Origin of the sequence: Maridesulfovibrio zosterae DSM 11974, from assembly GCF_000425265.1 — a bacterium.
Taxonomy (GTDB): domain Bacteria; phylum Desulfobacterota; class Desulfovibrionia; order Desulfovibrionales; family Desulfovibrionaceae; genus Maridesulfovibrio; species Maridesulfovibrio zosterae.
On the sequence record NZ_AUDC01000015.1, the window covers coordinates 57,672 to 164,217 of the forward strand.

General features: G+C 42.7%; 94 protein-coding genes, 1 other RNA gene, 1 pseudogene and 1 riboswitch (1 of these 97 running past the window's edge). Of the genes and pseudogenes, 34 read left to right on the forward strand and 62 right to left on the reverse strand.

What is annotated here, in order from left to right:
• From H589_RS0109445 to H589_RS21250, 7 genes and pseudogenes are all read left to right on the forward strand, one after another.
• Window positions 1-326 carry the final stretch of a heavy metal translocating P-type ATPase gene (locus tag H589_RS0109445; protein ID WP_027721791.1) on the forward strand. 1,804 nt of this gene lie to the left of the window's left edge, so 326 of the gene's 2,130 nt are visible here — the last part of the coding sequence; its start codon lies beyond the left edge, outside the window; its stop codon occupies window positions 324-326.
• Window positions 326-1,039 (forward strand): FeoA domain-containing protein, encoded by a 714-nt coding sequence (locus tag H589_RS0109450; RefSeq protein WP_027721792.1) that lies wholly within the window; start codon window positions 326-328, stop codon window positions 1,037-1,039. The genes H589_RS0109445 and H589_RS0109450 overlap by 1 nt, the downstream gene beginning before the upstream one ends.
• Before the next feature lie 523 nt (window positions 1,040-1,562).
• The gene (fdnG, locus tag H589_RS0109455) at window positions 1,563-4,607 is read left to right on the forward strand and encodes a formate dehydrogenase-N subunit alpha (protein ID WP_027721793.1); all 3,045 of its coding nucleotides are present in this window, start codon (window positions 1,563-1,565) and stop codon (window positions 4,605-4,607) included.
• A 15-nt stretch (window positions 4,608-4,622) separates the two neighbouring features.
• A complete protein-coding gene (locus tag H589_RS0109460; RefSeq protein ID WP_027721794.1) occupies window positions 4,623-5,357 on the forward strand; it encodes a 4Fe-4S dicluster domain-containing protein in 735 nt (244 codons plus the stop codon).
• A gap of 73 nt (window positions 5,358-5,430) precedes the next feature.
• The gene (locus tag H589_RS0109465; RefSeq protein WP_027721795.1) at window positions 5,431-6,345 is read left to right on the forward strand and encodes a formate dehydrogenase accessory protein FdhE; all 915 of its coding nucleotides are present in this window, start codon (window positions 5,431-5,433) and stop codon (window positions 6,343-6,345) included.
• 8 nt (window positions 6,346-6,353) lie between these two features.
• Entirely contained in the window at window positions 6,354-7,202 is an 849-nt protein-coding gene (locus H589_RS19535; RefSeq protein ID WP_051249696.1) for a formate dehydrogenase accessory sulfurtransferase FdhD, read from the forward strand.
• An 88-nt stretch (window positions 7,203-7,290) separates the two neighbouring features.
• Window positions 7,291-7,728, forward strand: a pseudogene (locus tag H589_RS21250) (transposase).
• Window positions 7,729-7,801: 73 nt separating this feature from the next.
• Here H589_RS21250 and H589_RS20415 read toward each other — a convergent pair.
• Window positions 7,802-9,601: a glycosyltransferase family protein gene (locus H589_RS20415; protein WP_051249699.1), complete on the reverse strand. Its 1,800-nt coding sequence runs from the start codon at window positions 9,599-9,601 to the stop codon at window positions 7,802-7,804.
• Between the two features lie 564 nt (window positions 9,602-10,165).
• Between H589_RS20415 and H589_RS0109495 the strand changes: the two genes are divergently transcribed.
• The 4 genes from H589_RS0109495 to H589_RS0109510 all read left to right on the forward strand — a co-directional run bounded on the left by H589_RS0109495 (window position 10,166) and on the right by H589_RS0109510 (window position 15,247).
• Complete coding sequence (locus H589_RS0109495; protein ID WP_027721796.1) at window positions 10,166-11,239, forward strand: Gfo/Idh/MocA family protein; 1,074 nt, start codon at window positions 10,166-10,168, stop codon at window positions 11,237-11,239.
• The gene (locus H589_RS19550) at window positions 11,229-12,041 is read left to right on the forward strand and encodes a formyltransferase family protein (RefSeq protein WP_051249700.1); all 813 of its coding nucleotides are present in this window, start codon (window positions 11,229-11,231) and stop codon (window positions 12,039-12,041) included. Before H589_RS0109495 ends, H589_RS19550 begins: the two co-directional genes overlap by 11 nt.
• A gap of 24 nt (window positions 12,042-12,065) precedes the next feature.
• Window positions 12,066-13,175, forward strand: a complete 1,110-nt coding sequence (locus tag H589_RS0109505) for a DegT/DnrJ/EryC1/StrS family aminotransferase (RefSeq protein ID WP_027721797.1) — start codon at window positions 12,066-12,068, stop codon at window positions 13,173-13,175.
• Between the two features lie 155 nt (window positions 13,176-13,330).
• Window positions 13,331-15,247, forward strand: a complete 1,917-nt coding sequence (locus tag H589_RS0109510; protein ID WP_027721798.1) for a glycosyltransferase family 2 protein — start codon at window positions 13,331-13,333, stop codon at window positions 15,245-15,247.
• A gap of 80 nt (window positions 15,248-15,327) precedes the next feature.
• On the opposite strand, the gene H589_RS0109515 is transcribed toward H589_RS0109510, so the two are convergent.
• The 6 genes from H589_RS0109515 to H589_RS21150 form a co-directional block, all read right to left on the reverse strand.
• The gene (locus tag H589_RS0109515) at window positions 15,328-16,140 is read right to left on the reverse strand and encodes a glycosyltransferase (protein ID WP_027721799.1); all 813 of its coding nucleotides are present in this window, start codon (window positions 16,138-16,140) and stop codon (window positions 15,328-15,330) included.
• 84 nt (window positions 16,141-16,224) lie between these two features.
• Window positions 16,225-17,697 (reverse strand): class I SAM-dependent methyltransferase, encoded by a 1,473-nt coding sequence (locus H589_RS0109520; RefSeq protein ID WP_027721800.1) that lies wholly within the window; start codon window positions 17,695-17,697, stop codon window positions 16,225-16,227.
• A gap of 157 nt (window positions 17,698-17,854) precedes the next feature.
• The gene (locus H589_RS0109525; RefSeq protein ID WP_027721801.1) at window positions 17,855-18,907 is read right to left on the reverse strand and encodes a TIGR00180 family glycosyltransferase; all 1,053 of its coding nucleotides are present in this window, start codon (window positions 18,905-18,907) and stop codon (window positions 17,855-17,857) included.
• A 407-nt stretch (window positions 18,908-19,314) separates the two neighbouring features.
• The gene (locus tag H589_RS21145; RefSeq protein ID WP_281168141.1) at window positions 19,315-19,446 is read right to left on the reverse strand and encodes a hypothetical protein; all 132 of its coding nucleotides are present in this window, start codon (window positions 19,444-19,446) and stop codon (window positions 19,315-19,317) included.
• Window positions 19,437-19,862, reverse strand: coding sequence for an NAD-dependent epimerase/dehydratase family protein (locus tag H589_RS21000; RefSeq protein WP_027721802.1), 426 nt, complete (start codon window positions 19,860-19,862; stop codon window positions 19,437-19,439). Before H589_RS21000 ends, H589_RS21145 begins: the two co-directional genes overlap by 10 nt.
• Window positions 19,863-19,890: 28 nt before the next feature.
• Complete coding sequence (locus H589_RS21150) at window positions 19,891-20,007, reverse strand: hypothetical protein (protein WP_281168142.1); 117 nt, start codon at window positions 20,005-20,007, stop codon at window positions 19,891-19,893.
• Between the two features lie 287 nt (window positions 20,008-20,294).
• Here H589_RS21150 and H589_RS0109540 point away from each other — a divergent pair, with 287 nt between their 5' ends.
• Both H589_RS0109540 and H589_RS0109545 read left to right on the forward strand, forming a co-directional pair.
• Window positions 20,295-20,645 (forward strand): Hpt domain-containing protein, encoded by a 351-nt coding sequence (locus H589_RS0109540; protein ID WP_027721803.1) that lies wholly within the window; start codon window positions 20,295-20,297, stop codon window positions 20,643-20,645.
• Between the two features lie 122 nt (window positions 20,646-20,767).
• Window positions 20,768-21,133: a response regulator gene (locus H589_RS0109545; RefSeq protein ID WP_027721804.1), complete on the forward strand. Its 366-nt coding sequence runs from the start codon at window positions 20,768-20,770 to the stop codon at window positions 21,131-21,133.
• Between the two features lie 55 nt (window positions 21,134-21,188).
• Here H589_RS0109545 and H589_RS0109550 read toward each other — a convergent pair whose 3' ends face one another.
• The 7 genes from H589_RS0109550 to H589_RS0109580 form a co-directional block, all read right to left on the reverse strand.
• Complete coding sequence (locus H589_RS0109550; RefSeq protein ID WP_051249701.1) at window positions 21,189-21,815, reverse strand: LysE family translocator; 627 nt, start codon at window positions 21,813-21,815, stop codon at window positions 21,189-21,191.
• Window positions 21,816-21,910: 95 nt separating this feature from the next.
• A complete protein-coding gene (gene purE / locus H589_RS0109555; protein ID WP_027721806.1) occupies window positions 21,911-22,405 on the reverse strand; it encodes a 5-(carboxyamino)imidazole ribonucleotide mutase in 495 nt (164 codons plus the stop codon).
• Complete coding sequence (gene purD / locus H589_RS0109560; RefSeq protein WP_027721807.1) at window positions 22,402-23,673, reverse strand: phosphoribosylamine--glycine ligase; 1,272 nt, start codon at window positions 23,671-23,673, stop codon at window positions 22,402-22,404. The genes purE and purD overlap by 4 nt, the downstream gene beginning before the upstream one ends.
• Window positions 23,674-23,751: 78 nt before the next feature.
• Window positions 23,752-25,428, reverse strand: coding sequence for a methyl-accepting chemotaxis protein (locus H589_RS19555; protein WP_035075685.1), 1,677 nt, complete (start codon window positions 25,426-25,428; stop codon window positions 23,752-23,754).
• A gap of 72 nt (window positions 25,429-25,500) precedes the next feature.
• Window positions 25,501-28,035, reverse strand: a complete 2,535-nt coding sequence (locus H589_RS0109570; RefSeq protein ID WP_027721808.1) for a [protein-PII] uridylyltransferase family protein — start codon at window positions 28,033-28,035, stop codon at window positions 25,501-25,503.
• Window positions 28,036-28,037: 2 nt separating this feature from the next.
• The gene (locus H589_RS0109575; RefSeq protein ID WP_027721809.1) at window positions 28,038-28,376 is read right to left on the reverse strand and encodes a P-II family nitrogen regulator; all 339 of its coding nucleotides are present in this window, start codon (window positions 28,374-28,376) and stop codon (window positions 28,038-28,040) included.
• 153 nt (window positions 28,377-28,529) lie between these two features.
• Window positions 28,530-29,732 carry an ammonium transporter gene (locus H589_RS0109580; protein WP_027721810.1) on the reverse strand — a complete coding sequence of 401 codons (1,203 nt, stop codon included), beginning with the start codon at window positions 29,730-29,732 and terminating at the stop codon, window positions 28,530-28,532.
• Between the two features lie 478 nt (window positions 29,733-30,210).
• Here H589_RS0109580 and H589_RS0109585 point away from each other — a divergent pair, with 478 nt between their 5' ends.
• Window positions 30,211-31,113, forward strand: coding sequence for a metal ABC transporter solute-binding protein, Zn/Mn family (locus H589_RS0109585; RefSeq protein WP_245577093.1), 903 nt, complete (start codon window positions 30,211-30,213; stop codon window positions 31,111-31,113).
• A gap of 81 nt (window positions 31,114-31,194) precedes the next feature.
• On the opposite strand, the gene H589_RS0109590 is transcribed toward H589_RS0109585, so the two are convergent.
• Window positions 31,195-31,425 carry a hypothetical protein gene (locus H589_RS0109590; RefSeq protein WP_027721812.1) on the reverse strand — a complete coding sequence of 77 codons (231 nt, stop codon included), beginning with the start codon at window positions 31,423-31,425 and terminating at the stop codon, window positions 31,195-31,197.
• Window positions 31,426-31,756: 331 nt separating this feature from the next.
• On the opposite strand from H589_RS0109590, the gene H589_RS0109595 reads away from it, so the two are divergent.
• The 3 genes from H589_RS0109595 (at window position 31,757) to H589_RS0109605 (ending at window position 36,638) form a co-directional block, all read left to right on the forward strand.
• Window positions 31,757-33,298 carry a sigma-54 interaction domain-containing protein gene (locus tag H589_RS0109595; protein WP_027721813.1) on the forward strand — a complete coding sequence of 514 codons (1,542 nt, stop codon included), beginning with the start codon at window positions 31,757-31,759 and terminating at the stop codon, window positions 33,296-33,298.
• 343 nt (window positions 33,299-33,641) lie between these two features.
• Window positions 33,642-35,306 (forward strand): hydantoinase/oxoprolinase family protein, encoded by a 1,665-nt coding sequence (locus tag H589_RS0109600; RefSeq protein WP_027721814.1) that lies wholly within the window; start codon window positions 33,642-33,644, stop codon window positions 35,304-35,306.
• A 12-nt stretch (window positions 35,307-35,318) separates the two neighbouring features.
• Entirely contained in the window at window positions 35,319-36,638 is a 1,320-nt protein-coding gene (locus tag H589_RS0109605) for a histone deacetylase family protein (protein WP_027721815.1), read from the forward strand.
• A gap of 202 nt (window positions 36,639-36,840) precedes the next feature.
• Here the strand turns inward: H589_RS0109605 and H589_RS0109610 are convergent, their stop codons facing one another.
• The 24 genes from H589_RS0109610 to H589_RS0109725 all read right to left on the reverse strand — a co-directional run bounded on the left by H589_RS0109610 (window position 36,841) and on the right by H589_RS0109725 (window position 60,301).
• On the reverse strand, window positions 36,841-38,418 hold the full coding sequence (locus H589_RS0109610; protein WP_027721816.1) for a methyl-accepting chemotaxis protein: 1,578 nt from the start codon (window positions 38,416-38,418) through the stop codon (window positions 36,841-36,843).
• Between the two features lie 494 nt (window positions 38,419-38,912).
• Window positions 38,913-40,232: a mechanosensitive ion channel family protein gene (locus H589_RS19560; RefSeq protein WP_051249702.1), complete on the reverse strand. Its 1,320-nt coding sequence runs from the start codon at window positions 40,230-40,232 to the stop codon at window positions 38,913-38,915.
• Between the two features lie 10 nt (window positions 40,233-40,242).
• Entirely contained in the window at window positions 40,243-41,127 is an 885-nt protein-coding gene (locus H589_RS0109625) for a 4-hydroxybenzoate octaprenyltransferase (protein WP_245577094.1), read from the reverse strand.
• 30 nt (window positions 41,128-41,157) lie between these two features.
• Window positions 41,158-41,601: a DMT family transporter gene (locus H589_RS0109630; protein WP_027721818.1), complete on the reverse strand. Its 444-nt coding sequence runs from the start codon at window positions 41,599-41,601 to the stop codon at window positions 41,158-41,160.
• 246 nt (window positions 41,602-41,847) lie between these two features.
• Complete coding sequence (tyrS, locus tag H589_RS0109635; protein ID WP_027721819.1) at window positions 41,848-43,116, reverse strand: tyrosine--tRNA ligase; 1,269 nt, start codon at window positions 43,114-43,116, stop codon at window positions 41,848-41,850.
• A 61-nt stretch (window positions 43,117-43,177) separates the two neighbouring features.
• Window positions 43,178-43,969, reverse strand: coding sequence for a TIGR00282 family metallophosphoesterase (locus tag H589_RS0109640; protein ID WP_027721820.1), 792 nt, complete (start codon window positions 43,967-43,969; stop codon window positions 43,178-43,180).
• Window positions 43,970-44,060: 91 nt separating this feature from the next.
• Window positions 44,061-45,617, reverse strand: coding sequence for a ribonuclease Y (gene rny / locus H589_RS0109645; protein WP_027721821.1), 1,557 nt, complete (start codon window positions 45,615-45,617; stop codon window positions 44,061-44,063).
• A gap of 192 nt (window positions 45,618-45,809) precedes the next feature.
• Window positions 45,810-45,992, reverse strand: a non-coding RNA gene (gene ssrS, locus H589_RS20645) — 6S RNA.
• Window positions 45,993-46,029: 37 nt separating this feature from the next.
• A complete protein-coding gene (locus H589_RS0109650) occupies window positions 46,030-46,278 on the reverse strand; it encodes a cell division protein ZapA (RefSeq protein WP_027721822.1) in 249 nt (82 codons plus the stop codon).
• A gap of 77 nt (window positions 46,279-46,355) precedes the next feature.
• On the reverse strand, window positions 46,356-46,532 hold the full coding sequence (locus H589_RS20910; protein ID WP_169433114.1) for a hypothetical protein: 177 nt from the start codon (window positions 46,530-46,532) through the stop codon (window positions 46,356-46,358).
• 31 nt (window positions 46,533-46,563) lie between these two features.
• Window positions 46,564-47,946, reverse strand: coding sequence for a bifunctional UDP-N-acetylglucosamine diphosphorylase/glucosamine-1-phosphate N-acetyltransferase GlmU (gene glmU / locus H589_RS0109660; RefSeq protein ID WP_027721823.1), 1,383 nt, complete (start codon window positions 47,944-47,946; stop codon window positions 46,564-46,566).
• 430 nt (window positions 47,947-48,376) lie between these two features.
• Window positions 48,377-48,805 carry a F0F1 ATP synthase subunit epsilon gene (locus H589_RS0109665; protein ID WP_027721824.1) on the reverse strand — a complete coding sequence of 143 codons (429 nt, stop codon included), beginning with the start codon at window positions 48,803-48,805 and terminating at the stop codon, window positions 48,377-48,379.
• Window positions 48,806-48,819: 14 nt separating this feature from the next.
• Window positions 48,820-50,223 (reverse strand): F0F1 ATP synthase subunit beta, encoded by a 1,404-nt coding sequence (atpD, locus tag H589_RS0109670; RefSeq protein ID WP_027721825.1) that lies wholly within the window; start codon window positions 50,221-50,223, stop codon window positions 48,820-48,822.
• A 17-nt stretch (window positions 50,224-50,240) separates the two neighbouring features.
• Window positions 50,241-51,119 (reverse strand): F0F1 ATP synthase subunit gamma, encoded by an 879-nt coding sequence (locus H589_RS0109675; RefSeq protein ID WP_027721826.1) that lies wholly within the window; start codon window positions 51,117-51,119, stop codon window positions 50,241-50,243.
• Between the two features lie 15 nt (window positions 51,120-51,134).
• The gene (gene atpA, locus H589_RS0109680; RefSeq protein ID WP_027721827.1) at window positions 51,135-52,643 is read right to left on the reverse strand and encodes a F0F1 ATP synthase subunit alpha; all 1,509 of its coding nucleotides are present in this window, start codon (window positions 52,641-52,643) and stop codon (window positions 51,135-51,137) included.
• Window positions 52,644-52,647: 4 nt separating this feature from the next.
• Window positions 52,648-53,199: a F0F1 ATP synthase subunit delta gene (locus H589_RS0109685; protein ID WP_027721828.1), complete on the reverse strand. Its 552-nt coding sequence runs from the start codon at window positions 53,197-53,199 to the stop codon at window positions 52,648-52,650.
• A complete protein-coding gene (gene atpF / locus H589_RS0109690; RefSeq protein ID WP_027721829.1) occupies window positions 53,196-53,756 on the reverse strand; it encodes a F0F1 ATP synthase subunit B in 561 nt (186 codons plus the stop codon). The genes H589_RS0109685 and atpF overlap by 4 nt, the downstream gene beginning before the upstream one ends.
• 45 nt (window positions 53,757-53,801) lie before the next feature.
• The gene (locus H589_RS0109695) at window positions 53,802-54,218 is read right to left on the reverse strand and encodes a F0F1 ATP synthase subunit B (protein ID WP_027721830.1); all 417 of its coding nucleotides are present in this window, start codon (window positions 54,216-54,218) and stop codon (window positions 53,802-53,804) included.
• Between the two features lie 142 nt (window positions 54,219-54,360).
• Window positions 54,361-54,729, reverse strand: a complete 369-nt coding sequence (locus H589_RS0109700) for a bactofilin family protein (RefSeq protein ID WP_027721831.1) — start codon at window positions 54,727-54,729, stop codon at window positions 54,361-54,363.
• 52 nt (window positions 54,730-54,781) lie between these two features.
• On the reverse strand, window positions 54,782-55,897 hold the full coding sequence (gene rodA / locus H589_RS0109705; protein ID WP_027721832.1) for a rod shape-determining protein RodA: 1,116 nt from the start codon (window positions 55,895-55,897) through the stop codon (window positions 54,782-54,784).
• Window positions 55,884-57,695, reverse strand: a complete 1,812-nt coding sequence (mrdA, locus tag H589_RS0109710) for a penicillin-binding protein 2 (protein WP_027721833.1) — start codon at window positions 57,693-57,695, stop codon at window positions 55,884-55,886. Before mrdA ends, rodA begins: the two co-directional genes overlap by 14 nt.
• Window positions 57,682-58,143: a hypothetical protein gene (locus tag H589_RS0109715; RefSeq protein WP_027721834.1), complete on the reverse strand. Its 462-nt coding sequence runs from the start codon at window positions 58,141-58,143 to the stop codon at window positions 57,682-57,684. Before H589_RS0109715 ends, mrdA begins: the two co-directional genes overlap by 14 nt.
• Window position 58,144: 1 nt before the next feature.
• Window positions 58,145-59,035 (reverse strand): rod shape-determining protein MreC, encoded by an 891-nt coding sequence (mreC, locus tag H589_RS0109720; protein WP_027721835.1) that lies wholly within the window; start codon window positions 59,033-59,035, stop codon window positions 58,145-58,147.
• Between the two features lie 225 nt (window positions 59,036-59,260).
• The gene (locus H589_RS0109725; RefSeq protein WP_027721836.1) at window positions 59,261-60,301 is read right to left on the reverse strand and encodes a rod shape-determining protein; all 1,041 of its coding nucleotides are present in this window, start codon (window positions 60,299-60,301) and stop codon (window positions 59,261-59,263) included.
• Window positions 60,302-60,535: 234 nt separating this feature from the next.
• Between H589_RS0109725 and mnmL the strand changes: the two genes are divergently transcribed.
• Window positions 60,536-61,495, forward strand: coding sequence for a tRNA modification radical SAM protein MnmL/YtqA (gene mnmL, locus H589_RS19565; protein WP_035075694.1), 960 nt, complete (start codon window positions 60,536-60,538; stop codon window positions 61,493-61,495).
• Between the two features lie 95 nt (window positions 61,496-61,590).
• On the opposite strand, the gene pstA is transcribed toward mnmL, so the two are convergent.
• The 3 genes from pstA to H589_RS0109745 form a co-directional block, all read right to left on the reverse strand.
• Window positions 61,591-62,541 carry a phosphate ABC transporter permease PstA gene (gene pstA, locus H589_RS0109735; protein ID WP_156891705.1) on the reverse strand — a complete coding sequence of 317 codons (951 nt, stop codon included), beginning with the start codon at window positions 62,539-62,541 and terminating at the stop codon, window positions 61,591-61,593.
• A gap of 35 nt (window positions 62,542-62,576) precedes the next feature.
• Window positions 62,577-63,440 carry a phosphate ABC transporter permease subunit PstC gene (gene pstC, locus H589_RS0109740; protein WP_245577104.1) on the reverse strand — a complete coding sequence of 288 codons (864 nt, stop codon included), beginning with the start codon at window positions 63,438-63,440 and terminating at the stop codon, window positions 62,577-62,579.
• Window positions 63,441-64,052: 612 nt separating this feature from the next.
• The gene (locus H589_RS0109745; RefSeq protein WP_027721839.1) at window positions 64,053-64,871 is read right to left on the reverse strand and encodes a PstS family phosphate ABC transporter substrate-binding protein; all 819 of its coding nucleotides are present in this window, start codon (window positions 64,869-64,871) and stop codon (window positions 64,053-64,055) included.
• 216 nt (window positions 64,872-65,087) lie between these two features.
• Between H589_RS0109745 and H589_RS0109750 the strand changes: the two genes are divergently transcribed.
• The 5 genes from H589_RS0109750 (at window position 65,088) to H589_RS0109775 (ending at window position 69,423) form a co-directional block, all read left to right on the forward strand.
• Window positions 65,088-66,440 carry a protoporphyrinogen/coproporphyrinogen oxidase gene (locus tag H589_RS0109750; protein ID WP_027721840.1) on the forward strand — a complete coding sequence of 451 codons (1,353 nt, stop codon included), beginning with the start codon at window positions 65,088-65,090 and terminating at the stop codon, window positions 66,438-66,440.
• A gap of 4 nt (window positions 66,441-66,444) precedes the next feature.
• The gene (locus H589_RS0109755) at window positions 66,445-67,521 is read left to right on the forward strand and encodes a M24 family metallopeptidase (protein ID WP_027721841.1); all 1,077 of its coding nucleotides are present in this window, start codon (window positions 66,445-66,447) and stop codon (window positions 67,519-67,521) included.
• Between the two features lie 78 nt (window positions 67,522-67,599).
• On the forward strand, window positions 67,600-67,884 hold the full coding sequence (locus tag H589_RS0109760) for a DUF4911 domain-containing protein (protein WP_027721842.1): 285 nt from the start codon (window positions 67,600-67,602) through the stop codon (window positions 67,882-67,884).
• A gap of 294 nt (window positions 67,885-68,178) precedes the next feature.
• A complete protein-coding gene (locus tag H589_RS20420) occupies window positions 68,179-68,778 on the forward strand; it encodes a TetR/AcrR family transcriptional regulator (RefSeq protein WP_051249703.1) in 600 nt (199 codons plus the stop codon).
• A 162-nt stretch (window positions 68,779-68,940) separates the two neighbouring features.
• Window positions 68,941-69,423: a methyltransferase family protein gene (locus tag H589_RS0109775; protein ID WP_027721843.1), complete on the forward strand. Its 483-nt coding sequence runs from the start codon at window positions 68,941-68,943 to the stop codon at window positions 69,421-69,423.
• A gap of 97 nt (window positions 69,424-69,520) precedes the next feature.
• Here the strand turns inward: H589_RS0109775 and H589_RS0109780 are convergent, their stop codons facing one another.
• The 6 genes from H589_RS0109780 to H589_RS0109810 all read right to left on the reverse strand — a co-directional run bounded on the left by H589_RS0109780 (window position 69,521) and on the right by H589_RS0109810 (window position 76,711).
• Window positions 69,521-70,288, reverse strand: coding sequence for a class I SAM-dependent methyltransferase (locus tag H589_RS0109780; protein ID WP_027721844.1), 768 nt, complete (start codon window positions 70,286-70,288; stop codon window positions 69,521-69,523).
• A gap of 210 nt (window positions 70,289-70,498) precedes the next feature.
• Window positions 70,499-72,025, reverse strand: coding sequence for a YifB family Mg chelatase-like AAA ATPase (locus tag H589_RS0109785; protein ID WP_027721845.1), 1,527 nt, complete (start codon window positions 72,023-72,025; stop codon window positions 70,499-70,501).
• Window positions 72,026-72,135: 110 nt separating this feature from the next.
• The gene (locus H589_RS19575) at window positions 72,136-72,546 is read right to left on the reverse strand and encodes a bacteriohemerythrin (RefSeq protein WP_051249704.1); all 411 of its coding nucleotides are present in this window, start codon (window positions 72,544-72,546) and stop codon (window positions 72,136-72,138) included.
• Between the two features lie 598 nt (window positions 72,547-73,144).
• The gene (gene lepB, locus H589_RS0109795; protein ID WP_027721846.1) at window positions 73,145-73,747 is read right to left on the reverse strand and encodes a signal peptidase I; all 603 of its coding nucleotides are present in this window, start codon (window positions 73,745-73,747) and stop codon (window positions 73,145-73,147) included.
• A 174-nt stretch (window positions 73,748-73,921) separates the two neighbouring features.
• Entirely contained in the window at window positions 73,922-75,727 is a 1,806-nt protein-coding gene (gene lepA / locus H589_RS0109800) for a translation elongation factor 4 (RefSeq protein WP_027721847.1), read from the reverse strand.
• Between the two features lie 564 nt (window positions 75,728-76,291).
• On the reverse strand, window positions 76,292-76,711 hold the full coding sequence (locus H589_RS0109810; protein ID WP_027721848.1) for a hypothetical protein: 420 nt from the start codon (window positions 76,709-76,711) through the stop codon (window positions 76,292-76,294).
• 278 nt (window positions 76,712-76,989) lie between these two features.
• On the opposite strand from H589_RS0109810, the gene H589_RS0109815 reads away from it, so the two are divergent.
• Entirely contained in the window at window positions 76,990-77,826 is an 837-nt protein-coding gene (locus H589_RS0109815; protein ID WP_027721849.1) for a sulfide/dihydroorotate dehydrogenase-like FAD/NAD-binding protein, read from the forward strand.
• Entirely contained in the window at window positions 77,819-79,234 is a 1,416-nt protein-coding gene (gltA, locus tag H589_RS0109820; protein WP_027721850.1) for an NADPH-dependent glutamate synthase, read from the forward strand. Before H589_RS0109815 ends, gltA begins: the two co-directional genes overlap by 8 nt.
• A gap of 136 nt (window positions 79,235-79,370) precedes the next feature.
• Here gltA and H589_RS19580 read toward each other — a convergent pair whose 3' ends face one another.
• The 5 genes from H589_RS19580 to H589_RS0109845 all read right to left on the reverse strand — a co-directional run bounded on the left by H589_RS19580 (window position 79,371) and on the right by H589_RS0109845 (window position 84,841).
• Window positions 79,371-80,471 carry an L-dopachrome tautomerase-related protein gene (locus H589_RS19580; protein ID WP_051249705.1) on the reverse strand — a complete coding sequence of 367 codons (1,101 nt, stop codon included), beginning with the start codon at window positions 80,469-80,471 and terminating at the stop codon, window positions 79,371-79,373.
• A 229-nt stretch (window positions 80,472-80,700) separates the two neighbouring features.
• Window positions 80,701-81,996, reverse strand: coding sequence for an L-cysteine desulfidase family protein (locus tag H589_RS0109830; protein ID WP_027721851.1), 1,296 nt, complete (start codon window positions 81,994-81,996; stop codon window positions 80,701-80,703).
• Window positions 81,997-82,186: 190 nt separating this feature from the next.
• Window positions 82,187-83,380, reverse strand: a complete 1,194-nt coding sequence (locus tag H589_RS0109835; protein ID WP_027721852.1) for a cation:dicarboxylate symporter family transporter — start codon at window positions 83,378-83,380, stop codon at window positions 82,187-82,189.
• Window positions 83,381-83,456: 76 nt separating this feature from the next.
• Entirely contained in the window at window positions 83,457-83,831 is a 375-nt protein-coding gene (locus H589_RS0109840) for a RidA family protein (RefSeq protein ID WP_027721853.1), read from the reverse strand.
• Between the two features lie 314 nt (window positions 83,832-84,145).
• Window positions 84,146-84,841, reverse strand: coding sequence for a helix-turn-helix transcriptional regulator (locus H589_RS0109845; protein ID WP_035075700.1), 696 nt, complete (start codon window positions 84,839-84,841; stop codon window positions 84,146-84,148).
• A 208-nt stretch (window positions 84,842-85,049) separates the two neighbouring features.
• On the opposite strand from H589_RS0109845, the gene H589_RS0109850 reads away from it, so the two are divergent.
• Both H589_RS0109850 and H589_RS0109855 read left to right on the forward strand, forming a co-directional pair.
• The gene (locus H589_RS0109850) at window positions 85,050-86,057 is read left to right on the forward strand and encodes a sensor domain-containing diguanylate cyclase (RefSeq protein ID WP_027721855.1); all 1,008 of its coding nucleotides are present in this window, start codon (window positions 85,050-85,052) and stop codon (window positions 86,055-86,057) included.
• Window positions 86,058-86,253: 196 nt separating this feature from the next.
• On the forward strand, window positions 86,254-88,896 hold the full coding sequence (locus H589_RS0109855) for a cobyric acid synthase (RefSeq protein WP_027721856.1): 2,643 nt from the start codon (window positions 86,254-86,256) through the stop codon (window positions 88,894-88,896).
• Window positions 88,897-89,008: 112 nt separating this feature from the next.
• Here the strand turns inward: H589_RS0109855 and H589_RS0109860 are convergent, their stop codons facing one another.
• From H589_RS0109860 to H589_RS0109875, 4 genes are all read right to left on the reverse strand, one after another.
• Window positions 89,009-89,434 (reverse strand): GNAT family N-acetyltransferase, encoded by a 426-nt coding sequence (locus tag H589_RS0109860; protein WP_027721857.1) that lies wholly within the window; start codon window positions 89,432-89,434, stop codon window positions 89,009-89,011.
• A 3-nt stretch (window positions 89,435-89,437) separates the two neighbouring features.
• On the reverse strand, window positions 89,438-90,178 hold the full coding sequence (locus H589_RS0109865) for a WecB/TagA/CpsF family glycosyltransferase (RefSeq protein ID WP_035075703.1): 741 nt from the start codon (window positions 90,176-90,178) through the stop codon (window positions 89,438-89,440).
• Window positions 90,179-90,242: 64 nt separating this feature from the next.
• On the reverse strand, window positions 90,243-91,061 hold the full coding sequence (locus tag H589_RS0109870; protein ID WP_027721859.1) for a TatD family hydrolase: 819 nt from the start codon (window positions 91,059-91,061) through the stop codon (window positions 90,243-90,245).
• Window positions 91,062-91,143: 82 nt separating this feature from the next.
• Entirely contained in the window at window positions 91,144-92,127 is a 984-nt protein-coding gene (locus H589_RS0109875) for a glycosyltransferase family protein (RefSeq protein ID WP_027721860.1), read from the reverse strand.
• Window positions 92,128-92,284: 157 nt separating this feature from the next.
• On the opposite strand from H589_RS0109875, the gene H589_RS0109880 reads away from it, so the two are divergent.
• The 7 genes from H589_RS0109880 (at window position 92,285) to nhaB (ending at window position 99,900) form a co-directional block, all read left to right on the forward strand.
• Window positions 92,285-93,715 carry a sigma-54 interaction domain-containing protein gene (locus tag H589_RS0109880; protein ID WP_245577095.1) on the forward strand — a complete coding sequence of 477 codons (1,431 nt, stop codon included), beginning with the start codon at window positions 92,285-92,287 and terminating at the stop codon, window positions 93,713-93,715.
• 3 nt (window positions 93,716-93,718) lie between these two features.
• Window positions 93,719-94,069 (forward strand): NifB/NifX family molybdenum-iron cluster-binding protein, encoded by a 351-nt coding sequence (locus H589_RS0109885; protein WP_027721862.1) that lies wholly within the window; start codon window positions 93,719-93,721, stop codon window positions 94,067-94,069.
• 256 nt (window positions 94,070-94,325) lie between these two features.
• Complete coding sequence (locus H589_RS19585) at window positions 94,326-94,736, forward strand: response regulator (protein WP_245577096.1); 411 nt, start codon at window positions 94,326-94,328, stop codon at window positions 94,734-94,736.
• Window positions 94,723-95,268 carry a CBS domain-containing protein gene (locus H589_RS0109895; protein WP_027721863.1) on the forward strand — a complete coding sequence of 182 codons (546 nt, stop codon included), beginning with the start codon at window positions 94,723-94,725 and terminating at the stop codon, window positions 95,266-95,268. Before H589_RS19585 ends, H589_RS0109895 begins: the two co-directional genes overlap by 14 nt.
• 28 nt (window positions 95,269-95,296) lie before the next feature.
• Entirely contained in the window at window positions 95,297-96,778 is a 1,482-nt protein-coding gene (locus tag H589_RS0109900) for an SLC13 family permease (protein ID WP_027721864.1), read from the forward strand.
• Between the two features lie 133 nt (window positions 96,779-96,911).
• A complete protein-coding gene (locus H589_RS0109905) occupies window positions 96,912-98,351 on the forward strand; it encodes a transferase (protein ID WP_027721865.1) in 1,440 nt (479 codons plus the stop codon).
• Window positions 98,352-98,409: 58 nt separating this feature from the next.
• Window positions 98,410-99,900, forward strand: a complete 1,491-nt coding sequence (gene nhaB, locus H589_RS0109910; RefSeq protein ID WP_027721866.1) for a sodium/proton antiporter NhaB — start codon at window positions 98,410-98,412, stop codon at window positions 99,898-99,900.
• Between the two features lie 92 nt (window positions 99,901-99,992).
• Here the strand turns inward: nhaB and H589_RS0109915 are convergent, their stop codons facing one another.
• From H589_RS0109915 to H589_RS21255, 5 genes are all read right to left on the reverse strand, one after another.
• On the reverse strand, window positions 99,993-102,305 hold the full coding sequence (locus tag H589_RS0109915; RefSeq protein ID WP_027721867.1) for a methyl-accepting chemotaxis protein: 2,313 nt from the start codon (window positions 102,303-102,305) through the stop codon (window positions 99,993-99,995).
• A 252-nt stretch (window positions 102,306-102,557) separates the two neighbouring features.
• Window positions 102,558-102,788: a hypothetical protein gene (locus H589_RS0109920; RefSeq protein WP_027721868.1), complete on the reverse strand. Its 231-nt coding sequence runs from the start codon at window positions 102,786-102,788 to the stop codon at window positions 102,558-102,560.
• Between the two features lie 167 nt (window positions 102,789-102,955).
• Window positions 102,956-105,019, reverse strand: coding sequence for a ribonucleoside triphosphate reductase (locus H589_RS0109925; RefSeq protein WP_027721869.1), 2,064 nt, complete (start codon window positions 105,017-105,019; stop codon window positions 102,956-102,958).
• A 224-nt stretch (window positions 105,020-105,243) separates the two neighbouring features.
• Window positions 105,244-105,392: riboswitch (cobalamin riboswitch) on the reverse strand.
• A gap of 226 nt (window positions 105,393-105,618) precedes the next feature.
• On the reverse strand, window positions 105,619-106,035 hold the full coding sequence (locus H589_RS0109935) for a MarR family winged helix-turn-helix transcriptional regulator (protein ID WP_027721871.1): 417 nt from the start codon (window positions 106,033-106,035) through the stop codon (window positions 105,619-105,621).
• Window positions 106,036-106,048: 13 nt separating this feature from the next.
• Window positions 106,049-106,546 (reverse strand): urease accessory protein UreH domain-containing protein (locus H589_RS21255; protein WP_425411456.1); only part of this gene is annotated, 498 nt, incomplete at its 5' end.

The following is a 106,546-nucleotide window of genomic DNA, read 5'->3' on the forward strand; positions in this document are numbered from 1 at the left end:
CAGATGTAGGTATTTGCATGCCTTCAGGAGCAGATCTGGCCAAAGAATCAGCGCAGGTTGTAATGCTCAATGAAGATCTGCGAACCCTTGTAGAAGCTCATAGCATTGCCTGTAACAATAGAGAGACATTAAGTTCATGCCTGTGGTCTGCTGTGGTTATCAATACCTCAACACTAATACTTGCGGGTATGGGGAAACTATCGACTTTTACAGCCGCCATGACCCATAACCTAAGTACAGTCGGCATTCTTAGTTACGCTGCATTTAAAACCTCATCAACATCGTATAAAAAAGCTCTCTCGACAAGGCTAAAGGAGCTCGCCTAATGATTACTGAACTGAATAATGCCCCTATTGAGACGCCGCTGATACTAAGAAGAATAACCAGTGATAATCTTAAAAATAATTTTGAGCGCATGGGCTTGCATGAAGGCAGTGAACTGGAAGTAATGTCTGAAGATTCTGCCCTGCATCCAGTAAGAATACGTGGTCCTAAGGGAGAAGCTCTTCTCGCGGCAGGTATGGCATCAAAGGTGATCATCCATCATGACGACGGACATATCACTCCTGTATTTGAAATGAGCCCCGGTGAAAAAGGTCATATTGAAGGGCTTACTGCCGGTTCACATCTTATGGAAAGCTTAAAAATACTTGGGATCAGCGAAGGAGATAATATTGAACTCATACGCTGTCTGCCTCCTATGGAATATAAAGCCAATGTGGACGGCACTCAGTATAGACTGACTGAAGGTATGGCTGCCAAAATATGGGGTGACTGCGGTAAAGAAGAATGTCAACTTGCCACCTGCGGTAAAGGGCGACCCTTTACTGTTAAACATATTTTAGGTGGTCCAAGAGCTGTTCAAAACATAGGAGGAACAGGTATTAATCCAGGTTCAATAATCATCTTAGAGTCTGTCCAACCTGCGAAGGAACTATGTATGGATAACGGACAACGTCTTATTATCCATAGCAAAGAAGGACTGCGCCTGCATTTACGCCGTGATCAAGCTGAGAAATTATTTGTTGAAATCAAATAGTCAGTGTAGACACCTTTTATTAAAATATTTTAACCAGATAAGTAGATTACTTCATAGCACAATAAACCAGCTATTTGTTTATATTAACTTAATTCATTGCATATAAGATTCTTTATCAAAAAAACTCCAATACCACAGTATGTTAACATACTGTGGTATTTTTTTATCTGTAGCCAATGGTAAGGATTTGACTACGCCATGAATATTTCTTTTTAAGTTAAAAATCACATTCCTTAAATACAGCACGAAAACAAGCCGTCATCCTTAACCTCATGCACTCTCCGAGATAGCTTTTATCTATACTATAGATAGACTGTTCTTATCGATTAAATCCTTAAATCTGCTGTGGTTGGGGCTCTAAAAATTTTCTTAGAGCGTAGCATCTTCCATTTTTTCTTATACGTGTTTTTTTTAACATATTGTAATAACATGTTTTTTTGTTAAAGTGATCCCCACTAGTCAATATCCATTTCTCAATTCTGCAGTGGCAATACCGCTTCTGCTCAACCAAGGAGGCCATCCCATGAAATGTGACCGCCGAAGATTTTTGAAGCTCACAGCCTCGTCAGCAGCGTGCCTTTCCCTGGCCCAACTCGGAGTCAGCCTGACTCCGATCAAAAGCTATGCTGCCGGCCTGAAAATTGACGGAGCGAAAGAAATATTAACCGTCTGTCCGTTCTGCTCAGTGAGCTGTTTTGCCATCGGGTATGTAAAAAACGGGAAGCTGATAAACGTTGAAGGTGACCCGGATTACCCCATCAACGAAGGTTCTCTATGCGCCAAAGGCGCAGCCATGTTCACCATGACCACTTCGCACCACAGGGTGCAAAAACCCATGTACCGCGCTCCTTACAGCGACAAGTGGGAAGAAAAAAGCTGGGATTGGATGATCGACCGCATCGCCCGCCGTGTTAAGGATACCCGAGACAAGGAATTTATCCCCAAAAACAAGGCAGGACAAAACGTCAACCGTCTGGAATCAATGTTCTTGATGGGAACATCCCATGCCAGCAACGAGGAATGTGCGCTGACTCACCAGTTTGCCCGTGGTCTTGGAGTGGTGCACATGGACCATCAGGCTCGAGTTTGTCACAGTTCCACTGTAGCGGCACTCGGCGAAAGCTTTGGTCGTGGTGCCATGACCAATCACTGGATCGACATCAAGAATGCCGACTCCATTTTGATTATGGGCAGTAATGCCGCGGAACACCATCCTATATCTTTCAAATGGGTACTGCGAGCCAAAGATAAGGGTGCCACCGTTATGCACGTTGACCCCAAATTCTCTAGGACCTCGGCACGCTCAGACTTCCATGTTCCTTTGCGGTCAGGAACTGACATCGCCTTTCTAGGCGGCATGATCAAGTACATCATCGAAAACAAAAAATACTTCAATGATTACGTGGTTGAGTACACCAATGCTTCACTTATCGTAGGCAAGGACTTCGACTTCAAGGATGGCCTCTTCTCTGGATACGATCCTAAAAAGCGCTCCTACGACAAAGACAAATGGGCTTTAGAACTTGATTCCAAAGGTATTCCCAAACGCGACAAGTCCCTCAAACATCCCCGCTGTGTATTCCAGTTATTGAAAAAGCACTACTCCCGCTATTCTCTGGATAAAGTCTCAGCCACCACAGGTGTTCCCGAGGAAACTCTGCTGCGCGTGTTCAAAGCCTATACCGCCACAGGCACTGGCAAAAAAGCAGGTACTATCCTCTATGCACTGGGTTGGACTCAGCATACTGTCGGTGTGCAAAACATCCGTACCTCCGGCATCATCCAGCTACTTCTTGGGAATATCGGTATAGCTGGCGGCGGCATCAACGCCCTGCGTGGCGAACCTAATGTCCAAGGATCTACAGACCACGCTCTGCTCTACCACATACTGCCCGGCTACATGGCCATGCCTAATGCAGACTGGTCCTCCTATGAAAAATACAACAAGGCCAACACCCCGGTCAGCAACGATCCGCAATCTGCCAACTGGTGGCAGCACAAACCCGAATACTTCGCCTCGCTGCTCAAAAGCTGGTTCGGAGAAAACGCTACTAAAGACAACGGTTTCTGCTATGAACTCTTGCCTAAAGTGGAGAAAGGAGAGGACTACTCATACCTCTTCATGTTCGACCGTATGTTCCGGGGAGAGATCACGGGTGGTTTTTTCATGGGCCTGAACCCCATGAACAGTGTTCCTAACACTAACAAAATCCGTAGAGCCATGGACAATCTGGACTGGGTTGTCTGTGCCGAGTTGCACAATTCAGAAACAACTGACAACTGGCATCGTCCAGGAAGTGATCCGAAAAAGATCAAGACCGAGTTCTTCCTGCTGCCATCTGCCCATCGCCTGGAAAAATCCGGCTCTGTAACAAACTCAGGCCGCTGGTTGCTTTGGCACGGGCAGGCCGTCCCACCTCAATTTGAAGCGCGTCCCTTCGCCGAGATGTACATTCCGATTATGAATAAGCTCCGGGAACTCTATGCCAAAGAAAGCGGAACCTTCCCAGATCCGATTCTCAAACTAGATTGGCCTGAAAAATACGATCCAGAAGATTTATGCCAGCGCATTAACGGACGTTTCACTCGCGACGTAGTGATTAAAGGCAAAAAGTATTTGAAAGGACAGCAGGTACCGAGCTTCGTAAGTCTTTCAGATGACGGGTCCACCTCAAGCCTGAACTGGCTATATTGTGGCAGCTGGACTGAAGAGGAAGGTAACAAGTGTCTACGCCGAGATCCAAAACAAACACCTATGCAGGAAAAAATCGGCCTGTATCCTAACTGGTCCTGGTGCTGGCCGGTCAACCGTCGCATTCTCTATAACCGTGCCTCCGTCGATCTTAACGGAAAGCCGTTCAATCCAGCCAAGGCCGTCATCGAATGGAAGGACGGAAAGTGGATAGGAGATGTTCCCGATGGAGGATGGCCACCAATGTCTACAGGCAAGGGCAGATACCCATTCATCATGCAGCAGCATGGTCTTGGTCACATCTTCGGCCCGGGCAGACAGGACGGTCCATTCCCAGAACACTATGAGCCGGTTGAAACACCAGTGAAGAGCAATATGTTCTCCAAACAGCTCAACAGCCCGGTCTACAAGTTTACCAAAAGTGCTCCGGACCTGCTTGCTAAAGCCGCAGATCCGAAGTTTCCTATCGTATTAACGACATACAGCCTCACCGAACACTGGTGCGGAGGTGGAGAAACCCGCAACGTACCGAACCTTCTTGAAGCCGAGCCACAGCTCTATGTAGAGATGAGCCCGGAACTGGCAAAGGAAAAAGGAATCAAGAACGGTGAAGTAATCATTGTTGAGAGCATAAGAGGCAAAGTCGAGGCTGTCGCCATGGTCACCGTACGCATGCGTCCTCTCAAAGTTCATGGCCGCATCATTCACGAAATCGGTATGCCTTACTGTTTTGGGTGGACTACTCCAGGAAGCGGCGACTCCACTAACAGGCTCACACCTTCAGTAGGTGATCCCAATACGACTATTCCGGAATACAAGGCGTGCTGCGTGAATATCCGTAAGGCAAAGAAAGTCACTGAGCTGGCCACACCATAAGACAAGGAGACTGTCATGTCCAAAACAATACTGATAGACACCTCCCGCTGCACGGCGTGCCGCGGGTGTCAGATCGCCTGTAAGGAGTGGCATGAGCTGCCCGCAAACAAGACCTATCAGGTCGGCTGGGGCAGCCACCAGAATCCGCAGGATTTGAACCCCAATAACTACAAACTGGTTCGCTTCAGCGAACACCTCGATGATGGTGTTGTCCGTTGGAACTTCTTCCCGGATCAGTGCCGTCACTGTGAAATAGCTCCCTGTAAGGAAACTGGCGATATGTACCTTGAGGAAGCCATTGTACAGGACGATAAAACAGGTGCAATTGTCTTCACCGCCAAAACCAAAGGCTTCGACAAGAGCCAGTTTGAAGAAATCAAGGAAGCCTGTCCCTACAATATTCCAAGACGCGATGAGAAAACCGGTGTGCTGGCCAAATGTACCATGTGTAATGACAGAATCCACAACGGTATGCCTCCGGCATGCGTAAAGGTCTGCCCGACCGGCGCGATGCAATTCGGCGAACGAGATGATATGCTCAAACTCGCAGACAAGCGTCTGGCAGAATTAAAGAAAGATTGGCCCCAAGCCCGTTTGGCCGATCCTAATTCAGTCAATGTAATCTATCTGCTAATCGACAAACCGGAGAACTATCATGAGTTTGCCGTCAGCGAGGCCAACCTCGGACCTATGTCGAAGAAACAGTTCCTAGCTACACTGATAAAGCCTTTCAAGGCTATGAAAGGATAACACCTTAAACCTTCGATAGCCGGCGTGGCGTCATCTCATGACGTCACGCCCCAACGGAGTCACGGAGCACCATATGGAAATGATATACGACCTAAGACAAATTGAATCTACGCTTGAAAGCATCAAAAAACGCGATGCTTCATACGGTGATCTCGTTGGCAGGTTCGGCCCACTCTTCGAGAAAAAAGATCAGGTACGTATTCACCTGACCACCACGCCCCTGCACTCTCCAGTCATCGACGCCACCCGCATGGCCGCAGGTGTTCCCATCTTTGCCGAAGCAGATCTCATCTATTGGGCCGATGCTTTCAAACAGTCCTATGAAAGCCTCCTACCCGTCCTCGCCGAAGTACTGCAGCTGGAACCTGATACACAACGAAACCTGCTGGCCTTTCTGGATATTACTGAGAATCTTCTGGAGTTTGCCCAAGCCCGGATTCTTGGCAACCTGAGTCACTTTGAAAGGATATCGGAGCAGCTTGGTCTCGCCCCTTCGACAGTGTTGCATTACATCGCTGAAGCCATTTCCGCTCCTGTCCTGAATGCTATTGTGTGCAGTATGAATGAAGCTCTTTCCTCTCTTTCATGGGAACATGGATACTGTCCTGTCTGCGGTTCATCCCCATCCATATCACAACTCACGCCCAAAAATATGGCGGATTCGGAATACCTTGTTGGAGGAGGAGGCAAAAAATATCTGCACTGTTCCCTTTGCGGCCACGACTGGCACTATAAAAGAAGCGCCTGCGCGGCTTGCGGCAATGATGACAGCGAAACACGTGAATTTCTCTTTCTGGAAAATATGAAGCACGAACGGATCGAAGTATGCCACAAATGCGGTAAATACATGCTCAATGTTGACATGCGCGAGTATGCGTCGTTACCACATTTAGACATAGTTCAGATGGGACTCATTCACCTCGATGTTCTCGCGCACGAACGTAATTTGTCCCCTGTTTCACCAACCCTCTGGAACACCATAAAGTAGGCGGTGCCATGCCAACTTCTATCCTCAGCGCGCTGAACCAGACTGCCCCCACAATGGAATCTTACGCGGAGCAGCGCGAATGCATAAGGCCTCTCCAACGTTACAATGGAGGAATGCTGGTTCCACATAAAGACACTATTGCAATAGAAGAGGACCTTATTGTCAAGATTCAGGACCGCCCGGACATGGTCCTCTCCAGAACTCCAGGTGACGACCTGAGCTTGATAATGGGCCACCTGTTTTGCAATTCCCTGCTCAACTCTCCAGACGAGGTGACCAACATCAGCACCAGCTATCAGGACCCCAACCGTGTGGACGTTTCACTTGACGGAGCCAAACATCTCCGCCGAGTCTTTCCTTCATCTTCGGACATCCGCATCGCCCCCGAACGGTTGTTTGAGTTGAAGAAAACCTTCGAACGCCGCCAAAAACTATTCAAAAAAACAGGTTCATCCCATGCAGCGGCACTCTTTTCCATAGATGGTGTTCTCCTTGCCTTTGGCGAAGACGTAGGCAGACATAACGCCTTCGACAAAGCCATAGGCAGGGCTTTGTCGGAAGGAACACTGAAAAAATCTGCTATAGCCATGATCTCTTCTCGTATCGCAGTGGAGCTGGCCGCAAAAGCCACAACTGCAAACATTCCTATACTGTGTGGTTTTTCAGCGGCAACCAGCTCTGGGGTCAGCTACGCAATAAACCACAATATGACTCTCATTGGACGACTGAAAGATTCTTCCTTTGATGTATATGCCAATGCTTGGCGTATTCAGGATAAATGTATCATTGAACCGCTTATCAGCAAAGCTGTAGGTTACGCTCCCACCATTTTCTCAGGAAGCGGCACAGCTCCATGATCTGATCTACAGTTTTTTACCAGTGATCCTGCTATAATATTGTGGACACCCGGTTAAGCCGCTATCCTGACTTTCACAAGAGAAGCAAATGACCAACCCTAAACGCCGGACTTATGATCCAGAATTCAAATGTAATGCAATTCTTTTAAGTGAAGATCCGTCTCGCACCCATTCCGAAGTAGCAGATAGCCTCGGTATTTCTTGTGAGACTCTTTATCGATGGTGTCGCGAATTATTACGAGATGGTGGAGCAGCCTTTTTCGGTCAAGGGAATTAAGTTTTGACCGATGAAAAACGCAGGATTAAAGAACTCGAAAAGAAGCTGCGCGATGCAGAAAACGAAAGGGACACCTTAAAAACGCAAATGGTCTATCACAGAAGATTCTCAGATAGACATGAAACAAAAATAGCTTTGTTCCAATATATTGAGGCTTACTACAAACGCAGAAGACGCCACTCCAGCAATAGTTGGAAGTCACATGCTGAATTTGAGCTTAATTGTCAGGATAATATGTTTGTGGCTTAACTGACTATCCAGAAAAGTGTGGCAGGATCAGCTAGTATTAGAGGTTCTTTAACTCATGGGAGCCAAAATTAAATTATAATTCTAGACAATTACCGTCTTTGTAAAAAATTGATGTACAACTACCCACGTTCAATACCATGGAAGCAAGCCCAGTAAGACGCAATTCTTTAAACCCAGACTCAATAAGAAACTCTCGGCCTGACACATATTCCAAACGATCAGTGTTATCAAAGACGACAACTCCAGAAGGAGACAGTGATGCCAAACAATTATAGGCGCAATTCACTCTGTCCCTACCGTCGATCACGATAATGTCGAACTTAATATTTTTAATCATCGCTACGGTTTTACAGTAGTCGCCACCAGTCTCAAGCTCTCGTAGTACAGGTCGGACGTTGTCAGGAAACTGATCTTTCATAGTCTTAAACCATTGTTCATTGTGCTCTACCACGACTACGCGCCGAGCGCGTTTAGCCCACCAGAGAGTACTGCTGCCGCAACCGTATTCAAAAACGCTAATTCCGTAAGGCGCACGTTCTTCCAGCAAGTTTACCGCGGGGTATGACAACCATGGCAATGGAGCTCCGCTATCGTCTACAATCGCCTGACGATGATAGCTGGAAAACCACCCCATCTTCTTGAGATAACTATTGGATAAAATCTCATTAAACATAGAGTTTGGGGTGTATGATTTTGGTTCATTGGGCGCGACTACTTCAAAAGGTTTGGGTGGAACCGAAGGCTTACTTAATTTTTTTTCAACAATGTTCATAAACCGTTCGGCATTGCGCTTCATGTTGTACTCAGTGAGGCAACGATTCTGACCTGCGGACGCAATACTCTCCCGCTCTTCAGGATTGGCGATAAAATGCTGGATTTTACCCACCAAATCCTGTGGATTTTTATAGGATACTATTTCCTTTCCCCAATCAAACCAGCGCGATACTCCTTCTAGGGCCAATACAAGCGCCCCACAGCCAGTGGCTTCAAATAAACGCATACTGCAATTATCATTTTCGCTTATGTCCCTGATGGGGTAACCATGCCGATCAGACAGGTAAACTGGAGTCCTAGAGTCGAGAACCATACGCCCGCGGCGTAGACAACGCATAGCATCCAGGCCAAAAACAGGTTGTTTGAGGTAAGGCACCATAGATGGAGTCAAATGGCTGAAATCTCCCGAGAGGTGTAGTGCTAGGGAAAAACCATATTTCTTAGCCGCTTTGGCGACAGAGTCCAGCATTGCTATACGGCGTGTTCCTGTAAGGGAGCCTACGAAAACCACATCAGTATCTTGGGGAATGGAAATAAGCTCCTTGACAAGGTGTAAAGGAAACCCAGGAGAAAACATCTCAGCAGACTTAGCACCAAGTTTTGGTGCAAAATCCATTATACTGGGCATACTTGTAAGGATTACGTCAAAAGCGGACCAGTCCCAGTGGTTCTGCAGCGTTGCACACCGCCAGCTGACTACGAGGCTTGGCTGATGAGTCAGCCGGTCACGCAACGCGCTATTAAAAGTGTATGGGCTGAAAACATAAAGCACATCTGGTTTGAATTCGTCAATGCGCATACGAAGGAGGTCCGATTCCCATCCGGGCTTCAGATCTGTGGATAGTCCTTGTTCTTTGAGCCATGCACGTTGCAGAGGTTCTGCATTCGAAAAAGTAAGCTCCTGAACGCACCCCAGTTCTTGTGTATATGGAGCGACGATATGGGGTGCGAAAAAACCATAACGGGCAAAGGCTTCGTTTTGTGTGTGATAGTCCATGGAGGCTATATTAGGGTTCTGCGCATAGAAATGGTTGATGAAGTTGGGGTAAGTTGAAATAACCTGCATTACCCGCAACGGCTTAGAAATTGCTGTGGTCATGGTTGTTGTCCTACATTATTTATTTATAGGTATAAAAACCTATCTCTTCGCGGCAAGCAATTTAACCGCCTGAAAAAACTAGAGCCACAGGCTCTGCACATCTTGAGAGAAAAATACGAACCATTAAGTTCGTTGTTGCTACATTAAAAACATCACGTTTAATGAGAAATCTTACACGGAGCCCATTATGCTCCTGAAAAATATTTTTTCATGCAGGATCATATATTTAACACAGCGAAATGTAAATTCGACATTAGAAACAATAAAAATGTCCCTATCGCAGCAGGAATCGTGCTCTGCGGACTTGCTGATCTGTGACCTAGAATATACAGATGGTTTATTAAAGGACAAAGAGCTATTCATACTGTTAGTATAAGTTAAAAATCAGAGTCGTAGTTTTGCTCGTACCTCTCTTCGAGTACTTGGATCGGAAGAAGCTCAGATAGCAAACAATACTAATGAATTATGATTTTGGCTTGCTTGATATAATTTATCGAATTATTATTAAACTCTAGGTGAACTTTTTTATTTCGCCTGAACTAACAAATAGGCAAGGAGTTTATCGTGCAGAATTTTGCTTTAATGGGATGTGGACGCATTGCGCAACGTTACGCTCAAATCCTCGCAGAAAAACAGGTGCAAGGAGCCAGCATTGTTGCCGTATGTGATATCAAAAAAGAACGCGCCAAAAAACTTGGCGAAAAATATCATTTGCCATGGTATACCGACGCTCATAAAATGATGTCTGAAATGAAAGATCTAGTTAATATCATTGCCATTCTAACAGAAAGTGGGTTGCATGCCAGACACACGACTGAAATGGCTCAATACGGCAAACATATTGTCGTTGAAAAACCAATGGCGCTAAAGCTTGAAGATGCGGACTCCATGATATATATCTGTGACCAAGCTAAAATAAAATTATTTGTTGTAAAACAGAATCGCCTTAACTATCCGGTTATCAAGATGCGCGAAGCTCTTGACGCTGAGCGTTTCGGAAAAATCGTTATGGGAACGGTTAGAGTTCGATGGTGCCGCCCCCAGGCTTACTATGATCAGGATACATGGAGGGGCACTTGGGCCATGGACGGAGGCGTTTTCGCCAATCAGGCAAGCCATCATGTTGACCTGTTAGAATGGATGCTCGGCGACCCTGTTTCGGTTTATGCCAAAAGTCGTACCGCACTTGTAGACATTGAAGTCGAAGACACCGGAGTAGCAATCATTACATTTGCCAGTGGTGCTATTGGAATTGTTGAAGCTACAAACGCGACCCGCCCAAAAGATCTTGAGGGATCAATTTCAATCCTAGGGGAGAAAGGCTCTGTTGAGATAGGCGGGTTCGCAGTTAACGAGATGAAAGTTTGGAATTTTGAAACACCAGTCGCGGGAGATGAAGAAGCCCTTACCCGCTACAAGACAAATCCTCCTGATGTATATGGATTTGGACATCTTTCCTACCTTGAGCACGTTGTAAATTGCATCGAACAGGGGAGTCCCTCTCTTGTAGATGGACTTGAAGGGCGGAAGTCTTTGGAGCTGATTAATGCAATTTACGAATCCATTGAAACGGGGAGAGAAGTCAAGCTCCGTTTTCAACCAAAACACTGCAAACTTGGGGATGTTAATGACGGTTGATAGCGGGTTGAAAAAAGTATTTTTTATGGGCTGTAAACAAGTTGCAACAGAGTGTTTCCAATTACTGCTGAACCTCCATATATCAGGCAAAGTAATTATTGTAGGAGCATTGTCTAGCCCTCATAAACTTGACGGGGCGGATAATGTAACCTCTCTATGTGCTGAATACAAAATACCAATATTATCTTCACTTGAATCTTTTTTGGATTTTAAAGAGGTTGACATTTTAATCTCTGTTCAGTTCGGAGAGATTCTTAAACGAGTGCATCTGGAGAAAGCAAGAGAAATAAACGTCAATTTGCATATGGCTCCATTGCCTGAATATCGAGGATGTAATCAGTTTTCCCATGCTCTACTAGATGGAAAAGATTATTTTGGCACAACGCTGCATGTCATTGATGAACAAATTGATCATGGTGATATTCTTTTTGAAAAACGATTTCCTATACCTGAAGGAGCTTGGGTTGAAGAATTGTATTCATTGACAGTATCGGAGTCTGTCAGTCTCTTCCGCGAATCTATAAAAGATTTAATTGTCGGTAAATATACTAGGACTCCTCAAGCTGAACTGCTTGATAAGCGGGGGACATCTTTGCATCTTCGCCGGGAAATGGAAATGCTTAAACTGATTGACTTAACTAAAGGAACAGAACACATATATTCAATACTGAGAGCTACGAGTATGCCAGGATTTCCCCCTCCCTTCGCTGAATTGAATGGGGAAAAAGTATATTTAGTCGCAGAACGATATGCTCTAAGCCCTCATAGATTGTTATGTTGCCCAGATAATAATTTGAGCTAAACCCCTTTTTGAAGGCGAATAATAATGTCTATACCTTTTGCAGATTTAAAAAAGCAGTATTGCACGTTGCAGCCGGAAATTGATACGGCTATGAAGCAGGTAATAGAGAAAAGTGCTTTTATCAACGGTCCATTTGCAGCTGTATTTGAAGAAGAATTTGCCCGGTTTTGCTCAGCAAAGTTCTGTATAGGGGTGGGCAACGGGACAGATGCTCTCTTCATTGCTTTGAAAGGATTAGGGGTCGGAGCTGGAGATGAAGTCCTTGTCCCGGCAATGACTTTCATCGCCACAGGAGAAGCTGTGACAATGGCTGGAGCAAAACCAATTTTCGTTGATGTTGATCCGGCAACAGGAACTATGAGCGTAGAAGACCTACGTAGAAAGATTAGTCCAACCTCAAAAGCAGTAATCACGGTACATCTTTATGGTCACCCTGCAGATATGAACGCCATTGATCCTATTGCCCGTGAAAAGGGTCTGTATGTAGTCCAGGACGCAGCTCAGGCTCACGGTGCAACGATTGACGGGCGTCCGCTTTCTAAATTTGGGGATTGTGTCTGTTACAGTTTTTATCCCGGGAAAAACCTCGGAGCTTACGGGGATGCCGGGGCAGTTGTAACCGACAATGCAGATTTAGCCGAATACATTCGTAAGTTTGCCAATCATGGACGTAACGATAAATACGATCATCAGTTCGAGGGGGTGAATTCACGTCTAGATGGCTTACAGGCTGCAATTCTTTCTGTTAAACTCAAGTATCTGGACCAATGGACAGCGCAACGTCGTGCCATTGCCGCAATATATAAACGTGAATTGACTGGACTCAAAGGACTTATCCTGCCCAAAAGCCATAGCTGGGCGGGCCACGTATATCATCTGTACGTAGTGCGCTGCGCTAACCGCTATTCTTTACAAGAATTTCTTTCTGACAATAAAATTGCAACAGGAATCCATTACCCCGTGGCTCTCCCGTTTATGGAAGCATACGCTTATTATCGCCATGTACACACTGATTTTCCTGTTGCTTACGCAATGCAGGAGTCTGTCTTCTCTCTGCCTATGTATCCGGAAATGACGGAGGACCAGGTCATGCAAGTTTGCAGGGCCATAAAAACTTTTTGTGATAAATATTAAGATCTAAAAAACAATCGTATACGATAACAGAGAAGTCGATTAAAGCTTAATAACCAATAATCATTATAGACAATTAAAAACTATTCTTGTTTAATAGTTCTTAAATGATTATATTATATCTCTAAGACGACTCTAAAAAAGAGAGAATACCTTAAATGATTCCTCCCTCATATATATTGACATGCTCACCTGGAGCATATCTTCCCGAGCCACGTGTTAGGGATATTCTCGACAGCATTGATACACGTCTGGTAATTGCAGCAGCAGGGATCTCTGCGCGAACCTCTTTAATGCTTAACAAGCTTGCAAATGAAACAAACAAAATCGATCTTTTTATTTCCGAAGATCAACAGGATTACACTAAAGTCCTTGAGGAAGCCTTACAAAAAGTAGTTTCCCTTCATCCTGCCGGGCTGACCATTATTATTGATGGTAGAATTGAACTTTCAGAGCAGCTCTTCCCGGCAATCATCACCGAATTTGAAGATAATCCCGAGTGCGGATTTGCTGTTATCAGCCAGAACTCCATAGAAATACCTTCTCCCTGCTCATTTGTTTTAGATATGCTGCAAAAACCTTTTTACCCGCTTTTTACTATTTTGCGAAATGATTTGCTTCAATCACAAGCAACCATCCTCAATGAAGATTTACAATTTTTTGCCTTGCCAGAATTATTACTCCGACTATCTTCACAAACATCAATAAAAATTCTGCCGCCAACGTGTCTGCAAAAAACACCTGTCGATTCTAGAAGAACTAGAAAAGAAAACGAACAACAGGTTATGGACGAAGAAAATAACGTCCTTGAAAAATATCAAAAGTTGTTTTTTGAGCGAAAATTCAAACAACTATCTACCAAGGAGTTGGCAAAAACTTATCAATTTCATATCAATCAGGTTATGGAACTTCTTAAAAAGATCAAAGAAGGAATTCTGGAATCAGTTGAAGATTATGATCGCCATATTTTCCGATATTGCTTGCTCGCCCTATTCTCAGGGGAAACAGAAAATGCACGCCAGATGATGGAAATAAGTTTCAGCGTTGTGAGTGAACGTCCCGCTTTGATGAGGCTTTACAAACTGATAACCCTATATTTTCCGTTACAGCCCCAACCTGTTTCAGGGCCGGAAAAAGTAAGCGTTATTATTGCATTATTTAATCAGGGACATTATCTTGAAGAGGCTGTAACTTCAGTTCTCCGGCAAACATGGACAAACTGGGAAATTATTATTGTCAATGACGGTTCAACAGACAACTCGTACGAAATAGCCAAAGAATTAGTAAAAAGATTGAATGACAGCAGGATTAAACTGATCACTCAGGAAAACAAAGGTATGGCAGGATCACGTATTAGTGGCTTAAAAGAAAGTGACGGAGATTTTGTAGTCGCTTTAGACTCAGACGACATGATTGCCCCAGAGTATTTTGCCATAGCAATAAACCTTATTAATAATAATTCAAAGGCTGCATGGATTACGCCGAAAACACTTGTTTTCGGAAATAACAACCACATCGCATGGGGAGAAGAATACTCACCAATTAACGCAATTATAGGTTGCCCAGCTCCTTGTTCGTCTTTAATACGACGAAAAGTATTAGATCAGGTCGGATATTTTCGTACTGACCTTACGAATAGAGAAGATTCGGAGTTATGGCTACGTCTGTTAGAAGGAGGCTGGACTTCTATAACTACAAAAAAGCCTCTTTTTATATATCGGCATGCCTGCCAACGCGCCGGAATTAAAACAACGCCTAACCTTGCGAGCAAAGAGGAGATTACATCTCTCCATCCTTGGTGGTTCCGCCGAGATCTGAACCTTGAAATGCGTGAAAAAGCATTCACAGCCTTCCCCACGCAGCGCTTTCCTGACTGGTTTTTAAACTGGAAAAATATCAATAAACTTATCCCCCTGTTTAATGATAGAGAAAAATTTATTGCAGCCATGGAAGAGCTGAAAGCAGCATACCCTCCCATAACAAAGCCTAGCAGATGGAATAGTGACGATGATGATTGTTACCTTGATATACGTGAAGTTTTTTTTGGGGTGGGCTCACAAACAAAAGAGAACTAAACCTACTTGCTTGAACCTGCGGGATCAGAGATGATCCATTAAAACTGGCTCTATATTTCGCTGGCTAGCACCTTATCGGCCTATTTTCCCAATGAATTTACTGACAAATTCAACGGAATACCCATCTCCGTCAAGGAAGTGCCCCTCTCTACCCTTTTGGCATCCTTAATATACCATTTGAGCTGCTCTTCTCTATTGAAAATGCCTTTATCCCCCATAGAGATTTTAGATGTATCGATATGCTTGGTATATGCTAAATTGTATTTGCTCACCGGGTCATCAAAATGTTCTACATTTAGTAAAGGATATAGATAACCGTTACAATACCCGCTTCGTGCTATTGCCCTTTGATACTCAGTCCATCCGAAAGTCTTCCGTGTCGGGTGAACATCCAGATAACCATGTTTTTCCTGAACACTTTTGCGAAGCAAATAACAACAGCCACCAATAAACGCATCGGGAATCAAAGAAATACCATCAAGAGACACCACTCGACGTTCAAGCTCTTTTTCGTCTACGTACGCCATGTCGAAATGAAACCCTCCGACAACACCTATCTTATCAGATTTTTGATGTGCTTCAAGTAATCTGCTCAGCCAGTTTTTAGGAACTAAGGTGTCATTGTCGACTTTTCCTACAAATTCTCCTTTGGCCGTCCTCCAAAAAACATTAGTGGGCATGGAAATACCAATATTTTTTGAATTGAATAGTATTTTACGTATGGTCTTTTTGTATTTTTCCTGTATCTCTTGCAAGTATTCAACAGTCCCGTCAGTTGAGCCATTGTCCATAATAGTTAAGGAAAAATCTGTTCCGGCATTTTCTATAAGTGCGGGAAGAGTTATTTTTGTATATGCAATCCTATTGAATGTTATATAAAGAATATCTATCATGTAAATCTCTGTGTTTTATCTAGCATTATCAGAAGGAGCATGCTCCATAATATGTTGGATACATAAAGTTTCGATACAATAAGATTAGTCTAATATCTGCTTGTAAAATGTACGATGTCTGAGATCATATTCTTTTTGTTCTTCTTGTGTACTTCGACATTTCTCCAGTGTCACGGTCATACCAGCAATAGCTCTGGGTGTATGCAACAGTGGTTCTAAATCTTTTTGTTGCTGGTACATTTTTTTACCTAAATCACTCGGAGAGTAAGAAAGGTCCTTTACAAAGAAACGATAATCCCGCCAGCCACAATACCAAGACCAGTCCGTGTAATATTTAAAACTCATTTCATTGAAAGCCCGAACATGAGTAGGGTCCTGCCACGCTCCGTGCGACAGATCGTAAGGGACCTGTACTATAAGCCTTCCCCCTACGTGCAATAAATTTAAAAAATTTGTCATCGTACAAATGACATCAGGAACATGCTCTAAAACATCATTGGCAATAATTTCTTCAAAATGGCCTTCTGGTAAAGATATATTTCCAAAACGGCGCGTTTTGTGAATTTCTTCTGGATTTATGGGAGCGGACAGGTCCAGTAAAATATCAGGGGCCCATGCAGAATTAATGTCGATATTCAGGTATTCATCTTTGAAATCTTTTCCTGAACCAGCATTCAGAAGAGTGGGAAAACTTTTCACTTCTGAGGGGCTGCTAACAGCTTTCCGGGCAGCCTCAGCGAGAACATCATCATAACGATATTTTGTGAAACATGAATAACCAAGTTCTCCCTGTTTAACTATTTCTTCAGTATTACCAAGTAGTTTTGTGATGGTATCCACGACTGAATTATACGGGGTAAAGATGCAGGACTCTTCAAACTCAGCTGGAACCGATGTGTCTTCATTACGCTCGCATACAACAGTTTTTTTATTTGCTAAAAGAAAACCGATACGCACTTCTTCAAAAATACCAGGAGTATAATAATGCATATTCAGGATTAATCTGGATCTAGCAATATAAAAATTTCGTTCATGACCGAATACTTTTTCAATAGCTATAGCGTTAACCCCACGCTCACGGAGTTCCGTAATAATGCTCTGCCTCCTCGGGTTCATATAACCATAAAATAGGACATCAATATCTTTTGGATAATTTTCATCCAAACATGTCATTTGAGGAGTGTATCTCAATGGCACATGATAAACTTCTGTTACTTTGAAATTTCTTTTTAGAATATCAATGTTTCGTTCACTGTAATCCCACACGGTTAGTTTGCACAAGGATTCAATATAATGAGGTCGTAATGCTTTGCTTCCTTTAACTATTTGCTCAAAATTATAAATAATTGAATTTTCAGGGATAGTATTTAGCGGAAATTCTGGAATATCCTGCAATCCAAAAATAATATTAACTGCATCAGTCGAAAGTTTGTTTTTTAAAATTTCAACGGAATATCCAAATGCAGAAAGAGTGTCCCGTAACGGATAAATAATATCTTCAACACATCTCCAGTAGGGTGAATCTGGGCGATAGAGGACGACGATGCTAAAATCCATATTGAACCTTTGCTAAAGAGCATTTTTTACGATAATATTATAGATTTGAATTAATAGTATTATAAATTTAGCAAACATGCAGAGAGCTGTCGAGAGATGTTTTTATTCAACGGACAGTGGCCTTTTAAAACTCTTATAAAAAAGGGCTACTTAAGCTTTAACGCAATCCGGCTAAAGCCTTTAAAGCTGGCTTCAATATGCTAAGAAAGTTACTATCCATCATAAACTCATCAAGTATCTTTTTACCTTCAACAAGATCCAGCCCTGAACGTAACGCCTTACCTTGGGAAAGAGCATTAAACTGCCCATTCAAAATTAATAAAACATGCTGCCAAAGCGCCATCACAATGAATTGAGATGCTTGATCTCTATTAAAAGCTGAATGAGCGAGAAGAGTATCAATCAATACTTCATTGCCTTTTTTCACTGAAGGAGCCCATTCCGGACTGTTAACCAGAGAAAAAAGCGCTGTATTATTCCAATTAAAAATGGGTTTCATATTCTGCTGAAACAGAACTAAAAAGACATCAAGCATTTCAATCTTTCCAGATATCAATGAGATGCAACACGGATAAAATTCCTCACCAAGGTATCGGCTAGGCATAGCATCAGCATCCTTGTACATCTTCACCCATGCCTCAGACCTGAAAATACTGTACTGTGTGCTTCTGCCACTAACAATATAAGTATTAAGCCTTTCAAGCGAAGTCTCACCCGTTAGATCAGGAGAGTTACGGGTCGCCATTGCAACCACCTTTCCACTTGGCCCCTCCCTATCAAGCTGGTAAACGATTCTCTTACCACAAGCAGCAATGAAATCTTTATTTTTTTCTAAGAAATCTACACACTGAGCGATTCCGTCAGGAACCAAGAAATCATCATCTCCACAGTAAATGGCGTAAGGAGTTTTAATATTCTCATTCAAAGCTTTTACGCAAGATCCACTATGAGGATAAGCTGAAGAGGGATAATGAGCATATTTAACAGATACTTTCTTTTCATATTTTTTTACTGCATCTAATACTTCAACACGACGATTTTCATCACTTGAATCACCAATAAGGATATCCCCTGTAAACCCGATACTACTATAGTAATATAAAAAGCGAGATATGAATTCCGGCCTGTTAATGGTCGGAGTAATTATTGTAACTAGATCGTTCAAAGAATCCTTTTTACCACCATCATATGCTAATTTATTAGAAGCCATTGCTTATCCTTTATGTACTAATCTTACATTGAAACGTTATGAATTTAACATATTGCCATTTATGTGAAATATTATTTTAATTTCTAAGTCGCCCTTAGTGCCCTTCATCATCATAAAAAGACACAATGATCCTGCCACAAAAAACTGCCAATTTACACAATCTATTTAGACCTATTGCCCAATGAAGCAATAAGTTTCGATAAAACATATCTATCTTCAACAAAAAAAAGGGGCCTTAATATCAGTAACGATAGTATCCATACAAGATTTACCTCATATCTCGACATATTTCCGTTTAAGCTTATGCTGCGTCAAATATTGTATATGTAGCATTGTCTCTTCGCTAAACTTTTCACGAATCATGTTAAGAAAATTAGGATTCTTAAAATATGTATCAAAAAAAGTCTCTATAGGACAGAACCTTGCCATTTTTCAGGGAGTGTCCAATTATTCTCAATAGCTTGATCACACAGCTCAGAGCCAGGATAAGTCATTACAGAATAAACATTTAAATATTCAGCTGTTATCTTCATTGCCATCGCGAGATTATCCTGCATGGATTCAAAATCACCTTCAGGCAACCCCACAATAAAGTTGGCAAAATATTAATCCCAGCGGCTTTAATTTTCTCTGCAGCTTCATATGAGGCCTGTGGAGTATGCTTCTTGCTTATATCTGAAAGAATTCTTTTATTACCTGATTCAAAGCCAAGGAAAAGCAATTTTTGAATATTATTTTTGTATGCGGAATGGATGACATTAGTCTCAGCCATCAAATTGTCGTAAATAAGCGAAGCCGGAGTCTTCTGATTGAAAGCAATCCCACCAGAAAGACCTGCAGCAAATACTACCAGTTTCGGCTTATTCTTTTTAAAGTCTATCCTATTAAGCCCACCATAGGCAGCTGCAATCTGATCCTGTGCCCCAACGATAGCAGCTAAGGGTAGATATATCATGGCTCGCAATAAGTTTATCTACAAGCTCTTAATCACAAATATCACCTTTAATAAATTTAAATGTTGGATAATGACAGCAGTCTAAATGAGGAGCTTGACCGAAGAGCAAATTATCCAGAATAGTTACAACATATCCTTTCGACAAAAGAATAGGTGCTAAAGTGGACCCTAAATACCCAGCGCCCCCGGCAATTAAGATTTTATTTCCATGCCTGCACCATTTAAAATTTATACTTTTTTAACTGTATATACTAATTAAATATTTAACATAGTTTAGTACAATTTCAAACTTATTAGAAGCGAGATTTTTTTATTAACTTTATTGAACCACAGCAATCAATAGGTTAATGTTTAATAAATTTTGGTAAAAATTTCTTTAAATAGAATCTTCAATCACCTTAAAATACCATCATTCTGAATACTGGAGACACTATGAAATTCGAAGATAATTCTGGTCGCTTTGATCTGAATGCAGCCTTGGAAAGGTTTTCCGGTGACACGGAATTGTTGTACGAGGCTATTGCTATTTTTAAAGAGGAATCTGTCAGCCACCTCAAAAAAGTAAGGCGTTTCCTAAGTGAAGGTAATCTTCAAGGAGTTTCTGAAGAAGCTCATACGCTAAAAGCAGAATGCGGAGCAGTCGGAGCTGTTACAGCTCAATTTTTAAGTGAGTCTATTGATAAAGCTGCACAAACAAATGACATAGCTGCTTCCAACGAACTATACACCAAACTAGAAGAAGAAGTTCAAATTGCTATAGATGAACTTCCTGACATTGCATAATGAACTTATGCTTGCGTAAAAGACAACTTATAATAGACATAACATCATTATAATTCCCATTTAATGCATTCATGCGCTAAACAACCTGATCAACTGAATTATAACATGTTAAAATAAACACAATGAAAACAATACTAATTATAGACGATGATCCCAAAATGCTTGATTTACTCAAGCACTATCTTCGGGATGAGCAATTAGAGGTTCTAACCGCTTCTGATGGTGAAGAAGGACTTCTTATGCGTAAATCCAATAATGTTGATTTAGTAATTATTGATATATTCATGCCCAATATGGATGGGATTCAGACTATCATGGAAATGAAACAAGAATATATAGATATTAAAATTCTTGTTATATCAGGCGGCGGAGAATTTACGGGACTTGAATATATCAAACAGGCTAAAGCATTAGGAGCCAGTGAAGCTCTCGTTAAACCGTTCACTCAAAAAGATTTCCTTTCAACTGTTCAGAACATGCTTTTATAGCGCTTGTTTTAAAAACATCATTTCCCAAAGCATGTATTTCAAAAAGTTTTCATGTTTACTTATTTGAGCAGGCCAGACTCACCCCTAAGCCTACAAAAGCTGTTCCCAACACCTTATTAATACAACTACTTACTGTTGTTCCCTTCAATATTTCCTTTATTCTAGCCCCCCCACATGCATAAATCATCATGCAGGCAAATGCGATCACTGTCAGTAGCCCTAGAAGAAGCGCAAAATGACATGCTGAAGCCTTATCAGCGCTTATAAACTGAGGGAAAAGTGCACTGAAGAAAATTATTGCTTTGGGATTACCGGCTGCAACCCAAAACCCTTGCAGAAAGAGTCTCTTTGACGAAGGAATATCTTTTTTTTCTATTTTGCTGGTATCTAGATTGAATTCACCGGATGTAAGGACACCTATCCCAAGCCAGATCAAATACGCTGCCCCGAAATACTTTACCACCATAAAACCAGTTTCAGAAGCAGCCAAAAGGGCCCCCAGCCCGGCAATGGAAACCACTGCTTGCAAGAAAGAGGCAACGCAATTGCCTAAAGCAGTGGCAATGGCTTTATGTGCTCCATACTTGGCTCCATGAGTCAAAGCTAGAATCATACTTGGCCCCGGGATTATAGAAGCCAGAAAAACCGTCAAAATATATACGCCCCAGAATTCAATAGACACATGGACTCCAGTATAAAAAAGCTGTGGCTAAATTAACTCAGCCACAGCTTTTAACTAACTAAAACTTTACTTATAGAACAGAACTTACGTAAAGATTACTTACCTTCAAGCTCTGCTGCTGCTTTTTCTACAGATTCCACGAATCCCAAGCGGGCCTCGATAATTTTTGCAGCAATATCCTGATCATGAAGAGCAAGAATCTGTGCTGCCATCCATGCAGAGTTTTTTGCCCCGACTTTATCAAGAGCCACTGTTCCAACAGGAAATCCCGGAGGCATCTGAACTGTTGCCAGCAATGCATCCATGCCACCAAGAGCAGACCCGCAAATGGGTACTCCGAGAACAGGTCTGATTGTTTTAGCTGCTACAGCTCCGGCAAGATGGGCTGCAAGCCCTGCCGCACAAATAAAGATTTCACAACCATTTTCTTCCAGTTCCTTGACCAGCTTCGCAGTCCTTTCGGGAGTACGATGAGCAGAAGAAACTGTGAAAACGTGAGGAATACCTAGTTTGGTCAGCAAATCAGAACAAGGCTGCATAGTATCCTTATCCGAAATTGATCCCATAAAAATCGCTACTTTTGCACTCATTTTTTTAGACCCTTGTCACCGATGTCGCGACGGAAGTAGGCGTCCTCAAAAGAAAGCTTCGCCACAGCTTCATAAGCTTTTTTCTGGGCTTCTCTGAGATCCGCCCCCAGAGCAGTAACACCCAGCACACGTCCGCCGCTGGTTAATGTTTTACCCTCATCAAATGTTGTTCCAGCCTGAAAGACCTTCACACCTTCAAGCTTTTCAGCTTCATCAATACCAAATATTTCCTTGCCCTTTTCATAAGATCCAGGATAACCGCCGGCTGCGATGACAACACAAATTGTTGTTTCATCTTTTAGCTTAACGTCTACTTCAGGAAGCCTGTTCTCAACGCAAGCCATCATAATATCGACAATATCGCAATCCAGACGCATAAGCAGCGGCTGACACTCAGGGTCTCCAAAACGGACATTATACTCCAGGACAGAAGGACCGTCATCAGTGTACATCAGACCAGCATAAAGAATTCCGGTAAAAGGCTCTCCACGCTCGGCTAATAGTTTCAAGATTGGCTTGATAACAAGCTCAGCTGTCTCTTCATATTTTTCACGAGGCAGAATAGGAGCAGGGCTGTAAGCACCCATACCACCAGTGTTGGGGCCGGTATCACCTTCTCCAGCAGCTTTATGATCCTGTGCAGATGGCAGTAAGGCATAATCTTCTCCGGAGCAGAATGCCAGAAAAGAAGCTTCTTCGCCTTTGAGGGCTTCTTCTACAACAACCCTTTCCCCGGCTGAGCCAAATACTTTCTTAACCATCATATCGTCAAGGGCTTCAATTGCCTCTTCAACAGTAGAAGCAACCACGACGCCTTTACCAGCTGCAAGACCATCAGCCTTTACAACGATAGGTGCACCTTTGTTTTCAACAAATGTTTTTGCCTGATCAAATTCATCGAAGACTTTAAAAGGAGCTGTAGGAACGCCGGCATCACGCATTGTCATCTTGGAGAAAGCCTTACTCCCTTCAAGATTAGCTGCATATGCTCCGGGACCGAAGCAAGGAATACTTTCCTTTCTGAGAGCTTCCTTTATTCCAAGAACAAGAGGAAGTTCCGGTCCAGCTATGACTAAATCTATTTTATTTTCTTTAGCAAAATTAACCAGACCTGGAAGGTCATCGTCTTTGATAGGAACATTGGTACCCTCAAGACGGGTTCCACCGTTTCCCGGTGCAATAAAAATTTCAGAAACTTTAGGACTCTGACCTAACTTCCAGGCCAAAGCATGTTCTCTACCACCTGATCCTACAACAAGTACTTTCATGACTATCCTCTCAACTGATTAAGATAGGCCTCGTTTAGATAAATATCGCCAATTTGGCAAGGCAATGCAGACCAAAACCTAACTGTTTAAACGAACATCAGCGGCAATAACACCAAGGACCTCACCGCTTGAATTTAAAAAAGGTCCCGAAACGGTTATACAATTTGAACCTGTGGCTGAAGATTTATAGACATCTGAAATGTACATAGTTTTCTCTTCTAAAACCTCACGAAACCAATTACGACGAGACCAGTCTTTACCATAAGCAGTCTTATCTTCGGAGTAACTATCCCACTGACCACTTATATTACTTACAGTTTGTTTTCCTGTATTATCAGTAATGTAGAGCAACTCTAGAAAATTATTCCTGCGGACACAACTGCGCATATCCCGCTCCTGCAACTCACGGTTAAGTGACTTTATATCTGATGACTTAGCTAAAGAGTCAATGATCTCCTGAACCTTACCGTTACCAATCAGCTTAAACATACCGACCATATCATCCAATTCAGATATACGTCCACTAAGAACAGAAACAGCTTCGTCAGCACCGGACATAGCATCACCTGTTTCATCAGAAATAGAGTGCACTTCGTTAACTGCTTCGCGAACATTGCTGCTGGCCTCAGCCTGCTGCATCGCCTCTTCCGCTATCTTACGCACCCGCTCAGAACTTTTATCGGCAAAAACAACTATCTCACCAAGAGCTTTACCGGATTGAGAGGCAAGTCCGGAAGTATCCCCGGCCAGTCCGCTAATATGATTAACGCCTTCAACCGTTTTTTCCACCTGTTCCTGAATTTTACTGATCTCTGTCCCCACGTCACGAGTTGCCTCCATAGTCTTTTCTGCAAGATTTCGAACTTCAGAAGCAACAACAGCAAATCCTCGTCCGGCATCTCCAGCACGAGCTGCTTCGATTGCAGCATTAAGAGCAAGAAGATTAGTCTGATCAGCAATATCGGAAATCACGCTCATGATACTGCCAATTCCTTCAGCCTGCCTGCCGAGCGTTTCTACGCGGGTATTCAGTTCATTGGAATTTTCCATAACAGTTGTAATAGATTCAATCGTTTGTCTCAGTACAGTTTCACCAGACTTAGCAAGCTCTGCTGCATGCTCCGCATCTATTGCTGCAGATTCAGCACGCTCTACAGATGAACGGATTGAAACATCAATCTGCTCCATAGAAGTAACAACAGAAGAAAGATATTCCTGCTGTCGCCCTGCTCCTGCACGGGCTCTGGAAGAGGCTTTATCCAGCATGGTAGAACTACTGCGAATTCCTTCCACAGCATTTTCAATGGTACCGGCTGCAGACAGAAGCCCTTTACTGCGGGCCTGTTCACCATGAAGACGAGCTTCCTCAGCCATTTTATAGGCCGAAAGCTGTTTTGAAATTTCTATTTCACACTGCTCACTTGCTTTATCAAGTTTATAATTAAGAGATTTTATATATGCTTCAAGATCACTTGAAGCAGGAACAAAAGAATGAACTGTTTCCATATCTCCTTTGAAATCTGCACCGCTGGTAAGACATTCAATCCACTTACTGATGGAGTTACAATCATTTCTGACCTTGGTAGCAGCTAAAAAGTTTGAAGCACTTACCACCAGCAATGCACTTACAAATAACCCTAAAAGAGGAAATATGCTTTGAGCAGAAAAGATATAAGGCATGAAAATCAGCAACAGGCACAGGAAGCACAAGACTATTACTTCCACAACAAAGTGGACCACAAATCTGGAAAACATAATACAACTCCTCGCCTATAAGCAGATTTAAAAACCGTATTCTATTTGGACACCTAGATTTTGCTGGAGAAATTAATGATTCGAAAGAACATACTCCAGAGCGCTGACTAATTCCTTTGCATGCTCTGGATCTTGAATTTTTCCGCCTTCCGGACTTTCCACATGGAAAACATCAAAAACACTTTGCCCGGTCGTTGAAATTCTGGCCATACGCAAGTTTACATTCATACGTGAAAACAGTGCAGCCATATCATATAGAAGACCAGAACGGTCCTGTGTGATGACTTCAATAAGTGTACATGATTCACTGGAGTCACTATCCACCTTGACTCTAGTGGGTACTCGTATTGAAGCTGCTTTTGCATAAATTGTATTTCTTTTTTTATGCAACCTATAGTCGAGAGATAAACGCCCCGTCATAGCATACATGATAGAACGCTCCACTCGCGACCAGATATCGTCAGGAGCTGAATCAGGCGGAGTTTCTACAATAAAAACATTGAGAGCAATATTGTCAGTCCATGAAAAGATTTCAGCAGAAAGAATATTTATTGAATGCAGGGCCAAAACCCCACTCTGAGCGGCAAAAAGAAAATCCTGATCACGTGCAGCAATGACCAGCTTCACTCGGCGCTTATCATCAGTCTCAAAGGCCCGGACAAGATTAATTCCCTTCCCGCCTTTCCCTGCAGGTTTACGTATCAAATCTTTTTCATAAATCGAATTGAAATCCTGTACCTGCACCATATGCAGAACAATATCTTCAGGATCCTCAAGAAGCAGATATCGGTCGGGCATTGCCTCTATCATAGTTTCAACAGCGCTTGACTTTACCTTTCCGGCTGCACAATGCCTAATTTTGCTCACAGCATCAGCAACAAGGTCCTCGCTTTCCATTTCGGCAAAGCTTTCATCCGTCAAAACCAATTCAAGACCGGAATAAATCTCACGCAGCAGTGATTCGCTCCACGAATTCCAAACCCTGGGACCAGTGGCCATGGAATCAGCCATTGATAAAATAAAAAGCATACGCAATCTGCGAGCTGAACGAACTGTTTCAGCAATAGACCGAAGATCATCCATGGAGCTCAAATCCAGAGAACGGGAGGCTTTAATCAATAGCAAGTGATTACGGACCAGAAAAATTATATCTTCCTTAAATCGATGAGGATAGTCAGTTCCGTCGAGAATATCTTCAGCAATTTGGGCCCCACGCTCACTATGATTTCTTTTCCCTTTACCAATATCATGTAAAAGAGCTGCTAGCAGTAACGCATCAAAATCCTGTCCTGAAATACAATTACCTCCGTCCGCAAACTCATCCCTGAAAATATCACAGCATTTATGCACAGTCAGCAACGAGTGACGTCCGGGTGGATACTGATGATATCCATCATATGGAACCAGCTCCGACACTTTTGCAAAATCAGGTAAAAATGATTTAAACAAGCCGCTATCAAGCATCTCAAGAGATGTGCGCCAGCCGAACTCTCCTTTTAGAATATCAACTAACCTTGTCAAAGCCTCTTGAATATTAACTCCTGATTTGCAACTTACCTTAGAAACTGCTCGCCGTGCCTTACGGGTCAATGGATTACCTGTACGAGACTTTATTTCAAAAACATTCAAAGCAGCATCCAAATCAGCCGTACCGCTATGATCAATGAATGAAATTGAATTTCTTTCAAAAGATTCACGATACAGAGCATCACCCATAGACCGGATACGAATCATGGCCTTATGGATGGCGGTAAGGATATCATTACCCCGTTTGGCAGGATTGTATCCCTTTACTCCGCACAATGAAGCCACATCAGGCAGAATTTCAAGAATCAACTTATCCTGTTTACGCTTGCGGGCGAGATGAAGAGCACAACGGGCTCTCATCAACAAAGTTTCATCACGGCAAAGATCCGCAAGATCATCTTCATTTAATGGAAAATATCCGCCTTTAATATCTGCGCACCATTTAACAAACTGGGCATCACGCAAACCGCCCCAGCCGTTCTTAAGGTTCGGCTCAAGAACTACAGAATCCATGCCCACACCCATTTGGATACGATTCTCCCAAAGTGTATGACAAAAATTAACCCCTGATTTTGGAATCACCTTTTCTCTGAATTGGGTAAAGAGATCCCTAAACAGGTCTTCTTTTCCAGCTATGAAACGCAGGTCCAGCAAAGAAGCCAGCACCTTGAAATCAGACCGTGCAAGTTCAAGGTTCTGCTTAATACTGCGAACTCCATGTCCAACCTCAAACTTGAGATCCCACAAAGGATGAAATAAAAATCCAGATAATTCTTCGAGATCTTTTCCTTCCGGCATATCAGACAAAATCAAAACATCAAGATCCGAATAAGGAGCGAGCTGTCCACGCCCATAACCGCCGACTGCTACTATCGAGATATTTTCATACGAGGAAAGTATACCTTTTCCGACAGCTTCCTTAATCCTGGATATAAAATAATTATCCACTAGACGGGCCATCTGCTGTGGAAAATCCTGCGGCATGCTCTTGGAGCATGCCGCAAGTAGAATTTCCCGTCCTGCAAGCAAACTGTCTATTGAATTCTGCGCAGAACTAATGGAGGCTACTTCCGTATTCATCTTTATATAGCTTCCAAGCCTGTTTCACCCGTACGGATACGCACGACATCTTCAACAGGAATGACAAAGATTTTACCGTCACCTACTTTACCTGTCATTGCGGCCTCGCGAACGGCCTCAATAACTTCAGGAACACGCTCAGCATCTACAACAATTTCAATTTTAGTTTTGGCTATAAAATCAACCTGATATTCTGCACCGCGATAGACCTCCTTATGACCACCCTGACGTCCGAAACCTTTAACCTCAGTAACAGTCATTCCTTTAAGTCCAAGACCGGCAATAGCATCTTTAACATCATCAATCTTAAACGGACGAACAATTATCTCTATTTTTCTCATTTCAAATTATCCTCATAACATTTGATCCTGCTGTCACTCTATATGGAAACAACTGGGGTTTAGGCTTGTTTGCCAGCCTAAGGCACACACCCATCAAACACATGAAACAACGACCTTCAGCATGCCAGAAACTTAATTTTTTCTGAACTGCACTTAAATCTGATACCCGGCTTCACTGTGTTCAGAAACGTCAAGCCCGGCAACCTCAGCTTCTTCACTGGGGCGTAAACCATAAAACTTATCAATTAACTTGAACAGAATCCAGCTGACTGCAAAACAATATCCCCAAGTAGCAAGGCATGATTCAATCTGAATCCAAAGCTGCGAAGCGTTACCATAGAAAAGACCTTCAGCTCCGATGCTGGCGAAAAGACCGGTTGCGATTGCGCCAAAAGTTCCACCGAGACCGTGAATACCAACAACATCAAGTGAATCATCATATTTGAAAACAGACTTAAGCAGCACGCCACCATAACAAATTGCACCGCCACCAAAACCGATTACAATCGATGCCATAGGGGTTACAAAACCTGCTGCGGGGGTAATGGCAACCAGTCCGGCAACAGCACCGGATGCAGCGCCAAGAGTTGTGGGTTTGCCACCGTGCATAGTTTCAACCAACAACCAGCCCAATACAGCGGCAGCAGCAGCAAGGTGAGTAGTGACAAAAGCGTTAGCGGCTAGACCATTTGCAGCAAGAGCACTGCCGGCATTGAAACCGAACCAGCCGAACCAGAGAATGCCCGCCCCCAGAAGAGTCATTGGCAGGTTATGGGGGATAAAAGGTTCTTTGCCATATCCTTTGCGCTTACCCATAACCAGACAAGCCGCAAGAGCTGCTGAAGCAGAACTCATGTGAACAACGGCTCCACCGGCGAAATCAAGTGCGCCGTGAGCTCCCATCCAGCCACCGCCCCATACCCAGTGACACATCGGGGCGTATACAAGGATAATCCACAAAGTAGAAAATATTACCAGTGCACCGAACTTCATGCGCTCAGCAAAAGCACCCGTAATCAAAGCAGGAGTAATAACCGCAAACATACACTGAAATATCATAAAAAGAAGGTGCGGCAAATTATCAGCGGGACTGTTTAGAGTATCCATACCCACACCATTTAACGCAAAAAAATCCATACCACCGATAAATCCACCTATATCCGTACCAAATGCAAGAGTATATCCTATTACAGCCCAGACAATAGAAACAAGTCCAAGCATAATGAAACTTTGCATAATTGTAGCCAGAACATTTTTACTACGAACCATTCCACCGTAGAAAAGAGCCAGCCCCGGAGTCATAAACATGACCAGAGCAGCACAAATGAGGATGAAAGAAGTATCCGCTGAATTCATTGTTACCAACCCCCGTTGATTTTAATTTTTCTATTTTTTACATTTATGTCTCTACAGACACTTCTTAGAGACTATTTTTTTGCAATTTTGCAAAAAATATCCTTCAAAATTGAACTTTCACTCTTTATAAAGCACGCTTTATGCCAAAAACGGCTTTTTCTACACAATTATACACTAAAATGGAACCCAAAATACATATTTGCAATTTAACAAAAAATTAAAATTTCAAAAATGTAGACATTTTCATTAAAATAAATTCTCAATTCTTTAAGAAGATACCCTTATTCTGAAAAAAAAGTAAATTTTAGAACTTTATTTAGAAAAAAAGAATGAGATACTAGTAAAAATCATATTCAACCGCATCACGACAAACAGCATTGAATATAAAAATACTGACATCCTCAATTGACTTGGTATAGAATGTAGGTCAGCCATAGATTATTAGAAATCATCTATCATTCATAAGAGGAAAATAAACGTGAGAAAAATTAAATTACAAGCTGGCTTCATTCTGGCCATAATCTTTAGTTGTACAGCAGCTTTGGCAACTCCCCTACAAATAACCGTCTCGATTGCCCCTCAAGAATACTTTGTAAAAAAGATCGGAGCAGATCTCGTAAATATCAATCTGATGGTAAGAAGCGGCAGCAGTCCAGCTACTTACGAGCCACAGCCGAGACAAATGGCCCAACTCAGCAAGGCAGATTTATACTTTGCGATAGGAGTGCCGTTTGAAAGGGCATGGCTACCACGTTTTAAATCCGCAAATAAAAAACTTGAAATAATTAATCTGGGAGACAGCGTAACGCACATCCATATGCAGGATCACATACATAGTGAAGAAAGCACTCACGAGCACGGATCGCAAGAACAGCATAATTCTGAAAATTTCATAGCGGACCCACACGTATGGCTGGCTCCGCAACTAGTCCGCATCATGTGTATAGAAATTAGAGACTCCCTCATTACAAAGGACCCTGCCAATGCCGATACATACAGAAAAAACTATCTGGAATTTGCACAGGAGATCAATCAACTAGACACTAAACTGCTAAAACTATTCAGCCGCTCAACCAAAAACAAACGTTTCATGGTCTACCACCCTTCATGGGGATATTTCGCAGCTAGTTATGGCTTAACCCAAATCCCAATTGAACTGGAAGGAAAAGAACCCAGTCCCAAAGAACTTGCCCAACTGATAAAGTTTGCAAAAAAAGAGTCTGTAGCCGCAATTTTTGTTCAACCCCAATTCTCTCAAAAAAGCGCACGGGCCATTGCCCACTCTATTGACGCACAAGTTATTACTGTAGACCCTCTAGCTTCTGATTGGGCAACCAACCTTGAAAAGGCTGCGCAGGCATTCCTTAAGGATCTAAAGTAAAAAACTAAAAAGCCCGCCAATCATGAGATTGGCGGGCTTTTTATGGCGATACCCAGTTAAACAACTGGGCACAAAATTTTGTTAATAACTCAAAACACCTAATAGTGCTGCCATCAATGTAACTGCACCTCTAAGCTTTGATGCAGGTGACATATGAGGAAGATCTGCACTCAGCTTTGTACGCAATTCTTTGAATGACTGATCCAAAGCACGACAGTCACTCAGCCGTTGTTTTCTTGCTGTACGGGACTCATCCCGCAAAAACTCCATATCCTTACGATGCATAGATATTAACGATTCTACACTGTTCATTAAACTATCTCCGTGTATGGTAGGAAAACTGAGTCAGAATTGTTTTCACATAAAAAATTTATGGCTGGAGGTCCCGGAGGGGTCGGGGAGGTGGAGTGGGACCTCCAGTCCATACTTGACTAACAAGCTGATCTTCTTAAAGCACCTTCCGTGCCAAAAAAAACAACTTCCTGAAAAACCCACTTAACACAAGGGCTTCACACCAGTTTACTACATCAGTCCTTATCAAAACCTTCACTTTCAATGTTGATAAAACAGTATTTTAATGATATATAGTAATTTATACTAAATAAGACTAATTACTTACAACTCTAAATAAAAAGATTTTACCATGACTCTATCTATAGATGACTACAAAGCTTTATCTCAAGAACTTGATCCTGATAAACTGCAACAGACTATACTCACACTTTTATTACAACTTCAAAACGTCGAAAGAGGATCTCTCTGGTTAAAAAAGGATGGGATGTACGAATGTGTCGAGGCGCTTGGCACTAAGAGTGAGAAGGTTGTCGGGGTCAGACTATCCCCAAATGAGCAAAGCATCGTCGGCTGGGTTATCCAAAACGGAGAGATGACAATTGCACAAGCGGGAGACAGTCGCCACAACAGTAGTATTGAAGAAAATTTCAAAGTAAAAAGTAAGCTTATATTATGTTTTCCTCTAATCTTCAAAAACAATGAAGTATACGGTGCCGTACAGGTCATTGATACTAGCGCAAAAGGAGATCAGCTAAACCTTTCCCCGGAATATCTTACTATGCTGCAGGACCTTGTTGATATCGGGTCTATATCATTACACAATTCACTTGAATTTCAAGAACAGCGCCATAAATATGCCCAGCTCAGCCTGACTCTGAACAATATTCACAGCAAAAAATCCATTGTAGGCAAAAGTCAATCTATCAATAAGGCTCTTAAACTTGTTAAGAATTATGGAGCAACCAACTATCCGGTTCTTCTGTACGGAGAATCAGGAACAGGAAAAGAACTTTTCGCAGAAGAAATACATGTACAGAGTTCACGCACTCATAAACCTTTTCTGACTCAAAACTGCAGTGCAATCCCCGAAAATCTGCTTGAGAGTGAACTCTTTGGATATGTTAAAGGGGCATTTACAGGCGCCACATCAAATAAATCAGGACTTTTTGAAGCGGCTGATGGCGGGACTGTTTTTTTAGACGAAATCGGAGACATGGATATTAACCTGCAAGCTAAACTTTTACGGGTTTTGCAGGAAAATGAAATCAAACCACTTGGCGGAACGCAGACTAAAACCATTGATATAAGAATCATTTCAGCAACTAACCGCAATCTTGAAGAAGATGTTAGATCGGGACGATTTAGAGAAGATCTATATTATAGACTGAATGTGCTGCCACTTAAACTTCCGTCTCTACGAGAGCGTCGTGAAGATATTGCAATGCTGACAAACTATTTTCTAAACCGCGAGGCATCATATAGCCATATGCTGCCCAAAAAAATGGATGAACAGTCCATGCTGGCTATGGAAAAATACCAATGGCCGGGCAATATTCGTGAACTTGAAAATATGATAAAACAATTTCAGGCTATGGTTCCCGGTGATACGGTTTCTCTTAAAGATCTTCCGCAGCACATTGCAAGCCCTGGTTCACCTCCCCCTCCTTCACTTCAAGATACAAATACAGTTTCCAAAGCAGCCCCTGAATCCCAGACTAAAAATCCTGACTTATCAGAATTTACATGGCAGGAAATTGAATATTCATATGTAATGAGCCTGCTTGAAAAATATCGCTGGAATATAAGTCAAGCCGCACGCGCAGCTGGAATTAACCGATCGACCTTTGATTCCAGGATGAAAAAATTGGGAATAAGTAAAAAGGCAATATAATCTATTGTCCACCAGTAGAACATGATCTTCATTTATATCTGCATGATAGGTATACAGAAAAACAGAAAGTATCATAAAACATTCTGGCTGGCTTTATATCGTCCACAATAATATCAAAACGATTTTGCCTGCGATGGCTTCTATAGCGAAAAACCACTTACGAGCCTGTTAATACCGTTTACGGTAAAACCTCTGGACTCAGGTTACAGGCGGGTGCTAATTAGGTGCTGGTATAGAATTCAAAAATCACATTCAATAAACACTTAGTGCCTTCAGAATTTCCTTAACCATGACTATAAGGTTCCCGTAAATTCGGAAGAACTCTTATTCAAGGATTTATAACATGCTTCTTCTTGGAATTGATGTCGGAGGAACACATACAGATGCTGTGGCAATCGGACCGGATGGACTTGAAGCGCAAGTAAAAGTTCCAACGGATCACGACAACCTGCTTTCCTCCATTAAGAACGGACTGAGTGAAATTGTCCGCAACATTGACCCCTCACGAATAAAACAGCTAAACTTGAGCACCACACTCTCGACCAACTCTATTGTAGAAGGTAAATTTGAAGATGTTGGGGTTATTGTTTCAGCTGGTCCAGGACTTGATCCCCACTCTTTTATGACCTGCAAAGACTTTCATGTTATCCCCGGGGCACTTGACCATAGAGGTTCGGAGACGAGAAGACTGGACAACCTAACCCTGGAGGAAGCCATTGCTTCCTGCCGCAAATCAGGTGTTAAAGTCTATGCAGCAGTCACTAAATTTTCTCCACGAAATCCAGCCCACGAAAAAGAGATCGGTCTTGCAATTGGTGACAATGCCGATTTCATCACACTTGGCCACCAGATAACAGGTCGCCTGAATTTCCCAAGACGCATATCAACTGCATTTTACAATTGTGCAGTGTGGAGAATTTTCAATAAATTTGCAGATGCCATTTCAGGCACACTAGACGAAATGAACCTTGGTCACATCAAGGTAAATATTCTGAAAGCAGATGGAGGGACCATGCCTCTGCCACTTTCACGCAAAATACCGGTACAATCAATTTTCTCAGGTCCTGCCGCCAGCGTCATGGGCATAATCGCTCTTTGCAATATTACACATGACTCTATCATCTATGATATCGGTGGAACGACCACTGACATCGCAATTTTTGCAGGGGGAAGCCCTCTGATAGAGCAGGAAGGCATTGATATAGGATCACATCCAACTCTGGTCCGCGCTTTGAAAGTACAGTCCATCGGTATCGGAGGAGATTCAACAATATCCATATTGGAAGGAATCGTACGAGTTGGGCCGAACAGACTTGGACCATCAATTGCTTTAGGAGGAGAAATCCCGACTCTAACCGATGCACTCATCTGGAAAGACTCCTGCGTATGCGGAGATATCGGAAAATCCAAAGGAGGATTTGCCGCATTTGCTTCACATAAGGGATTTGAACCAGATGAACTTGCCGACAAAGCCATTGCTTATGCAATTGATAAAATCCATAGTTCAACTCGCGAACTTGTTGAAGAAATCAATCAGCAGCCAGTCTATACAATTCATGAACTGCTTGAAAATGTACGCATCGTCCCTCGCAAAATTTACATTATGGGTGGCCCTGCCAAGGCCATGAAAATGGATATTTTCCGTAAGTTCAGACTTTCTACTGAAGTGCCGGAAAACTACGATGTAGCCAATGCTATCGGTGCAGCACTGACCCGTACCACAACTGAACTTGAACTTTTCGCTGACACTGAACGAGGTCTTATGTTTATCCCTTCCCTTGGGCACAGGGAGAACATTCCACGCAACTATAAACTTGAAGAGGCAGAAAAAGACGCTATGAACCATCTGCTTGCCCATTTGGGCGAGATGCATGTGGCTGCCGACGGCTCCAATGCACAGATAACGTCATCATCTTCATTTAATATGGTTAACGGATCAACAACAGTAGGCCGCAATATCAGGGTAAAATGTCAGATTAAACCCGGCGTTGTCCGGATACATTCATAATACGGAGTTATCATGCTCAAGGCTGAAAACAGGCTGGGAGTCATTTTCTTTCCCGCCTTTGACTGGGCAATTTCACCCACTCATCCAGAAAGAGAGGAACGCCTGCTCTATACTCAGGATCAACTTCGTGAGGAAGGACTTTTCGACATCGAAGGCATCCGCGAATACAAGCCGGAAGTAGCCCAGACTGAAGATATCGAGCGGGTTCATTTCTGCTTTCCAGAAGCTGAGGCCATAGCCACCCGGTCACATTATATTTCTTCAGGCGGTGCCATTAAAGCAGCCAAATTAATCATGAGCGGAGAACGCGATCGGGCATTTGCCCTTGTACGTCCCCCCGGACATCATGCCATGAAAACAATTCAGGGCTCACGAGGTTTTTGTGCCATAAACATTGAAGCTATAATGTGCGAATATATACGTGAAAAATATGGTCCAAAAAGAATCGCTATTATTGATACAGACTGCCACCACGGCGATGGAACACAAGACGTATACTGGCATGACCCCGACACATTATTCATTTCTATGCATCAGGATGGCCGAACCTTGTACCCGGGAACAGGGTTTCCTAAAGAGGCAGGAGGGCCCAAGGCTTTAGGTCGTAACATCAACATACCTCTTCCTCCAGGAACTTCGGATGCAGGGTTCATGATGGTCATGGAAAATATTGTTATGCCAATTCTGGATGACTTCAAACCAGACTTGATAATCAACTCAGCAGGACAGGATAACCACTTCACTGACCCCATAACCAATATGAATTTTTCGGCCCAAGGATACGCTGCGCTCAACTCCCTGCTCAAACCGGATATAGCTGTACTTGAAGGAGGCTATGCCATTCAGGGGGCACTGCCATATGTTAATCTGGGCATAAGTCTTGCCATGGCAGGAATTGATTATTCACATGTACGCGAACCAGGCTTCAATCCTGAAACCCTGCGAGAGTCAAGTGAAGTAATGAACTACATAGCAAGCCTTTGCGACGGAATCAGAGACATTTACTTCAATCCACCCAAGGAAAGCAGTGAAGGAGTTATAAGCGGAAAATGGTCTGTACGACATCGTAATATATTCTATGATACAGAAGGGTTTACTGAATCTCAGACCGAGTCACTCCTGCTATGTGAAAACTGCAGAGGACTGCTCAAGGTTGAAACTCAAAAAGAAAACGGCCCCATGGGATTCGGTATCGAAATACCTGCTGCTGCCTGTGAAAAATGCCGTAATACAGGATATTCTCTTTTAGAAGAGGCGCAGATTAAAAGTCGTTACCGATATATGCAGATGATCAATCGTAAGGATAAGGATTATCTGCGTTACGGATTTTGACTAAAGAAGAAAAAAAACCTTATGCATACAGGCCTGAGGATTAAGTAGCTTATTTAAAAAAGCACCGACCTTACCTGGCTCGACAGCATAAATAAAAAATGGGTAGCCCCTGATAATAATTATCCGAGGCTACCCATTTTCTTTTTGACTGTATTAACTAAAACAGGTTTAGGTTTGCCTAACAGGCGAACAACCTTAAGTATTACTCATGCATTTCTTTAATAATCTTGGATAAATGTTCAGCAAGAACTGTAAGTTTGTCGATAGCTTCTGAAGATTCAACCATAGCCTGCTCAGTTTCATGCGAGATACGGCTGACTTCAACAGTAGACTGACTTATCTCATCACTGGCTGAAGCCTGCTGTTCAGCAGCAGTAGCGATAGAACGAATTCGATCAGCCGTTGAGTCAGACATTGACACAATCTCACCGAGCGCATCACCTGAATGACTGGCAAGTTGAGTACTTTTTGCAACAGACTTTACTGCGGCCTCAGTGGCACGAACATTAGCTTTGGCGCCTTCTTGAATCCCGGATACAGCATGATGAACCTCAGAAGTTGCCTGAACTGTCTTTTCAGCCAACTTACGTACTTCATCTGCAACAACGGCAAATCCACGCCCGGCCTCACCGGCACGAGCTGCTTCAATAGCAGCATTAAGGGCAAGAAGATTGGTCTGATCGGCAATATCTTCAATAACACCAAGGACATTTCCAATAGATTCTGATTTTTTGTCCAAATCTTCCATGGAATGCCTGAGAGAAGCGGCCTGATCTGCAACTTCAGCAATAGCTCCGACCACCTCAGTTACAACCCTTGCACCATCTTGAGCCTGATGTTTTGCACTCTCTGCATTACCAGCTGCTTCTTGTGCATGGCGGGCAACCTCAAGGACGGTGGCATTCATTTCTTCCATAGCAGTAGCGGCCTGACCTGCCTGCTCAGTCTGGACAACAGCTCCTTGACGAGCTTCATTTACCAGACGATGGAGCAGGGATGCCGCATCACTCAGATCATGAACTACAGTATTAGCCTGCTCTGCAGCAGTTGCAATGCGTTCATTCTGTTCCAGAATATGTGCTTCACGCATCTTAAGCTCGGTGGTATTGATATATAAACAACACCCTCCGTTAACCTTTCCAACCACATCATGTAATGGAAAAAGATTTGCAAGGACATTAATATCACTGCCGTCAGTGTGTTTGAAAATGGCATCAATATTCATTTCCCGTCTATCATCGTCCATACAGTAGCCAATACGGGATTTACGGTCATCTTTATAAAAAATCTGTGAAAGCATGCGACCATAATATGACTCTGCTTTATCAGCAGATCCAATCATATCCAGACATTCTTGATTTAGAAAAGTGACTTTCTCTTCAGTATCAACAATACAACAGGAAATAGGCAGCCCATCTAAAAAACTTAGGCTGAACCCGAGTCTCTCCTTATAGCTATCTCCCAGTGCAGTAACCATATCACGTAAATCAGTAAGTCCCGGAGATGTGCATTTGTCAGCCCCATTGTAATCGCCACTCAATACCCGCTTTGAAAAGGCAGTAATACAATTAACAGGGCGAAGAACCTGAGTGTTCAACATTGTAACCAGCACAAGACCTAACAGAGCAAAAACAACGAAAATAATTGAAACCAACATCCCCGGATCTACAGAATTGTCAGACATCATTAAATAAATGCCACAGCCTAGACCAGCTGCTAATAAAAAACCAAAATAAATTACGGCAAATAACCGCAAAAATTTTACATTACCAGTACCCATGAAGCTCTCCTTGGTAGATAAAAAATCCTTTTACCGGACCTCTATATTCATGCTGTTCATGTTGTTTAATCTTGATTTTATTAATTTTTATTTTGAATATCTTCAAGATCTGCTCTAAAACAGCAAAAAAACCAATTAAAGCCCCCATACCAATATATCTTCAAAACCTCGCGGAATTGAAGCTAAACCCTTTATAATACATTGTCTATACATTTTACAAAAGGCTACAATACTACTTTCGTATACATTTCAAAATACATGTTAGCAGATCTTACTTATTAACTCTTTATTACACCGGAGTTGCATTAAAATATAAAACATATTGTTCAGATAAACATCTCTTAATATTTCAAAACAAAAAAAATGTGAGCCAAAAAAAAGGAGAGTTGTTAAACAACAACTCTCCCACACTGCAACACTCAATTTCAACTGTTAGCAATAAATTCATTTATCTTGTTTCAGCAAACAAATACCATGAAAACAGATTGTGACTTTTAACCTTCTTTGTCTTGAAGTGGCATATTTTTAATAAATACATCCTGCTGAGGAAAGGGAAACTCAACACCATTCTCATTAAATGAATCCCAGATAGCAAGCATAACATTTGATATGATCCTGCCGGTACCTTTTTCAGGATCACCGATCCAAATACGCAGTTCAAAATTGACAGAACTGTCAGCAAATGCACGTAGACGACAAGCAGGAGCAGGATCTTTAAGTACACCGTCTACTGCAAGTGCAGCCTCTTCACTAAGTTTCATAGCCTTGCGAAGATCTGAAGAATAAGCAACACCAAACGGAATTCGCAGTCGGACATTATTATCTGCGTAAGTCCAGTTGATTACCTGTCCGGTAATAAGCGTATCGTTAGGTATCAGGTACTCTTTCTTATCAAAAGTCTCCATGGAGATAAAACGGGCATTCAGCGACTTGATCTTACCACGGGCATTGCCTATTTCAATAATATCTCCTGGCTTAATTGATTTTTCAAGCAACAAAATCACACCACAGACCAGATTTGAAATAACCTTCTGCAAACCGAAGCCGACACCGACACCAACAGCACCTGAAAAAATAGCCAACCCTGTAAAATCAATACCGACGCCTTTAAGACCAAGATAAAGAGCCAAAGTCATTAACCCGACTTTGGAACCTTTAGCCAATAGCACCTGAATAGACGGGGAAAGATTTCTTGCCTTCTGGATTCTGTCCTGAGCAATTTTATTTACAAAGGAAGCAGTCTGAATAAGAGCCAGCAACAATACGATACCTTTAAAAAGAACCAGAATAGAGAGATTCTTCTGGTTATAAATAAAACCTACGGTATCGAGAAAATCCAAAGTTCTGCCAAGCAATCCAAAAACATTCAGGGCAGCAAGAATCCAGGCTGTAGCTGAAATCAATCTTGCCCAGAACTGGTTCATAACCAGACTGGAAGCAATCTTAATTATGACCCAGGCTAAAGTCAGCGAGCTGGCAATCACCAATAAATGAGGGCGTATTCCCTGAGTCCCAATGATAAAAGCCGAAAGCTTCAAAATAAGAACAACAAAAATCAGCCAAAGCTGCTTAAAAACAGTATTAAAGAAAAGACTGTTTCTGACCATTAAAGGCAGTTTGTCTTTAAGTACTTTCTCTATTCTAGGAGTAATACGTTTATGAAATAATAGGCCCAGCAGAAAAGCAACAGGAACAAGCAGCAGTTCAACTGCTCCATGAATTGTCAGAAAATTTTCTACAAACGAAACCTTCAGTTCATTACCCCATTTGACTAGGTCATTTCGCAAAAAGTGCTCTATCTGTGAAAGATCCATAAGCAAACTCCTAGATTAATATATCAGCTAACGCTCCTGCAAAAATAAGTACGGCAATTACTCCGTTGAGAGTAAAGAAAGCCATATTTACCCGACTCATATCCTCTGCGGATATAACCTGATGCTCCACAAGAAGAATTGCACCGACAATAGCAACTATAGAAAAATAAATCCATCCTAGCCCGGCAGATAATCCTGCCAGAAGGAAAAAGATAATCGTATTTACATGGCTGAAAGTAGAAATAGTCAAAGCTTTATTAAGGCCAAGGTTAGCAGGGATAGAATTTAGTCCGCGATTACGGTCAAATTTACGATCCTGAGTTGCGTAAAGGATATCGAATCCTGCAACCCAAAACATGACACCTAGAAAAAACAATACTGCAGGCAAGGTAATCTTAGGATCTACACAAAGCCATCCAGCAACAGGAGCAAGTCCCAGAACAGATCCAAGCACATAATGACAGAGCATAGTAAAACGCTTCGTAAGCGAATAAAATGCCGACCATGCAAGAGCTAAAAATGAAAGCTTGTAACACAGATCATTCATCCCCTTACAGGCAAAAACAAACACCACACCGCAGGCAACTATAAAGCAAAAGGTAAAGAACGGACTAAGTTCTCCGGTCACCAAAGGGCGGGTCCTTGTACGTGGGTTCTCACTATCAATATTAATATCAAAAAGTCTGTTCACTGCCATTGCAAAAGAACGGACAGCGACCATCGCGACTGTAAGCAACACAAAAGGCTTAATCCCGGGCCATCCACCGGAAGCCAAGAAAAGCCCCATGTAAGCAAAAGGCAATGCGAAAATTGAATGCTCAATCTTAATCATGCGGCAGACAAGAACTGTATTTTCCAAAATTTTATTCAACTGCTTACGTAAACAATCTGACAAAACCGACTCCTTTCTCTCAAATTAATTCGATTAAAATTTTTCAATAAGGACAGCACCGACAATAACCAGTGCAGCCCCGGTAATACGTCCAGGTGTTGCTTCACGGACGGCATATCCTATGACTCCATAGTGATCCAGCAGAACAGATGCAACCATCTGTCCACCAACCATCCAGCACATCATAGTCCCTGCCCCCAGTACGGGAGCAACAATGACAGCCGCAGCTACAAAAAAAGCACCCATGAAACCGCCAGTCCACATCCACCACGGTCCTTTAAAAATCGACGCAGCAGGAGGGACCTGTGTTCGCATTATCAATACATAAGCAAACAGCACCAGTGTACCGACACCAAACGAAATCAATGCCGCAAGTATCGGATCACCCACAAAACCTCGTAAACGTAAATTTACGCCGGCTTGAGTAGGAGCCATTGCTCCGAAACAAAAAGCCATGAGAATGAAAAAAAGGCGCATAATATAATCCTCACCAAATGTTATGCCACGATACATAGCTTAATCTTAAATCCAAAGACAAACTAGCTGACTCTCGGTGAACAGAGATTTTTAATACGCATTATACTTTTACTTATATTTTAGATTTCTAATATAATTTTTTGAATAAAAAAGGGGGCATTGATATTTTGCGTCAATAGCCCCCATATAATTCTTTAAAATGCGGAGTACATTGACTCCACACCAGGATAAACAAGTTGCAACAAACTACTTTAAAGTGACCAGACCATAATTCTTTTTACCTTTACGGATAAGCATACATTCTCCACCAATAAAATCAGCACCTGAAGGAATGTAAGCAAAGTCTGAAACACGTTCGTTGTTTATATACAAACCACCGGCCTGAATATCTTTACGGGCCTGGCCTTTGGACTTAGCCAGTCCCAGATCAAGAAGAACCTGAGGCAGGTCAGGCAGTTCATTTGCTGCATACTCAACGCCGGGAGCTGCTTTCATAGCTTCACGCAGAGTGGCAGCATCAACAGACTTGATATCTCCTTTACCGAAAAGCGCATCAGTAGCAGCCTTCACTTTTTCAAGCTCATCCTTGCCGTGAATCATTACTGTTGTTTCTTCAGCAAGACGCTTGTGTGCTATACGGGCATGCGGAGCTTCCTCATGCTGCTTTTCCAATTCAGCAATTTCTTCCTGAGTCAGGAATGTGAAGTATTTAAGAAAATTAATAACGTCACGATCATCAGTATTGATCCAGAACTGATAGAATGCGTAGGGAGATGTCATTTCAGCATTAAGGTAAACAGCATTCCCTTCACTTTTTCCAAACTTCTGACCGGAAGCGGTCGTAATGAGCGGAAAAGTAAGCGCATAACCTTCCCCCTGAGCCTTACGACGAATGAGCTCACAACCGGCAGTTATGTTACCCCACTGATCGCCTCCGCCAATCTGAAGCTGACATTTTTTATCTTTGAAAAGATGGTAAAAGTCATATCCCTGCAGAATCATGTAGCTGAATTCAGTATAGGAGATACCTACATCCTCACGACCGAAACGACCTTTCACTGACTCTTTAGCAAGCATCCAGTTAACAGTGAAATGTTTACCGATATCACGCAGCATTTCAAGAAATGAAATTTCTTTTGTCCAATCATAGTTGTTTACAACATCAGCTTTTTCACCAGTGTTGCGTTCGCAAAAAGCTTCAATCTGAGATTTAATATTAGCAGACTGAGACTCAATCTTTTCAACGGAAGAAAGTTCTCTTTCCTTATCCTTACCACTAGGATCACCGACTCTTCCGGTTGCTCCGCCAAGTAGAAAAAGAGGATTATGCCCAGCCTTTTTCATGCGCACCAGACAAAGCAATGGAACAAGGTTACCGATGTGCAGACTGTCGGCAGTGGGGTCAAATCCACAATACATACTCTGACCGGGGGTATCCAGATATTTACGGACTTTTTCTTCGTCAGAGACCTGATTGACCAGCCCACGCCATTTTAACTCATCAAAAATATTCATATTAACCTCTTTATTTAATTCATTGCGCTGATTAAACGCTTTTTCTTAACATTTAAATTAGTTACACACCTGTGATTTGACCAGAATTCCATGTTTCAATAGATGTAGTCCTACCGGAATCTGCATCAATTTCCACAAGAACTCCCTGTAGCTCGACTGGACCTCCAGCTACTTTCCACTTCTGCGGTAATCCGGTAACGAATCTTTTAATTACCGGATTTGGAGTAAGCCCCAGACATGAATCTATAGGTCCGCACATGCCTGCATCAGTAATATATCCAGTGCCGCCTTCTAAAATTCTGGCATCATTGGTCTGTACATGGGTATGCGTGCCGATGACAACACTGACCCGTCCTGCAAGGTATCGCCCGAGGCACTGCTTTTCAGATGTGGCTTCTGCATGAAAATCAACTAGAATTACTTTCACGTCTTCAGGTAGATTATTTAAAATTTTATCCGCGGCCATAAATGGACACTCTGCAGGCTGCATAAATGTACGCCCCTGAAAATTTAATACAGCAACAGGCAGGTCATCATGAATTCTATAAACTGTCCAGCCCCGACCGGGTGATCCTTCAGCGACATTTGCAGGGCGTACAATTCGATCACAGGAATTTAGATATGGATATAAATTCTGATATTTCCAGATATGATTTCCAGATGTAATGATATCTATACCGCAGCAAAGCAGATCTTTAGCATTTTTAATGGATAGACCTATCCCTTGTGAGGCGTTTTCACCATTAGCAACAACAAGATCAAGATCATGCTTTTTGCGTAGCGCATTTACCTTGAGAGCAACACCCTTTCGGCCGGGCCTGCCAACGATATCACCGAGGAAAAGAATCCGCATCAATCTGCTCGCGGGAATATGTTTGTGAAAAAAAGGCGGCTGGAAGAAAGGCCCGAAGGGCGATCCCTCCGGGCCGCTGAATAAACTCTAACTATTTAGCATAACCAACGGAACGACGTTCACGGATAACGGTTACACGAATCTGACCTGGATAAGTCATATTGTTTTCAATCTTGGTAGCAATATCTTTACAGAGCATATGAGTATTATCATCAGTAACTCTTTCAGAATCAACCATAACTCGAATCTCGCGACCAGCCTGAATAGCGTATGCTTTGGATACTCCATCAAAACTTGTAGCAACATTCTCCAGCTCTTCAAGACGCTTCACGTAGTTTTCAAGAAGTTCTTTTCTTGCACCTGGACGAGCGCCTGACAATGAGTCAGCAGCCTGAACAAGTGTGGCCAGAATAGACTTAGGCGGAACATCTTCATGGTGAGCCTGAATTGCGTGGATAATCTCTTTAGATTCACCATGCTTTTTGGCAAGATCAGCACCAATTACTGCGTGAGGGCCTTCGATTTCATGGTCAACAGCCTTACCGATATCGTGAAGAAGTCCGGCACGTTTTGCCATTTTTTCGTCGATACCAAGTTCAGCAGCCATTATCCCACACAAGAAAGCCACTTCCAGAGAGTGCTGAAGCACATTCTGAGAGAAACTGGTGCGATACTGCAGCTGACCGATAAGTTTTACAATCTCAGGATGAATTCCATGAACGCCTACATCAAAGGTAGCCTGCTCACCTATTTCACGCAGCTTAACGTCCATTTCCTGCTCTACCTTGTTCACGATGTCCTCAATCCTTGCAGGATGAATACGGCCATCATGAATAAGTCTTTCAAGAGCCTGCTTAGCTACTTCACGGCGCAGAGGGCTGTATGCAGATAGAACTACTGTTTCAGGTGTATCATCAATGATCAGATCAACACCGGTTGCAGCCTCCAGCGCCCGGATGTTACGACCTTCACGACCAATGATCCGCCCTTTCATATCTTCAGATGGAAGAGTTACAGCGGTAACAGTCTGCTCGTTCACATAATCCCCGGAGTAACGCTGGATGGCGAGAGCAAGAATCTTACGAGCCTTGCGAGTACCTTCCTCTTTTGCCTCCATCTCGATTGCACGCACCATTTTGGCAGCCTCGTGACGGGTCCGGCTTTCTATTTCTGTCATAAGCTTTTCACGGGCTTCTTCCACGGTCAGTCCGGAAACTTCCTGCAGCTTACGCTCGTGATCATCTTTACGTCTTTCAAGATCCTCGCGGAGCTCTTCGAGCTTCTTTTCCTGCTTAATCATGCGTTTTTCAAGAGACAAAACTTCTGACTCTTTATTCGCAACTTTTTCAAGCTTCTGCTCTAAACGTTCTTCTTTTTCCTGGAGACGCTCTTCCTGTTTTTTCAGGCCGCGTTCCATTTCCTTGTACTCGTTTTCCTGCTCTTTTTTGAGCGCATAAACTTCGTCTTTAGCCTGAAGCTTAATCTCTATTTTCATAGCTTCAGCTTCTTTGCGGGCTTCCTGGACAATCCTGTCAGCCAGCCCCTGTGAATCGGCCAATCGCTTGGAATTCACATATCGGTGCAGGGCATAACCGCCTGCGGCACCTAGGGCCATTCCAAATAGAATCAGAAAAAAATCCCCGAACATGCCATTCTCCTTTTATGTTGACAGGCCTATGCAGACCTGATTTTTCATTACCGATTATTCATCGGGAAGATTATAACAATCTGCAATGGAGAACAGAAAATAGATAAGGGCTGGTGAGGTGAGAATTTTAAAAGGCAGGAAGATAAACAAAATCATTAAAATGATTCTGCCCTATTGCCGAGAATCCCGTTTGGGGACCCCGGAGATGCCGTGTTGCCGTATAAGTTAGAACCTAGTCTAACAGGTGGGCGCTGCCCCCGAAGTTTAAGGCTTCCCGGCTAAACCGGGCCTGCACACCACTCCGGTAATGCCTGCTCCCGTACTTTTTATATTGGTTCAAAAGCCATAGGGCAATCACGCACTCCCCAGGGAAATTCATTATATCTTATATTGCCGTGCAATGCACAGCTTATCATTTCTCTAACAGCGCGTTAATCTTATTTTCCATCGTTTCAAGCTTGCGGCTGTGCTCAAGGTAGTCATCGGCAAGACTAAGAGCCAGACATGTCAGCAGCTTTTCTCTACTCACATTTTTACCGCCCCTCACCAGTTCTTCGAATCTATCTTCGAGAACATCTTTTGCGGCTTCAATTCTTTCTTTATCCGCATCAGTCTTAAATGATATTTCAAGACCTAGTACGGGTATTGTATAGCGGGGCATATTTATCTGGCTACCATCATCCTCTAGAATTTTATATAAAACCTGGTCCCGTTTTCAGAACTAGGTACAAAAAACTCTTAATCGAGAGTACCTTCAACTTTACTCAGGAGACTTTCAATACGTCCACGGACTTCGTCCTTACGCAGCTTCTCCTGCTCAAGTTCCTCAAGAAGAAAAGCATTTTCCTCTTCAAGTTGCTTAATTTTTTGCAGCATTTTTTCGAAACGTTCTTCCAAGTGAGCGATTATTTCCATAGTTCTAACCTAATACCTTATCTTTACAAAATCAAGACTTCTTAGAAGTCCGGGGAATGTTGACCTGTCTGCCTCTAGCAACACCGAGGTCTCCATCTTTAACATTTTTCGTAATGGTGGAACCGGCTCCGATAAGCGCTCCTTTGCCAATTATGACCGGAGCGACCAAAGCTGAGTTGCTTCCAATGAAAGCCCCTTCACCTATCACTGTCTTATGTTTGTTCTTTCCATCATAATTGCAGGTAATAGTACCTGCTCCAATATTTGCACCTGCCCCGATTTCACTGTCACCGAGATAGGTCAGATGGCTGGCTTTGGCACCTTTGCCAAGAACAGCCTTTTTCATTTCAACAAAATTGCCGACTTTAGAATCTTCCATAAGAACAGCACCTGGGCGTAACCGCCCATAAGGACCAACCATGCAGTTAACACCAACTTCAGCGTCTTCAAGATGACTGTACGCTTTGATCAATGCATTTTCTGCTATATTACTATCCTTAATTCTAACATGAGATTGAAGAACAGCACCGCGGCGAATTACAGAATTTCCGTAAATTTCGCAAGGGCCTGTTATTTCAACTCCGGGCTCAATCACAACTCCGGGCCCAACAACAACAGATTCCCAATTGTGCAGAGTAACCCCGGACTTAAGCAGTTTTACAGCAGCACGCTCACGTAATTCAGACTCAGCATGTGCAAGCTCAAAGGGATTGTTAATCCCCATAAGATCAATAGAGTTTCCACAATTGACCGCAGTTACATGCATGCCACATTCAACAGCAAGATCAACTAAATCTGTAATATAATACTCGCCGCTTTTATTTTCATTGGTAAGCTTACTGAGAAGTCCATCAACTGCCGAAATTTTGAGACAATAAATTCCTGCATTAACTTCACCGCTAACAGGACCGTGAACCGCCTCATCAAAATCTTTGGCTTCAACTATTGCAGTAACCTGCCCGGCTTTATTTCTAGTCACGCGGCCGAACTGGCAGGGATCATCAGGAGTAATTGTCACAAAAGAAAGATCAGCTTGATCTTCTTTAACCGCCTCAAGAAAATCCTTAACGGCAGCTTCACTGATAAGAGGAGTATCACCGTTAATGACAAGACAGTATTTACTGCCCGTAGCCTTAATACGCTCCCACCCCTGCTGCAAAGCATGACCAGTTCCAAGCTGCTCTGCCTGAAGAACAAACCTGCCCTTCATATCAGAAAAAGACTCTTCAACATATGAAGAACCGTAGCCGACTATAGTAAAAATATCGTCGCCTAGCGATGGGCGCAAGGCATTATATACATAGTAAAGCATAGACTCGCCAAGCAAAGTTTTAAGAACTTTAGGCTTATCTGAATGCATACGTGTCCCTTTCCCACCAGCGAGAACAAGGGCGCAGGCAAACGAATTCGTCATCATATAATCTCCATATTTGTTACTGGAGAGGTGTTACCAGTTTGCAAGGTCCGAGTAAATGAGCAATAAAACATTATTTAAATTATTTATTACGTATTTCCAACATGATAAAAAAATATTTACTCAAATAGGATTATAAAGAAAACATCCCGTTAAATATTTACAAATCAATCAACTGATAATTTATTGCAGATTCTTTCCAAATTTTAAAGACCTATTTCGCTGCATTATTCAACTTCCCCGCTTGTGAACAAAAACATATACAAACCCGGCAACAAAGAAAATCACATTTTTTGTATTATCAAGTAATAGCAGAATATTTTGAATAATTTTCTATCTGAAAAGAATAACATGAAATAAAAAAAAGGAGCAGACTGTAATTACAGTCTGCTCCCTAATAGCCTTGGGGCTTTTAGACGTGAACTAAACTCTAGTGAGTAGTAGATCCAGCCTTTTGTGCCGCATCTTTACAGCTGAGGCGGGCCAGTGCTCTCTGAAGAGCAGCCTGCGCGCGAGCTGATTCAATACGATCCTGCGCTTTAGCCAAACGAGCCTTCGCTTTATCCTGAGCTTTCTGAGCCCGAGCGATGTCGATCTCAACGGCCTTTTCAGCAACTTCGGCAAGAATGGTCACTTTATTGTTTCCAACTTCAGCAAAGCCGCCGGAAACAAAGATATAGTGAGTGCGGTTACCTTCTTTAAAATAAAGGTTACCAACGCCGAGAGCCGAAAGAAAGGGTATGTGATTGGCCATAATACCAAACTCACCCTCAATCCCGGGAGCGCCGACATAGTCGACTTCCTGAGAAAGGACCTTGCGATCAGGAGTAACGATTTCCAAAAGGAGCTTACTAGCCATAATCGCGTCCTATGCTATTTGTTTTTCTCTTTTTCAATGGCTTCGTCCATTGCGCCAACCATATAGAAAGAGTTTTCAGCCATGTCATCGTATTTACCGTCAAGGATTCCTCTGAAAGCCTTAACTGTGTCCTCGAGCTTTACGTAAACGCCGGGGGTACCGGTGAAAACTTCAGCAACGTGGAAAGGCTGGGAAAGGAAACGCTGGATGCGGCGAGCACGAGCAACAGTCTGTTTATCTTCATCAGAAAGTTCATCCATACCAAGAATGGCGATGATATCCTGAAGGTCTTTATATTTCTGCAGAACCATCTGGACTTCACGAGCAGTAGCGTAGTGTTCAGCACCAAGAATATTGGGGTCGAGAATACGTGAAGTGGAGTCAAGAGGGTCAACAGCTGGGTAAATACCAAGCTCAGCAATCTGACGGGAAAGAACAAGAGTACCGTCAAGGTGAGAGAAGGTAGTTGCCGGTGCGGGGTCAGTAAGGTCATCCGCAGGTACGTAAACAGCCTGAACAGAGGTAATGGAACCTTTGTTGGTGGAAGTAATACGTTCCTGAAGTCCACCAAGGTCAGTACCAAGAGTAGGCTGGTAACCAACAGCAGAAGGCATACGACCAAGAAGTGCGGACACCTCAGAACCTGCCTGAGTGAAGCGGAAGATATTATCAATAAAGAGAAGAACGTCTTCACCTTCAACATCACGGAAGTATTCTGCGATGGTCAGTGCTGTCAGAGCAACACGAGCACGTGCCCCCGGAGGTTCGTTCATCTGTCCGTATACTAGAGCCGACTTCTCAAGAACGCCAGCGTCTTTCATTTCATGGTAGAGGTCGTTACCTTCACGGGTACGCTCACCAACACCTGCGAAGCATGATTTACCACCGTGCTGTTTCGCAATGTTGTTAATCATTTCCATAAGAATAACGGTTTTACCAACACCTGCGCCGCCGAAGAGGCCCATCTTACCACCCTTGGGGAAGGGAACAAGAAGGTCAACAACTTTGATACCGGTTTCAAGCAGTTCAACTTTAGTAGACTGCTCGGTAAAACCAGGTGCTGCACGGTGAATAGGCATATCTTTGTCGCAGTCAATCGGACCCAATTCATCAACTGGGCGACCAACAACGTTGAGAATACGACCGAGAACTCCGTCACCAACAGGTACGGAGATAGCCTTACCCTTAGCAACTACGTCCATGCCGCGAACGAGACCTTCGGTTGCGTCCATAGCGATGGTACGAACAACGTTATCACCTAGGTGCTGTGCAACTTCACAAACGAGATCAGGAGCATCAGAGTTGTTCGGGTTATCAATCTCGACCGCAGTCAGAATGTTGGGCAATTGCCCTTCAGGAAATTCGACGTCAACAACCGCGCCGATAACCTGAACAATTTTACCTGTAACTTTACTCATCAGAGTAACCCCCTATATTATCCTTTCAGCGCTTCTGCGCCGCCGACAATGTCCATAAGATCCGCGGTAATCGCTGCCTGTCTGGTTTTGTTGTAAAGCAAGGTCAGAGTTTCGGTCATATCATCGCATGCTCTGGAAGCGTTATCCATTGCAGCCATACGTGCAGCGTGTTCACTGCAGGATGAATCGAGAAGACCGCGATAAACCTGTACTTTAACAAAACGGGGCAGAAGCTCCGCGAGAAGACCTTCTACAGAAGGTTCATAAATGTACTCACTAGATGCACCGGATTCAACCTCTTCACCTGCTGCCTCGGAAGACATAGGCAGGATCTGGAGTCTGGTCGCAGGCTGACTGGCAACACTTACAAACTTTCCGAAAACAAGGAAAACTTCATCAAGCTCTTCGGTAAGGTAGGCATCGATAACTTTATTACCGACTGTGACAGCCAGGTTAAAGTCAAATGAACTCATTTCATCAGCATAAGCCTCGATGATTTCGAACTCACTTTTCTTAACAGCATCACGGCCTTTTTTACCTACACAGTAGAACTTTACAGTTTTACCTTCAGCCTTCTTCTCTGCGGCCAGTTTAAGGGCCGAGTTTATCATATTCGTATTAAAACTACCGCAAAGTCCGCGATCAGACGTGACAAGTACAATGCCGACAGTCTTGATTTCTTCGTGAACTTCGAGCAGCGGGTGAACTGAAGAGTCAGCACCTGCTGCCAGATCTCCAAGCATTTCATAGAATTTATCAGCATATGGACGGAAACGCTCAATTCTATCTTGAGCTCCGCGCAGCTTAGCTGACGCAACCATGTTCATAGCTTTGGTAATCTGCTTAGTCTTTTTAATACTGACTATTTGGTTTTGGACATCCTTAAGAGAAGCCATCAGTACCTCCCAGGATTAAGCTGTGAAACCTTTTTTAAACTCTTCCAGAGCGGCCTTCAGCTTGCCTTCGAGATCAGCATCAAGAGCCTGTTTGGTCTTGATTTCTTCCAGAATTTCAGGCTTTGCATTAGCAATGAATTCCTGAAGATCATCTTCAAACTTACGAACGGAAAGAACAGGAACTTCATCCATGTAACCGCGAGTACCGGCATACAAAGAGATAACCTGCTGCATAACGTTCATAGGTTTGTACTGAGGCTGCTTGAGGAGCTCAACCATACGAGCACCACGGTTCAGCTTCTGCTGAGTGGCTTTATCCAGGTCGGAACCGAAAGCCGCAAATGCTGCAAGTTCACGATACTGTGCAAGGTCAAGACGCAGAGTACCGGCAACCTGTTTCATAGCTTTAATCTGAGCAGCACCACCAACTCGGGAAACGGACAGACCTACGTTAATCGCAGGACGGATACCGGAGTTGAAAAGGTTAGGCTCAAGGTATACCTGACCATCGGTAATGGAAATAACGTTGGTCGGAATGTATGCGGATACGTCACCGGCCTGAGTTTCAATGATCGGCAAAGCGGTCAATGAACCAGCACCGAGACTATCGTTAACTTTGCAGGAACGCTCAAGGAGACGTGAGTGCAAGTAGAAAACGTCACCGGGATAAGCTTCACGTCCCGGAGGGCGACGAAGAAGCAGAGACATCTGTCTGTAAGCAACAGCCTGTTTGGAAAGGTCATCGTAAGCGATAAGAGCGTGCTTGCCGCCGTCACGATAATATTCAGCCATTGTTGCACCGGTATATGCAGAAATAAACTGCAGAGGTGCTGGCTCAGAAGCTGTTGCAGAAATGATTGTGGTGTATTCCATAGCACCGTGCTTACGCAGAATGTCAGCAACAAGAGCAACAGATGCTTTCTTCTGACCGATAGCTACGTAGAAGCAGTGAATACCGGAATCTTTCTGAGCAAGAATTGCGTCAATACAAATCGCAGTCTTACCAACCTGACGGTCACCAATAACGAGTTCGCGCTGACCACGTCCGATAGGTGTCATAGCATCGATAGCCTTAAGACCGGTGTACATGGGTTCATGTACGGACTTACGAGCAATGATACCTGGAGCTTTAAGCTCAACAGGACGGGTTTCTGTAGCTTCAATAGGTCCGAGTCCGTCAATAGGCTGTCCGAGAGGGTTTACAACGCGCCCCATAACAGCTGGTCCAACGGGAACGGAGAAGAGTTTGCCAGTACGTTTTACCGGGTCACCTTCTTTAATGCCTGTGTCATCTCCGAGGAGAGCGACACCGACGTTATCTGCTTCAAGGTTGAGAACCATGCCCATAAGGCCGCCTGGAAACTCAAGGAGTTCCATCGCCATTGCGTTCTCAACACCATGTACACGAGCGATACCGTCACCAACGTACAGTACGGTACCTGTTTCGCTCATCTCGACCTTGGATTCATAATTTTGAATCTGATCTTCAATGATTTTGCTGATTTCTTCCGCTTTAATCTGCATGGCCCTACACACCCCTTTTAATCTGTTCTTTCATCATTTGCAGCTGAGCGCGAATGCTTGCATCAAGAACCTTGTCTCCAACCTTAAGGACAACACCACCGAGGATATCTTTGTCCATTGCGAACTCAAGTTCGAGTTTGCACTTCAGCTGATCTTCAAGACGTTTCTTAATTTCATCCTGGCGTTTTCCGGCCAGTTTAATCGCAGTCACGAGTTTGCCACGGACGACACCCTGAACGGTATCCAGCATTCCGGAGAAATCGCTTGCGATTTCTGGAAGTACAGGAAGACGTCCTTTGTCGGCCAAAAGGCTGCAAAAGTTCTTCACCACAGGTCCTGCCGAGGTCTTCTCAAGCAGTTTCCCAAGCACGGCTTTCTTTTCATCCGCACTGAAAACAGGATTCTGAAAGAGCCTCAGGGCCTCCGGGGAATCTTTCAGGATCTGGGACAACTCGGACAGTGCCTTACCATACGCCGCAAGATCTTTGTCTCCCTGCTTCTGGCCAACAGAGAACAGTGCCTTTGCGTATCTGCGTGAGACTATGTTCCCGGTCAATTGAGCACCACCTTTGTTAAGTATTCATCCACAAGATTCTCATGCTGAGCTTTGGTCAGTTTGCTCTTAACGATTTTCTCTGCAGCTTCAATGACTTTATCAGCCATTTCTGCACGCATTTCGTCGAGAGCAATGATGACTTCCTGTTCAGCGGAGACTTTTGCCTGAGCCTTGATCTGCTCAGCGCTCTGCTCTGCCTTCTGGATAATTGCTGCCTTCATAGCCTCGCCCTGAGATCTGGCTTCGGAAAGGATTGCTTCCTTTTCCTGTTCCAGATTAGCAATACTCTGCTCGACGTCGCGGAGTTTACTTTCTGCAGCTTCCTTACGGGACTGCAAATCGTTAAGCTCCTGCTTGATTCCTGCCTGACGACCTTTAAAAAGACCGGCGATTTTTTCACCTGCGAACTTATAAAGGACCCCAAGGACGAGAATCAAGTTTAATACACGCCAACCGAAGTTTGCCCAGGGAATCTCGTGTGCCCCCCCTTCTCCGCCACTTGCGTAGGCTGCGCCTGCTGCAAGCAGTACAGAAAGAGTGGCTGTTGCCATGATCATGTTTTTCCGCTTCAAGGCTAAACCCCCCTTCGATATTGATTAGGCCTAGCCAAGAACCTTGGCTGTAACCTTCTGAGCAAAAGCTTCAACTTCGCTACCAAGAACCTTCATTGCTGCACCCTTGTCAGATGCAACCTCTACACGAGCTGCTTTCATAGTTGCTGCTGCAACTTTTCCGGCTTCGGAGAGTAATGTGTGTTCATGGGAAGCGCCCTGTTCTTTGAAGTCGTTCCGGATGTCCATACCCTGCTTACGGGCACCGTCCAAAGCAGCTTCGTAATCCTTAACCTTAATATCAGCCTGCTGCGTGAAGTTCTCCACTTTAGAAAGCTGGTCACTCATAAGCTCCGCACGTCTCCGGATAATTTCACGGATAGGACGAAACATGAGAAGGTTGAGAACAAGAAGGGTGATGATGAAGTTCGCTAACTGGATAAAAAAGCTAATATCTAAATCAATCATGCCTGCTCCCGAAAAGGTTGTGAATTTTTGTCCAAAGTCAGTCGCCATTTAGCTAATTTTAGAGGTTGTGTCAAAGGGTTTTTCGTTTTTAAGTGACTACTTTTACCCTCTCAGCCCTTGTCATTACTGGCTTGTTATTTTTTTAACTAATTTCTTCGTTTTTGGATTCAACTGTTTCAGGAGCTCTTGAACTCATAGTTACACGCCCCTCCAGAACAGCTCCTTCCTCAACAACCAGTACAGGGGTTACCAGATCACCCTGAAGGTTTGCGGTCTTGTGAAGAACAGCCTTCTCACTTGCATATACTTCACCATTAACCCTGCCACTAAGGACTAACTGACCGACTCTCAAGACCCCTTGGACACGGGCCTCTTTGCCCACAACAAGGGTTCCTTCAGACTCAACTTCACCATTGAAGTTGCCGTCAATGCGGACTGCACCCTGAAAATTTAATTTTCCCTGATAATCAGTTCCACTACCTAAAAAAGCATTTATTTCATCTCTAGCCATTTGATCTCCTTTTGCCCCCGAACCGTTTTTTGATAATCCAAACATACGGCTTTTACCCCTGTTTAAATACATAACGCCTCATGGATACGTTTAAAACGAGTCCCACAAGACAAAGATTAACCACGGTGCCGCTGCCGCCGTAACTGATGAATGGTAAAGGGATGCCAACTACAGGCATTAGCCCGAGGACCATACCCATATTGATTAGGATTTGCCAGAAGAAATAAAAGAATACACCTGCCGCAAGATAGCTTCCGAAAAGGTCTTTTGCCTCTCTGGCGGTAACCACCATCTGATACAAAAATACGCAAAAAAGACTAAGCAGAGTCATCGCTCCGACAAAGCCCCACTCTTCACCAAACACTGCAATAGCAAAGTCGGTGTGCTTTTCCGGTAAAAAGCGCAGTTGAGATTGAGTTCCACCTAAAAAACCTTTCCCCCACAACCGACCGGAACCGATTGCAATCTCAGACTGAATGATATGATATCCAGCACCAAGAGGATCGCTGGCAGGGTTCATGAACGAAACAATTCTGCGTTTCTGATAATCATGAAGAAACAACCACCCGACCGGGATTAAACATGGACCTAGAATAGCTAATGTCTTAAATAACTTAGGAGTTAATCCGCGATAAAGAATCATTCCGCCAAGAATAAGAAGAATATTCAACCCTGATCCAAGGTCCGGCTGGATAATAACCAGACCGGCGGGAACCAGTCCCACCCCCACTGTGTAGGCAAGTTTAGTCAGCCCGAGAGGCTCACTATCACGTGATAAAATTCTGGCCCCGATAATAAGAATTGTGATTTTAGCCATTTCACTTGGCTGGAAATTAAAAAAACCAAGATCCAACCAGCGGCGGGCACCATAGATAGTTTTACCAACAAAGGGGACTGCCAACAGCAAAAGAACTGTCACCCAAAACAAAGGCCATGCGATAGTCTTCAAATGCCTATAATCAAAGAGCATGAAAGTAATCATGCCCACAAAACCAAGTAATCCCCAAATAAGCTGTTTCTGATAAAATGAACTTACACTTATTCCCTCTTCAAGCCTGAACCCGCTTGCAGAATAGAGGTTCATAACTCCTAACAAAAAGAGTAAACCTGCAAGCCCCAGCAGCAGCCAGTTCATATGGATAAGCAGCCGTCTATCAATGGGTGACATTCACAGGCTCCTTTTTTTTGTCCGAAAAGATATGATCATATATAGCTTTGACTACAGGGCCTGCTCCCGAGCCTCCATGCAGGCCGTGTTCAACCATGCAGACAACGACATAGCGTTTGTCTCCTTTTTCAGCAAAACTGGCCATCCATGCATGGTCTCTATATTTAAAGGGGATATCTTTATCTTTCATTTTTTTGATTTCATCGGTAAGTTTAACAACTTGCGCAGTACCGGTTTTACCACCGATAACAACTCCTTTAATACGCAGCCTGCGAGCAGTTCCATGAGAACTGTCCACGGTCTGGATCATGGCTTTGCGAATTATTTCACGTTGTGCATCCGTGACCGGCAAATGTCCCTGTTCTTCTGCCGGCTCTCCGGCTAAAAGCTGTGGACGCAATAACCTGCCCCCATTTATCAGTGAAGAAATAAAACGAGCGACCTGCAATGGAGAAACAAGCGTGTACCCTTGACCGATTGCAAAGTTCAGATTTTCACCAGGGTGCCATATTTCACCGTAACGACGTCTCTTCCACTCACGGGAAGGAATTAATCCCGGCTTTTCATGGGGCAATGAAATCCCTGTGAGACTGCCAAACCCTGCTTTTTTGGTAAATTCACTTAGCTTATCAACACCAAGTTTCATTCCCAGCTTATAATAATAAACGTCACAGGACTCGACGAGTGATTTTTCAAGATCGGTCTCACCGTGGCCACCTCTTTTCCAACAGCGGAAAGTATACTTTCCAAGCTTGGTAAACCCCGGACAATAAACGGTGTCTTCAGGCGTAATTACACCATAATGCAGCCCTGCAGCAGCTACAGCCAGCTTAAAAATTGATCCCGGGGGATAAACACTCTGGATAACCCTGTTCTGTAGAGGAGTTCGTGGATCATCTCTAAGAGCAACCCATTGTTTCTGACTCAGTCCAACAGTAAAAGCATTATTGTCATAAGACGGAGCACTGACGAAAGCCAGAATCTGGCCATTATCAGGATTCATAACCACAACAGCTCCTGCTTTGCCTTTCAGAAGCTTACCGCCAAGCTCCTGCAGATCAAAGTCAATTGAAAGATCAATATCCTCGCCGGCGACAGGAGAATTTAAAATTCGTTCTTTCAGCCGACGCCCGGTGGCATCAACTTCACTCTGCCTGCGCCCTTTTATTCCACGAAATCTTTTCTCCAAAACATATTCCAGGCCCTGCTTGCCTACATAGTCTCCCACGGCAAGCCCCGAGTCGGACTCGAGCTCCTCCTCATCAACTTCAGCAACATAACCAAGGACATGAGAAAAAAGAGATCCTTGAAGATATTTTCTCCGGGGACGGACCACTATTTCAAGGCCGGGCCAGTGTAAGGAATTTGCTTCGATTACAGCGACCTGCTCAAAAGTAAGATTTGGCACAAGAATAAGAGGTTCGAAAGGTTTTACCCTTCGCTTGGATTTTTTAAATACTTTTTTAATATCGGCAAGATCAACTCCGGTCCACTTAGAGACAGTCTCCAGGGTTGCATCAAGTTTTTTACAGTCTTCCCGGACAATTCCCAAAGCGTAAGCAGGTTCATTTACTGCCAGCAAAACACCATTACGATCACGGATAAGACCGCGTGGAGCGTAGAGTTTATCCTGACGAAGCTGGTTATTCATAGCCTGCTCGGCAAAATAATCACCCTTATGAATTTGCAGATACCAAAACCGTAAAGCAAAAATGCAGAAGAGCAATAGGATCAATCCCTGTAAAAGGAATAGACCATTTCTTGGAGGTTGCTGATTTTTGGACTCATACAGACTCATGTTTAAAACCTGCTGGATAAAGGTACTTCAAAAGCAGCCATTCTATCGGAAAGATAAGGGCTTGAAGAATGCCCTCAAAAATATACCTGTCAGACACCCAGACCATGTCAGCCAGCATTGCCATTACAGCAGTAAGCAGTGGATGTAGCACTCCAAGAACGACACCGCAAAGCAATGCAAACATCATACTTTGCACATCAAAGAACATTGCACCGCAACGATATAGAATTAAGATGGAAGAATACCAGAGAATGGAATAACCGAAAGGAAGGCCGCCGATACCGTCTTGAATCAGCGCCCAGATAAGAATCATCCAGAAGAAATATTTACGTTTACCAAGCTGGATACACAACAGGAGTCCCGGAGCCATAAAATCAACCCCCGGCAACATCTTCTGTGCCCATATTGCCACAAAAGTAAATGCGGCCCACCACAAAACTGACTGCATACTACTCTCCCAAGGCAGTGGTTCTATTGCCTGTACCTATAGAAGTGGAGTTGGAATTCGCTCCTGTGGCGTTAACCGGATTAAACTGTTGAAGAAGAAGCACTTCTTCAGTGTTTTTCATATCCGCGAGAGGAACAGCTTCAATTTTAAGGAAAAGTGAAATGTCTGACCGCTCAACAGAAACGACTTTTGCAATGGGTAATCCGGGGGGAAAAATACCTGCAAGTCCAGAAGTAACAAGAATCTCGCCTTCATTAACGGCAGAATTAAGTTTCACATACTTAACACTAAGCGGTTCGCCTTCCCCGTTACCTATGAGTAATCCGGCAGAACGGTTTAACTGCCCTCGCACTGAGATACGACTATTACGATCTGAAATCAGCATGGCTTTGGAAGCAGTAAGCCCAGGTTGAACAATACGCCCGAGAACTCCACGAGAAGTCATTACCGGAGTATCGGGCAGAATCCCTGAACTGATACCCTTCCCCAGAATAACAGAATCAAGAGCTGCGGACGGTCCCATTCTGTGAGCAATAATCCGCGCTCCGTCTGTGGTCCAGCCGTCAACAGGAGAGATATTCAAAAGTTTTTGAAAGCGATCCGCCTCGGCAGCCTTTTCACGCAACTTCATAATCTCAAGCCGCATAAGATTGTTCTGGGAACTCAATTGGTCATTGAGCTGCTTGAGCCCTATAAGATAAATATACTCATCCCAGAAAGCCTCGGACTTATCATGAACCCATTCACCGGGCCATAAAACCCATTTAACAATTTCAAGGCCAGTAAAAGCTGAAAGACGGTCAAGCTGCCCGGACCTCAAATTCCATGAGTACAGGCTAAGATAAACAAAAAGAGCAATGATGACGGCTATAGCGGCACGCTTGAGCTTCACACTTAATCCTCTGAACATGTAAAAACAGAGATTAAAAAAACGCTGAATCAGAAAAAATGAAAAACAATAACTCTGAAAACAAGAATCCAGCCTATCTGGAAATTTTCAACTATCCGCTGGCTGCAACTCAATTGTATCTAAGGCCATAGCTTCTCAAGAAATAACTCCGAAAAACTATGACCTCAGTAGCAATCGATATACTGGATTCATCCGCAAAAAGCAGAATTAATCAATAGTTACGTCTTTATAGATATTTATTTCATCTAAAGCTTTCCCGGACCCTACAACAACAGCATCAAGCGGCATATCAACTACAGTGATAGGCAGGTGGGTCTCCTGACTGAGAAGCTGATCAAGGCCTTTTAACAGTGCGCCACCGCCGGTAAGAACTATACCACGGTCTACGATATCTGCTGCAAGCTCAGGAGGAGTTTGTTCAAGGGCAACACGTACCCCCTGAACAATTGAGTCCACTTGTTCTGAAATAGCTTTTCTGATTTCCTCTGAAGTAATGAGAATATTCTGTGGGATACCAGTCACAAGGTCACGACCTTTGACTTCCATCTCAATCTCTTCTTCAAGCGGAAATGCGGAACCGATTTTAATTTTAATGTTCTCAGCAGTACTTTCACCGATAAGCATGGAGTATTTACGCTTCACATGCTGCATGATGGCCTCGTCCATTTTATCACCACCGACTCTTACAGAGCGGGCATAAACAATACCGGACAAGGAAATAACTGCGATTTCTGAAGTTCCGCCACCGATATCTACAACCATGTTGGAAGTAGGTTCGGTAATAGGCAGATTTGCACCTATAGCTGCAGCCATGGGTTCTTCAATGAGATATACCTCACGGGCTCCGGCACTCTGGGCACTTTCTTTAACTGCCCTTTTCTCAACCTGAGTAATTCCCGTAGGCACACAGATCATTATGCGCGGACGCACTAGTCTGCGACTGTTATGGACTTTTGAAATAAAATGGCGCAACATAGCTTCAGTGACTTCAAAGTCAGCAATAACACCGTCTTTCATAGGTCTGATAGCAACAATATTACCGGGTGTTCTACCAAGCATTCTCTTGGCTTCAAGCCCGACAGCTAAAACTTTGCTACCCCCGTTGACATCCCTCTTCACAGCAACAACAGAGGGTTCACTGAGCATAACGCCTTTGCCTTTAACATAGACCAGGGTGTTAGCTGTACCGAGGTCAATGGCAAGGTCACTTGAAAACGAACCGAGTATCTTATCAAAAATTGAAGCCATATTATACTGGAAACTCCAAAAAAAATGTGATTCATAAAAATGCCACGCACAGAGCGGACTTCCCGTCTATCAAAAGAAATTCCTTTGAGTTAACTAGCAGAAGAAACTGTCACAAGCAACACATTACATATATCTTGCTTGTGTAGTTTCAGCCTACTAATATATTGTAACTTTTATTTATTTTCATAACATACACCGTAACTCAGCCAACATATTCAAAAATAAGGATTCTAAATGAACCGTTTTTACGGACTAGCAGCGCGCCTGAAGCAAACCTTCGGTGAGCGCGTCCAAAAAATACCCTTGGATTTCGGGTTTACATGCCCAAACCGTGATGGAAAAATTTCACATAAAGGATGTATCTTCTGCAGTCCTCAAGGAGCAGGTTCAGGACTGCATGAACAAGCCATGAATATTGAAGACCAGTGGGCTTACTGGCAAAATAAACTTAGCGAATTTTATTCGACAAAACTCTATCTTGCATACCTGCAATCATATTCAAATACATATTGCAGTGCCGAAGAATTGAAACACGCTCTGGACCAACTTAAAGGCCTTCCCGGATTAGTCGGAATCTGTATTGGTACCCGCCCAGATTGTCTCGACTCAGAAAAGCTTAGATTGATTAAGAATCTTGATTTAAAAGAAACATGGATTGATCTTGGACTTCAAAGCTCGAATGATAAGACCCTTAAACGCATCAATAGAGGCCATGATGCTAAATGCTATGCAGATGCGGTGAAACTTACTCACTCCAACGGTATTGATGTTTGTGCTCATGTTATTGCCGGGCTTCCCGGTGAAGGAGAAAAAGAATTTTTAGAATCAGTTCAATTCCTGAATGAACTTCCTGTGTCCGGCATTAAATTTCATAATCTCTTTGTAGGAGAAGGATCACCTCTTCAAAAACTATATCTATCAGGTAAATATAAGGTGCTGGAGCAGAATGAGTATGTGGAGATGCTGGTCAGAGCCATTTCCATACTAAGACCTGACATAATCATTCATCGCCTTAGGGCTGATGCTGTACCAGGTGAACTTGTTGCCCCTGAATGGGCGCGTATAAAACGCAAGGTTCTAAATGCAATCAACATGAAAATGAAGGATAACCATTTATGGCAGGGCAGCGCTCGCCCGGATGCCTCAAAAACGCTGCCTCAATGGTTCAATCCGGACTGTAAACCACCACTTTAAACTATAAAGTCAAATCATATTAATGGGAAAAGGCCCGCATTCTCAGTGAGAACACGAACCTTTTCAAGCACGGTCAAGAGTGTGGGAATATAAATTTATCGACCTATTTTTTTCTGCATCTTTGCCCGGATATAGATTGCTATCAAATTCATGCCCAGAACGAGTGCAATAAGAACTAATGATGTACCGTACTGAATGTGGCGTGTTTTTTCTATTTCAGTACCTGCGGTTGCAAGCACATAAATATGATAAGGAAGCGCCATTACATCATCAAAAAGTGACTGCGGCATTTCCGGAGTAAAAAACACTGCAGCGGTAAACATAATTGCAGCAGTTTCACCTGCAGCGCGTGAAAGGGTCAGGATGGCTCCGGTAAGCATACCCGGTAGCGCAGCGGGAAGAACTACTTTATAAATTGTCTGCCATTTTGTTGCGCCAAGTCCGAGTGAAGCTTCACGGTATGTCTGTGGAACAGATCTTAAAGCTTCTTCAGATGCCCCGATTACGAGAGGTAAGGCCAATGCTCCAAGAGTGCAGACCCCGGCCATAATACTGACCCCCATCCCCATAACAGTCACAAACAGGGAAAGTCCGAACAATCCAAAGACAACAGAAGGAACTCCGGCAAGGTTGTTGATACCAAGACGGATAATTCTTACAAGCTTAGGCGATGTCGCATATTCATTCAGGTAGATAGCTGTTGCAATTCCCCATGGCAAGGCAATAAGTAAAGCACCGTAGCTGAGTACTATTGTCCCCACTATACATGGAAAAATTCCACCTTCGGTCATAGAATTTCGCGGAGATTCAGTCAAAAACTCCCAACTCATGGCGGGAAGACCATAATAAAGGACGAATCCGCAAATTATGATGAGAGCGAGCCCGTTAATAACAGCGGCTCCTTTGAAAATTAAGAAAACCAGTTTTTCAATTTTTTCTCTTATGGAATAATTTCCATGCCCCGGTTCCAGCATGGTCTCTGCGACCAGATCATTACTATCCATCATGGAATTCACTTGCTCTAAAGTTTCAGCGGAATTATTCATTTTATTCCTCATAATTATATCTTCAGGTATCCAGACTACAGAGTCGCGGAACCGACCTGCTTGTATTTATGTGCTACATAATCAGCAATAAGGTTGAATGCCATGGTAAACAAAAAGAGCACCATGCCGATGGCAAACAGTGCATGATAATGTTCACTATGAAAGGGAGCTTCACCCATTTCTGCGGCGATAGATGCAGGCATAGGGCGAACTGGGTCAAATATTGAAGTTGGGAGAAGTCCGGCACCACCAGCAACCATTAGCACAACCATTGTTTCACCTATGGAGCGGGCCATCCCAAGAATAACTCCTGTAGAAATCCCGGATAAGGAAGCAGGGATAAGCACTTTGTATATAGACTGCCAATGAGTTGCGCCAAGAGCCAGTGAAGCCTCTTTAAGCTCTGGTGGCACGGAGTAAAGAGCATCTTCAGAAAGACTGGTAATTGTTGGGACCGCCATAAATGCAAGCATTACCGATGCATTAAAAAGATTTAGTCCGACTGCGATATCGAATGTATCCTGTAAAAAAGGAGCAACAACTACCATACCAAAAAAACCGATAACGACAGAAGGAAGTGCCGCCAGCATTTCGACAGCAGGCTTAACGATGCTGCGTACTCGCGCAGATGCAATCTCGGCAAGATAAATCGCCGTCATGACTCCTAGTGGAACCGCGATAAGAGATGAAAGCATTGTAACCGCACCGGACCCGACAATAAGCGGCCAGATTCCAAGAGCTGGAGGTTCATCAGTAGGATACCACTCAAATCCAAAAATAAAATCAGGTAATGAGACATAGTGAAAGACCGGCAATCCTTCGACAAATAGAAAAACCATAATTAAAAAGAGAACTAGGACAGAAGTAAATGCAGTTACGAGGAAGCAGGAATGTATAATACGCTCTGTAGTTCTTCTGCTAAAATTAAAAAATGAGATTATGAAAATTACAATTCCTGCCAGTCCTAAAAATAGACTGAAAAGATACCATCCACTTGAACGCGCTGAGATCATTGATTCGGTACTTGATTTAATGAGGTTGAAATTTCCATCCTCATTTTTTTTAGCGCCCATTGCAGCTGCGTTTGTCCGGACATATGTGTAAATTGAATTCAAGTCTGAATTAAGCTCTTTCACTCTGAGTTCTTTTTCAGCCTTTGTCAGACCTGATTCTTCAATAGATTCTGAAACTTCATGAGTGGAAAGCATCATGACTTTCTTGAGCACACTAATAGGGCTCATAGAATAGTCTCCCCTCTGCGCTACTTTATCTGTAGCGGAAATAAAAATCTGTTCAGCTTCAGTTTTAGTACCGAGTTTATAGGCATAAACTCCGGAGAAAACTGACAGTATGATAAGAAGTAAACAGATGTTACGGGACGTAATCACGACTTTTCCCCTGATATAAAATTTTAAGTGACAATAAGTAAGTATGTTTGAGAATAAGTACTCTGAGGAGCCTCAGCTCCCCAGAGTACTTTTATTTTAGACTAGGACCATCAAAACCATTTACTATTTTACAGGAATGAAACCAGTGTCAGCAGCAAGTTTCTGACCGGCAGGACTCATCATGAAATCAACGAGAGCTTTTGTTTCGCCTGTTGGTTTACCGGGAGTATAAAGATTAAGCCCACGTGCAATCGGGTAAGATCCGTCTTTTGCAGCTGCAACAGAAGGTGAAATTCCGTTTACAGATACACCTTTGAGTTCTTTATTCAGATAAGCAAGACCAACATAGCCGATTGCTTTTTTGTTTTTTGATACAGCCTGTGCAACAGCACCATTGGAAGCCTGTAGCAGAGCCCCTGGGAATACACGGTGTTTTTTACCGTCTTTCTTCATTATTTTGCTTTTCCAGCAGTCATAGGTACCGGAAGAAGTATCACGTGAAATCACAACGATCTTTGCATCTTCGCCGCCAAGCTCTTTCCAGTTAGTGATCTTACCAGTATAAATACCGAACAACTGAGCTTTAGTTAGTGCGCCTACCGGGTTTGCGGGGTTAACAACAGGTACAATGCAGTCAAGAGCTACAATGAACTGCTCAGGAGCACGGCCATTGGCTGTTGCTTTCTCGATTTCGCTGCTTTTCATATCGCGGGACATCATTCCGATATCGGTTGTGCCGTCGATAAGTGCCTTAGCACCATTTGAAGAGCCTCCACCAGAGATGGAAATGGAAACATTAGGGTTAGCCTTCATGAAAGCTTCAGCAGCCTTCTGCATGAGAGGCAGAACAGTGGTAGAACCTTTAACCTGAAGAGTTCCGGCAAATGCGGAACCTGTAAATGCCATAACCATAATAGCTACGAGTGCGATAATTTTTTTCATGACCTTTCCTCCGAATGTAGATTTTTTTCAAACACAGTTAGATCGTGTCCGTTTCTTTCGTTGCACAAAGGTCTATCTGAACTTGGTTACAAACCTGTTACGACCAAGAGAAAGCTCAGTTACAGTATGTTTTTTCTAAATTTCTTATTTTTGTTCACTGGCATACCCTTTGCTTTATTTATTCCTAAAAAATAAATTTTGTACGGAGAAAGTCCTATGAAAACCAAGTATGTCATTATTGGCGCGGGTCCTACGGGGCTTGGTGCAGCTCGAAGGCTTTCTGAATTAGGGGAAAATTCTTTCATTGTGTTGGAAAAAAATTCCTGGGCAGGAGGACTTGCCTCCAGTTTCACAGACGAAAAAGGCTTTACCTGGGATATCGGTGGCCATGTAGCTTTCTCTCATTACAAATATTACGATGACCTTCTCGACGAACTTCTGCAGGATGAATACATTGAGCATTTAAGGGAATCATGGGTGCGAACACTGAACACATGGGTTCCTTATCCTTTCCAGAACAACATCCGCTACCTTCCTAATCAGGAAAAATGGGAATGTGTTAGAGGACTGCTGCCAGGTGAAAGACCTGAAACAACTCCCCATAACTTTGAGGAATGGATTAACAGTGTATTTGGTAAAGGCATCGCCAAATATTTTATGCACCCATATAACTATAAGGTATGGGCAACTTATCCGAAGGATATGGCATTTTCATGGATAGGTGAAAGAGTCAGTGTTATTGATCTTCGCTCTGTGCTGAAAAATATTCTTCTCGAACGCGATCAGCTTTCATGGGGACCTAATAATAAATTTCGTTTTCCTCTCAAGGGAGGAACTGGAACTATATATCGCAAGCTTGCAGATACTGTTTCTCGGTTTATTAAATATAATACTCAAGTTATCGCCATTAATCAGCAGGATAAAAATGTGGCAGATTCTGAAGGTAATATTTATAACTATGAATATTTATTGAATACTGCGCCCCTTGATATTCTAACGAACAAATGGCTTTCTCAACCATCAAGTCAGCTTACTAATGCTGCATCAAAACTCAAGCATAATGGTGTTGTAGTTGCTGGAGTAGGACTTTCCACATCAAAACCAGACTCTCGATGCTGGATGTATTTCCCTGAAAGCGACAGCCCTTTTTACAGGGTGACCAATTTTCACAACTACTCTCCTAACAATACACCAATTCCGGGTCAGGGACGCGCATTAATGTGTGAAGTATCTTATTCCAAAGACAAATTAATCAATACGGATAATATTCTTCATGAAGTTGAGGACGGGCTCGTTAAAACAACAATGCTTAAAAACAGTGACCGTGAAAATATCATTTCACGCTGGTCAATTAATGTTGATTACGGCTATCCTATCCCTTGCCTGCAACGCGATGAAGCGTTAAAGATTCTACAACCTGCACTTGAATCCATGAATATTTATTCTCGCGGTCGTTTCGGTGGCTGGAAATATGAAGTGTCCAACATGGATCATTCTGTCATGCAGGGAGTAGAATGGGCTGAAAGGATGATCAGTGCCAAGCCCGAAACCACATACAGGATCAGCTAAAAAAATGACAATTTCCCCCGCCACTTACGAGCAAAGGCGTGAGAACGTCCGCAAACGTCTTAAAGATCGCGGTCTCCCCCCTTTATTGGTCAATTTTGCTGCAAACAGATACTACCTAAGCGGATTTGAACTTCATGATCCTCAGTGTAATGAGACTGCCGGCTGGCTGATAATATGCCCTGACGGCCGTGACTTTCTGCTAACTGATCCCAGATACCTCGACGCCGCACGCAGGGTATGGAATGAAGAGGATATATTCATATACTCAGGTCGAAAATATGATTTGTTTCGTGATTTTTTTAAATTAAATTCCATTTCAGAACTTTCATATGATCCTAAATCAATCAGTCTCTTTGAGCATGAAAAGCTGAAAGAACTTTGCAATCTGAAAGCTGTATCAGGACTTATTGAAGATCTTCGGCTTATAAAAGATGAGACCGAGATCAGACTGATGGAAGAATCGTGTGCTTTGAACCATAAGGTTTATGAACTTCTTCAGCCTAAGTTAGTGGAAGGACGCACTGAGGCCGAAATATCGTGGGATGTGGAACAACTTTTCCGTAACAACGGAGCAACTGAACTTTCTTTTCCTACAATTGTCGGAATAGGTCCCAATGCGGCTTTGCCCCATGCAATACCCGGAAATGATAAACTTAAAGACGGTGATCTGGTTCTTATCGACATGGGTGGGCGTATGGGTGACTACTGCTCTGATCAAACTCGCACTTTCTGGGTCGGTGATAAACCTTCTGACCGTTTTTTAAAGGTCAAAGAACAGGTTCAGGAGGCCCAGATGGAAGCAATTAAAATTCTGCGCCCTGGCCTTCCCATTCAACATGCCTATCACACTGCACGAAATGTTTTTGAAAAATACGGTGTTGAAAAACACTTCACACATTCCCTCGGTCATGGCATTGGACTGGAAACACATGAACAGCCTAGTGTGAGTCCTGTTGCATCTGGACAGCTGAAACCCGGTATGATTATCACCGTTGAGCCCGGTTTATATTATTCAGACTGGGGTGGTATTCGCTGGGAGTATATGGTTCTAATAACTGAAGACGGACATAAGATTTTGTAATTACATTCAAAGTTTTATTAATTATCATCCGTTTATAATCTCATACATAATAACTACTAAGAGTATCACAATAAAAATATGGCTCGTAAAAAAAGAAAACCACGCCCACGTCCGCTGCCACTGCCGCCGGAGCATTCGTGTCGCTCCTACATTCAAATAGCGCCGTCCGATATTGCCTTCTTCAGATTTTTGCTTGAGGCCGTGGATAATCTAGCTCTTTTTACTATAGCTGATAGGTTCAAAGGAATCCTAATGTTGCGGTACAGTCCACATCAAAAACGTGAATATCAAGAATTTATGGAAGGGATTAAACAGGAAATTAATATTAAGTTTCTGCCTAATCCATCAAATTTAAATTCATAGATTCAGAAATATTCAACTTACTTCTGTATCCTTTAATATACCAATATTTAGCAGCTATTGTTCAGAGGACAGATATTGACTGATCCAAGTTATATCTGTCCTTTTTCTGTCTTAACTCCATTTATATAGAAATAAATGAATTCCCCCGGATTATTTCAAGTACCACCCTGATCATTTGTGCAATAGAGTTAATTATATTCCTGAATTTATACTAATATGAATATTCTTTCATATTAATTGACAATATGAATATGAACTTATATTCAGATTAAAAGAATATATTCAGGAGTAGCTATGTCCAGAACCCCGGTGCAACATAGAAGCAAAGAAAAAAAACGTAAGATAGTCGTGGCTGGGATGAAACTTTTTTCTGAGAAAGGTTTTCATGGGACAGGCATAACTGAGATTGCACAACAAGCAGAAGTCGCTGTAGGCTCTTTCTACAGCTATTTCAGGGATAAAAGCGACTTACTTGATCAGGTAACAGAATCATATGCACAGAGCATTATACGTGGAGTGTATGGAAATCTTTACGAAAACAGTAAGAAAATTAATAACGGTGAAAAACTTACAAGATATCTTGTAAATGCTGCCCGTCAAGCCCATTCGCTTTCAACAGAACTACATAGAGAAATGCTTGCCCTTAAAAACCGCAATCCAAAAATGGCTGAATTAGATAAAGCTATAGTTGATACTTTCACTGCTGAGACTCAAAAAATTTTAGATAACTTCGACAAAACTAAAGTTACAGATCATAAAATTTCAGCAGGCCTTATCACCGGCGCCATTGAAGAAACCATGCATAGATGCTTAATTGAAAAACAAGAAACAGATGTTGATAAAGCTTTCAATGAACTCGTTCAAATGTGTGCAGGATATCTCTTCCATGAATAAATGAAGAAAAGATTGTCTTAAGTCCAAGTCTTATCTACGGATTAAAAGAATGGTTTCTGTTGACAGTTTTACTGAAACTATTTCATCATAAAAGTATGCTCGGTATTGTACATAATACAAATCAAATTTCTGAAACTGAACATGAAAACAGCGGGGCAGAACATGAAAATTAAGACAAGAACACTGTATGGCGTTGGACCTAAAATTATGAAGCCGACTATAATCTATTGCGTGGTAACACTTATTATAACCCTAATTTTTCCGAGATTATTCCTGATGACCTTTTTACCTAGTGCTGTTTTCAATATTATCGGAGGAATCCTGCTTGGAATAGGAATTGCGATCCTGTTTATAGCTGGAGTGGAAATGAAGAAAGCTCTTCATGAAAAAAAACTCGAAAAAACAGGGATGTTTGCCATTATCCGAAATCCGCTTTATTTTGCGTGGATTGCCTTCGTATTCACAGGAAGCGCAATAGCCTCACAAGCATGGCTGCTTTTTGGAATGAGCATAGTCGCGTATTACAAATTTCTGCAGCACATACCGGAAGAGGAGGCTGATTTGGAAGAGATTTTCGGCAAAGAATATATCGACTACAAAAAACAAGTACCTGCAATCGTACCTAATTTAAGAGAAATTTTATAAAAATATTTATGATCAGGAATTCTACAAGAGGTCTGAGCCCCAAAATGGGGTCGGGCCTTTTTCTTTTTTACTCCAACTGGAGCAATTTAAGAAATTATCACGTTCCCCCTGGACAATGCGGCTGAGTTCGTGACCTGTTTCTCGCCAGAGGAACTATACTTTCATCATTTTTGGGGAGAGGAGGAAACGAAGGGGCATAACGATTGGAAGACTTCTTCATTGTAACACAAAACAGATCACGAGGGAGAGTTCCCTCTTCCATACGCTCTACTTCAAGAAGTTTGAAACCACTGGCCATACCGCGTATTTTATCTTCAGAAAAAAAATGAACTGCAAATTTCCCTATCTCAAAAAGATCCTCGCCGAGATGTTCCCCTGCTCGGTAATGACGATCAAAAATGCTACGCACAGAATATGCAGCAATACCACAGGGTTTTAAAACTCTGTGAACTTCACTAAGAGCACATGCAATCTCAGCAGTTGTGAGTTCCATACACATCAGCATATGTGAATAAAATGCATCGAAGCTGTTATCATCAAAAGGAAGTGGTCTGCGCACATCGTAACAAAGCATTTCAATACGAGGGGTATGCTCTTTGAATTCCGTCAATCCTTGAACGTAGTTGACAGCATTACTAGAGTAATCCAGGGCAGTAACATCTAGTCCATTCTTGGCAAATAAAAAGGTATCCCGTCCCTGTCCACATCCTGCTTCAAGTACAGTACGGACTTGATTCTCTTGAAAAATTTTCAAGCTTTTTTGCGCAAAAGTACTAGGCTGCTCACCAAAATAGAATTCAGATTCAGAAAAGATCTGATCCCAGAGAGACTGCTGCTCAGTAACGGTGCACAAGACAGATTTCATTCACACTCCTATTAATAACTAACTTGGTAGGTAATATTATAGCTAGGAAAACTAATCAACATCTCAAGTACGGAGATTTCTAAAAAAATTAATACAAAACTTTTAGCAATGATAAATTAACTTCTCGTTAAAAAAAGGCTTTATAAGTAAGACTAGATATGGCCTAAATATCACATGTTGGCGTGTCAAAATCGTTAATAAAAAAAGTTCTTATCCTTTACGATCCATACTTCGGTAATTGATAGCCTCGGCAAGATGAGCAACCTGAATCCGCTCTTCCTCAGCTAGATCTGCTATAGTCCGGGCAATTCGTAAAACACGGGTATAAGCTCTGGCTGAAAGCCCCAAACTTCTTACTGCCTGCTCAAGAAATGTATGCTCTGCTTCAGTCAACTGACAATATTTTTCAAGAGAAGAACCGGAAAGTTCACTGTTGGTAAGAATATTTATATCCTTATACCTATCCGATTGGAGAGCTCTTACCCGCTCAATATTTTCCCGCATAGAAGCAGAATCAAGTCCCCTGGAATCACGTAAATCTTTGTAATCAACAGCAGGAACTTCAATCTGCAAGTCGATACGATCCAAAAGAGGACCGGAAAGACGTGACATATAACGGGCTACAGACTGCGAGGAGCATGTACACGTATGATGATCATCAGTGTAATAACCGCAAGGGCAGGGATTCATAGCAGCGACCAACATAAAATCAGCAGGATATGAAAGTGACATGGCAGCACGGGAGATGGTTACTTCTCCTCCTTCGAGAGGCTGTCGAAGAACTTCGAGCACATTCTTTTTAAACTCAGGCAGCTCATCAAGAAAAAGTACTCCACGATGAGCAAGTGAGACTTCACCGGGCTTTGGATAAGCACCGCCGCCGATAAGCCCGGCATCTGATATTGTATGGTGAGGTGAACGAAACGGACGGGTAACCATCAAGGATTTATCACGGTCTAACCGACCGGACACACTATAAATCTTCGTAACTTCAAGCGCTTCCTCAAAAACTAAAGGAGGAAGAACTGTTGGAATACGCTTGGCCAACATGGTTTTACCGCTACCGGGAGGTCCTATAAAAAGGATGTTGTGATTCCCTGCTGCACCTATTTCAATAGCTCGTTTGGCATGCTCCTGGCCTTTAACTTCCGCAAAATCCACTCCGAAGCTCTGACGTCCCTGCCATAAAATTTCAGTGTCAATTTTTGCAGGTTCCAGAGCATCTTCACCAATAAAAAAATCAACTAACTGTGAAAGGGTCGCAACTCCATAGACATCCAGCCCTTCAACAACAGCTGCTTCATTCGAATTTAGTGCACTGACAATCAGACCTTTGGCTCCTTTATTGCGTGCTTCAATAGCAACCGGCAATACGCCGTGTACAGGTTTGATACTTCCATTTAAAGATAATTCTCCGGCAAGAAACCACCCTTCGAGAGCAGATTGGTCAATTATCCCCGCGGCCCCCAGCAAAGCCACAGCCAATGGCAAATCATAAGCTGAGCCGGCCTTTCGAATGTCTGCCGGAGCAAGATTGACAGTAATACGAGACGGAGGAAGCCTGTAACCACTATTCTTAAGTGCAGAAAAAACTCTTTCCTTACTTTCTTTAACAGCACCTTCGGCAAGGCCCACCATAGTAAAGGCTGGCATACCCTGACGGGTCAAATCTACTTCTAAATCAACTTTAAATGCATCTATCCCCATAAGGGCGGCGCAGGATACTTTTGCTATCATCAACTACTACTTTTAGTTATAAATTCACCATTCTGATAATTTAAGTTGTAAATATAATGTTTTGCGAATCAAATCAAGGTAAGAGCTGGACAACATTTTTTTAAATAAGCTCAGAATTGAGGACCAGCATTCTTTGCATACTGAGCTATTTTATAATCCTCACGCAAAATATGATGTATCAGCCATTTTGACAGTAAAGCTTTAATTTGATCTATTTCAATATCTTCTTTATGAAACCGCGCCGATTGCAAGGATTTAACACGTTCTTTGAGTTGGCGGTGCAACTGACGATGCTCATTAAAATCTGGATAATCAATTTTCTCCATATATTTCTCTTCAGAAGAAAAATGGTGGATTGTATATTCACGTAATTGCTTTAAAAGAAGATCTATAGATTTCTCATTTTCGCCGTCTTTGAAAGCCTTCAAAACCTTATTAATGATACTAATTAGCTCCTTATGCTGGTCATCAATTTCCTTAACCCCAAGATTAAGCCCATCATGCCATTCTAATGTACCCATTCTTGACTCCGTTAAAAATTCAGATGCAAGACTTGGAAATGAATTCTTATTATCCTTTAATTAAAATATTATGAATTTTATGCATGTTACCCGAATTACTATCCTGAGCACAATATTCGCAATAAGAGATAAGTCACAGTTCCCATACACTTTAACTTGAGAATTAATTCATTACAATATGTGAATGAAAAAAGATCATTAACAAGTACAAAACACAGATTATTGCGTTATGTATATAATGCAGCTAAAAATAAGAATACGTCCGCAGACAAACAACGAACTTGGAAAGTATTTATAATGCCATCCCTTCTACCCTGTGGTGAAGTATGCATTGCTGTAACAGCATTTAACAGAAGCAAGCAAACTCGCAAAACACTTCCGCATTACCTGCGTACAATCAGATATACGCAAGACATTATTGCTGGCATCTGATAGCGACATTGAAATTGATAGAATCACTCCGGCAATACTGTTTAAACTTGTAAAAGCAGTCAATCCCCGATCCACAATTGATCAGCTGAACGCTACATATTAAAAAACTAAAGCCCCGACACATACGTATCGAGGCTTTCTTATATCCAGATTTCAACCTGAAGCGCTAATGAAGCACATCTCCGATGCGTTCCCAGCGTACGGTCTTGGGACCACCCCATGACCAATAGATTATCCACGCCTTTCCTAAGATATTCTTGCGGGGCACATTGCCCCAAAACCGGGAATCATTGGAGCCGTCGCGGTTATCACCCATTACAAAAAATTCATCTTTTGGAATGACACGCGGAGGCATATTATCGCGCAGAGTTGAAACGTGGGCATTGTCAGTATACTGTACGTAAGGTTCATCAAGTTCCTTACCATTTACGAAGACCTCTTTATTTTTGATCTCCACAGTATCTCCGGGTACGCCGATGACCCTTTTTATGTAATCCTTGCTGGTATCACCCGGGTACATGAACACGATGATATCCTTATACTGAGGTTCGCCAACAGGCACAATAACCTTTCCGGTAAAAGGAACCTTCACACCGTAAGAAAATTTATTAACCAACAGGTGATCCCCTATCTGCAAAGTCTGCAACATAGAGCCTGAAGGAATTTTAAAAGCCTGCACGATAAAAGTTCTGATAAAAAGGGCCAGCAAAAGAGCAATAAAAAGTGCTTCAATATACTCTTTAACAGTGCTCTGCCATTTAGGATTCATAGTTTTATGTCCTTATTAATTCCTGCAAATTATATGCAGGCATAATAGTTATAAATTGCAGACTGTTCCAAATAGTGAAATGCGAGACTCAATAAAAATTCAGAAACAGATTAAACAGACCCTATCTCTGATTTTCTAATAGAGACTTAAAAAGTCGCTATTCTGGACATCCTGCTATTCTTCACCAGCCTTTAAGACTGCCATAAATGCTTCCTGCGGAATTTCCACATTACCCATTTTTTTCATACGCTTCTTACCTTCTTTCTGTTTTTCAAGAAGTTTGCGCTTACGGGTGATGTCACCGCCATAACATTTGGCTGTAACGTTCTTTCTAAACGGGGCTACTCTTTCCTTCGCAATAATCTTACGACCGATAGCAGCCTGAATAACAATTTCAAACATCTGGCGCGGAATAGCTCTCTTAAGCTTTAGTGCGAGAGACCTTCCGAAAGGATATGCTGAATCCTTATGCACAATGGCGGAAAAAGCATCAACAGGATCTGTGTTGATAAGGATATCGAGCTTTACCAGATTTGATTCGCGGTAATCAATAATTTCATAATCAAGCGAAGCATACCCTTTGGTATGAGATTTCAGCTTATCAAAAAAGTCATACATGATTTCCGCAAATGGAACTTCGTAAGTTATAATAACCCTTGAAGAAGTAAGATAACGCATATCCTTTTGGATTCCACGTTTCTCTTCACAAAGCTTGAGAACTGCACCGACATAATCATTAGGAACATGAATTTCAAGGCGGCAGTAAGGCTCAGCAAGAGCTTCAAGTTCACCGGCATCAGGCATCTTGCTAGGGTTATCAATCTCTAGAAGTTCACCACTATTAAGCTTGGCCTGATAAACAACAGAGGGCGCAGTTGCAATCAGTTTAGCTTGAAATTCACGTTCTAGGCGTTCCTGAATAATTTCCATATGCAGCAATCCAAGAAAGCCACACCGAAAACCAAACCCAAGAGCAGTTGAAGTCTCCGGCTCATATGAAAATGCGGTGTCATTAAGCTGTAATTTCTCTAAAGCACCTTTAAGTGGCTCGTACTCAGAAGGTTCCACTGGATACAGACCACAGAAAACCATTGGCTTTACTTCCTGAAATCCCGGAAAAGGCTCTTTAACAGGATCAGCGGCGAGAGTAATTGTATCCCCCACAGGAGCATCATTAAGCTCCTTCATGCTTGCACAAAGAAAGCCTACCTCTCCAGCAGAAAGAGTTTTAACTTTCTGAGGCTCAGGAGTGTACACACCAAGCGTCGTCACGTCGAATGTACGCTTGGAGGAAAAAATCTCAATTTTATCCCCTTTACTGATGGTCCCGTCCAAAATCCTGAAAAGGACAACAACACCCTGATATGAATCATACCATGAGTCAAAAATAAGTGCTTTAAGCGGTTTATCAGGATCACCTGCAGGAGCAGGAAGATCATTCACAATAGACTCGATAACATCTTCCACATTAAGCCCTGTTTTAGCACTGATCATAAGCGGTGCAGAGCAATCAAGACCGATCACTTCCTCAATTTCCTGCGCCACAAGATCACAATCCGAGCTGGGCAGATCGACCTTATTAAGAACAGGGATAATCTCGAGATCGTGATCAAGAGCAAGAAAGACATTAGCCAGAGTCTGCGCTTCCACACCCTGAGTTGAATCAACGACTAGAAGAGCTCCTTCCGACGCAGCCAGACTCCGCGAAACTTCATAACTGAAATCCACGTGACCAGGTGTATCGATCAGATTCAAAATATATTCTTCACCGTCTTTAGCCTTGTACGGAATACGTACTGTCTGGGCTTTAATGGTGATTCCGCGCTCCTGCTCCAGTTCCATTTTATCAAGATATTGATCTTTCTTTTCACGGTCTGAAACCATACCAGTTAATTCAAGGATGCGGTCCGCAAGAGTGGACTTACCATGGTCGATGTGAGCTATGATGCTGAAATTTCTTATTTTATCTATTTTTGCCATATTTAATAATGTCGGCGGTTATTATTGAACCGCCGGCTATGTGTTATCTCTTTTAAAGAATTTTCTACTCTCGAAAAAGAGGGTAAAGGGATTTCTTATTACGGTATTTGTCAGCAACTGTCTAATACTGAATTAATCGCCAGACAATACAAAAATGAAGAGAAAAAATACCTTTCAGTAGGACTTTAACTGATGGGTAATCAACAGATTTATATAAATGATAAGGCCATGCTCATGCCCTGATACTGGGGTAAAAAAATATATTAATGCAAATTTTGTTGTATAAGACAACTTCAATATTAAAGAGTTATCTACAGCTTACGTTTTCAACATAATTATGTATTTATGCTGAAAATTTTATTTCAATTTTATTATTAAAAAGATTGATTGACCCATCAAATTATATTATTAAAACAATCAATGCTTCTATAAATTTTGTAAAACAACACTGTATTCAGAACAGAATTGTTTGCATCTTTAAGTAGTTGTGTAAAGACAACACGAAAACAAACGTGTAAATAAAAGCTACTACTTTAGCAGTATATTTCTGAATGTTCTTTGGAATCAGACTTTGCCTAACGCGCTACCCGGAAGCGTAGACTCTAGAGCCCCGGATTGTCGTGAATAAGCGTTAATGGCTCTTGTTCGCATATAACCGGAACTACCGGGATTGAATGTGGCGGAGTCCTCCGAAAGAGCTGTTTGAGTCATCGCCAATTGCTGATAAATATTTTGTACGTGGCGCTCTTCGCTCTGGGTTCGAGGATATGTTTTTGAACGGAAATCTTGTGAAACTTTTTCAGCTTCAGCCGGCTCAAATTCGAGGTCCTTTGCAGTGAACTTAACGCCCAGCTTGCCAATATTAAAACCAAAACTGCTGGTTTTTACACGCGCAGTCATCCTCTTGACTTCTTTTTCAGTCTGGCCGGACCATTTTTTTGCATTTTCAGCGTATCTGCTAATGCTTTGCGCTGCTACTTTCATTACTTACTCCGTCAGGAAAACCGATCCACACGCACAAAAAAAGGCTGACTACCTGCATAGGCAATCCGCCGTATCTGCGAGAAACTCGCAATCATCCCTGAGAGATACGTGGGAATTCGACTTCCATCCGTGGAAGCTCATAAAAATAAATATCTGCTAAGATATATTAATATATAATATGTTGAAACAGATTTGGCAAGAGGTACAAAAAGACTAAGTCTTGCTTTCCGGGGGCCAAAGAATTAACTTCCCCATAAACTTAAGCAGTGTAGGAGATTATGAGCAACAAAATTCTGACTAAAAAGGCACTCATCCCCGGCCAGACAAGCATGCTGGTCATTGACTGTCCCCAAATTGCCAAAAAGGCTAAACCGGGCAACTTCGTAATTCTGCGCATCCATGAAAAGGGTGAACGCGTCCCCCTCACCATAGCTGATACTGACCATGAAGCAGGAACCATCACCATCGTATATCTTGTAGTTGGTAAAAGTTCCGCTCTGCTTGAAACTTTGAATGAAGGCGACATCATTCTTGATGTGTGCGGCCCTCTTGGCAAACCAACGCATATTGAAAAATCTGGTACAGTTATCTGTGTCGGCGGTGGTACCGGAATCGCAGCCATGCACCACATAGCTAAAGGCCATCACAGGGCCGGAAATCATGTTGTCGCTATTGTCGGAGCCCGCAGCAAAGACCTTCTCCTTTTCTGTACAGAGCTAGATTGCTTCTGCCCAGAACTCCTTATCGCAACTGATGACGGAAGCTCCGGACACAAAGGATTTGTGACTGATGTTCTGCGCGAACGACTTGAGAAAGATAAAAATGTATCAGAAGTTGTCGCCATCGGGCCTGTACCCATGATGGAAGCGGTCTCTAAGGTAACCAAACCTTTTGGAGTCAAAACAACTGTCAGCCTGAATTCGATCATGGTAGACGGTGTTGGGATGTGCGGAGCCTGCCGCTGCAATATCGGCGGGGAAACAAAATTCGCCTGTGTGGACGGCCCTGAATTCGATGGACACAAGGTTGATTTTAATGAATTGAGAATGCGCCTTGCCCAGTACAAAGAACAGGAGAATGTTTCTATGGACCTGTTCAGGAGGGATCATGGTTAATAAACAGAACTTCACCCCCACACGAACTCCCATGCCGGAACAGCCTGCAAACGTGCGTAATAAAAATTTCAGCGAAGTTGCTCTCGGCTATTCTAAAGAAGAAGCAATGGCAGAAGCAGCTCGTTGCCTGCAATGTAAAAAGCCTCTCTGTCAGAAAGGTTGTCCTGTTGAAATCGATATTAAAGAATTCATCAAACACCTTGCGGACGGAGATATTCCTTCTGCCTACCGCACAATCAAAGAAACTAACGCCCTGCCGGCAGTATGTGGGCGAGTTTGTCCGCAGGAAAATCAGTGTGAAGGTTCCTGCATACTCGGCAAAAAGTATGAGCCGGTCGCTATCGGACGTCTTGAGAGATTTGTTGCCGATACCTTTGACAGTGATTCTGCATGTGAAATGATTACCGGACACACAGCATGTAGTCTGCCGAATGAGCAGTTTAAGGTTGCGTGCATAGGATCAGGACCTTCCAGCCTGACAGTATCCGGATATCTTGCAGCGCGAGGTGTACCGGTTACAGTATATGAAGCTCTTCATGAAGTTGGCGGAGTTCTCATATACGGTATACCTGAATTTCGTCTGCCCAAGTCTATAGTTGCACGTGAAGTAGGTGCACTGTGGTCCAAAGGTGTAACGTTCATGCCCAACTATGTTGGTGGCAAGACCTTAACTGTTCAAGACCTGTTTGATGATGGATTTGATGCAGTATTCATCGGAGTTGGAGCCGGACTTCCATGGTTCCTTAATATCCCCGGAGAAAACCTCGTTGGCGTATATTCATCAAACGAATACCTGACTCGTATCAACCTTGGCAGGGCTTATGATTTCCCTAAATTTGACACCCCTGCTCCCAAAGCCCGCAATGTGGCTGTAATCGGCGGTGGTAACGTAGCTATGGACGCTGCCCGAACAGCTTTGCGTCTGGGTGCAGATAACGTCTACATCACATACCGCCGTACTAAAGAAGAGATGCCTGCCCGCCTTGAAGAGCTGCATCATGCTATAGAAGAAGGCGTACAGCTTGAACTGTTGACCTCTCCCATTGAAATTAACGGAGATGAAAATTCACATGTTAAATCAATGACTCTTCAGGTGATGGAACTTGGCGAACCGGATGATTCAGGTCGCCGCCGTCCGGTACCGGTTAAAGGCAAGACCAAAGAGCTTGAGGTCGACATGGTCATTCTCGCAGTAGGAACAGGCGCAAACCCGGTTCTGCTTGAGGCAACACCCGGACTTGATCTCAATAAATGGGGCTACATTGTCACCGATGCTGAAACAGGTGAAACGTCTATCCCTAATGTATATGCAGGCGGTGATATTGCCGGAGGTTCTGCTACCGTTATTTCTGCCATGGGTGCGGGAAGACGTGCAGCAAAGACCATTGCAGACAAGCTAGGTGTATAACGGACTAGACTCAGCTAGCATCTTTTAGATCTAAGCTTAAAAATAAAAGGCGAAGTTTTTCAACTTCGCCTTTTTTAATTTTTTCAAGTCCAGTTTAACTGGAACATTCATTCAAAAACACAAAACATCCTTACTCTCAATTTTCAATATTAATACGATATATACCGTATTTAGCTTTCGGTTTATCTCCCTCATGTATCCGGGAAGTCGTGAAATAAAGTTTTCCATCAGGGCCTAGACTGAATGAATCAGGCCAGCTTATTTTTTTGTCTTGAATAACAGTTTCCACTCTCCCTTCAGGGGTGGTTCGCAAAATGGCATTTTTTTCTAATCCCGAAATATAAATTTTCCCGTCAGGACCAAAGAAAAGTCCATCAGCAGCTCCTGTTTTGCCTACAACTTTTACCCTTGCAGCGACCTCTTTATCCGCAAGCGAAAAATTACGCAGAACTGACGCAGGCAGACTGTACATAGTGCGCCCGGTCAGAGCCTGATAATAAAGTATATCATTTGAGGAATCGTAGGCAATGCCATCAGCGTTAACCTCCGGTCTATTTTCACCGAACATCCAAAGACGACCACCAATTGTGAGAATTATATTTTCCGAAGAGGTAGAAGGATCAGCATCAAGAAACCGATGAGCTTTACCTGTTTCAAGATCTAGAGCAATCAGTGCACCTGCTCCAGAATCAGTCATGTATGCAAACCCGTGCTTTATATCAATACGAACATCATTCAGATAACTGTTTGAAGGTGCTATTTTGTTATCGAAAAGATAGGTGCGAATAATTGAATTTGTCTTAAGATCAACTTGAATAAGCTTTGGTCCACTGGGCACAACTCCTTTGAATTGCGGGTTGGCAGGATCTAAAATCCAAAGCCTGTTTTTACTGTCAATAAATACAGCTTGAACACAGACCAGATGTTTCTCAGGATCAAGACCTGATTTCCACGTATTAATTAAAACATTCGGATATGGGACAGCTTTACCGGCAATTATTTCTGCAACAGATATCGGAACATTATCTGACCAACGCGGATAATTGACAAATAAACGTCCTTCCTTGGATACAGCAAGTCCGGTCCAGTGAGAGTCAGAAAAAGCTATGGCCTCCAAACCACACTCAGAATCAAGTACTGCCTTTTTGTGAGAACAGCCAGCTAACATACCTGCAACAATAATCAAAAGTGTCCACCAAATTTTCTTTCCACATGTAAACATTCTTTGTTTGTTCATAATGCAATCTCACTGGTAAATGGATATCACAGGTTAAAAAAATACATATTTTTAAAATATAAAATAACTCTCAACATTTTTTTTTACAAGGACTGAAACAACGTAATTGCAAACACCTCGATAACTGCTCAAAAAAATAAAAAAGCCTTTACCTGCGGATGGTAAAAGCTTTTTATTGTTAATCCTGATATGGCAAAGGATCAACCGAGGGGTGTGTGGTGTTTAATTTTTAAGTAAAGGAAGGAGTAGCTCTTTTATCGGTCATAATTTTTAAAATAACTTTATCAGTCTGAGCCATACCCACGGAACCCAGTTCACCTACGTTGCGGATGCAGGCTTCAATATCATCGTCAAGGATTCCATCTTTTCCTGGGATGGCAATCCCTTTCATGGCAAGTAATGCAGAGTTAATTGCAGCTTCAACAGCTGAAGCGACTTTAAGAGCGCAAGAAGTCTTAGCTCCATCGCAGATCATTCCTGCAATATCGCCAAGAGTATTTTTGATCGTATTTTCAACATCTTTAAGTCCACCGCCAAGCAGCAGAACAATTCCACATCCGGAAGCAGTGGCGGCAAGACTTGCACCGCACAACGCGGAAAGCTTGCCCAAATGACTTTTCATATGAATAGCGGAAAGGTGACTGAGAATTAAAGCACGTATAAGCTGTTCCTCAGTTGCATTGCGACGTCTTGCAAAAGCAAGAACTGGCAAAGTTGCAGTAATTCCCTGATTACCACTGCCGGAATTGCTCATTACCGGCATATTGATGCCTTCCATTCTAGCATCTGATGCAGCAGCGGTCATTTTTATAGCAAATGAAACAATGTCATCAGAGCGAATTCCATCTTCAATATCTTTGGCAATTGACTTACCTACCTGTAATCCCCAGTCATAGGACAACCCTTCAACAGCAACAGCTTCATTTAATTCAGCAGCTTCGAGAATAAACTGAAGGTATTCAACCGGAGCCTCTGTGGCAAATTCATAGATATCTGCCATTGTCATTTTGCAGTCAGAAGATTCCTTATCATTACTTAAAAGCGGAGTAGAAAAAATCTCTTCACCATTTTTTTCAACCAATGCTATGGCATTGTGAGCTCTGGCAATCACACATCGGGCACTTTCTGTACCGGCATCTACAAAAACTTCAGCATAAAGCAACTCTTCAGTATCAGCCAGTTCAACACTGAGACGTCCTTCAGCCATAAGCTTCTTGGCTTTTGCTAACTGATCAGCATCAAGATCACGCAACACTTCAAGTGACAGTTCTGATTTTCCACCAGTCACACCAACAGCTGCTGCGATATCAAGTCCGGTCATTCCTGTACCTGGAACGCCAACGCCCATACCATTTTTAAGAAGATTTCCGCTTACAAGAACCTTAACATTTTCAGGTTCCTTCCCAAGAGTCTCAGCCGCTTTGGATGCTGCAAGTGCAATTGCAATAGGCTCTGTACACCCCAGAGCAGGGACGACTTCACGCTTAATTATTTTTGCGTATTCAGACCAATTCTGCTTAATCATTATTATTCCCCTGCATTATCAGCGAGGTCGTATATTTCATTAATTTTATTAAAAAACTCAACCAAAATTCACATTAGAATGAGAACAAGGATTTACCAATTTTCTGCTGAAATATAAAAACCGTTAAACCCCAAAATATCACCACCCAAGTGGCATCCGGCTGCCACTTGGGTGATGTAGAAACAATTACTTAAGCTCTAGCCTTTTCTAATTCACCATTACTATTGAATAAGCCTTCAAGCATAAGTGCAAGGGCACCGTCACCGGTAACGTTGCATGCAGTACCGAAGCTATCCTGAAGAGCAAATACTGCCATCAGAAGAGCGACCCCGGCAGGATCAAAACCAAGCACGCCTACAACAATTCCGAGGGAAGCCATAACAGTTCCGCCGGGGACGCCCGGAGCCCCGATTGCAAAGATACCGAAAAGCAGAATGAAAAGAGCCATTGTACTCACAGCAGGAAGATGACCATAAAGCATCATAGAAATAGTCATTGCAAAAAATGTCTCAGTCAGAACTGAACCGCAAAGATGAATAGTCGCTCCCATGGGAACCATGAATTCAACTGTATCCTTGCAAAGAATTTTGGATTTTCCGGCACATTCAAGAGAAACAGGCAGAGTGGCAGCGCTGGACATAGTACCTACTGCGGTCAAGTAAGCCGGCGGATAATGCTTAATGACTTCCATAGGATTTTTCTTGGAGATTATTGCTGCAATTGTATACAGCACGGTCAACCATATAAACTGTCCGGTCAGAACAAGCACAATTACTTCCAGAAATACAGGAAGCTGATGAGTCAGACTGCCTTCGTATGCAAGGCCGGCAAACGTTGCTGCAATGAAGAAAGGAAGAATAGGAATAATGATACGGGTAACAACCTGCATCATGATTGATTCAAATTCACCAAGAATATTTTCAAAAGTGACTGCCTTAACCCAAATAGTTGCAATACCTATTATAATTGCAGTCACCAGAGCAGTCATTACAGACATGATTGGAGGAATGTTAAGTTGAAAAACAACCTTAGGAAGTTCGACCAGACCTTCAACAGAAGTGGCGATAGAAAGATGCGGAATAATTACATATCCGGCAACTGCTGCAAATGTTGCTGCTCCGGCAGCGGAAAGATATGCCAGACAGACTCCGGCTCCCAGCATTTTATGAGCATTCTGCCCCAGTCTGGTAATTGCAGGAGCAATAAACGCAAGAATTACAAGAGGGACAGTGTAAAAAATAAACTGTCCCATTACATATTTTGCAGTGACTACGACTTCCATCACAGCGTCATTTGCCATAAGTCCTATGACAACACCCGCGGCAATACCTACGACCAATTTTAAAATCAGTCCAAAATCTTTTAATTTTGATTCAGCCGACATGTTCATTCCTCATAGAAAACCAACTCATCGTCAATTTTCAATTTTTACCAGACAGCAACACTTGCTCAGGTATTAATTATTTAACCGCGATAACCTCAATTTCAACTAAAGCGCCAAGTGGGAGTTTACCAACTTCGAAACAGCTGCGGGCAGGAAAAGGCTCTGAGAAATAAGTGGCATAAACTTCATTAATTGCCGGAAAATCTTCAATATTCTGAATATACACAGATGTTTTAACAACATTTTCCATGCTTGTTCCAGCAGCTTCAAGAACATGCTTCACATTCTCAAGGGACTGTCTGGCTTGCTCAGATGCGGACTCAGGCATTTTTCCTGTTTCTGCATTTATAGGCAGCTGGCCGGATGTAAAGACCATATTCTCTGTTTCAATTGCATGAGAATAACAACCGATTGCTGCGGGAGCTTTCTCACTGATTACTACTTTTTTCATCATATTCTCCTTTTTTTGCTCTTCGTATTTAAATCAAACTTTCACTTTGAAACTGGAGATCTTGTATCGATAAGAAAAAATCATGTCAATAAAATTTTATTATACAAATAAATATTTATTATTAACCGCAACAAATTCATCAAAAACAATATTAAATTGGTATAAATTTATCAAAACATAAAATTATGGCAACATATAGTCAGTAAACAAAAAATGCCGAAGTACTTTTATAGTGAGTACTTCGGCTGATAAATGATGGAAAGATGTACGTAGCTAGAGAACAGCTCTCAAAATATGCAAAAGTTGCCTTTTTATTATCCGCTAACCTTATGCAAATAGCGATAAGCTGTTGCTTCTGAAACAGCTAGATGTTTTGCGACTACTTTGATTGCCCCTTTGAGCATGAATACTCCCCGATCATTGAGAGTGGAAACGATCTCTATTTTTTCATCTGACGTCATGCGTTCGGGCAAAATATTGGTATCAGATACAACCTGCGCAATAAGTGATTCGGTCAGATCTTCCATTGATTTAGGAAATGTCTCGCGATGAACTTCTTCCTGACGACCACTGACGCATTCTTCTTTATCCACTTGTTTTTCAAAACCGGCACTGCTTATAACTTTATTAATCATTTCCCGTACAGCCAGAATATCTGACGTATCCATATTCAGGCAAAGCATTCCCAGCAGTTCACCTTCAGCATCTTTGATAAAGTATGTTGCAGAATGAAGAATATGTCCGTTACGAGCCTCGGTAGTGTAGCCCATCATCCAATCATGATTCTTGTAGACTCCATCAACCAGAAATTTCAAAGCAAGATCAGTCAAAGGGGCACCTATACTGCGACCTGAAATATGAGAATTTGCAATAGCAAGGACAGACTTTTCTTTATTTGCTGTCCCGTGAAGCACAACCTCACAGTTCTCACCTATAAAAGAGCCTAAAAACGCGACAAGTGGAATATAATTATTGATCGATAGAGTTTGAGAATAGACTTCGGCTGACAAAAGATTCTCCCTGTTAATAATTTTTTATTAGCAAATAAAAATTTTGTACTCATGATAAAAAAATTGTCAATATTGAAACTCTTCAGAATAAAAGTAATCACCAATTACAATGTAATAACCCAGAATACCCTGAATCGAGGACTATATTTTTAAATTCAAGCATAGTACATCTTCCCTTTAAATAATAAACCTTAAGCCCTGATGAGCTATGACCATAGATAAATTCGACTTTGAAGCCACCCTGCTGACGACCAACTTCGCCACTAGACTGCTTGCAATGCAGATAAATATAGAAGTTTTAATTGATCGAGCCTTAGAAGCATTCTGTGATCTTGGATCCTGTAAAAATGCCACACTCATTATGTATGACGAGAAGCAGGAACTAAAAGGTATTGCAGCTTCTGTAAATGGACAGAGATTTCTTATTGATGAAGAACTCACGATGACAGAAGCAATGATGGAAGCAGCCAAAAGTCTTAAACCTGTTATACGTCCTGTTTGTAATAAAACAGAGTTTCCTCTTCCTACAGATAGTTGCTGCAAAAACAATACATGTCTTTGCGTCCCACTTGTTGGCTCACGAGATTCAATCCGTGGATTTGTCACTTTATACCGCGAAAAATCAAAACCCTGGGAAATATCAGAACTTTTTCAACTTGGAATTGTTTCTACTGTTGCAGCAATCTCTTTTGAGAATTCAGAACTTTTCCGCCAGACCATTGAAGACAGTCTGACCGGGCTTTATTTGCGCCGTTATCTTTTCATCCGTCTGGAAGAAGAAATTCAAAGACTGAAAAGGAGAGGTGGCTCCATTTCAATAATAATGTTGGATATAGATCACTTCAAACGTGTAAACGATACCTACGGCCATGACATAGGAGATAAGGTCCTGAAAGCTGTCGGTAAAGTATTGAAAGAAAGTTGCCGTACCGGAGTTGACCTTCCCTGTCGATACGGAGGGGAGGAATTCGCAGTAATGATGCCGGGATCAACAAAGGAAGAAGCTGAAGTGGTGGCAGAACGAATTCGGTTAGCCTGTGAAAAAACCGTTATTTCTACAACAGAATATACTATCAAGGTAACCCTTAGTTCAGGGGTTGCTTCGGTCAACGAATGTAAGACAATCTCAGGTGACACATTGATGAAAAAAGCTGACAAAAGACTCTACAGGGCCAAAAAAACCGGTCGCAACAAGATTGTCTGTGTAGATTGCTGAGATAATTAAATTTACTATGGAGCGACACTGGCGTTCAGACTTGCCCAATAGCTCAATTTACAATTTCTGATTAATGTTTCAAAGCTCCAATAGCTTTATAACATTGCCACACAATTCATTTCTCAAATAATTTGAATCAAATTCCGTTTGGAGTTATACAGTACATATTAATTTTTATGCTCCACGGAGGGAGATGATGGAGTCCTTGCAAGACAAATTTTCGAAAATAGCGGAAGAAAACGATAAATACACTCACGGCGGGAATCTGCGTAAACTGTCAGAAAGGGCAGGCTGTCCCTCCTGCGAGATCGTTGATTTTTCAGCCAATATCAATCCTCTGGGTCCTCCATCATGGTTGCAGCAGGAAACAGTGTCTGCTTTAGCAGAAGTAGACCGCTATCCTGATCCAGAATGTACCGAACTGACTCTTGCCGCCTGTGAAAAATACTCCGTATGGCCGACCGAATGTGTAGCAGGAAACGGTGCTTCAGAACTGATTTCAGCCATTACCAGAATAGGTGGATTCAAGAGAGCTGTTATCCCTGTACCCTGCTATGTGGACTACGAACGGTCCTGCAAAATGGCAGGACTCAAAACGGAGCAAATACCTCTTGATCCTCAAAAAGCATTTGCACCTGATTTTGAAACTCTGTCTTCTTTTTTGTCAGCCTCTCCCGCACTGGTTTTTCTGGCCCAGCCCAATAATCCTACAGGAACAGCATTTGATCCTGCAGAACTCAAAGCACTTGCCAGCAAGCATCCTGATTCTCGTTTTATCGTTGATGAATCTTTTGCGGACTTTGTTCCGGGACTGGAAAGACTGACTGGCAACCGCCCTCCGAACGTAATCACAATTGTCTCACTAACAAAATTTTATGCTATCCCCGGCCTGCGTCTGGGACTGGCTTTTGCTTCACCAGACATCATTATGGAGATCAAAAATATACTGCCCTGCTGGTCAGTTAATATTCTGGCCCAGAAAGTAGGATTACGATGTCTGCGTGACAACGAGTATGAACGCAGGACAATTGAAGCAACAATCCGCCTGCGTGAAGAATTAGTAGAGGGGATAATGCAGGTTCCGGGAATCAGAGTACTTCCCTCACAGGCAAACTTCATGCTGTGTCAGGTCCAGCGGGTAGGTATGGATGCCGCAGGACTGATTGAACACCTGCTTAAAAATAAGGTTGCGGTACGCCACTGTGACAACTTTGACGGACTGGATTCCACATATTTTCGCATTGCCGTACGCACTAAAGAGGAAAACCAAAAACTCATTGACGGACTGCGCTCTTTTTCCGGCATGGATGTATCAGCACCCAAAGCAAGTAAAACTCCAGCCCTCATGATTCAGGGAACATGTTCTAATGCAGGTAAATCCATTCTTGCCGCAGCATTTTGCAGAATTTTTCTACAGGACGGTTTTAAAGTTGCCCCCTTTAAAGCTCAGAATATGTCACTTAATTCATTTGTAACAGATGATGGACTTGAAATGGGCCGCGCGCAGGTCACACAGGCAGCAGCATGTAAAATGTCACCTAACGTGCGCATGAATCCAGTACTGCTCAAACCGGGCAGTGATATCGGGTCGCAGGTTATAGTCATGGGCAAGCCTGTGGGAAATATGAAAGTACAAGAATATGTAAAATATAAATCTACAGCCTTCGAAGCGGTTAAAGAAGCATACGATTCACTAAGTTCGGACCGCGACATTATGGTCATTGAAGGAGCTGGAAGCCCGGCTGAAATAAACCTCAAGCAGCATGATATCGTAAACATGGCTATGGCTAAATACGCCGAGGCCAAAGTTATCATCACTGGGGATATTGACCGTGGCGGAGTATTCGCTGCTCTTGCCGGGACAATGGACCTCATTGAGTCCAAGGAACGGGAGCTTGTCTGCGGATTTCTACTCAATAAATTTCGCGGAGATGCCTCACTACTGACTCCGGCCCTTGATTTCACACTGCACCATACAGGAAAGCCGGTACTGGGAACTATCCCGTATATAGGGAATTTAGGACTGCCTGACGAAGATTCCGTCTCGTTCAAAGAAGATATTAATAAATCCGGCAGCAAAGGTAAGCGTAAAGACTGCGTTGATATTGTCTGTATCGATCTGCCCCGCATATCCAATTTCACAGATCTGGATGCCCTGCGTGATGAGCCGGATGTCAATTTACGCATCGTTGATAAACCTGAAAACCTAGGTAAACCTGATGCAATTATTATCCCCGGCAGTAAATCGACATTAAGCGACCTCAATCACCTACAGGAAACAGGATTGGCTCAGGCTGTGACAGATATGCGTGATAAAGCTGTTCTAGTCGGTATTTGCGGTGGCTTCCAAATGCTGGGTCAATATATCAGCGATCCGGACCAAATAGAATCAGACGGAGGCACAGCATCGGGTATGGGACTGCTTCCTTTGCAAACAACCCTTGCGCCGGAAAAGACCCTGACTCGTACAAATGGAATACATTCACAAAGCAAAATGGAAGTCAGCGGATATGAAATCCACCATGGTAAAACAGAACCACTACTCCCTATAGTGAGGGCTGCAATAGTCCCTCAAGGCTTCACGGGTGGAGTTCCAGTCTCAAAAGCCCTTGGATTTGGGACAAAATCGGGTATGATCTGGGGAACATATCTACATGGTATATTTGATGCTGATCCTTTCAGGCGTTGGTTCATAGATTCCCTGCGAACCAAGAATGGACTGCCCAAACTCGAAAAAATCCAAACAACATTTGGAATGGAAGAAGCTCTTGACCGCCTGGCCGATGTTGTAAGAGAAAATGTGGATATGAAAGCTATTTATGCAGCTCTTGGCTTTTAGGATAAATATGATTTAATGGATGATTTCGCCTCCGGTGACCGAAGGGGCTGATCCCCCTTTGGAATCCATAATCAGCGAAAGAAAATTAATTTGTACTGTATAATCTTCTTCATTATCTATCCCAGCACATAACCAATTCTGCAAATCCAGTATGCACGTCCTGCTGCTCGACAAGGATAGCAAAACCGTGTTTTTCATAAAAAACAACTGCCCCGGTGTTCTGAGTATAAACGGAAAGCTCCAGCCGAGATCGTAACTTTTTAGCTTTCTCTATCAAAAGTGCCCCAAGGCCTCTTCCTTGTTTTTCTGGAGCAATAAAAAGTGCAGCCAACTGATCATCAACTAAACACATAAATCCGACAATATTACTTTCATCCTCAATCAGCCACGTTTCTGATGCCGGTAAATATTCATCACGCATAACACTTAAGTTACTTACCCAGAAATTTTGCGGAACAAATGAATGTGCCTTAATCGAAGTCCGCAACCAAAGTTCACTTAAGTACTGATACTCATCAGATCTAACTTCTCTGATCATTTATCATCCCAGCAGTTTGGCGCGCATTAATTTCAGTGCAAAAAGAGTATTCGTAACCAGATACCTCTTCCACATGCGCTGCGGCTCCTGCAAAAATCTGTAAAACCACTCCAGACCGAACCTCTGCACCAACTTCGGGGCACGTTTTGATTTTCCTGCTACAATATCAAAAGTCCCGCCCACGCCCATAACAAAATCAACACCCAGCTGCTGCCGCCAACGGTTAATAAAATTTTCCTTTTTCGGCGATGTAATAGCCACAAAAAGCAACTTAGCCCCTGATTCAGCAATTTTTTTAACAACAGCTTCTTCATCATCCCAAAAATAACCATGATGGAATCCTGCAACAGTCAGCCCTGAAAATTTATTTTCAAGATTTTGAACCGCTTTGCTTACCACTTCCTGCCGTGCGCCAAGTAAAAAAACAGGTTCACCGTCCTTTGCCGCCCGGCCCAGCAATTCATGAAACAAATCAAAACCAGCTACCCGCTCAGGCACATCAATCCCCAAAAATTTAGCTCCCCAGACAACGCCCATGCCATCAATATTAACAATGTCACAGCTCTGAACCGACTCGTTCAAAACTTCATCCCTGCCCATATTCACCAGCTTAGCAACATTTACCACCACATGCTGAGTAAAAAGGCCATATTTCAAACGACTGAAAATTTCATCCACAGTCTCTCCCATGGTCCACGCATTCATACGTACACCCAATAAATTTATGACCTTGCTCTCAATCATCCGGCACCTTCAAAAGTAATACTTATACTGTCAACACCAGTTAATGCTGACAATAATGCTCTGACTAAAGGCTGAAAAACCTATGAGCATTCTCCGCACATATTGACCAGAGTTCGTTTACATCCATACTTTTCAACTCTGCAACTTTTGCCGCAGTAAAAACAACATACGCAGGTTCATTGCGCTTGCCGCGCCAAGGCTCAGGAGTCAGGAACGGACAGTCGCTCTCAAGCACAAGCCTATCAACAGGAATAGCCTTTACAGCCTCCTGTGCAATTTCATTCTTTTTATATGTAATAGGTCCGGGAACTGAGATATACCACCCGTGCTCAATTATCCTCTGCGCAGTTTCAGTATCTCCCCCGAAACAGTGCCAGAGCAACGGGCGACCGGACCAACCGAAATCCTCCAGTATTTCCAGAGTACGCCTGTGGGCATCGCGACTATGAATAACAACCGGAAGATCAAGTTCACGAGCCAGTTCAAGCTGCTCACGAAAAACAGATTCCTGAACATCACCGGGGACCCTGTCCCAATAAAAATCAAGACCTATTTCACCAAGAGCTTTCAAACGCTCATCACTTTGAAAAGCCGAGCGCATGGCATCAATATCAGTCGAAGCAAATTTATCAGCATCGTTAGGATGCACACCCACCAGAAAAAAGACTTCCGGATATTCATCAAAAAGTGCTTTATTCATTTCGTAAGCTTGCGGCCCCAGAAACACATTACCAATACGGCCGACACCGCATTCTTTAGCACGAGCCATAACTTCAGGTAGATCTTCACTAAAATCGTCCAGATCCAGATGGGCATGAGTCTCAACGCCCGGAGCAGTGATTCCAACAGTCTGCGGCAATGCTCTGTTTTTTTTCTTAGCCATAATATGAAAATGCCTCCAGCGGCTTAAATCCTTTAACAAAAAATTATGGATGCTAATTCTTTAATAGGAAGCGGAGGTCTTTTTAAAATTTATTCCAGATATCAAGAACAGTCTCAGCTTGTATTTCCATGGAGTAAGACTGGACGGTTTGTTGCCCGGCTTCTAATGCTCTGTCAAGATTGACTCCCCCCTGCTTCCAAAGCTCAATGGCTTTTTCAAGATTGAGCGCAGCATCAAGTACATCTGCATCTGCAGACCAGAAGCCGTTACCGGACCAGGCAACATCACGTAAGGGCCACCACGGTTTAAATACTGCCCCATCTATCTGGCGCATATAATCCCAACCTCCGAAACCGGAAAAGCCTACAGGAATACAGCCCGAAGCAAGAGCTTCAAGCGGAGGCAATGGACACCCTTCAGGAAAACCGGAGACCAGAAAAATATGACATGCCCGTAGAGTTTCAGCTACGCCCTTCGCATCCATTCCCGCAATTTCAATCCAGCGAATATCTGTATCAGGATTTCTGGCCTTATAAATAGATTTAATCTGGCTTACTAACGCCTTATTTTTGCGTGGCATATAACCTATTCTGATAGGACCGGACGGTTTTTTTTCCGGCGCGTGAAAAAGATCGGTATCAATACCGGGTCTTAAAATAGGGGAACCCCTGCTAAGAGTCTGCTGCATAAACCACTCAACAGGATGCGACACAGCAAGAAAAGAAACAGGCAGATTCCGCCATAAAACGCCATCCGGCAGTGAAGAAAAAAGGTATGCCCAGTTCTGGCAGTAGACTACACATTTTGCTCCGGCATTAAGCCCCGGTGTAAGGCTGTTCACCCAGCCTTCAGGAACAAGCCATAGATCATCAGGAGTCAACCTCAGGTCATCCCAATGAATAGGCTCAGGATACCCCTCAGCAATTTGTGGCATCCAACTGCCGGACTCACGCATTACCAATTGAACGCTATGTCCTGCGCGAGCAAGAATGGACGCAATCTGGCAAAAAACAGTAATGCCACCGGTAGCCTTTCTGACCGGTGGTATAAATATATATGTATTCATAATTTTCCCTTACCGGAACATACAACTGAATCCCCGAATTGAAAAGAAGCTCTTCAACAACCCAGTATTGGACATTTGCAAAAGAGCTTAGGCCATCATGAAAAAAGAAACGGGCTGAAGGTCTATTCAGCTAAACACTGGAGATTACCCGTGACTAGTGCCAGCAAGACGTGCTATCCAAGTATCCGTGAAAAATGAAACATCCTATCTGATCAGTGGCCTGCTGGGACAGCAGTTTATTTTACCGGACCTTCTTGATGAAGTTCCTATAGGTATTGCTGTGCTCAACACCGAGGGCAAAATTGAAGTCGTTAACCGCACATGGCAGATTATCACTGGGGCTGATCCTGATTCCATGATAGGCCTGAAATGCAGCTTAGGACTTCGCTGTGACTACTGCTTTAAGGGATGTCCGGTCATGGCTGATAAAGCAGATTTTCAAGCTGTTGCAGTTGATGCTAACATCATTGACCGCACAAGAACAAAAGTTCCCATCAGACTGACCGTTGCCCCCATTGTAAATAAACACAATATTATTTCCGGATTTGTAGAGACCATTCAGGATATCAGGCAGGTTGCTGAGCTGAGCAGTACAGCCAGCAAAGCATACTCACTGGGCGGGCTTATAGGAACAAGTGCGCCGATGGTCAAAATTTTCAGCATGGTTCCTTCTATTGCTGCAACAGACTCCTCAGTATTGATTACAGGCGAGACAGGAACAGGTAAGGATGTTCTTGCAGAAGCTATTCATAATGCGTCTGACCGTGCCGGAGCAATGTTTATTAAAGTCAATTGCGGAGCATTACCTGAAACATTGCTTGAATCTGAGCTTTTTGGACATGTCAAAGGAGCCTTCACAGGGGCAAATGAAAACAGACCAGGACGTATAAAACTGGCTCATAACGGTTCATTCTTTCTGACTGAAATCGGCGATCTACCGCTGCCTTTACAGGTAAAACTTCTTTCATTCCTTGATGACAAAGTTGTCTATCCGCTTGGCAGCTCTCGCGGATTTAATGCTGATGTCAGAGTTATTGTAGCAACCCATCGTAATTTAAGGCAAATGGTTCAGGATAAGACCTTCCGGGCAGACTTATTGTTCCGGCTGAATGTTGTTCATCTTCATCTTCCACCTTTGAGAGAACGCGGAGATGATATATTGCTTTTAAAAAATCATTTTCTTAAAGAATATTGCACTAAATTCAATAAAAAAATTAATGGGTTTACAAAAAAAGTAGGTAAAATATTAGCTGCCTACAGATATCCGGGCAACGTACGCGAACTCAGAAATATTGTTGAATACGCAGTTAATTTCTGTGATCGGGACATCATTAATACAGAACATCTGCCTGCATATTTGACAGAGCAAGACATTTTACGTCCGATAACAGAATCTGTAACCAATGAACTAGAAAAGGCAGCAACACCGGAATACAGCCCTGCTCAGAACTGGGATGAAGCGGAAAAACAAATGATTATCGAAACACTTATCAAATGTGGAGGTCGCAGAGGGGAAGCCGCCAAAATTCTAAACTGGTCCAGATCAACCTTCTGGCGCAAATTGAAAAAACACTCCATAACCGGATAACTCATGGCTCATAAAATACTTATCCCACTTTTCAACGATGATGTTGCACCGCGTTTCGACATGGCGACAGATGTTACCCTTATAAAAATAAGCTCTGACGGTGAAATAAATGATAGAATCATCGTTCTTCCTCAGGCATCTGCCGATGACCTGTGCGCTCTGGCGACATCTAACCATATTGATGCCGTAATTTGTGGTGGTATTGATGACGAGCACTATCAGTACCTTGTCTGGAAAGGCATTACAGTATTTGATGATGTCATAGGTCCGGTACAGCAAATTTTAGAGGTCTATAAAATAGGTAAGCTTGCGTCCGGAACAAACATTTATACCATCCCCCTCTCTTCTTTATAAATATTTATTAAATCAAACATATTTTATAACCAAAGACAAAACTTTGTTCCATTTTGTCTCATTATGTTTCTTGAGAAACTTTTCACAACGATTCATTATGTTTCAACAAAAAGAAACATATTTTGTTTAAACAAAGTTAACAATCAGTTATATTGGAATTTATTTATACTGGTACACACCATGCTTTATTCTGTCTTATGCTGCAAAAACCGAATACCCGGTTAGCAGTAAAGACACTTTATACAGCATGAAGATAATGGTTGTTGAAAAAGATCCTGAATTCCGTGAACACCTTGCTATGCGCCTTAAAAGCGCAGGCTTGAATATTTATGAAGCGGGCAGCCTTTGCAAAGCTGAAAAGTACATTCAAGAAAATGAACTTGACGGCGTTGTGTTGGGGCTATCCGGTTTTGGACGAAGTTCACTAAATTTGATGGAGATGATTTCAACAATTGCTCCAGAATTAAAAGTTGTTCTCATAAACAGGCACAATAAGATTTCGCTTTCTATTGAAGCTATGAATCTTGGAGCATGTGCTGAAATTTCAGTTCCAGTAGATATCGCTGCTCTGGTAAAAACCCTGCACCGCATTTGCATGGCATCGACAGATATCAAGCAGCAGAAGCGACCTACCAACTTAGACGGGGGAAAACATGAAAAATTCTAAAGTAAGAAATCTTATGATTCCAGTCCGCGAATACTGTCGTGTAAAAGCAGAGACCACGCTCTTCAACGCAATGGAATTTCTGGTTCAGCACGGCGAGCAGCAACAACTACCACATCCTCACCGTGATCTTCTGGTTGAAGATAATAACGGCAAGATTATCGGCAAAGTAACTATGCTCGATATTTTTCACTACCTTGAACCGGCTTATCTAAAAATAGATAACCGAAAGCACTCCAGTTCACTGAGCATGAGTTTTGTACAGAAAGTATATACAGACTTTAATCTCTGGGCAGAACCTCTAAGTACACTGTGTCAAAAAAGTGCAGGAGCTAAAGTGAAAGAAGTAATGCATACTCCAAAACCAAGCGAGATTCTAGGTGAGGACGACAGTATTGATAAAGCGCTGCATGCATTTGTCCTCGGAATACATCAGCCTATTCTGGTACAAAAAAATGGTATCATTACAGGAGTTCTTCGTCTTGGAGACACATTTGAAAAAGTAAGAGATTCAATCCTTTCTTGCGAGATATAACCAGCTGGATTCTTTAAGGAGTGAAAAAATGACTGCTAACATTGGATTGCAGAATAAATTTGATTTCAAGCGGCTGCTATTTATGTTGCTGGGAATATTCCTGTTTGCTTTTGTATACTATTGCCCGGCATGGCCTGATGCAATAGATCCGGGAGGACAGCACTTTGCTCTTACTAAAGAAGCAAAAGGAGCCATAGGCGTATTTCTACTGGCAGGAACATGGTGGGTATTTGAGGTAGTTCCTATTGGCGTCACCTCCCTAGCTATCGGAGTTTTACAGGCCATGTTCTTTATCCGGCCACCGAAAGTAGCTTTCAAAGACTTCATGGACCCTTCAGTTCTTTTTATCTTCGCATCTATTATGATCGGTCTTGTTTTCACCAAGACAGGACTGACAAAACGACTTGCATATAAAATGCTGATCGTTGTTGGAGAAAAAACCCGTAATATTTATCTGGGTGTATTCGTTGTAACTGCCCTGTTGACCCATATTATGGCTCACACCGCTGTTGCAGCGACTGTCTACCCGTTATTACTGGCAATATACTCTCTATACGGTGAAGGAGATAAACCTACTAAATTCGGTAAAGGGTTATTCATAGGTATGGCATATGTCGCCGGAGCAGGCTCTATTGTAACATTGCTCGGAGCTGCACGAGGTGCAGTTGCAATCGGTTTTTACAACGAAATACTGGGGAAAGATATTACCTTCTTCGAATTAACATATTACATGGCTCCCATTGGATGGACTATGGTATTTCTGCTCTGGGGCTTCTTCATGGTTTTCTTTAAACCTGAAAAAGACGTAATCCCCGGATTGCGCGATAAAGCGAAAGAATTAAATACCCAGATGGGACCATTATCCCGTGATGAAATAGTTGCGGCAATCCTCGTCGGAGCAGTCATCCTTGTAATGAGCCTGCGATCCTTCATTCCAGAGCTGAAAGCCATCGACAAAACTTCCATTATTCTGCTTTCCTCAATATCCTTTTTTGTCTTCAAAATTCTGGATATCAACGACCTTGAAGATATACCATGGAATATAATTCTGCTATTTGCAGGAGCAATGTCCATAGGTTTTTGTCTATGGGATACTGGTGCAGCAAAATGGATGGCAGTTAACTGGCTGGTTCTCTTTCAGAAATCAAGCGGGTTTATTTTTATCCTTTCCATTGCCTTCTTTGTAATGATGATGACCAACTTTATCATGAACGTTGCGGCAATTGCTATATCCCTTCCTGTTGCTCTGGTTATTGCTCCATATCTTGGAGTAGCCCCGGAAGTTATACTGTTCGCAGCGCTTGTCGTTGCTGGTATGCCCTTTCTGCTTCTGGTCGGCGCAGCTCCTAACGCTATTGCCTATGACTCCAAACAATTTACTACTGGAGAATTCTTCATATATGGAATTCCCGCAAGTATCATGCTGATGGTAGTTACAGCGATATTCGTTAAATTCATATGGCCTATCATGGGCATGCCCGTTGAAGTGTCACAGGTCTTGCCGGGTTAGCCGGATCAGGTTATAGCTATTCATTAGAGTTAATACTGGGCGGTTTCAGCAGCGGTGCTGAAACCGCCCGGTTGTACATAAACATGTTCCGGTTTCCGCCTACGACTTCCGGTACTCAAAAAGCGAGAAGGATATGAAACAACTACACAAACTTATCGACCATATTGTCAACAGAGTTAATATCAACCTGCGAGAGCCTCTCGTAGATGTAGGTCCGTATATTCGGGACCTCATTCCCAGAGACAGTTTTGCTCTCTACTACGCATTCTACGCCCTGACCAACAACCATCCACTTATGTTTCACTTCCGTCATTCCAGTGTCGGAGGAACATACTTCCTTGGAAAATGTAAAGTTAATCACTCTATCCTTTATAAAAGTGATATCCGTGGAGACGAGTTGAAAAGAAAAGGCAGCATTGTTGACTGCAACGGTCAGAAAGTAAAATTACGCGATGATGAGGTTATCAAAATCAGGGATAGTTTTCTTGCAAAAACGCTTGTACACAATAACTCTCATGATCCTGAAAATCTTGAAGCATTTAAAATATCTAACACCGTCTCTCTACACTACGCCAACATCCACGGCACATCAGTAGAAGGATGTTTCCTCGAACCATTTTCCTCAGTTGACCTTTCTATATGTCACGACTGCGCTGTCGGAGCATACTCATATGTTCAGGCAGGAGAACTCTCTCATAAACGCATTAGAGCTGGACGAGTCTGGGTTAAATCCAAGGGAGAATTTGAGTTCAATTATCAGTATCCTGAAGAAATTCTTACTCAATATATCCGCATGGAAAATCACCGTCCTAAAGGGCTGCTGATGGATTTCTTTGATGAGCGCAAGGAAGACTTTGTACCTATCTATTCTTCAGTAAAACCTGAAAATATGATCGTTGTCCCGGAAGGAGCATCCGTCAGCCCCTATGCGGTTCTAAAGGGGACATGCAAAGTTGATAAAAATGTACTGATTGCTCAGCGTTCTTACATTGAAGATTCTGTCTTAGGACCTGGAGCAAACGCACAGGAAAACTGCTATATCATCAATTCCGTATACGAAGGAGAAGATGTTACCGCTCATGGCGGAAAAGTGATACACTGCCACCTTGGGAAACAGGTTTTTGTCGGATTTAACTCTTTCTTGAAAGGTAAAGAAGACTGCAAAATCAAAATAGGTGGGGGATCAATTATCATGCCCCACACAATTATTGATGCAGAAGAACCGATAGAAATACCTGAGAACTCGCTTGTCTGGGGTTTTATCTGCAAACAAGCCGATCTTGAAATGCACTCGATTCCTCTTTCTGATTTCTCTGCTCTCAAAGGTCAATTCCGTCTTGGAAACATGACCTTCGAAGGGCTCGGAGCAAAATTTGTAGATGGATTCAGGCACCGCATTGAACATATTCTTGAGTGTAATGGTGCGTACTGGGACGGCTCTGACGAAACAGCAGGCCATTCTCAACAGACTCAGGATATTTCCTTCAATATCCTTCAGCCGTATCCTGAAGGAGATTTGCAGGGACTTTACCCGGAACTGTCAATTGACCCGTTGGAACCTAGCGACCTGTAATTCGTTCCACCGGTTTCCCTATAAAATGGCTATTATATAACGGAAAAGGAGTAACCCCGTGCCCAAAACAATGTCTCAAGCGCTACAGAAGAACCTTTTAGGTAATTCCCCTGACTGGTACAAGCTTACTATTATAGGTTTTCTTGTGCTCAACCCTGTTCTATTGGCTGTAGTTGGCCCATTCATAACCGGATGGGTGCTGATTGCTGAATTTATTTTCACTTTGGCAATGGCACTTAAATGCTACCCTCTTCCTGCTGGTGGTTTACTTGCAGTTGAAGCAGTAGCACTCGGTATGACAACCCCTGACGCAGTATATAATGAAACACTGCATAATTTCCCGGTAATTCTGCTGCTTATGTTCATGGTTGCGGGTATCTACTTTATGAAAGACATGCTTCAGTATGCTTTCACCAAAATCCTGACTAAGATTAAATCAAAGGTTCTCATTTCCCTGCTTTTCTGCTTTGCAGGTGCTTTTCTGTCTGCATTCCTTGATGCGCTGACAGTAACAGCTGTAATTATGGCCGTTGGATACGGATTTTATGAGATATACCACCGCTTTGCCTCTTCGGGTAAATGCTCCTTAAATGACGATTCACAAGTTAAGGCCGACTGCATTAATCACCTTTCAGATTTCAGAGGCTTTCTTAGAAACCTGCTGATGCACGGCGCAGTAGGTACTGCTCTTGGTGGGGTATGTACGATTGTAGGTGAGCCTCAGAATCTGTTGATTGGTCATGTTATGGACTGGCACTTTATAGAATTCTTTATCAAAGTTGCTCCTGTTTCAATACCTGTTCTGATTGTAGGTCTGCTGACCTGTGTTATGCTGGAAGTAACCGGTATCTTCGGATACGGTTTTCAGCTTCCTCAAACCGTGCGCGAAATACTTGAAGAAGAAGACCGTAAGAACGATGAAGAAATGACTCTCAAGAAAAAAGCAGCCCTGTTTATTCAGGCCTGTGCAGCTGTTTTTCTAATCATTGCTCTCGCTCTGCATCTTGCGGAAGTAGGTCTTATAGGACTGACCATCATCGTTGTTCTCACCGCCCTGAACGGCGTAACTGAAGAACATCGTATCGGTCATGCCTTTGAAGAAGCTCTGCCATTTACAGCCCTTCTGGTTGTTTTCTTCTCCATCGTAGCTGTAATCCACACTCAGCATCTATTTGCACCTATCATTCATTATGTGCTCAGTCTTCAAGGTAAAGTTCAGCTGGCTGCCTACTATCTGGCAAATGGAGTACTCTCCATGATTTCGGACAATGTATTTGTTGCAACAGTATACATTTCCGAGACTCAGGCTGCATTTCAGAACGGCATAATAAGTAAAGAACAGTTTGACCTGCTGGCAGTTGCTATCAACACAGGAACAAATATCCCCAGTGTTGCAACTCCTAATGGACAGGCTGCATTTCTGTTCCTGCTCACCTCAGCTATTGCCCCTCTCATCAGGCTCTCATATGGGGAAATGGTTAAGCTGGCCTTCCCATACACAATTACCATGTCTCTGACAGGTCTAGCCGCAGTATGGTGGCTACTGTAAAAACAGACACTTATAAATAAAAAGGTCCTCCCGGTCAGATGCCCGACCAGGAGGACCTTTTTATTATTTCACAGTCATCCTGAAAAGAAATCTTAATCCTGCATACGGGCAATAATCCCGTTAAGCTCTTGCGCCAGTTCCGACATCCGGCTGACAGCTTCAGCAGATTCATTCATTGCTTGTGCTGTTTCGCTGGCGATTGAATTAATCTGCCCTGTTGAGCGGCTGATTTCTTCACTTGCTGCTGATTGTTGCTCTGAAGCAGTCGCAATAGAACGAACCTGATCAGTAGTCTCTGCAACACAATCAACTATTTCTTTTAAAACTTCACCAGACTTGTTTACCAAATCAGTGACTTTATTTATTGACTCAGTAGATCTCTCGGTATTGGCAATATTCTTCTGAGCACTATTCTGAATATTTGTTATATATTCACCAACTTCACTGGTTGCTGTCATTGTTTTTTCAGCCAACTTACGGACTTCGTCTGCAACAACGGCAAAGCCTCGCCCGGCATCTCCGGCGCGTGCAGCTTCAATGGCTGCGTTAAGAGCCAGCAGATTAGTCTGATCGGCAATATCGCTGATAACACCCATTATATTACCAATTCCATCGGCCTGCTTACCAAGTTCGGCCATATCACTCTGCAATTGCTCAGACTGCTCATATACCTGTGAAATTGTTTCCACAGCGCTAGCAACCATTTTTTCACCTTCACCGGCCTTGTGCTGAGACTCAGCAGCAAGATCAGCAGCAGTAGCAGCATTCTTAGCAACTTCAAAAACAGTTGAGTTCATTTCATCCATAGCGGTAGCAGCTTCACTTGCCATCATGGATTGTTCTTCAGCCCCTCTACTGGACTGTTCAACCTGTGCGGCAAGGGCTTCAGAAAAACTTGAAACCTGATTAGAAACATCAGTAGCACTGACTGCGGCTTCAGAAATCATACGGTTGTTTGCTTCAATCTTTCGCTGCTGATCCCTGATTTCAGTCATATCAATCCACATAGTGACCGAACCAAGCATATTTCTATCCATGTCGTAAAAAGGAGTAGTAGAAACGCTTATATCTTTATGTGTGCCTGAAAAAGTAGTATACTTTACTTCAGCCTGCATCTGGCGTTTCTCGTCAATAGCTTTTTGAGACAAAGTCCTCCGACTGCTGTCGCCATAAAAAAATTCACCGGGATTAAGACCAACTGCTTTTTCAGGACGGACTTTACTTTCAATCAAATCACACATCTGAGGATTAACCCAGAGAAGATTGTTATCTGGACCGACAATCCCACAAGGCAGAACTAGACCATTAAGAACTCCCTCGGAAAAACCAAGCTTATGCTTAAGCTCACTAACCATATGTTTGATATTTTCAGCAAGATCCAACAATTCACAAACATATTCTCCATGTAACTCTTCTTTAAAATTACCCTGAGCTATCTCATTGGTAAAATCCTTTATATTATCCATGGGCCCGGTAACCTGTCTGCGAATAGAAAATACGATCACACTGACAAGAAGAAGAATCATCAATATTCCCATCCCGAGGAGAATATTACGCTGGTCACGGGCAACTTTGGTCAGATCTGAAACATAAGCTGACATGCAGACTACCCATCCGGTCATGGGAACAGTTTCAAAGTACTGAACTTTATCTTGCCCTTCCCAATTATACATCGTCTTGCCCTTACTTGATGCAAGACTGTCTTTGACAAATTGACGATCTGAGAAATCCTTCAAAATTATTTTATCATCGATTTTATGAGCAATCATCCTACCCTTTCCATCCAGTATATAAGCATATCCATGCTCTCCTATACTAATATCTCCGATGATTCTGCTGGAATATTTTTTCCAATCCAGGGCAGCAAAAATACCACCAATTAGTCTACCATCTTCACCACGGACAGGAACTGCCATCACAACAATTAAACCGTACCCATTCTTGGAACTCAAAACGTCAGAAACAACAAAGTCCTGACCATTAATAACCTTACCAACATAATCACGGCGGCTCAAATCAAGCCCGCTCATATCCTGACCATCACTCCCCATTCCAAAAACAACTTTACCAGCTACGTCAAAGGCAGCTATCCCAGTCAGGTTCTGGTAGTTGCGCAACATTTCCTTCAAAGACCTTGTAGCTTCTGGTACGGCCTCATTATTAACCAAAGCCTCTTTGAATTCTCTGTTGTTAGAAAAGCCGATAAGGTCAGTCTTAGAAAGGGCTAAAAAGTCTTCAACCTCACCGACTATCATATCATTCAGGACTTCCATGTTTTGTTCCTGAATAGACATCACTGCTGAGTTCGTCATATTGCTAACAACAAACACAAAACCAGCTACCGAAATCGACACTATCACTGTTATCAAAACAGCAAGTCTCGTATTTATACTGTTAAAATTCATTAAAAATATCCTCGTAATAAAAATATTAAAAATACATAAAGTTAAAATAAAAAAGTCTATAAATAAAGAACTCCTTGTCTTAGCACTAAAGAAAACAAATCATATTATTTTAATAAATATTATAAAAATTTATAATTGCTAAACGTCATAACAATTCAGTCACAAAAAAACATCTAAACTATTCAGCAGTTTAACAAAAAAAAGCCCTACACTTTGGTAGGGCTGATTCATTAAGAAAACTTGAGCAATTACTTATTTTGACTTGTTATATTCTTCGAGCATGCCTGTCATTTTATTCAAAAGTTCTCCACGCTCTTGCGCTACCTTTTTCCACTTTTTCTTCTCGCTTTTTAAAGCTTCTATAGTGTGTAAAAGATCCTGAATAGTGTTCGCAGGATAACCGTGCTTTGCATAGTTACCTTTGCGTAGCTCCTCATCATTTCTCTGGCGTAGGGCTCGTAACTGGCTGGCTGATAATATCATACTCATGCAGTGTTAAAGTTTAGCTGTATCAGTTTGTAAAACTACATTTAGAAAAGCACTTAAGCAAGTGCATTAATAAAATATTCATAAAAAACGGGTGCGACAGAGATTACTGTCGCACCCGGATAATATAGCATATCAGCAAATTTTATAAACGGACTGTCTGCTTATCTGTTACAGGCACAAGAGTCATAACTGTATTCAGTTCTCTGACGATACTCTTCCTGCTTGCCCTTGTTCCAACGATTTACAGGACGATAGTAGCCAACGATACGAGTATAAACTTCAGCTTCCTTACCGCACTCGGGACAATCAAAATGCTCCCCGTAAAGATAGCCATGCTCCTCGCACACAGAAAAGGTGGGGGTAACCGAGATATAAGGGATCTTGGTGTTAGTCATAGCTTTTATGATAAAGTTTTTCAAAGCTGTGGTATCAGGGACAGCTTCACCTAAAAATGAGTGAAACACTGTTCCACCATTATACAAAGTCTGAAGTTTGTTCTGGTGCTCAAGAGCATAAACAACATCCTCAGTAACTCCTACAGGCAGTAAAGTAGAGTTGGTATAGTAAGGATCATTATCACCGGAAGTATAGATATCTGCATAAAGCTGCTTATCAATCTTTGCCAGACGGTAGCATGTTCCCTCACCGGGGGTAGCCTCAAGATTAAACAGATTTCCTGTTTCTTCCTGAAACTCGACAGTAAGATCACGCAAATGATGAAGAACACGCTGCATTAAACGGCTACCGGAATCAGTATCAATCCCTTTACCAAGCAGGTTATGACAGGCTTCGTTACCGCCGATAAGACCGATTGTGGAGAAATGTCCTTTAAAACCATTCTTCAGGTAACGCTGAGAAAATGGGAACATACCCTTTTCAAAGTTATAGGAAACCAATTTACGTTTGTATTCCAGTGAATCCTTAGCAAGAGCTGCATACTCGGTGATCAGATCAAGAAAGTCCTCTTCACCCTGCGCAAGATAAGCAAGCTTAGGAAGGTTCAAGGTAACAACACCTATAGAACCGGTAAGGTCCCCGGCGCCGAAAAGTCCACCTGTCTTCTTGCGAATTTCACGCAAATCCATCTGCAGACGGCAACACATAGAACGGACATCTTCGGGATTGAGATCAGAATTGATAAAGTTCTGAAAATAAGGAGCACCATATTTTGATGTCATTTTCAAAAGCAGTTCACCAACTTCTGTTTCCCAGGGAAAGTCCGGCGTAACGTTGTATGTGGGGATAGGGAAAGAGAAAATACGCCCGTCAGAATCACCTTCAAGCATAACTTCAACAAAAGCTTTGTTAAACATCTCCATTTCCGCTTCATATTCCCCGTATGTGGAATCAAGGAACTCGCCACCAATGATGACTGGTTCATTTGCAATATGCTTGGGAGGAACAACGTCCAAAGTAAAGTTAGTAAAAGGACTCTGCCCACCCCAGCGGGAAGTGGTATTAAGATTGAAGATCAACTTCTGTACAATCTGCTTTACACGATCGTAATCAAGACCGTCGTGACGAATGAAAGGAGCAAGATATGTATCAACGTTATTGAAAGCCTGTGCACCAGCCCATTCATTCTGAAGGGTCCCAAGAAAATTGACCATCTGTCCGGTAACAGAATCAAAATGTTTTGCAGGACCGGAGGAACAACGTCCTTTAAGTCCAAATCCCTCCAGCAGAAGATCCCTCAGAGACCATCCTGCGCAATAACCGGCAAGACCGAAAGAAAGATCGTGAATGTGGAAATAGCCATGCTCGTGGGCCAGCCTGATTTCTTCTGGCAGTTTTTCAAGGCAATAACGAGCTTGAACCGCACCGGACATATGCAGCATGAGCCCTTGAAAGGAATGGCCCATGTTAGAGTTTTCATTAACACGCCAGTCAGAACGATCAAGGTAGCTCTCAATAGTTCCGGCAATATCAAGATATGTTTCATCCTGTTTACGCAGTTCGCGTCTTTTTTCGCGATATATGATGTAGCGTTCAGCTACGGAATAAAGACGATTTTCCATGAGTACAAGCTGAACCATATCCTGAACCATTTCCTGTTCAGGGACATCAACATCAGCCAGTTTTTTCTCAACTTTTCTTCCAAGACGCTTACTGAGCAAAGGGTCTTTGATTCCGCTGGCCTTAAGTGCTTTAAAAATAGCTTGTGAAATTCTTTCTGTAGACCAGGACTCGAGACAACCGTCACGTTTTAAAATCTGTTTTGGCATTAAACTACCTATTAAAAAGTTGTCCGCACACATCATATCCTGCCTGCAAAACACGCAAGTTAAATCAGCAACTTTATGGTTGCAATTATGAGAACCTTTCAGGTTCGGTAGGAGATGTGAACTTATGGCGCAGGAGACCCTGAAGGTTCATCCCGCAGGACTTTGAGACCGAAGAAATGTCAGAAACATCATATTTCCGGTCAATTTGAATTTACCTGTTTAGAAGAACAGGCATGCTTCAGGTCGGGGCACTGGCTATAATTTACAAGACCTGTAAAAAAATCACAGTGGCAGAACCGCCCCGGATTCAAACCGGGTTCCCATCAAAATCATTTGCCGCTGGCAAAATGATTCCTGAAGTGCTGACGACAAAAAACACTTTATCAGAGTTAAAATTATGGTCAAGAGTTTCTAGATTTTTTCATGAGAGATTGCTGCTATCCATTGGGAGAGTAAGGCTAATCATCATAGAACAACAGTTTTCCACAATTGTTCTTTAGATGTTCAAAACCATTTAACAGACTGTTTTGACATAATTATTTAAAACTGTTTTGTTCAAAAACATAAAAATATTCTTTAAGTCTACCCACTCATTTTAATTAAAAAGACGCATTCATTTTATCAATACATGATAACAACAGTTCCTTCTGAGAATCAGACAGATCGGTGGTAATTTCCTCAATTAGACGCAGATGCAGCCTGTCATGCTCTTCAAACATTTTTTGTCCACTCTCAGTCAGTTCTACCAGAATCGAACGGCGGTCAGTCTGATTCGGTATACGGCAGACATATTTCTTCTCTTCAAGTCTATCCACCAAAACAGTCAGTGTTCCGGTAGTGATCCCCATGTGCTTAGCAAGTTCTTTCATTCGTATAGACTCATGAATACCCAGAACTTCCAAAGTATGCATTTGCGAAAGAGTCAAACCTTTATCACGTACAACATCATTCTCCCATGAAGATAACTTTTCATAAAATTCCACGATACTATGATTTAAACTATTCAGCACTGGCATTACTCATCTACTCCTATAAAATCGTATAACTATAAACAGCAAAGCCGATAGTAAGTAACCCCGCAGTGCGCATAACCAGAGGTTCTACCCAACTATGTTGTAAAGCACGAACAAATGATGCAGCCTTATAGATAGCATAAATCACAGCTGAAAGGACAATCGCCGTACCTAAAGCATAGCTTGCAAAAACAGCAGTCCCTTTAAAGATATTTGCTGAATCAAGTGCATATGAATACATTATGGCTACAGTTGGGCACGGTACAATCATGTTCACAAAACCGATTGAAAACAATCCCCATATAGTGGCTTTACGCATAACTGTTGAAGACGTGAAGTCGGTGCTGCATCCGCAACATGCATGTCCATGGCTATGATGATGGTCATGCATGCATGTATGCTCGTGCTCGTGCTCGTGGTCATGCTCGTGACTGTGGTCATGCTCGTGACTGTGGTCATGCTCGTGACTGTGGTCATGCTCGTGACTGTGGTCATGCTCGTGACTGTGGTCATG

Excerpts from the sequence above, each read along its gene's own strand:
- H589_RS0109450 (WP_027721792.1), top strand. The coding sequence starts at position 326 with ATGATTACTGAACTGAATAATGCCCCTATTGAGACGCCGCTGATACTA.
- fdnG (WP_027721793.1), top strand. The coding sequence starts at position 1,563 with ATGAAATGTGACCGCCGAAGATTTTTGAAGCTCACAGCCTCGTCAGCA.
- H589_RS0109460 (WP_027721794.1), top strand. The coding sequence starts at position 4,623 with ATGTCCAAAACAATACTGATAGACACCTCCCGCTGCACGGCGTGCCGC.
- H589_RS0109465 (WP_027721795.1), top strand. The coding sequence starts at position 5,431 with ATGGAAATGATATACGACCTAAGACAAATTGAATCTACGCTTGAAAGC.
- H589_RS19535 (WP_051249696.1), top strand. The coding sequence starts at position 6,354 with ATGCCAACTTCTATCCTCAGCGCGCTGAACCAGACTGCCCCCACAATG.
- H589_RS20415 (WP_051249699.1), bottom strand. The coding sequence starts at position 9,601 with ATGACCACAGCAATTTCTAAGCCGTTGCGGGTAATGCAGGTTATTTCA.
- H589_RS19550 (WP_051249700.1), top strand. The coding sequence starts at position 11,229 with ATGACGGTTGATAGCGGGTTGAAAAAAGTATTTTTTATGGGCTGTAAA.
- H589_RS0109505 (WP_027721797.1), top strand. The coding sequence starts at position 12,066 with ATGTCTATACCTTTTGCAGATTTAAAAAAGCAGTATTGCACGTTGCAG.
- H589_RS0109510 (WP_027721798.1), top strand. The coding sequence starts at position 13,331 with ATGATTCCTCCCTCATATATATTGACATGCTCACCTGGAGCATATCTT.
- H589_RS0109515 (WP_027721799.1), bottom strand. The coding sequence starts at position 16,140 with ATGATAGATATTCTTTATATAACATTCAATAGGATTGCATATACAAAA.
- H589_RS0109520 (WP_027721800.1), bottom strand. The coding sequence starts at position 17,697 with ATGGATTTTAGCATCGTCGTCCTCTATCGCCCAGATTCACCCTACTGG.
- H589_RS0109525 (WP_027721801.1), bottom strand. The coding sequence starts at position 18,907 with ATGGCTTCTAATAAATTAGCATATGATGGTGGTAAAAAGGATTCTTTG.
- H589_RS21145 (WP_281168141.1), bottom strand. The coding sequence starts at position 19,446 with ATGGCAATGAAGATAACAGCTGAATATTTAAATGTTTATTCTGTAATG.
- H589_RS21000 (WP_027721802.1), bottom strand. The coding sequence starts at position 19,862 with ATGATATATCTACCCTTAGCTGCTATCGTTGGGGCACAGGATCAGATT.
- H589_RS0109540 (WP_027721803.1), top strand. The coding sequence starts at position 20,295 with ATGAAATTCGAAGATAATTCTGGTCGCTTTGATCTGAATGCAGCCTTG.
- H589_RS0109545 (WP_027721804.1), top strand. The coding sequence starts at position 20,768 with ATGAAAACAATACTAATTATAGACGATGATCCCAAAATGCTTGATTTA.
- purE (WP_027721806.1), bottom strand. The coding sequence starts at position 22,405 with ATGAGTGCAAAAGTAGCGATTTTTATGGGATCAATTTCGGATAAGGAT.
- purD (WP_027721807.1), bottom strand. The coding sequence starts at position 23,673 with ATGAAAGTACTTGTTGTAGGATCAGGTGGTAGAGAACATGCTTTGGCC.
- H589_RS19555 (WP_035075685.1), bottom strand. The coding sequence starts at position 25,428 with ATGTTTTCCAGATTTGTGGTCCACTTTGTTGTGGAAGTAATAGTCTTG.
- H589_RS0109570 (WP_027721808.1), bottom strand. The coding sequence starts at position 28,035 with ATGAATACGGAAGTAGCCTCCATTAGTTCTGCGCAGAATTCAATAGAC.
- H589_RS0109575 (WP_027721809.1), bottom strand. The coding sequence starts at position 28,376 with ATGAGAAAAATAGAGATAATTGTTCGTCCGTTTAAGATTGATGATGTT.
- H589_RS0109580 (WP_027721810.1), bottom strand. The coding sequence starts at position 29,732 with ATGAATTCAGCGGATACTTCTTTCATCCTCATTTGTGCTGCTCTGGTC.
- H589_RS0109590 (WP_027721812.1), bottom strand. The coding sequence starts at position 31,425 with ATGAACAGTGTAGAATCGTTAATATCTATGCATCGTAAGGATATGGAG.
- H589_RS0109595 (WP_027721813.1), top strand. The coding sequence starts at position 31,757 with ATGACTCTATCTATAGATGACTACAAAGCTTTATCTCAAGAACTTGAT.
- H589_RS0109600 (WP_027721814.1), top strand. The coding sequence starts at position 33,642 with ATGCTTCTTCTTGGAATTGATGTCGGAGGAACACATACAGATGCTGTG.
- H589_RS0109605 (WP_027721815.1), top strand. The coding sequence starts at position 35,319 with ATGCTCAAGGCTGAAAACAGGCTGGGAGTCATTTTCTTTCCCGCCTTT.
- H589_RS0109610 (WP_027721816.1), bottom strand. The coding sequence starts at position 38,418 with ATGGGTACTGGTAATGTAAAATTTTTGCGGTTATTTGCCGTAATTTAT.
- H589_RS19560 (WP_051249702.1), bottom strand. The coding sequence starts at position 40,232 with ATGGATCTTTCACAGATAGAGCACTTTTTGCGAAATGACCTAGTCAAA.
- H589_RS0109630 (WP_027721818.1), bottom strand. The coding sequence starts at position 41,601 with ATGCGCCTTTTTTTCATTCTCATGGCTTTTTGTTTCGGAGCAATGGCT.
- tyrS (WP_027721819.1), bottom strand. The coding sequence starts at position 43,116 with ATGAATATTTTTGATGAGTTAAAATGGCGTGGGCTGGTCAATCAGGTC.
- H589_RS0109640 (WP_027721820.1), bottom strand. The coding sequence starts at position 43,969 with ATGCGGATTCTTTTCCTCGGTGATATCGTTGGCAGGCCCGGCCGAAAG.
- rny (WP_027721821.1), bottom strand. The coding sequence starts at position 45,617 with ATGTTCGGGGATTTTTTTCTGATTCTATTTGGAATGGCCCTAGGTGCC.
- H589_RS0109650 (WP_027721822.1), bottom strand. The coding sequence starts at position 46,278 with ATGCCCCGCTATACAATACCCGTACTAGGTCTTGAAATATCATTTAAG.
- H589_RS20910 (WP_169433114.1), bottom strand. The coding sequence starts at position 46,532 with ATGGAAATAATCGCTCACTTGGAAGAACGTTTCGAAAAAATGCTGCAA.
- glmU (WP_027721823.1), bottom strand. The coding sequence starts at position 47,946 with ATGACGAATTCGTTTGCCTGCGCCCTTGTTCTCGCTGGTGGGAAAGGG.
- H589_RS0109665 (WP_027721824.1), bottom strand. The coding sequence starts at position 48,805 with ATGGCTAGTAAGCTCCTTTTGGAAATCGTTACTCCTGATCGCAAGGTC.
- atpD (WP_027721825.1), bottom strand. The coding sequence starts at position 50,223 with ATGAGTAAAGTTACAGGTAAAATTGTTCAGGTTATCGGCGCGGTTGTT.
- H589_RS0109675 (WP_027721826.1), bottom strand. The coding sequence starts at position 51,119 with ATGGCTTCTCTTAAGGATGTCCAAAACCAAATAGTCAGTATTAAAAAG.
- atpA (WP_027721827.1), bottom strand. The coding sequence starts at position 52,643 with ATGCAGATTAAAGCGGAAGAAATCAGCAAAATCATTGAAGATCAGATT.
- atpF (WP_027721829.1), bottom strand. The coding sequence starts at position 53,756 with ATGATCATGGCAACAGCCACTCTTTCTGTACTGCTTGCAGCAGGCGCA.
- H589_RS0109695 (WP_027721830.1), bottom strand. The coding sequence starts at position 54,218 with ATGATTGATTTAGATATTAGCTTTTTTATCCAGTTAGCGAACTTCATC.
- H589_RS0109700 (WP_027721831.1), bottom strand. The coding sequence starts at position 54,729 with ATGGCTAGAGATGAAATAAATGCTTTTTTAGGTAGTGGAACTGATTAT.
- rodA (WP_027721832.1), bottom strand. The coding sequence starts at position 55,897 with ATGTCACCCATTGATAGACGGCTGCTTATCCATATGAACTGGCTGCTG.
- mrdA (WP_027721833.1), bottom strand. The coding sequence starts at position 57,695 with ATGAGTCTGTATGAGTCCAAAAATCAGCAACCTCCAAGAAATGGTCTA.
- H589_RS0109715 (WP_027721834.1), bottom strand. The coding sequence starts at position 58,143 with ATGCAGTCAGTTTTGTGGTGGGCCGCATTTACTTTTGTGGCAATATGG.
- H589_RS0109725 (WP_027721836.1), bottom strand. The coding sequence starts at position 60,301 with ATGGCTTCAATTTTTGATAAGATACTCGGTTCGTTTTCAAGTGACCTT.
- mnmL (WP_035075694.1), top strand. The coding sequence starts at position 60,536 with ATGAACCGTTTTTACGGACTAGCAGCGCGCCTGAAGCAAACCTTCGGT.
- pstA (WP_156891705.1), bottom strand. The coding sequence starts at position 62,541 with ATGAATAATTCCGCTGAAACTTTAGAGCAAGTGAATTCCATGATGGAT.
- H589_RS0109745 (WP_027721839.1), bottom strand. The coding sequence starts at position 64,871 with ATGAAAAAAATTATCGCACTCGTAGCTATTATGGTTATGGCATTTACA.
- H589_RS0109750 (WP_027721840.1), top strand. The coding sequence starts at position 65,088 with ATGAAAACCAAGTATGTCATTATTGGCGCGGGTCCTACGGGGCTTGGT.
- H589_RS0109755 (WP_027721841.1), top strand. The coding sequence starts at position 66,445 with ATGACAATTTCCCCCGCCACTTACGAGCAAAGGCGTGAGAACGTCCGC.
- H589_RS0109760 (WP_027721842.1), top strand. The coding sequence starts at position 67,600 with ATGGCTCGTAAAAAAAGAAAACCACGCCCACGTCCGCTGCCACTGCCG.
- H589_RS20420 (WP_051249703.1), top strand. The coding sequence starts at position 68,179 with ATGTCCAGAACCCCGGTGCAACATAGAAGCAAAGAAAAAAAACGTAAG.
- H589_RS0109775 (WP_027721843.1), top strand. The coding sequence starts at position 68,941 with ATGAAAATTAAGACAAGAACACTGTATGGCGTTGGACCTAAAATTATG.
- H589_RS0109780 (WP_027721844.1), bottom strand. The coding sequence starts at position 70,288 with ATGAAATCTGTCTTGTGCACCGTTACTGAGCAGCAGTCTCTCTGGGAT.
- H589_RS0109785 (WP_027721845.1), bottom strand. The coding sequence starts at position 72,025 with ATGATAGCAAAAGTATCCTGCGCCGCCCTTATGGGGATAGATGCATTT.
- H589_RS19575 (WP_051249704.1), bottom strand. The coding sequence starts at position 72,546 with ATGGGTACATTAGAATGGCATGATGGGCTTAATCTTGGGGTTAAGGAA.
- lepB (WP_027721846.1), bottom strand. The coding sequence starts at position 73,747 with ATGAATCCTAAATGGCAGAGCACTGTTAAAGAGTATATTGAAGCACTT.
- lepA (WP_027721847.1), bottom strand. The coding sequence starts at position 75,727 with ATGGCAAAAATAGATAAAATAAGAAATTTCAGCATCATAGCTCACATC.
- H589_RS0109810 (WP_027721848.1), bottom strand. The coding sequence starts at position 76,711 with ATGAAAGTAGCAGCGCAAAGCATTAGCAGATACGCTGAAAATGCAAAA.
- H589_RS0109815 (WP_027721849.1), top strand. The coding sequence starts at position 76,990 with ATGAGCAACAAAATTCTGACTAAAAAGGCACTCATCCCCGGCCAGACA.
- gltA (WP_027721850.1), top strand. The coding sequence starts at position 77,819 with ATGGTTAATAAACAGAACTTCACCCCCACACGAACTCCCATGCCGGAA.
- H589_RS19580 (WP_051249705.1), bottom strand. The coding sequence starts at position 80,471 with ATGAACAAACAAAGAATGTTTACATGTGGAAAGAAAATTTGGTGGACA.
- H589_RS0109830 (WP_027721851.1), bottom strand. The coding sequence starts at position 81,996 with ATGATTAAGCAGAATTGGTCTGAATACGCAAAAATAATTAAGCGTGAA.
- H589_RS0109835 (WP_027721852.1), bottom strand. The coding sequence starts at position 83,380 with ATGTCGGCTGAATCAAAATTAAAAGATTTTGGACTGATTTTAAAATTG.
- H589_RS0109840 (WP_027721853.1), bottom strand. The coding sequence starts at position 83,831 with ATGAAAAAAGTAGTAATCAGTGAGAAAGCTCCCGCAGCAATCGGTTGT.
- H589_RS0109850 (WP_027721855.1), top strand. The coding sequence starts at position 85,050 with ATGACCATAGATAAATTCGACTTTGAAGCCACCCTGCTGACGACCAAC.
- H589_RS0109855 (WP_027721856.1), top strand. The coding sequence starts at position 86,254 with ATGGAGTCCTTGCAAGACAAATTTTCGAAAATAGCGGAAGAAAACGAT.
- H589_RS0109860 (WP_027721857.1), bottom strand. The coding sequence starts at position 89,434 with ATGATCAGAGAAGTTAGATCTGATGAGTATCAGTACTTAAGTGAACTT.
- H589_RS0109865 (WP_035075703.1), bottom strand. The coding sequence starts at position 90,178 with ATGATTGAGAGCAAGGTCATAAATTTATTGGGTGTACGTATGAATGCG.
- H589_RS0109870 (WP_027721859.1), bottom strand. The coding sequence starts at position 91,061 with ATGGCTAAGAAAAAAAACAGAGCATTGCCGCAGACTGTTGGAATCACT.
- H589_RS0109875 (WP_027721860.1), bottom strand. The coding sequence starts at position 92,127 with ATGAATACATATATATTTATACCACCGGTCAGAAAGGCTACCGGTGGC.
- H589_RS0109885 (WP_027721862.1), top strand. The coding sequence starts at position 93,719 with ATGGCTCATAAAATACTTATCCCACTTTTCAACGATGATGTTGCACCG.
- H589_RS19585 (WP_245577096.1), top strand. The coding sequence starts at position 94,326 with ATGGTTGTTGAAAAAGATCCTGAATTCCGTGAACACCTTGCTATGCGC.
- H589_RS0109895 (WP_027721863.1), top strand. The coding sequence starts at position 94,723 with ATGAAAAATTCTAAAGTAAGAAATCTTATGATTCCAGTCCGCGAATAC.
- H589_RS0109900 (WP_027721864.1), top strand. The coding sequence starts at position 95,297 with ATGACTGCTAACATTGGATTGCAGAATAAATTTGATTTCAAGCGGCTG.
- H589_RS0109905 (WP_027721865.1), top strand. The coding sequence starts at position 96,912 with ATGAAACAACTACACAAACTTATCGACCATATTGTCAACAGAGTTAAT.
- H589_RS0109915 (WP_027721867.1), bottom strand. The coding sequence starts at position 102,305 with ATGAATTTTAACAGTATAAATACGAGACTTGCTGTTTTGATAACAGTG.
- H589_RS0109920 (WP_027721868.1), bottom strand. The coding sequence starts at position 102,788 with ATGATATTATCAGCCAGCCAGTTACGAGCCCTACGCCAGAGAAATGAT.
- H589_RS0109925 (WP_027721869.1), bottom strand. The coding sequence starts at position 105,019 with ATGCCAAAACAGATTTTAAAACGTGACGGTTGTCTCGAGTCCTGGTCT.
- H589_RS0109935 (WP_027721871.1), bottom strand. The coding sequence starts at position 106,035 with ATGCCAGTGCTGAATAGTTTAAATCATAGTATCGTGGAATTTTATGAA.